This is a genomic window from Bacillus sp. ISL-78, assembly GCF_018613455.1.
Taxonomy (GTDB): Bacteria; Bacillota; Bacilli; order Bacillales; family DSM-1321; genus Peribacillus; species Peribacillus frigoritolerans.
The window spans coordinates 57,672-172,703 of the sequence record NZ_JAGGQC010000026.1 but is presented as its reverse complement, the minus strand read 5'-3'; the positions used below and the strand labels follow the sequence as shown (position 1 = coordinate 172,703).

The 115,032-nt window shown below is 42.3% G+C and carries 123 protein-coding genes, 5 pseudogenes and 4 riboswitches (3 of these 132 only partly in view); of the genes and pseudogenes, 92 read left to right on the top strand and 36 right to left on the bottom strand.

Annotation, left to right across the window (positions count from 1 at the left end):
* The 6 genes from J7I96_RS21750 to J7I96_RS21730 all read left to right on the top strand — a co-directional run.
* On the top strand, window positions 1-208 hold the 3' end of the coding sequence (locus J7I96_RS21750; RefSeq protein ID WP_214924614.1) for an ABC transporter ATP-binding protein. 557 nt of this gene lie to the left of the window's left edge; 208 of the gene's 765 nt are visible here — the last part of the coding sequence; its start codon lies beyond the left edge, outside the window; it ends in the stop codon at window positions 206-208.
* A 77-nt stretch (window positions 209-285) separates the two neighbouring features.
* Window positions 286-408, top strand: coding sequence for a hypothetical protein (locus tag J7I96_RS28475; RefSeq protein WP_285289422.1), 123 nt, complete (start codon window positions 286-288; stop codon window positions 406-408).
* On the top strand, window positions 386-1,204 hold the full coding sequence (locus J7I96_RS21745; RefSeq protein ID WP_214924612.1) for a nicotianamine synthase family protein: 819 nt from the start codon (window positions 386-388) through the stop codon (window positions 1,202-1,204). The genes J7I96_RS28475 and J7I96_RS21745 overlap by 23 nt, the downstream gene beginning before the upstream one ends.
* A 137-nt stretch (window positions 1,205-1,341) precedes the next feature.
* Window positions 1,342-1,746, top strand: a complete 405-nt coding sequence (locus tag J7I96_RS21740; protein ID WP_214924610.1) for a DoxX family protein — start codon at window positions 1,342-1,344, stop codon at window positions 1,744-1,746.
* A gap of 4 nt (window positions 1,747-1,750) precedes the next feature.
* Window positions 1,751-2,599 carry a VOC family protein gene (locus J7I96_RS21735; protein WP_214924604.1) on the top strand — a complete coding sequence of 283 codons (849 nt, stop codon included), beginning with the start codon at window positions 1,751-1,753 and terminating at the stop codon, window positions 2,597-2,599.
* A gap of 35 nt (window positions 2,600-2,634) precedes the next feature.
* A complete protein-coding gene (locus tag J7I96_RS21730) occupies window positions 2,635-3,321 on the top strand; it encodes an FMN-dependent NADH-azoreductase (RefSeq protein WP_214924602.1) in 687 nt (228 codons plus the stop codon).
* Window positions 3,322-3,925: 604 nt separating this feature from the next.
* On the opposite strand, the gene J7I96_RS21725 is transcribed toward J7I96_RS21730, so the two are convergent.
* On the bottom strand, window positions 3,926-5,338 hold the full coding sequence (locus tag J7I96_RS21725; RefSeq protein WP_214924600.1) for a sigma-54 interaction domain-containing protein: 1,413 nt from the start codon (window positions 5,336-5,338) through the stop codon (window positions 3,926-3,928).
* A 381-nt stretch (window positions 5,339-5,719) separates the two neighbouring features.
* Here J7I96_RS21725 and pruA point away from each other — a divergent pair, with 381 nt between their 5' ends.
* From pruA to J7I96_RS21640, 18 genes and pseudogenes are all read left to right on the top strand, one after another.
* The gene (gene pruA / locus J7I96_RS21720; RefSeq protein WP_214770751.1) at window positions 5,720-7,267 is read left to right on the top strand and encodes an L-glutamate gamma-semialdehyde dehydrogenase; all 1,548 of its coding nucleotides are present in this window, start codon (window positions 5,720-5,722) and stop codon (window positions 7,265-7,267) included.
* An 18-nt stretch (window positions 7,268-7,285) separates the two neighbouring features.
* Window positions 7,286-8,479 (top strand): ornithine--oxo-acid transaminase, encoded by a 1,194-nt coding sequence (locus J7I96_RS21715; protein WP_034309472.1) that lies wholly within the window; start codon window positions 7,286-7,288, stop codon window positions 8,477-8,479.
* A 22-nt stretch (window positions 8,480-8,501) separates the two neighbouring features.
* A complete protein-coding gene (locus J7I96_RS21710; protein WP_251025189.1) occupies window positions 8,502-9,767 on the top strand; it encodes a Glu/Leu/Phe/Val family dehydrogenase in 1,266 nt (421 codons plus the stop codon).
* Window positions 9,768-9,804: 37 nt separating this feature from the next.
* Window positions 9,805-10,059 carry a biotin/lipoyl attachment domain-containing protein gene (locus J7I96_RS21705; protein ID WP_095393313.1) on the top strand — a complete coding sequence of 85 codons (255 nt, stop codon included), beginning with the start codon at window positions 9,805-9,807 and terminating at the stop codon, window positions 10,057-10,059.
* Window positions 10,060-10,168: 109 nt separating this feature from the next.
* Window positions 10,169-10,326 (top strand): annotated as a pseudogene (locus tag J7I96_RS28130) (amidohydrolase); the annotation flags it as partial.
* Window positions 10,327-10,765: 439 nt separating this feature from the next.
* The gene (locus tag J7I96_RS21700) at window positions 10,766-11,446 is read left to right on the top strand and encodes a DUF975 family protein (RefSeq protein ID WP_214924598.1); all 681 of its coding nucleotides are present in this window, start codon (window positions 10,766-10,768) and stop codon (window positions 11,444-11,446) included.
* A 392-nt stretch (window positions 11,447-11,838) separates the two neighbouring features.
* The gene (locus tag J7I96_RS21695; protein WP_034309467.1) at window positions 11,839-12,018 is read left to right on the top strand and encodes a hypothetical protein; all 180 of its coding nucleotides are present in this window, start codon (window positions 11,839-11,841) and stop codon (window positions 12,016-12,018) included.
* A gap of 754 nt (window positions 12,019-12,772) precedes the next feature.
* Complete coding sequence (locus J7I96_RS21690) at window positions 12,773-14,008, top strand: cytochrome P450 (RefSeq protein WP_214771319.1); 1,236 nt, start codon at window positions 12,773-12,775, stop codon at window positions 14,006-14,008.
* Between the two features lie 272 nt (window positions 14,009-14,280).
* Window positions 14,281-14,931: a phosphatase PAP2 family protein gene (locus tag J7I96_RS21685; protein ID WP_214770756.1), complete on the top strand. Its 651-nt coding sequence runs from the start codon at window positions 14,281-14,283 to the stop codon at window positions 14,929-14,931.
* A gap of 83 nt (window positions 14,932-15,014) precedes the next feature.
* Complete coding sequence (locus tag J7I96_RS21680; protein WP_214770758.1) at window positions 15,015-15,626, top strand: DedA family protein; 612 nt, start codon at window positions 15,015-15,017, stop codon at window positions 15,624-15,626.
* A 177-nt stretch (window positions 15,627-15,803) separates the two neighbouring features.
* Window positions 15,804-17,441 (top strand): spore germination protein, encoded by a 1,638-nt coding sequence (locus J7I96_RS21675; protein WP_214770760.1) that lies wholly within the window; start codon window positions 15,804-15,806, stop codon window positions 17,439-17,441.
* Entirely contained in the window at window positions 17,431-18,654 is a 1,224-nt protein-coding gene (locus J7I96_RS21670; protein ID WP_214770762.1) for a Ger(x)C family spore germination protein, read from the top strand. The genes J7I96_RS21675 and J7I96_RS21670 overlap by 11 nt, the downstream gene beginning before the upstream one ends.
* Window positions 18,655-18,675: 21 nt before the next feature.
* On the top strand, window positions 18,676-19,794 hold the full coding sequence (locus tag J7I96_RS21665; protein WP_214770764.1) for a GerAB/ArcD/ProY family transporter: 1,119 nt from the start codon (window positions 18,676-18,678) through the stop codon (window positions 19,792-19,794).
* 19 nt (window positions 19,795-19,813) lie between these two features.
* The gene (locus J7I96_RS21660) at window positions 19,814-20,047 is read left to right on the top strand and encodes a YczF family membrane protein (RefSeq protein ID WP_057276811.1); all 234 of its coding nucleotides are present in this window, start codon (window positions 19,814-19,816) and stop codon (window positions 20,045-20,047) included.
* 170 nt (window positions 20,048-20,217) lie between these two features.
* Entirely contained in the window at window positions 20,218-23,427 is a 3,210-nt protein-coding gene (locus tag J7I96_RS21655) for a DEAD/DEAH box helicase (protein ID WP_214770766.1), read from the top strand.
* A gap of 409 nt (window positions 23,428-23,836) precedes the next feature.
* Window positions 23,837-24,319 carry a DUF2975 domain-containing protein gene (locus J7I96_RS21650; protein ID WP_214770768.1) on the top strand — a complete coding sequence of 161 codons (483 nt, stop codon included), beginning with the start codon at window positions 23,837-23,839 and terminating at the stop codon, window positions 24,317-24,319.
* 10 nt (window positions 24,320-24,329) lie between these two features.
* Window positions 24,330-24,551 (top strand): helix-turn-helix domain-containing protein, encoded by a 222-nt coding sequence (locus tag J7I96_RS21645; protein WP_034309451.1) that lies wholly within the window; start codon window positions 24,330-24,332, stop codon window positions 24,549-24,551.
* A 55-nt stretch (window positions 24,552-24,606) separates the two neighbouring features.
* The gene (locus tag J7I96_RS21640) at window positions 24,607-25,398 is read left to right on the top strand and encodes a DUF817 domain-containing protein (protein ID WP_214771322.1); all 792 of its coding nucleotides are present in this window, start codon (window positions 24,607-24,609) and stop codon (window positions 25,396-25,398) included.
* Between the two features lie 80 nt (window positions 25,399-25,478).
* On the opposite strand, the gene J7I96_RS21635 is transcribed toward J7I96_RS21640, so the two are convergent.
* Window positions 25,479-25,793: a DMT family transporter gene (locus J7I96_RS21635; RefSeq protein WP_034309447.1), complete on the bottom strand. Its 315-nt coding sequence runs from the start codon at window positions 25,791-25,793 to the stop codon at window positions 25,479-25,481.
* A complete protein-coding gene (locus J7I96_RS21630) occupies window positions 25,793-26,134 on the bottom strand; it encodes a DMT family transporter (RefSeq protein ID WP_063594494.1) in 342 nt (113 codons plus the stop codon). Before J7I96_RS21630 ends, J7I96_RS21635 begins: the two co-directional genes overlap by 1 nt.
* A 72-nt stretch (window positions 26,135-26,206) precedes the next feature.
* Window positions 26,207-26,307: riboswitch (guanidine-I (ykkC/yxkD leader) on the bottom strand.
* Window positions 26,308-26,799: 492 nt separating this feature from the next.
* Between J7I96_RS21630 and J7I96_RS28470 the strand changes: the two genes are divergently transcribed.
* A complete protein-coding gene (locus J7I96_RS28470) occupies window positions 26,800-27,195 on the top strand; it encodes a response regulator transcription factor (protein WP_214770771.1) in 396 nt (131 codons plus the stop codon).
* 65 nt (window positions 27,196-27,260) lie between these two features.
* Here J7I96_RS28470 and J7I96_RS21620 read toward each other — a convergent pair whose 3' ends face one another.
* Window positions 27,261-28,232: a DMT family transporter gene (locus J7I96_RS21620; RefSeq protein ID WP_063594489.1), complete on the bottom strand. Its 972-nt coding sequence runs from the start codon at window positions 28,230-28,232 to the stop codon at window positions 27,261-27,263.
* Between the two features lie 491 nt (window positions 28,233-28,723).
* Between J7I96_RS21620 and J7I96_RS21615 the strand changes: the two genes are divergently transcribed.
* Window positions 28,724-29,008: a transition state genes transcriptional regulator AbrB gene (locus J7I96_RS21615; protein ID WP_053536026.1), complete on the top strand. Its 285-nt coding sequence runs from the start codon at window positions 28,724-28,726 to the stop codon at window positions 29,006-29,008.
* A 60-nt stretch (window positions 29,009-29,068) separates the two neighbouring features.
* On the opposite strand, the gene J7I96_RS21610 is transcribed toward J7I96_RS21615, so the two are convergent.
* Window positions 29,069-29,506 carry a GNAT family N-acetyltransferase gene (locus J7I96_RS21610; RefSeq protein WP_214770773.1) on the bottom strand — a complete coding sequence of 146 codons (438 nt, stop codon included), beginning with the start codon at window positions 29,504-29,506 and terminating at the stop codon, window positions 29,069-29,071.
* Window positions 29,507-29,818: 312 nt separating this feature from the next.
* Between J7I96_RS21610 and J7I96_RS21605 the strand changes: the two genes are divergently transcribed.
* The 6 genes from J7I96_RS21605 to J7I96_RS21580 all read left to right on the top strand — a co-directional run bounded on the left by J7I96_RS21605 (window position 29,819) and on the right by J7I96_RS21580 (window position 33,792).
* The gene (locus tag J7I96_RS21605; RefSeq protein ID WP_214770775.1) at window positions 29,819-29,983 is read left to right on the top strand and encodes a hypothetical protein; all 165 of its coding nucleotides are present in this window, start codon (window positions 29,819-29,821) and stop codon (window positions 29,981-29,983) included.
* Window positions 29,984-30,074: 91 nt separating this feature from the next.
* Window positions 30,075-30,593 carry a YfiT family bacillithiol transferase gene (locus J7I96_RS21600; RefSeq protein WP_396020124.1) on the top strand — a complete coding sequence of 173 codons (519 nt, stop codon included), beginning with the start codon at window positions 30,075-30,077 and terminating at the stop codon, window positions 30,591-30,593.
* A 25-nt stretch (window positions 30,594-30,618) separates the two neighbouring features.
* Window positions 30,619-31,131: a GNAT family N-acetyltransferase gene (locus tag J7I96_RS21595; RefSeq protein ID WP_214770779.1), complete on the top strand. Its 513-nt coding sequence runs from the start codon at window positions 30,619-30,621 to the stop codon at window positions 31,129-31,131.
* A 22-nt stretch (window positions 31,132-31,153) separates the two neighbouring features.
* On the top strand, window positions 31,154-31,639 hold the full coding sequence (locus J7I96_RS21590; RefSeq protein ID WP_214770781.1) for an SRPBCC family protein: 486 nt from the start codon (window positions 31,154-31,156) through the stop codon (window positions 31,637-31,639).
* A gap of 592 nt (window positions 31,640-32,231) precedes the next feature.
* Window positions 32,232-33,482 carry an MFS transporter gene (locus J7I96_RS21585; RefSeq protein WP_214770783.1) on the top strand — a complete coding sequence of 417 codons (1,251 nt, stop codon included), beginning with the start codon at window positions 32,232-32,234 and terminating at the stop codon, window positions 33,480-33,482.
* A 112-nt stretch (window positions 33,483-33,594) separates the two neighbouring features.
* The gene (locus J7I96_RS21580) at window positions 33,595-33,792 is read left to right on the top strand and encodes a hypothetical protein (protein WP_214771325.1); all 198 of its coding nucleotides are present in this window, start codon (window positions 33,595-33,597) and stop codon (window positions 33,790-33,792) included.
* 534 nt (window positions 33,793-34,326) lie between these two features.
* Here the strand turns inward: J7I96_RS21580 and J7I96_RS21575 are convergent.
* Window positions 34,327-34,722: a winged helix-turn-helix transcriptional regulator gene (locus J7I96_RS21575; RefSeq protein ID WP_214924595.1), complete on the bottom strand. Its 396-nt coding sequence runs from the start codon at window positions 34,720-34,722 to the stop codon at window positions 34,327-34,329.
* Between the two features lie 135 nt (window positions 34,723-34,857).
* Between J7I96_RS21575 and J7I96_RS21570 the strand changes: the two genes are divergently transcribed.
* The 4 genes and pseudogenes from J7I96_RS21570 to J7I96_RS21560 all read left to right on the top strand — a co-directional run bounded on the left by J7I96_RS21570 (window position 34,858) and on the right by J7I96_RS21560 (window position 39,746).
* Window positions 34,858-35,376, top strand: coding sequence for a DJ-1/PfpI family protein (locus J7I96_RS21570; protein WP_214924592.1), 519 nt, complete (start codon window positions 34,858-34,860; stop codon window positions 35,374-35,376).
* Window positions 35,377-35,652: 276 nt separating this feature from the next.
* Window positions 35,653-36,786: pseudogene (locus J7I96_RS28910) on the top strand (PDC sensor domain-containing protein); the annotation flags it as partial.
* Window positions 36,781-37,734, top strand: coding sequence for a methyl-accepting chemotaxis protein (locus tag J7I96_RS28905; RefSeq protein WP_396020127.1), 954 nt, complete (start codon window positions 36,781-36,783; stop codon window positions 37,732-37,734). The pseudogene J7I96_RS28910 and the gene J7I96_RS28905, both read left to right, overlap by 6 nt.
* Window positions 37,735-38,543: 809 nt before the next feature.
* Complete coding sequence (locus J7I96_RS21560) at window positions 38,544-39,746, top strand: C40 family peptidase (RefSeq protein ID WP_214924587.1); 1,203 nt, start codon at window positions 38,544-38,546, stop codon at window positions 39,744-39,746.
* 5 nt (window positions 39,747-39,751) lie between these two features.
* Here J7I96_RS21560 and J7I96_RS21555 read toward each other — a convergent pair whose 3' ends face one another.
* The 9 genes and pseudogenes from J7I96_RS21555 to J7I96_RS28895 form a co-directional block, all read right to left on the bottom strand.
* A complete protein-coding gene (locus J7I96_RS21555; protein ID WP_214924585.1) occupies window positions 39,752-40,381 on the bottom strand; it encodes a poly-gamma-glutamate hydrolase family protein in 630 nt (209 codons plus the stop codon).
* A gap of 84 nt (window positions 40,382-40,465) precedes the next feature.
* Complete coding sequence (locus J7I96_RS21550; RefSeq protein WP_153246158.1) at window positions 40,466-40,615, bottom strand: CapE family protein; 150 nt, start codon at window positions 40,613-40,615, stop codon at window positions 40,466-40,468.
* A gap of 68 nt (window positions 40,616-40,683) precedes the next feature.
* Window positions 40,684-42,267, bottom strand: coding sequence for a gamma-glutamyltransferase family protein (locus J7I96_RS21545; RefSeq protein ID WP_214924582.1), 1,584 nt, complete (start codon window positions 42,265-42,267; stop codon window positions 40,684-40,686).
* 74 nt (window positions 42,268-42,341) lie between these two features.
* Entirely contained in the window at window positions 42,342-43,625 is a 1,284-nt protein-coding gene (locus J7I96_RS21540) for a CapA family protein (protein WP_214924580.1), read from the bottom strand.
* Window positions 43,626-43,635: 10 nt separating this feature from the next.
* A complete protein-coding gene (gene pgsC, locus J7I96_RS21535) occupies window positions 43,636-44,085 on the bottom strand; it encodes a poly-gamma-glutamate biosynthesis protein PgsC (RefSeq protein ID WP_048687555.1) in 450 nt (149 codons plus the stop codon).
* 15 nt (window positions 44,086-44,100) lie between these two features.
* Window positions 44,101-45,282, bottom strand: coding sequence for a poly-gamma-glutamate synthase PgsB (pgsB, locus tag J7I96_RS21530; RefSeq protein ID WP_034309408.1), 1,182 nt, complete (start codon window positions 45,280-45,282; stop codon window positions 44,101-44,103).
* A 781-nt stretch (window positions 45,283-46,063) separates the two neighbouring features.
* A complete protein-coding gene (locus tag J7I96_RS21525; RefSeq protein ID WP_214770800.1) occupies window positions 46,064-46,279 on the bottom strand; it encodes a hypothetical protein in 216 nt (71 codons plus the stop codon).
* A gap of 449 nt (window positions 46,280-46,728) precedes the next feature.
* The gene (locus J7I96_RS28900; protein ID WP_396020126.1) at window positions 46,729-47,547 is read right to left on the bottom strand and encodes a methyl-accepting chemotaxis protein; all 819 of its coding nucleotides are present in this window, start codon (window positions 47,545-47,547) and stop codon (window positions 46,729-46,731) included.
* Window positions 47,548-47,667: 120 nt separating this feature from the next.
* Window positions 47,668-47,859, bottom strand: a pseudogene (locus tag J7I96_RS28895) (HAMP domain-containing protein); the annotation flags it as partial.
* Between the two features lie 729 nt (window positions 47,860-48,588).
* A riboswitch (PreQ1 riboswitch) is annotated at window positions 48,589-48,631 on the top strand.
* Window positions 48,632-48,686: 55 nt separating this feature from the next.
* On the opposite strand from J7I96_RS28895, the gene queC reads away from it, so the two are divergent.
* The 3 genes from queC to queE are packed head-to-tail and all read left to right on the top strand — an operon-like array spanning window position 48,687 to window position 50,546.
* Window positions 48,687-49,355 carry a 7-cyano-7-deazaguanine synthase QueC gene (queC, locus tag J7I96_RS21515; protein WP_214770806.1) on the top strand — a complete coding sequence of 223 codons (669 nt, stop codon included), beginning with the start codon at window positions 48,687-48,689 and terminating at the stop codon, window positions 49,353-49,355.
* A complete protein-coding gene (queD, locus tag J7I96_RS21510) occupies window positions 49,355-49,825 on the top strand; it encodes a 6-carboxytetrahydropterin synthase QueD (protein ID WP_214770809.1) in 471 nt (156 codons plus the stop codon). The genes queC and queD overlap by 1 nt, the downstream gene beginning before the upstream one ends.
* The gene (gene queE, locus J7I96_RS21505) at window positions 49,818-50,546 is read left to right on the top strand and encodes a 7-carboxy-7-deazaguanine synthase QueE (protein ID WP_214924576.1); all 729 of its coding nucleotides are present in this window, start codon (window positions 49,818-49,820) and stop codon (window positions 50,544-50,546) included. Before queD ends, queE begins: the two co-directional genes overlap by 8 nt.
* A 44-nt stretch (window positions 50,547-50,590) precedes the next feature.
* Here the strand turns inward: queE and J7I96_RS21500 are convergent, their stop codons facing one another.
* The 4 genes from J7I96_RS21500 to J7I96_RS21485 all read right to left on the bottom strand — a co-directional run bounded on the left by J7I96_RS21500 (window position 50,591) and on the right by J7I96_RS21485 (window position 52,690).
* A complete protein-coding gene (locus J7I96_RS21500; protein WP_214924566.1) occupies window positions 50,591-50,938 on the bottom strand; it encodes a DUF4260 domain-containing protein in 348 nt (115 codons plus the stop codon).
* Window positions 50,939-50,989: 51 nt separating this feature from the next.
* Window positions 50,990-51,559: a TetR/AcrR family transcriptional regulator gene (locus J7I96_RS21495; RefSeq protein WP_214924563.1), complete on the bottom strand. Its 570-nt coding sequence runs from the start codon at window positions 51,557-51,559 to the stop codon at window positions 50,990-50,992.
* 176 nt (window positions 51,560-51,735) lie between these two features.
* Window positions 51,736-52,176, bottom strand: a complete 441-nt coding sequence (locus tag J7I96_RS21490) for an SRPBCC family protein (RefSeq protein ID WP_214924560.1) — start codon at window positions 52,174-52,176, stop codon at window positions 51,736-51,738.
* Window positions 52,177-52,204: 28 nt separating this feature from the next.
* On the bottom strand, window positions 52,205-52,690 hold the full coding sequence (locus J7I96_RS21485) for an SRPBCC family protein (protein WP_214924556.1): 486 nt from the start codon (window positions 52,688-52,690) through the stop codon (window positions 52,205-52,207).
* A 238-nt stretch (window positions 52,691-52,928) separates the two neighbouring features.
* Window positions 52,929-52,971: riboswitch (PreQ1 riboswitch) on the top strand.
* 50 nt (window positions 52,972-53,021) lie between these two features.
* Between J7I96_RS21485 and J7I96_RS21480 the strand changes: the two genes are divergently transcribed.
* The 3 genes from J7I96_RS21480 (at window position 53,022) to J7I96_RS21470 (ending at window position 54,304) form a co-directional block, all read left to right on the top strand.
* Complete coding sequence (locus J7I96_RS21480) at window positions 53,022-53,564, top strand: VUT family protein (RefSeq protein ID WP_214770822.1); 543 nt, start codon at window positions 53,022-53,024, stop codon at window positions 53,562-53,564.
* 21 nt (window positions 53,565-53,585) lie between these two features.
* A complete protein-coding gene (locus tag J7I96_RS21475) occupies window positions 53,586-53,732 on the top strand; it encodes a hypothetical protein (RefSeq protein ID WP_153246159.1) in 147 nt (48 codons plus the stop codon).
* A 92-nt stretch (window positions 53,733-53,824) separates the two neighbouring features.
* Window positions 53,825-54,304: a hypothetical protein gene (locus J7I96_RS21470; RefSeq protein WP_214924553.1), complete on the top strand. Its 480-nt coding sequence runs from the start codon at window positions 53,825-53,827 to the stop codon at window positions 54,302-54,304.
* Window positions 54,305-54,495: 191 nt separating this feature from the next.
* Here the strand turns inward: J7I96_RS21470 and J7I96_RS21465 are convergent, their stop codons facing one another.
* Entirely contained in the window at window positions 54,496-54,816 is a 321-nt protein-coding gene (locus tag J7I96_RS21465) for a PadR family transcriptional regulator (protein ID WP_214924550.1), read from the bottom strand.
* A 310-nt stretch (window positions 54,817-55,126) separates the two neighbouring features.
* Between J7I96_RS21465 and J7I96_RS21460 the strand changes: the two genes are divergently transcribed.
* On the top strand, window positions 55,127-55,873 hold the full coding sequence (locus tag J7I96_RS21460; RefSeq protein ID WP_214924542.1) for an alpha/beta hydrolase: 747 nt from the start codon (window positions 55,127-55,129) through the stop codon (window positions 55,871-55,873).
* Between the two features lie 98 nt (window positions 55,874-55,971).
* On the opposite strand, the gene J7I96_RS21455 is transcribed toward J7I96_RS21460, so the two are convergent.
* Window positions 55,972-56,676, bottom strand: a complete 705-nt coding sequence (locus tag J7I96_RS21455) for a DUF421 domain-containing protein (RefSeq protein WP_214924533.1) — start codon at window positions 56,674-56,676, stop codon at window positions 55,972-55,974.
* A gap of 213 nt (window positions 56,677-56,889) precedes the next feature.
* Window positions 56,890-56,990: riboswitch (purine riboswitch) on the top strand.
* 176 nt (window positions 56,991-57,166) lie between these two features.
* Between J7I96_RS21455 and J7I96_RS21450 the strand changes: the two genes are divergently transcribed.
* Complete coding sequence (locus J7I96_RS21450) at window positions 57,167-58,360, top strand: nucleoside transporter C-terminal domain-containing protein (protein WP_214771328.1); 1,194 nt, start codon at window positions 57,167-57,169, stop codon at window positions 58,358-58,360.
* 55 nt (window positions 58,361-58,415) lie between these two features.
* Here the strand turns inward: J7I96_RS21450 and J7I96_RS21445 are convergent, their stop codons facing one another.
* The 3 genes from J7I96_RS21445 to J7I96_RS21435 all read right to left on the bottom strand — a co-directional run bounded on the left by J7I96_RS21445 (window position 58,416) and on the right by J7I96_RS21435 (window position 60,458).
* Complete coding sequence (locus J7I96_RS21445; RefSeq protein WP_311315236.1) at window positions 58,416-59,567, bottom strand: CAP domain-containing protein; 1,152 nt, start codon at window positions 59,565-59,567, stop codon at window positions 58,416-58,418.
* Window positions 59,568-59,597: 30 nt separating this feature from the next.
* Window positions 59,598-59,903 carry a hypothetical protein gene (locus J7I96_RS21440; protein WP_214924523.1) on the bottom strand — a complete coding sequence of 102 codons (306 nt, stop codon included), beginning with the start codon at window positions 59,901-59,903 and terminating at the stop codon, window positions 59,598-59,600.
* A gap of 183 nt (window positions 59,904-60,086) precedes the next feature.
* Window positions 60,087-60,458 carry a winged helix-turn-helix transcriptional regulator gene (locus tag J7I96_RS21435; protein WP_106026053.1) on the bottom strand — a complete coding sequence of 124 codons (372 nt, stop codon included), beginning with the start codon at window positions 60,456-60,458 and terminating at the stop codon, window positions 60,087-60,089.
* Window positions 60,459-60,645: 187 nt separating this feature from the next.
* On the opposite strand from J7I96_RS21435, the gene J7I96_RS21430 reads away from it, so the two are divergent.
* The 6 genes from J7I96_RS21430 (at window position 60,646) to J7I96_RS21405 (ending at window position 66,136) form a co-directional block, all read left to right on the top strand.
* Window positions 60,646-61,851, top strand: coding sequence for an MFS transporter (locus J7I96_RS21430; protein ID WP_214924521.1), 1,206 nt, complete (start codon window positions 60,646-60,648; stop codon window positions 61,849-61,851).
* A gap of 179 nt (window positions 61,852-62,030) precedes the next feature.
* Window positions 62,031-62,873 (top strand): aldo/keto reductase, encoded by an 843-nt coding sequence (locus J7I96_RS21425; RefSeq protein WP_214924514.1) that lies wholly within the window; start codon window positions 62,031-62,033, stop codon window positions 62,871-62,873.
* Between the two features lie 164 nt (window positions 62,874-63,037).
* Complete coding sequence (locus J7I96_RS21420) at window positions 63,038-64,066, top strand: NADH:flavin oxidoreductase/NADH oxidase (protein ID WP_063592488.1); 1,029 nt, start codon at window positions 63,038-63,040, stop codon at window positions 64,064-64,066.
* Window positions 64,067-64,223: 157 nt separating this feature from the next.
* Complete coding sequence (locus J7I96_RS21415; protein ID WP_034309364.1) at window positions 64,224-64,535, top strand: rhodanese-like domain-containing protein; 312 nt, start codon at window positions 64,224-64,226, stop codon at window positions 64,533-64,535.
* Between the two features lie 268 nt (window positions 64,536-64,803).
* Complete coding sequence (locus J7I96_RS21410; protein WP_214770839.1) at window positions 64,804-65,886, top strand: tartrate dehydrogenase; 1,083 nt, start codon at window positions 64,804-64,806, stop codon at window positions 65,884-65,886.
* 64 nt (window positions 65,887-65,950) lie between these two features.
* On the top strand, window positions 65,951-66,136 hold the full coding sequence (locus J7I96_RS21405) for a sporulation protein Cse60 (protein WP_048682016.1): 186 nt from the start codon (window positions 65,951-65,953) through the stop codon (window positions 66,134-66,136).
* Window positions 66,137-66,251: 115 nt separating this feature from the next.
* On the opposite strand, the gene J7I96_RS21400 is transcribed toward J7I96_RS21405, so the two are convergent.
* Window positions 66,252-67,181, bottom strand: coding sequence for an SDR family oxidoreductase (locus J7I96_RS21400; protein ID WP_214924512.1), 930 nt, complete (start codon window positions 67,179-67,181; stop codon window positions 66,252-66,254).
* A 145-nt stretch (window positions 67,182-67,326) separates the two neighbouring features.
* Between J7I96_RS21400 and J7I96_RS21395 the strand changes: the two genes are divergently transcribed.
* The 3 genes from J7I96_RS21395 to J7I96_RS21385 all read left to right on the top strand — a co-directional run bounded on the left by J7I96_RS21395 (window position 67,327) and on the right by J7I96_RS21385 (window position 68,625).
* On the top strand, window positions 67,327-67,497 hold the full coding sequence (locus tag J7I96_RS21395; RefSeq protein ID WP_214924510.1) for a hypothetical protein: 171 nt from the start codon (window positions 67,327-67,329) through the stop codon (window positions 67,495-67,497).
* Between the two features lie 234 nt (window positions 67,498-67,731).
* Window positions 67,732-68,292, top strand: a complete 561-nt coding sequence (locus J7I96_RS21390) for an MEDS domain-containing protein (RefSeq protein ID WP_214924507.1) — start codon at window positions 67,732-67,734, stop codon at window positions 68,290-68,292.
* A gap of 78 nt (window positions 68,293-68,370) precedes the next feature.
* A complete protein-coding gene (locus J7I96_RS21385; protein ID WP_053537337.1) occupies window positions 68,371-68,625 on the top strand; it encodes an MGMT family protein in 255 nt (84 codons plus the stop codon).
* A 173-nt stretch (window positions 68,626-68,798) separates the two neighbouring features.
* Here the strand turns inward: J7I96_RS21385 and J7I96_RS21380 are convergent, their stop codons facing one another.
* Window positions 68,799-70,064, bottom strand: coding sequence for a BaiN/RdsA family NAD(P)/FAD-dependent oxidoreductase (locus J7I96_RS21380; RefSeq protein WP_034309353.1), 1,266 nt, complete (start codon window positions 70,062-70,064; stop codon window positions 68,799-68,801).
* 205 nt (window positions 70,065-70,269) lie between these two features.
* Between J7I96_RS21380 and J7I96_RS21375 the strand changes: the two genes are divergently transcribed.
* Window positions 70,270-71,871 (top strand): putative polysaccharide biosynthesis protein, encoded by a 1,602-nt coding sequence (locus tag J7I96_RS21375; protein ID WP_214770845.1) that lies wholly within the window; start codon window positions 70,270-70,272, stop codon window positions 71,869-71,871.
* A gap of 123 nt (window positions 71,872-71,994) precedes the next feature.
* Window positions 71,995-72,717: a pseudouridine synthase gene (locus tag J7I96_RS21370; protein ID WP_034309348.1), complete on the top strand. Its 723-nt coding sequence runs from the start codon at window positions 71,995-71,997 to the stop codon at window positions 72,715-72,717.
* Window positions 72,718-72,801: 84 nt separating this feature from the next.
* On the opposite strand, the gene J7I96_RS21365 is transcribed toward J7I96_RS21370, so the two are convergent.
* On the bottom strand, window positions 72,802-73,023 hold the full coding sequence (locus J7I96_RS21365; RefSeq protein ID WP_034309346.1) for a DeoR family transcriptional regulator: 222 nt from the start codon (window positions 73,021-73,023) through the stop codon (window positions 72,802-72,804).
* Between the two features lie 524 nt (window positions 73,024-73,547).
* Here J7I96_RS21365 and J7I96_RS21360 point away from each other — a divergent pair.
* The 4 genes from J7I96_RS21360 to J7I96_RS21345 all read left to right on the top strand — a co-directional run bounded on the left by J7I96_RS21360 (window position 73,548) and on the right by J7I96_RS21345 (window position 76,202).
* Window positions 73,548-73,898: a hypothetical protein gene (locus tag J7I96_RS21360; RefSeq protein WP_095394273.1), complete on the top strand. Its 351-nt coding sequence runs from the start codon at window positions 73,548-73,550 to the stop codon at window positions 73,896-73,898.
* A 431-nt stretch (window positions 73,899-74,329) separates the two neighbouring features.
* A complete protein-coding gene (locus J7I96_RS21355) occupies window positions 74,330-75,100 on the top strand; it encodes an isocitrate lyase/PEP mutase family protein (RefSeq protein ID WP_214770847.1) in 771 nt (256 codons plus the stop codon).
* 23 nt (window positions 75,101-75,123) lie between these two features.
* A complete protein-coding gene (locus tag J7I96_RS21350; RefSeq protein WP_214770849.1) occupies window positions 75,124-75,696 on the top strand; it encodes a bifunctional transcriptional activator/DNA repair enzyme AdaA in 573 nt (190 codons plus the stop codon).
* Window positions 75,697-75,725: 29 nt separating this feature from the next.
* Window positions 75,726-76,202: a methylated-DNA--[protein]-cysteine S-methyltransferase gene (locus tag J7I96_RS21345; RefSeq protein ID WP_214770851.1), complete on the top strand. Its 477-nt coding sequence runs from the start codon at window positions 75,726-75,728 to the stop codon at window positions 76,200-76,202.
* A gap of 811 nt (window positions 76,203-77,013) precedes the next feature.
* On the opposite strand, the gene J7I96_RS21340 is transcribed toward J7I96_RS21345, so the two are convergent.
* Entirely contained in the window at window positions 77,014-77,772 is a 759-nt protein-coding gene (locus J7I96_RS21340) for a DeoR/GlpR family DNA-binding transcription regulator (protein WP_214770854.1), read from the bottom strand.
* Window positions 77,773-78,000: 228 nt separating this feature from the next.
* Between J7I96_RS21340 and J7I96_RS21335 the strand changes: the two genes are divergently transcribed.
* From J7I96_RS21335 to J7I96_RS21305, 7 genes are all read left to right on the top strand, one after another.
* Entirely contained in the window at window positions 78,001-78,753 is a 753-nt protein-coding gene (locus tag J7I96_RS21335; RefSeq protein WP_048689392.1) for an ABC transporter ATP-binding protein, read from the top strand.
* The gene (locus J7I96_RS21330; protein WP_214924493.1) at window positions 78,746-80,362 is read left to right on the top strand and encodes an ABC transporter permease subunit; all 1,617 of its coding nucleotides are present in this window, start codon (window positions 78,746-78,748) and stop codon (window positions 80,360-80,362) included. Before J7I96_RS21335 ends, J7I96_RS21330 begins: the two co-directional genes overlap by 8 nt.
* 13 nt (window positions 80,363-80,375) lie before the next feature.
* Window positions 80,376-81,368, top strand: coding sequence for an extracellular solute-binding protein (locus J7I96_RS21325; protein WP_214770859.1), 993 nt, complete (start codon window positions 80,376-80,378; stop codon window positions 81,366-81,368).
* Window positions 81,369-81,393: 25 nt separating this feature from the next.
* Window positions 81,394-82,488: a 2-aminoethylphosphonate--pyruvate transaminase gene (phnW, locus tag J7I96_RS21320; RefSeq protein ID WP_214924489.1), complete on the top strand. Its 1,095-nt coding sequence runs from the start codon at window positions 81,394-81,396 to the stop codon at window positions 82,486-82,488.
* On the top strand, window positions 82,485-83,300 hold the full coding sequence (gene phnX / locus J7I96_RS21315; RefSeq protein WP_214924487.1) for a phosphonoacetaldehyde hydrolase: 816 nt from the start codon (window positions 82,485-82,487) through the stop codon (window positions 83,298-83,300). The genes phnW and phnX overlap by 4 nt, the downstream gene beginning before the upstream one ends.
* A 207-nt stretch (window positions 83,301-83,507) precedes the next feature.
* Window positions 83,508-84,572 (top strand): NAD(P)/FAD-dependent oxidoreductase, encoded by a 1,065-nt coding sequence (locus J7I96_RS21310; RefSeq protein ID WP_214924468.1) that lies wholly within the window; start codon window positions 83,508-83,510, stop codon window positions 84,570-84,572.
* Between the two features lie 80 nt (window positions 84,573-84,652).
* Window positions 84,653-84,790 carry a hypothetical protein gene (locus J7I96_RS21305; RefSeq protein WP_214924465.1) on the top strand — a complete coding sequence of 46 codons (138 nt, stop codon included), beginning with the start codon at window positions 84,653-84,655 and terminating at the stop codon, window positions 84,788-84,790.
* Window positions 84,791-84,971: 181 nt separating this feature from the next.
* Here J7I96_RS21305 and J7I96_RS21300 read toward each other — a convergent pair whose 3' ends face one another.
* The 4 genes from J7I96_RS21300 to J7I96_RS21285 form a co-directional block, all read right to left on the bottom strand.
* Window positions 84,972-86,918, bottom strand: a complete 1,947-nt coding sequence (locus tag J7I96_RS21300) for an FtsX-like permease family protein (protein ID WP_214924462.1) — start codon at window positions 86,916-86,918, stop codon at window positions 84,972-84,974.
* Complete coding sequence (locus J7I96_RS21295) at window positions 86,908-87,669, bottom strand: ABC transporter ATP-binding protein (protein ID WP_048689374.1); 762 nt, start codon at window positions 87,667-87,669, stop codon at window positions 86,908-86,910. Before J7I96_RS21295 ends, J7I96_RS21300 begins: the two co-directional genes overlap by 11 nt.
* A gap of 100 nt (window positions 87,670-87,769) precedes the next feature.
* On the bottom strand, window positions 87,770-88,774 hold the full coding sequence (locus J7I96_RS21290) for a sensor histidine kinase (RefSeq protein WP_214924459.1): 1,005 nt from the start codon (window positions 88,772-88,774) through the stop codon (window positions 87,770-87,772).
* On the bottom strand, window positions 88,771-89,460 hold the full coding sequence (locus J7I96_RS21285; protein ID WP_054400643.1) for a response regulator transcription factor: 690 nt from the start codon (window positions 89,458-89,460) through the stop codon (window positions 88,771-88,773). Before J7I96_RS21285 ends, J7I96_RS21290 begins: the two co-directional genes overlap by 4 nt.
* Window positions 89,461-89,615: 155 nt before the next feature.
* Between J7I96_RS21285 and J7I96_RS21280 the strand changes: the two genes are divergently transcribed.
* Window positions 89,616-89,957, top strand: coding sequence for a zinc ribbon domain-containing protein YjdM (locus J7I96_RS21280; protein ID WP_214924456.1), 342 nt, complete (start codon window positions 89,616-89,618; stop codon window positions 89,955-89,957).
* A 51-nt stretch (window positions 89,958-90,008) separates the two neighbouring features.
* Here J7I96_RS21280 and guaC read toward each other — a convergent pair whose 3' ends face one another.
* Complete coding sequence (gene guaC, locus J7I96_RS21275) at window positions 90,009-90,992, bottom strand: GMP reductase (RefSeq protein ID WP_214770870.1); 984 nt, start codon at window positions 90,990-90,992, stop codon at window positions 90,009-90,011.
* An 861-nt stretch (window positions 90,993-91,853) separates the two neighbouring features.
* On the opposite strand from guaC, the gene J7I96_RS21270 reads away from it, so the two are divergent.
* From J7I96_RS21270 to J7I96_RS21260, 3 genes and pseudogenes are all read left to right on the top strand, one after another.
* On the top strand, window positions 91,854-92,738 hold the full coding sequence (locus J7I96_RS21270) for a PHP domain-containing protein (RefSeq protein ID WP_214924453.1): 885 nt from the start codon (window positions 91,854-91,856) through the stop codon (window positions 92,736-92,738).
* Window positions 92,739-93,002: 264 nt separating this feature from the next.
* Entirely contained in the window at window positions 93,003-93,272 is a 270-nt protein-coding gene (locus tag J7I96_RS28890) for a UTRA domain-containing protein (RefSeq protein WP_396020125.1), read from the top strand.
* Window positions 93,273-93,454: 182 nt separating this feature from the next.
* Window positions 93,455-93,723 (top strand): annotated as a pseudogene (locus tag J7I96_RS21260) (phosphonate ABC transporter permease); the annotation flags it as partial.
* A gap of 158 nt (window positions 93,724-93,881) precedes the next feature.
* On the opposite strand, the gene J7I96_RS21255 reads toward J7I96_RS21260, so the two are convergent.
* Complete coding sequence (locus tag J7I96_RS21255; RefSeq protein ID WP_214770878.1) at window positions 93,882-94,385, bottom strand: DinB family protein; 504 nt, start codon at window positions 94,383-94,385, stop codon at window positions 93,882-93,884.
* Between the two features lie 636 nt (window positions 94,386-95,021).
* Between J7I96_RS21255 and J7I96_RS21250 the strand changes: the two genes are divergently transcribed.
* The 6 genes from J7I96_RS21250 (at window position 95,022) to J7I96_RS21225 (ending at window position 99,640) form a co-directional block, all read left to right on the top strand.
* The gene (locus tag J7I96_RS21250) at window positions 95,022-95,690 is read left to right on the top strand and encodes a YdeI/OmpD-associated family protein (RefSeq protein WP_214924448.1); all 669 of its coding nucleotides are present in this window, start codon (window positions 95,022-95,024) and stop codon (window positions 95,688-95,690) included.
* Window positions 95,691-95,807: 117 nt separating this feature from the next.
* The gene (locus J7I96_RS21245) at window positions 95,808-96,818 is read left to right on the top strand and encodes a permease (protein WP_214770882.1); all 1,011 of its coding nucleotides are present in this window, start codon (window positions 95,808-95,810) and stop codon (window positions 96,816-96,818) included.
* Complete coding sequence (locus J7I96_RS21240) at window positions 96,818-97,570, top strand: TIGR03943 family putative permease subunit (RefSeq protein ID WP_214924445.1); 753 nt, start codon at window positions 96,818-96,820, stop codon at window positions 97,568-97,570. Before J7I96_RS21245 ends, J7I96_RS21240 begins: the two co-directional genes overlap by 1 nt.
* 192 nt (window positions 97,571-97,762) lie before the next feature.
* The gene (locus J7I96_RS21235; RefSeq protein WP_048685569.1) at window positions 97,763-98,218 is read left to right on the top strand and encodes an RrF2 family transcriptional regulator; all 456 of its coding nucleotides are present in this window, start codon (window positions 97,763-97,765) and stop codon (window positions 98,216-98,218) included.
* Window positions 98,219-98,292: 74 nt separating this feature from the next.
* Complete coding sequence (locus J7I96_RS21230) at window positions 98,293-99,003, top strand: DsbA family oxidoreductase (protein ID WP_214924443.1); 711 nt, start codon at window positions 98,293-98,295, stop codon at window positions 99,001-99,003.
* 289 nt (window positions 99,004-99,292) lie between these two features.
* A complete protein-coding gene (locus tag J7I96_RS21225) occupies window positions 99,293-99,640 on the top strand; it encodes a hypothetical protein (RefSeq protein ID WP_214924441.1) in 348 nt (115 codons plus the stop codon).
* Here the strand turns inward: J7I96_RS21225 and J7I96_RS21220 are convergent.
* The gene (locus J7I96_RS21220) at window positions 99,637-99,939 is read right to left on the bottom strand and encodes a hypothetical protein (protein ID WP_214924439.1); all 303 of its coding nucleotides are present in this window, start codon (window positions 99,937-99,939) and stop codon (window positions 99,637-99,639) included. The two genes, J7I96_RS21225 and J7I96_RS21220, sit on opposite strands and share 4 nt — an antisense overlap.
* Before the next feature lie 142 nt (window positions 99,940-100,081).
* On the opposite strand from J7I96_RS21220, the gene J7I96_RS21215 reads away from it, so the two are divergent.
* The 9 genes from J7I96_RS21215 (at window position 100,082) to J7I96_RS21180 (ending at window position 107,264) form a co-directional block, all read left to right on the top strand.
* Complete coding sequence (locus tag J7I96_RS21215; RefSeq protein ID WP_214924437.1) at window positions 100,082-100,897, top strand: uroporphyrinogen-III synthase; 816 nt, start codon at window positions 100,082-100,084, stop codon at window positions 100,895-100,897.
* A 13-nt stretch (window positions 100,898-100,910) separates the two neighbouring features.
* The gene (gene cobA / locus J7I96_RS21210) at window positions 100,911-102,356 is read left to right on the top strand and encodes a uroporphyrinogen-III C-methyltransferase (RefSeq protein ID WP_214924436.1); all 1,446 of its coding nucleotides are present in this window, start codon (window positions 100,911-100,913) and stop codon (window positions 102,354-102,356) included.
* A 183-nt stretch (window positions 102,357-102,539) separates the two neighbouring features.
* Window positions 102,540-102,674: a hypothetical protein gene (locus J7I96_RS28465; protein ID WP_285292104.1), complete on the top strand. Its 135-nt coding sequence runs from the start codon at window positions 102,540-102,542 to the stop codon at window positions 102,672-102,674.
* 183 nt (window positions 102,675-102,857) lie between these two features.
* Window positions 102,858-103,268, top strand: a complete 411-nt coding sequence (locus J7I96_RS21205; protein WP_214770898.1) for a DUF4064 domain-containing protein — start codon at window positions 102,858-102,860, stop codon at window positions 103,266-103,268.
* Between the two features lie 178 nt (window positions 103,269-103,446).
* A complete protein-coding gene (locus J7I96_RS21200) occupies window positions 103,447-105,327 on the top strand; it encodes an immunoglobulin-like domain-containing protein (protein WP_214924434.1) in 1,881 nt (626 codons plus the stop codon).
* 175 nt (window positions 105,328-105,502) lie between these two features.
* A complete protein-coding gene (locus J7I96_RS21195; protein WP_214924432.1) occupies window positions 105,503-105,742 on the top strand; it encodes a DnaJ family domain-containing protein in 240 nt (79 codons plus the stop codon).
* Window positions 105,739-105,885 (top strand): hypothetical protein, encoded by a 147-nt coding sequence (locus J7I96_RS21190; RefSeq protein ID WP_214924429.1) that lies wholly within the window; start codon window positions 105,739-105,741, stop codon window positions 105,883-105,885. Before J7I96_RS21195 ends, J7I96_RS21190 begins: the two co-directional genes overlap by 4 nt.
* 94 nt (window positions 105,886-105,979) lie before the next feature.
* Window positions 105,980-106,531 (top strand): signal peptidase I, encoded by a 552-nt coding sequence (gene lepB, locus J7I96_RS21185; protein ID WP_251029215.1) that lies wholly within the window; start codon window positions 105,980-105,982, stop codon window positions 106,529-106,531.
* Between the two features lie 247 nt (window positions 106,532-106,778).
* On the top strand, window positions 106,779-107,264 hold the full coding sequence (locus J7I96_RS21180) for a DedA family protein (RefSeq protein ID WP_034309313.1): 486 nt from the start codon (window positions 106,779-106,781) through the stop codon (window positions 107,262-107,264).
* 86 nt (window positions 107,265-107,350) lie between these two features.
* Here the strand turns inward: J7I96_RS21180 and J7I96_RS21175 are convergent.
* Window positions 107,351-107,618, bottom strand: a pseudogene (locus J7I96_RS21175) (SDR family NAD(P)-dependent oxidoreductase); the annotation flags it as partial.
* A gap of 384 nt (window positions 107,619-108,002) precedes the next feature.
* Here J7I96_RS21175 and J7I96_RS21170 point away from each other — a divergent pair.
* Window positions 108,003-109,340, top strand: a complete 1,338-nt coding sequence (locus J7I96_RS21170) for an MATE family efflux transporter (protein ID WP_214770918.1) — start codon at window positions 108,003-108,005, stop codon at window positions 109,338-109,340.
* A 157-nt stretch (window positions 109,341-109,497) separates the two neighbouring features.
* Entirely contained in the window at window positions 109,498-110,910 is a 1,413-nt protein-coding gene (gene pepV, locus J7I96_RS21165; protein WP_214770919.1) for a dipeptidase PepV, read from the top strand.
* 21 nt (window positions 110,911-110,931) lie between these two features.
* Window positions 110,932-111,786: a D-amino-acid transaminase gene (gene dat, locus J7I96_RS21160; RefSeq protein WP_214924426.1), complete on the top strand. Its 855-nt coding sequence runs from the start codon at window positions 110,932-110,934 to the stop codon at window positions 111,784-111,786.
* 214 nt (window positions 111,787-112,000) lie between these two features.
* Window positions 112,001-113,239, top strand: coding sequence for an Nramp family divalent metal transporter (locus J7I96_RS21155; RefSeq protein WP_214924423.1), 1,239 nt, complete (start codon window positions 112,001-112,003; stop codon window positions 113,237-113,239).
* 232 nt (window positions 113,240-113,471) lie between these two features.
* Entirely contained in the window at window positions 113,472-114,035 is a 564-nt protein-coding gene (gene thpR / locus J7I96_RS21150) for an RNA 2',3'-cyclic phosphodiesterase (RefSeq protein ID WP_214770924.1), read from the top strand.
* A 19-nt stretch (window positions 114,036-114,054) separates the two neighbouring features.
* Window positions 114,055-115,032, top strand: the 5' portion of a protein-coding gene (locus J7I96_RS21145; protein WP_214770926.1) for an NERD domain-containing protein. 30 nt of this gene lie beyond the right edge of the window; only the first 978 of its 1,008 coding nucleotides appear in the window; its start codon is at window positions 114,055-114,057; the stop codon falls past the right edge of the window.
* Window positions 114,974-115,032, top strand: the beginning of a protein-coding gene (locus J7I96_RS21140; protein WP_214924420.1) for a diacylglycerol/lipid kinase family protein. Its footprint extends 973 nt past the window's final position; only the first 59 of its 1,032 coding nucleotides appear in the window; it begins with the start codon at window positions 114,974-114,976; its stop codon lies off the right edge, out of view. The genes J7I96_RS21145 and J7I96_RS21140 overlap by 89 nt, the downstream gene beginning before the upstream one ends.

The window sequence follows — 115,032 nt, the reverse complement described above, 5'->3', positions numbered from 1 at the left end:
GGCGGTGCTGAAATTGTTAGGCGGGCTGCAGGAGACTTTGGACACTTCCTACCTTTTCATTTCTCATGATTTATCGGCTGTACAGGAGATGAGCCAACGGATCATGGTGATGAAAGGGGGTGTTATTGTGGATTCTTTCGAAAAAGAACAGCTTTTTTGCAGCGATCGCCATTCATACACAAAAGAACTGATATCGATGTTTGAATAATGAAGTTGTATTTATTTGAATTTTAAATCGCAATGATTTCGATTAAATGGGAGCTTGATACTTAAGGAGGAAGTAAGGTGAACCATCGATCATATTTGGCCTTGGCCATTCCTCTGACCATATCGACGATAACGACGCCATTGATAGGCGCGGTGGAACCAAATAGGAGTGTGTGCCTTGAAAACGATCAAATGGTCTAGAAACCAGGAAATAATCATTCATACATATTTGGATACTTATAAAATTTTACTAGAAGAAGATGATTTATCACCAAATAACGAAATCATCAATCGCGTTTTAACTGAACTGGTTTCGATTATTTCGAAACCGTTGGACCTGCATGTTGCACAAGAAATTCTTAATCATGATGAAATCCGATCGATTCGGGATACCATGCTTGAAAAGCTGACGATTGCTGAAACATTGATGGAGAATCATTATGCTAAATTATTTGTTGGCAGAGTGGACTCCCTGGATGACTTCCGTTCTTTCATTTATTGGGATAACTACAAAGAACTGATTCAAACGGAAATCAATGAATTGAATAAGGTGAAAAGTGATATTCGATCATTTGCTTTTGTAGGGACGGGGCCTCTGCCATTAAGTCCTTTGCTGCTTCAACGGGAGTTGGGTGCGAAAATGACATGTCTCGATATAGATGAACAAGCCCATTCACTTGGCCGGCGAATCGTCCAAGAACTGGATAAAGAAGGGGATTCAGAATATATTTTGAATGATGGCGCCCTTCATGACTACACGGGGTTCGACCTGGTGTGGATTGCCAGCCTGGTTCCTAATAAAGAAGAAATACTGGAACGGATATATCGGACAAACCCTGATGCAACCGTCGCAATACGGTCGGTGGACGGCATTCATCAATTATTATATGAGCCCGTTGATGCAACAAAATTCAGTAAGGTGGCATGTGAGGAAGTCGGGAGAACCGTTGCGGATTCCTTCATCATCAATTCAACCGTTTATTACACATTTAAATAGTGGCACCATGGAACGAGTTGCTTCGGCAATTCGTTTTTATTTAGGGAAAAAGAAATTCCAATAAACTTACTTGACATTATAAGCTTATGAAAATATAATTACTTACATAAAGTAACCAACAAAAGGAGAATTCATACATGAATAAAAATGCTGCAGCCCAAGTTTTTTTAAGGGTGATATTAGGTCTTACTTTTTTCATTCACGGCGTTTCAAAGTTTCAAGGGGGCATAGGAAATACGGCGGGATTTTTCGACAGTCTTGGCATTCCTGGCTTCATGGCATACATCGTTGCAGGAATCGAATTGATTGGAGGACTTGCGGTTATACTGGGTTTGGGAACACGAATCGTTTCCGTCCTATTTGCGGTCATTATGGCGGGGGCGATTTTCACGGCTAAATTACCTGCCGGTTTTCTTGGAAACGGGCAAGCGGCGGGTTACGAACTGGACTTGGCACTGCTTGCGATGTCTGTCTATCTAGCGTGTGCAAACCGCACGGTTCTTTCTTTGGATCATGTGATTTTCAATAAAAAAGGGAAGTGACAATATGGATAAAAAGTTTCATCAAAAACCAATTACCTTTGTTGGCGAGGTCAGTATAAATGTATTGGATTTAAATAAGGCCATTCTGTTTTATCAAGAAATCATCGGTCTCCAAGTATTGAAGAAAACCGACCGGAAAGCTGTTTTGACGACAGACGGAAAAACCCCGTTGCTGACACTTGAGCAGCCCGTGGATGTGATTCCGAAAGAAGGAAGGACGACGGGCTTATATCACTTTGCCCTGTTGCTGCCAACCCGTGCCGACTTATCGATTTTTTTACGCCATTTACTTCAAACGAAATATCCATTTGGAGCGGCGGATCATGAAGTGAGTGAAGCGCTGTACATTACCGATCCGGATGGAAATGGCATCGAAGTATACTCTGACCGGCCATCCACTAATTGGAGATGGGCCGGTGGGGAGGTCGAAATGGGCACGGATCCGCTGGATGGGAATGACCTGCTGGAAGAAAGCGATGGTGAGTGGAGCAAACTGCCTGCAGGTACCTTGATGGGGCATATACATCTGCATGTAGCGGATTTACGTAAAACGGAGGAGTTTTACATGCAAGGTCTTGGGTTTAGCGTCGTGAATCGATATGGAGGAGCGCTCTTCACTTCAACCGGCGGATATCATCATCACATCGGATTGAACACATGGAATGGCGTTGGCGCCCCTGCCCCGAAGGAAAATAGTGTGGGGCTAAACTGGTATACACTCGTATATGCAGACGAGGAAGCGAGAATCAAAGTAACGGAGCAACTGGAAGGAATCGGGGCTGTCGTCACGGAAAAAGAAGGGTTTTTCGCTGTAACAGATCCATCAGGCAATGAGATTCATTTAGTCGTTTAAATGATAATAATATAGAAAGCAATGGTGAGAGGATAATGGGATTCTTAAGCAGATTATTTGGAAATAAAGAAACCGCGGCAGGGGAGAATGGGAAAATGACAAAAGTATTATTCGTAAAAGTGAATGATCGTCCTTCAGATCAGGCAATCAGCACGAAAATGTACGACACATTCTTACAAACATATAAAGAGACGCACCGTGCGGATGAAGTGACCGAGCTGGATTTATTTAAAGAAAATCTTCCTTATTATGGAAACACGGCGATTACCGGACTATATAAACGCAACCAAGGTATTGAACTGACAGCTGAAGAGGAAAATGCCGCCAAACTGGTTGACCAATATTTAAATCAATTCATGGCCATGGATAAAGTGATATTCGCTTTCCCTCTATGGAACTCAACGGTTCCTGCACCGTTAATCACATATCTATCTTATTTGGCACAAGCCGGTAAAATGTTCAATTATACGGCGGAAGGTCCTGTCGGGTATGCTGGAGATAAAAAAGTCATGCTATTGAATGCCCGCGGTTCTGATTATGCATTAGAAGGAATGGCTTCCGCTGAAATGGCCGTGGGTTTAGTGAAAAATATCATTGGGCTATGGGGAATCAACAATCCGGAGACCGTGGTCATTGAAGGCCATAATCAGTATCCGGATCGGTCACAAAAAATAATCGCGGATGGTTTGGAAAACGTTGCAAAAGCGGCTGAAGCATTCTGATTGCAAAGTGAAAAGAATAGCAGGCAAAGAAAGGCCTCCATATCAATGGGGGCCTTTAGACTGTAGACAAATTCGTGGAAAGCGACTTTGAGCTGCCCCGTAAATGTTAGACACCAAACTAACATTTACGGGGTGTTTTTTATTTGAAAAACATTTCAGCTGATTTCAGAAATCCGCTCCCTTTCCGCCGACTGTCTGTCAAGCCTCCTCGACGCAAGCCTCCTCGACGCAAGCGTCTGGGAGGTCTCGGCTAGCCAGTTATTCGGCAGGAGTGTTGCAAATGCAAAATCATGGAGTAATACCAACTCTTGTTTTTAATTCATTGTAATCATTTCCTCGTTAAATTCTTGTTAGGGATTCGGAATGTGACCACAGTTTTTATAAAAAACATTCCATTTGATTGGAGCGGGTGTTCGAGACTCCTGCGGGAAAAGCGAGTCCAAGGGAGACCCCACAGGCGCAAGGAGCGCCGAGGAGGCTCCCGGACCGCCCGCGGAAAGCGAGTGCCTGGAGTGGAGATCAACTTCCTAAACCCGCTCCCCTTTCCGCAGATAAACAAAAGGCCTCCATATCAATGGGGCCTTCTTTGTGCAGGGATGATGTTTTATTTGACCTGATACTTTTTCAAACGGTATTGAAGGCTTTGGCGGCTAATATTCAGGGCCTTGGCTGCTTGGGAGATATTCATGCCATGTTCCTTCAATATCTTCTCCAAGTATTGCTTTTCAGTATTGGCGATATAATCATCAAGAGATAAGGTAGAATCCTGTAAATCTCCATTTGCATGAGTCTCTTTTCTTCCGGGATGAATGTCTTCCAAATGTGCTTTCTTCCTAAATAGAGCCGGAAGGTGGGTGATGGCAATCTTTGTATCGCCAGGTTCCATTAAATTCATGGCTCCCTCAATGATATGTTCAAGTTCCCTTACGTTTCCGGGCCAGTCGTAATCATAAAAAAGCGAGTAGACTTCTTCGCTGATCCCTTCTATATTCAATTCGAACAGCGCATTGAATTTCTCGATGAAGGATTGCGCCAGCAAAGGAATATCCTCTTTCCGTTCACGAAGAGGCGGGATGAATAACGAAACGACACTTAATCGGTAGTATAAATCCTTTCGTAAATGGTCATTTGAAATGGCATCTATCGGATCTTCATTTATCGTTGCAATGACCCTGACGTCAATTTTTTTATCCTTAGTATCCCCAACACGGCGAATCGTCCTTTCTTGAAGGGCCCGTAATAATTTCGCTTGCATGTTCGGATTTAATGAGTTGATTTCATCTAGCAGGATGGTACCGCCCTGTGCCTGTTCGAATAATCCAGGCCTTTCGATCGATCCGGTGAAGGCGCCTTTCTTTGTGCCGAAGAGTATTCCTTCAATTAGACTGTCTGGCAGGGCAGCACAGTTTTGGCTGATGAAAGGTTGTGTCGAACGGCTGCTGCCATTATGGATGCTTTGGGCGAAGAGCTCTTTTCCGGTGCCCGTTTCCCCAACGATGAGGATGGAGGATGCCGTTCTGGTCGAGCGCTTGCTCTTTTCTATGACTTCCAGGAAATTTTCACTCGTTCCGATGATGCTGTCAAACGTATATTTGGTATCGCCCTTATTCAATATATTATCTTTAATGATTCTTTCCAGATTCGTTATATCCTTTGCCACTTCAATGGCCCCGATGATATTTTGCTTTTGATCCAAAATCGGAAACGTATTATTGATCGTTGTAATTTCCTGACCAAGATTATTGAAGTAAGTCTGCTTCGAGTTCTCGGTTGTCTTCCCCGAATGAAGTGCCCTTATTAATGTACTCTCGGTTTCTTCCTTGAATTTAAAGATTTCGTGAATCTTCTTCCCTAACACTTCTTCTGAATCCATTCCTTCGATTTCTGCCATTTTCTTGTTATATACAATCGTCCGCCCTTTTATATCGATTATATGTATCCCTGTATCGATTACATCCACAAGCGAATAGAGGATGGATTGGAAACCATCTATTTTAATGATTTGATCTAAATTCATGAATGCCTCCCGTTTTTCTTCTTTTCTTAGAGCTATTGTAGATGAATTGAAGTAAAGGCGCAAATAAAATTTGCACAGCAAGATTATTTTGCATTGAAGTGCAAAAATATTTTGCGGAAAAAGTGAAAAAGCGCTGTTTTTTATGGTTTTTCTAGTTGGCATGAAAGTTGCATTAATAAAAAGTGTAAGGTTTAAGCGACAAAAATAGGGATTAGAGCAAAAAATAATGGCATACTATGCCAGTTTTGCCCTTAAAGTGCTAAATTTCATTGCATTTTTCAAGAAAAAACATTATTTTTTCAAAAAAATGAAAAGTTGGCACGGAACTTGCTTGTTTAATAAGCGAGAAGTAAAAACATAAACTTAGGGAGATGAGACATAATGGTCCAAACATATAAACACGAACCATTTACTAATTTTAAAATCGAAGAAAACAATAAAGCTTTTCAAGCGGCATTGAATGATGTAGCTAATGATCTAGGGAAGAAATATCCGCTGATCATTAATGGTGAAAAAGTGTTTACTGATGAAGTCATTACCTCTGTAAACCCAGCAAATAAAGAAGAAGTTATCGGAACCGTATCCAAAGCGAATAAAGATCTTGCTGAGCAAGCGATGCAAGCGGCAGATAAGACATTCCAAACTTGGAGAAAAACGAAAGCGGAAGTGCGTGCAAACATTTTATTCAGGGCTGCAGCGATCGTTCGCAGAAGAAAACACTATTTCTCGGCTCTATTGGTTAAAGAAGCAGGGAAGCCTTGGAATGAGGCGGATGCAGATACAGCGGAAGCGATCGATTTCATGGAATACTATGCACGTCAAATGCTGAAGCTTAAAGACGGCATGCCAGTGGAAAGCCGTCCGATTGAACACAATGCTTTCAATTATATTCCGCTTGGTGTGGGTGTCATCATCTCACCTTGGAACTTCCCGTTTGCGATCATGGCAGGCATGACGACGGCTGCTCTTGTTTCAGGTAATACGGTCTTATTGAAACCGGCCAGTACAACACCGGTCATTGCAGCTAAATTCATGGAAGTGCTGGAAGAAGCGGGCATGCCTGCAGGAGTCGTGAACTTCATTCCAGGAAGCGGTGCCGAAGTAGGCGATTATTTGGTAGATCATCCTCGTACACGTTTCATCAGCTTTACCGGATCTCGTGATGTCGGTATCCGTATTTATGAGCGTGCCGCAAAAGTACATGAAGGCCAGATCTGGTTAAAACGTGTCATCGCTGAAATGGGCGGTAAAGATACGATCGTAGTTGATAAAGAGGCTGATCTGGAATTGGCGGCACAATCAATCGTCGCTTCTGCATTCGGATTCTCAGGTCAAAAATGTTCTGCTTGTTCACGCGCTGTCATAGTGGAAGATGTATATGACCAAGTCTTGAATCGTGCCATTGAATTAACGAAAGAAAAAACGATCGGGGAACCAACAGATCTAAACAGCTTCATGGGTCCGGTCATCGATCAAGCAGCTTTCGATAAAGTCATGAGCTACGTTGAAATCGGTAAAGAAGAAGGGAAAATTGTTACAGGGGGAGAAGGAGACAATTCAAAAGGTTTCTTCATCCAGCCAACCATCATTGCCGATGTGGATGAAAACGCACGTGTCATGAAAGAAGAGATTTTCGGACCGGTGGTTGCATTCTGTAAGGCAAAAGATTTCAATCATGCAATCGAGATTGCCAATAACACGGATTATGGATTAACGGGTGCAGTCATCTCTAACAACATTGAACATATCGAACAAGCGCGTGAGGATTTCCACGTAGGTAACTTGTACTTCAATCGCGGCTGTACTGGTGCCATTGTAGGATACCAGCCATTTGGCGGATTCAATATGTCAGGCACGGATTCAAAAGCGGGCGGTCCTGATTATTTAGTTCTTCATCTTCAAGGTAAAACAACATCTGAAACGCTATAAATTTTAGGGGGAATCAACATGACAACTTTAACGGAAAAATTAATCGAGCAAACAGAACAATATGGTGCAAACAATTATAATCCACTTCCAATCGTCATTTCGAAGGCAGAAGGAGTTTGGGTGGAAGATCCTGAAGGCAACAAATATATGGATATGCTTAGTGCCTATTCAGCAGTGAACCAAGGCCACAGGCATCCGAAAATCATTGACGAATTAAAAAAACAAGCTGATCGCGTAACATTGACATCCCGTGCATTCCATAGTGATAAATTAGGACCATGGTATGAAATGGTTTCACGCATTACGCAAAAAGACATGGCACTGCCTATGAATACTGGTGCTGAAGCTGTTGAAACAGCCATCAAAGCTGTTAGACGCTGGGGCTATGATGTTAAGGGGATCGCAGAAAACCAAGCTGAAATCATTGCTTGTATCGGGAACTTCCATGGCCGTACGATGGCAGCCGTGTCCTTGTCATCCGATGATGAATATAGAAGGGGCTTTGGACCGATGCTGCCAGGGATCAAGCTTATCCCTTACGGCGATCTTGATGCATTGAAAGAAGCGATTACACCGCAAACGGCTGGATTTTTAATCGAACCGATTCAAGGTGAAGCCGGAATCATCATTCCGCCACAAGGATTCTTAAAAGAAGCTTACGACTTATGTAAAGAAAATAATGTCCTATTCGTTTCTGATGAAATTCAGTCAGGACTTGGACGTTCAGGAAAAATGTTCGCCTCTGACTGGGATGGAGTAGTTCCCGATATGTACATTTTAGGTAAAGCGCTGGGCGGCGGGGTTTTCCCAATCTCTTGCGTAGCTGCGAACCGTGAAATCCTTGGCGTATTCAATCCTGGTTCCCATGGTTCTACATTCGGCGGCAATCCATTGGCATGTGCGGTTTCCATCGCTTCATTGGAAGTCCTTGAAGAAGAAAAGCTTGCGGAACGTTCTTTGGAGCTTGGACAATACTTTATGGATAGTTTAAAAGAAATCAAGAATCCGATGATTAAAGACATCCGCGGCCGAGGCTTATTCATCGGAGTCGAACTAACAGAAGCAGCAAGACCTTATTGTGAGCAGCTTAAAGAAGAAAAACTGCTATGTAAAGAAACACATGATACAGTTATCCGTTTTGCTCCGCCGTTAGTGATTACTAAAGAAGACTTGGATTGGGCAATCGAACGCATTAAAAAAGTTTTATCCTAATATACCTATGAGGTGAATTCCATTGAGTACAACAATCAAAGAAGAAAAAGAAACTGCCAGCTTGCTTGATTCAACACAGGTCGTAATCAAGGAGGCACTGGATAAGCTTGGCTATTCTGAAGAAGTGTTCGAGCTTTTGAAGGAACCTCTGCGGATGCTGACCGTCCGGATCCCAATTAAGATGGATGACAATTCGACGAAGATTTTCACTGGATACCGTGCCCAGCACAACGATGCTGTCGGTCCGACGAAAGGCGGAATCCGTTTTCATCCTGAAGTCGATGAGGAAGAAGTCAAGGCACTATCAATGTGGATGAGTTTGAAATGCGGAATCGTGAATCTGCCATATGGCGGAGGAAAAGGCGGCATCATCTGTGATCCGCGCCAAATGTCAATCGGTGAATTGGAAAGGCTTAGCCGTGGATACGTTCGGGCAATCAGCCAAATAGTGGGGCCGACTAAAGATATCCCGGCCCCGGATGTTTATACGAATTCACAAATCATGGCATGGATGATGGATGAGTACAGTAGAATAAGAGAACACGATTCTCCTGGTTTCATTACAGGTAAGCCACTGGTACTGGGCGGTTCACACGGCAGGGAAAAGGCGACTGCACAAGGTGTCACCATCTGTATCGAGGAAGCGGCTAAGCGTAAGGGCATAGAATTGAAAGGTGCACGCATCATCGTCCAAGGGTTTGGGAATGCAGGAAGCTTTTTGGCCAAATTCATGCATGATGCAGGTGCGAAAGTGATTGGCATATCGGACGCATATGGTGCCATCTATAAACCTGAGGGTCTGGATATCGATTACTTACTTGATAAAAGGGATAGCTTTGGAACGGTAACGACACTATTCGATCATACAATCACCAACCAGGAGCTCCTGGAACAGGAGTGTGATATTTTAGTGCCTGCTGCCATTTCCAATCAAATCACCAAAGAAAATGCCCATCTTATCAAAGCCCAAATTGTCGTAGAGGCCGCGAATGGACCTACCACATTGGAGGCAACCAAGATCTTGACGGAACGCAATGTGCTTCTCGTACCTGATGTATTGGCAAGTTCAGGCGGTGTGACAGTTTCTTACTTCGAATGGGTTCAAAATAATCAAGGTTATTATTGGGAAGATGAAGAGGTCCAAACCAAATTAAAAGCGTTATTGGTCAACTCATTTAATCAAATCTATGAAATGTCCGAGACGAGAAAAGTGGATATGAGGCTGGCAGCGTATATGGTGGGTGTCAGAAAAATGGCAGAAGCCTCGATATTCCGCGGCTGGGTATAAGCTATAGTCTAATAATGGGGAGTGGAGGAGTGATTCCGTGTTAAAACCGATTCATACCATCGAGTGTGCTCAAGATGGGACCGTCGAGCAAGTTTACGTTCAAAAGGATTCCTATGTTTATGAATGGGAAAGGCTCTTTTTAGTGAAGACGGAAGATGGGAAATTGATTGATGTTTCAATAGGTGCCAGTGGTCACATTACTGAAATTAATGTTTCGGCAGGGGATCCTATTAATAGAAAGCTTCCTTTAGCTTTGCTCCAAGACGATTTTATTATAACTGGCTCTGATTGATTATAGGAAAGAGGGTGTTCCAAAGGCGGAAGCGATTTCTGCTTTGGGATGCTCTTTTTTTGTTGTGATCATTTATAAGCTGATGACAAAGCCAGGAAAAAGTTTGTAAAGAAAAAACGATGGCGATGAGGACTTTTCGGCTTTCCAATAGATAGCACCTAGCAATTATTTCTTGATAGGAGCTGGGAATGAGGAAAAGGGATAACCTATCCCCACCATCATCCACGGTTTACTATTGACGAAGTTGCCATGGAATACGGGTGTTAACATTTCTATCCAATCCTTTCGAAAGGATTTGGGATGGATTATATGAGTGGCCCGATCCGGTCTACCTGGGAAAAGGAACAAAGAACTAGATTAACATAAGGACTTTTAACCGAGATGAATACATCCGCCTTCGCTGGCCATACGTCTTAACAGGGGATGGTTCCGCGAAGGTATTTTTGATTTGGAAGGGCATATTGTCTTATTCCCTTTCATAAACTTTTACAAGCCAGTACCAAGGCAAGAAAGGAGTGGATCATGGTTGCTCGAAACCGGTTGACTCTACCCGTGTGCGCTTTCTAGGAATTTAAGCCCACGACTGGAAGTCAGTATGTTAAATACCAATTGAGATTTATACATCAAATAAATAGTGGTTTTTCTGAATCTAACCATATTTACATTCAGAATTCCGCCGTTTAAAAGAGGGGAGTTAAATCAGAATATGAGAATCTCAGAATTAAAGAGGAAAGCCCTTCAGTCGTTGGGGGGGAAATGGGGAGTAACTGTTTCGCTTATGTTGCTGTTGTTTTTGATCAACCTCGTTTTTCCTTTAATTGTCGAAGTGATCGGAAGCGGTGGGTTTTCAGAATGGCTCATGCAGGAAGAAACACCGTTATGGTCTGATATCTTCAGCATGGTCTTTTCCATTGCCTTAGTTCCGCTTACCATTTCAACCACTTGGTTCTACCTGAATTTAGTTAGGCAAGGAAACCCTGGCACTCCTGAAGTGTTCGCAATCTATAAAGATGGAAAGACCTCTTTCAAGCTTATTGGGGCATCCATCTTACAAGCAATTTTCATTTTTTTATGGTCATTATTATTAATCATTCCGGGTATCGTCAAGGCCATCGCTTATTCGCAGCAGTTTTTCTTATTGAAGGATCATCCTGAATACACGGTGCTTGAAGCCATTTCAGAGAGCAAAAAAAGGATGAAGGGCTTGAAATGGAAGTATTTCCTTATGCACCTAAGCTTCATCGGGTGGGGCATCCTTTGCATGTTCACGCTGGGAATTGGTTTACTATGGTTGATTCCTTATGCAGGAACAACAACGGCTGCATTCTATGAAGAATTGATTGTGCCTCAAGAGGATATTGACGATGATCAACAAATAGAGGGGTAAAAGATAAACCGATAGCATTTGGCTATCGGTTTAAATTTATAGACAAAAGTGGTTTTACCTAAAATTTCAAAACATAGTTGATTGGAACGGAAGGTGCGAGACTCCTGCGGGAAAAGCGCGTCGAGGGGAGACCCCGCAGGCGCAAGGCGCCGAGGAGGCTCCCGGACCGCCCGCGGAAAGCGAGTGCCTGGAGTGGAAATCGACGTTCGAGGTTTTATAAATCCTCATAAAAACTGAAACAAACTTGATTTTCATCGATTTTGTCTAAAGTCTGCAATCGGTAGCATTTGGCTATCGGTTTTTTATTCCCGATTCTCCTTAAAAAGGTTAAATTGTTCATTTTGCCTGGTGTATAATAGAATATTGAGAATGCCATTTAGGGGGATTACATAGTGAGTGGGTATAATATTGCGGATCTGGTATACCAATTGTTTTGCCTTTTATTTCTAATCCTGATCATCGTCGGGACCGTATCCCTTTTCCGTTCCATCAAGCACCGTAAAACCAGACTGGATATCATGGAAAAGAAAATGGATGATTTGCATGAACTGATTAAAAGGGGCAAAAATTGACGGCGGCATCGTGCAGGCGTTCAAGCTGCAGGTAAACTCGAAGAAAAGCGAGTTGGCCTGCAGTTTTTTTATTTAAACAGCTTGATTTCAGAAATAATTTAATCCTATATAAAAGTGTGAAAAAGTCTAGCCTTATTTTAAATCATGGTTATCACCTGTGATAGCTTGATGGGCATTCGGCAGGAAACCATTTCGAACCCTATGTTGTCGCAGTTTTTATTAATTGAAAAACTTTCCAGTTGATTTGAACGGAAGGTACGAGACTCCTGCGGGAAAAGCGTGTCCAAGGGAGACCCCACAGGCGCCAAGAGCGCCGAGGAGGCTCCCGGACCGCCCGCGGAAAGCGAGTGCCTGGAGTGGAAAGCAACGTGATCAACAAACTCCGGCAATTATAAAATAATTTATACTGAAATAACTTAGTGGAAAGCACTGTCTCCAAATTTGAAATATGAGGATTGGATTTTAGCATCAATTGAGAGACATAAAAAAATAGAAAAAGAAAGGGAATTGTCAAAAATAAGCAGTTTTACATAGGCGTGTCGGGGTTGTGGGGCAAATTTCACGTAAGGCCGCTGGTATGGAAGATGCATGGTTTGTTGCGGTCTTTTACCCTATAATGGAATAGATGTGTATTTAAGGATTTGATGAAAAAGTCTATCAGGAATGCTCGACCCTATAACAAATCGACGGAGATGGAGAATGCTTAACATTCGGTCCTTTTGTTAGGTACTTTTGAGAAGTGGGAGGAGTCGGTATCATGAAAGAAGTTATTGCAGTAAAAGAAATTACTAGGTTTAAAACAAGGACGGAGGAATTTAGCCCGTACGCTTGGTGTAAAAGGATGTTAGAAAATGACCCTGTGAGTTATCACGAAGGAACGGATACGTGGAATGTCTTTAAATATGAAGATGTGAAGCGGGTTCTCAGTGATTACAAACATTTTTCAAGTGTTCGGAAACGGACGACGATATCGGTTGGAACGGATAGTGAGGAAGGTTCTGTGCCTGAAAAGATCCAAATCACTGAATCGGATCCACCTGATCATAGAAAACGCCGGTCACTGCTGGCAGCAGCATTCACACCTAGAAGTCTTCAAAACTGGGAACCTCGCATTCAGGAAATTGCAGATGAATTGATTGGACAAATGGACGAGGAAACGGAAATCGATATTGTGGCTTCATTGGCAAGTCCGCTTCCGATCATTGTCATGGCAGATTTGATGGGAGTTCCTTCGAAAGATCGTTTATTGTTTAAGAAATGGGTGGATACCTTATTTCTTCCTTTTGATAGAGAAAAACAAGAAGAAGTAGATAAATTGAAGCAAGTGGCCGCAAAAGAATACTATCAGTATTTGTATCCGATTGTTGTGCAAAAACGATTGAACCCGGCGGATGATATCATCTCAGATCTATTGAAGTCAGAAGTGGATGGGGAAATGTTTACGGATGATGAGGTTGTCCGGACGACCATGCTGATTTTAGGGGCGGGAGTCGAGACCACAAGTCATTTATTGGCCAATAGCTTTTATTCCCTGCTATATGATGACAAAGAAGTTTATCAAGAGTTACATGAAAACCTGGATTTAGTTCCGCAGGCGGTCGAAGAAATGCTCCGTTTCCGATTCAATCTTATTAAATTGGATCGAACCGTAAAGGAAGATAACGATTTATTGGGAGTGGAGTTGAAAGAAGGGGATAGCGTGGTTGTTTGGATGAGTGCAGCTAATATGGATGAAGAGATGTTTGAAGACCCCTTCACCCTTAATATCCACCGCCCTAATAATAAGAAACATCTCACATTCGGAAATGGCCCGCATTTCTGCCTGGGAGCGCCGCTAGCCAGGCTGGAAGCGAAGATTGCGCTTACTGCATTCCTGAAGAAATTCCAGCATATTGAAGCGATGCCATCGTTCCAGTTAGAAGAGAATCTTACCGATTCAGCGACCGGGCAAACTTTGATATCACTGCCCCTTAAGGCAAGCCGCATGTAAAAAACGAAAAACCTTGTGCCCTAACCTGCATAAGGTTTTTTTATGTTCCTGCCACTCCTTGAAACGTTCGACTGGAAATCTTATAGTAACCTGAAGTTGAGGTGACAATGACGAATAGAGTAGTATGATAAAGTAGAAAATTTTGTGCCCAGGCATGTTCCCCGAATTAGGTTGGCGGCGATGAAGCAATTACACCCACCATGCAATGAAGAAGATATGATAAAATAGAAATTTCCAAATGAAACAGTTTTAAGAAGTGAAAGGATGTTATTATGAAATTAAAGCAGCAATTAACCAGTGCCTTTATAATAAGTGTACTTTCTTTAATCGGGTTCAGTTTCATGGCATTTACCATAAGTGCAAATGAATACCTGAAATTTGATGAAGATGTGATTTCCCTGGTGCAGGGATGGGAGTCCCCTCTGCTGACGGACATCATGAAGTTCTTTACTTACATAGGTTCAACCGCTTTCCTGATCATCCTTTCCTTGGTCATTTTGTTTTTCTTATATAGGGTTTTGAAGCATCGTTTGGAACTAGTCTTATTCACTGCAGTCATCGTGGGTTCACCTCTTCTCAATTTGATGGTTAAGCTATTCTTTCAACGCGCCCGGCCCGATTTACATCGGCTCATCGATATAGGGGGATACAGTTTCCCTAGTGGACATGCCATGAATGCATTCTCTTTATACGGTATTCTTACATTCCTGCTTTGGCGTCACATTACGGCTAGGTGGGCAAGGATCCTATTGATTCTGTTCAGCATGTTGATGATCCTCTCGATTGGTATTAGCCGAATATACTTGGGGGTCCATTATCCTAGTGATATCATTGCCGGATATTTGGCGGGCGGTTGTTGGATTGCGATTTCCATCTGGTTTTTCCAAAGGTATCAAGAGCGGCGGAATAACAAAGATCGTTAATAAAGGGAGCAAGGATATTGCAAGATAAACAGCCGGCAGGTAACAAGCCGGCGGTTGATTCAAGAAAGTTAGGAGCGTATTAAATGGAAAACTGGATTACGGAATTCATGAATGATTTTGGGTATATAGGAATCTTTCTATTAATAGCATTGGAAAATATCTTCCCGCCGATCCCGTCTGAAGTCATTCTTACTTTTGGCGGTTTCATGACGACAACAGCGGATATGACGATTATGGGTGTCGTGATCGCTGCGACTCTAGGGTCTGTGGCAGGGGCAGTCGTCCTATATGGAATTGGTTTACTTCTTGATGTTAAGGTCATTGAAAAGTTCGTGGAAAGATGGGGCCATATTTTTCGGTTAACGGTGTCAGACGTCCATAAGGCGAATTCTTGGTTTGATAAGTACGGGGCATGGACCGTGTTTTTCTGCAGGCTGGTTCCGCTGATCAGAAGCTTGATCTCGATTCCTGCGGGGATGTCCCATATGAGTTTTTGGCTCTTCCTGCTTTACACAACATCCGGAACATTAATTTGGAACATCATCTTGGTGAATATCGGGGCAGCTGTTGGCTCTTCGTGGGAAGATATTGTAGGGTACATGGACATTTATTCAAACATCGTATATGCAATATTGGCTTTGCTATTGATCGCTTTCGTTGTTTTGATTTTTAGAAGGAATAAAGGCAAAGTATAATCTCAGTTTAATTGATTGGGCTGTTACATCGGCGTTCATTCCCTAACCGAATATGACCATCAAAGGCTGTCATCGCGACAGCCTTTTTCTTATGGAAGGAAGAAGGCTGTAACCGGAATAAAGGGGGACTGCTTTGGACAAAATGAGTGAAACGAAAAAGGAATGAGGTTCGGTGCTATGGCTTCTTTTTTCAAACAAAAGAGACAAGTGAAGCAACGTGAAAAGAAAAAGGAAGATGAAAGTCAATCCAAAAGCAAAACGCCTGATTATATTGAAAGTTCCCTTTCTGCCAATCTGGAAATCGTGAAGAAAAAGACGGGAAAAAGTCCCGACATCATTATCCGCGCGTTGAAAATCGGACTAAACCCAGAGATAAAAACAACTATTTTGTATGTGCAGGGTCTGATTGATAATCCTAGCGTTACGGATTTTATAATTGAATCAATCATGAAAAATCCCCACCTGTCAAAAAACATACTTCCACTGGAAGCAATGGAAATTATCTCTGAGGACGTGGTTTCCCTCGGTGGCGTAGAAAGGGTCACGGACTGGGAAAAGCTATTTTTGACATTATTATCAGGGGACACCATCATTTTTATTGATGGAGTAAACGTCGCCCTGGTTGCCAGTACAAGAGGGGGAGAGAAGCGCTCGATTCAGGAGCCGAGCACGCATTTGACTGTCCGGGGATCTAGGGAAGGGTTTACGGAATCGAATGGAACGAACATCGCCATGTTACGCCGCATCATCAATACCCCGGATTTATGGATAGAGTCGATGAAAATAGGCACGGTGACAAAAACGGACGTATCCATCATGTATATAAATGGAATTGTCAAGGAAGGAATTGTCGAGGAGGTCAAGAAGCGCTTAAATCGAATTAACATCGATAGCATTCTTGAATCAGGATATATTGAACAATTGATAGAAGACCAGGTCATGACCCCATTCCCAACCCTTAACCATACAGAAAGACCGGATATGGTCGCAGGAAACCTGCTGGAAGGAAGAGTGGCGATATTCGTAAATGGAACGCCTTTTGTCTTGATCGCCCCAGCATTGTTCGTACAGTTTTTCCAATCTGTCGAAGACTACTATAATCGCTTCGACATTGCTTCTGCCACACGTTTTTTACGGATCATCGTTTTCATTATTTCCATAGTCGGACCGGCTGTCTATGTTGCGGCCACGACTTTTCATCAGGAAATGATCCCAACGAAGCTGCTGGTCATTGTAGCGGCCCAAAGGGAAACGGTTCCTTTGCCTGCCGTCGTTGAAGCGCTTCTCATGGAAATGACCTTTGAAATATTAAGGGAAGCAAGTCTTCGGATGCCAAAGGCTGTCGGTTCGACGATGTCCATTGTCGGGGCATTGGTCATCGGGCAGGCGGCCGTGCAGGCTGGTATCGTATCGCCGGCAATGGTCATCATCGTCTCGATCACGGCGATTGCCAGTTTTGCAACCCCTTCTTATGCCATAGCGATTTCTGCCCGCATAGTGCGGTTCGGATTCATCATTTGTGCCGGCATGTTAGGTTTTTATGGGATGATTTTAGCCTTTATCATCCTTATTGTCCATTTATGCAGCCTGCGTTCACTTGGAGTTCCTTATATGACACCACTCGCCCCTCTGAATCCAAAAGGGCTGGGCGACACATTCTTCAGAAGACCTATATGGGCATTCAAGGAAAGGCCGCAATATTTGACCAATGAAAATAATCTGATCAGGGAAGGCAATAACCAAAGACCGCTGCCTCCTGAATCGCGTGGAATGAAAACTTCTGACGGGAAAAAAGGTGAAGGCAATGAGTCGTAAAAAGCTAATTCTGTTCTTGATGTTGATCTCTACTACATTCACCTCCGGCTGTTGGGATAAAACAGAGTTAAACGAAATGGCCATCGTCTCGGCAGTTGGACTCGATAGAAATAAAGAAGGAAAGTTAGAGGGAACTTTCCAAATCATTAATCCAAGCAATGTAGCGGGAGCTCTTCAGGGCGGCGGCGGATCGAATCCACCGATATCCATTTATAGGGCCACGGGACATAATGTGCTTGAATTGGATAGTATCGCTTCAACGAAAATCTCCCGAGATATGTATTTTGCCCATGCCAACCTGGTTGTCATCGGTGAGGAACTAGCAAAAGAAGAGGGTCTCAACGATATTTTCGATGCATTTGAGCGCTCACCGGAATTCAGGGCAACTACGAGGATCGTGATTGCCCGGGGTGTGAAAGCAAGGGATATTGTCGAAACGTTAACCGCAATCGATAAGGTATCAGCCGAGAAAGTCATTAGGACGATTGAAATCACTGAAAAAACCCAGGGGAAAAGTATTAGCATCAATCTCCAAGAGGTGATCAAGAATCTGCTTAGTACAGGAAAAGAACCGATAATAAGCGGTTTTACCGTGAGAGGAAACAAGGGTAAGGAAGATAAAATGGAGAATACCATGTCCTCGGATATTGAGGCGAACCCTAATGCAGCAGGGATAGGTGTTTTTAAAGATGGAAAATTGATTGATTGGCTGGATGGTGATAAGGCAAAAGGATCAATGTGGGTATTGGATAGAATCGAAAATGTCCATTTATACCTTGATTGGGAGGGTGAAAAAAACGCAGTCACCTATTCAGTCATTCGGCAAAAAACCAATATCGGGACAAAAATAGTAAATGGCAAACCGAAAATATCGATAAAGGTCCGTGCAGAGGGAGATATCCGGGAAGCGAATGTTCCTTTGAATCTAACCGATATGCATGTTCTGATAGATATTGAAAAGAAGTTAGCGAAAGACTTGAAGAAGGAGATGGAAGACGCAATCGTTCGGGCACAAAAAAATAAATCCGATATTTTTGGCTTTGGGGAGCTCATGCATGAATCCCATCCGAAAGAATGGAAGAAACTAGAGAAAAACTGGGACGACGATACTTTTCCTAAACTGGAAGTTGATGTGCAGGTAGAAACTTTCATTCGCCGTACCGGATTACGTAATAAGCCATTTCTTTCAAATTTAAAAAAGAAAGATCAATAATGGAAAGGAAGTGGCATCCTCATGGAAAAGGCAAATATCAGCGGGTACCAGCTGTTCGTCCTTATTTTCCTGTTTGAAATGGGCAGTGCACTTTTGGTTCCGCTTGCAGGTGAAGCCAAGCAAGCTGCCTGGCTGGTCATCCTTATTGCGATGATCGGCGGATTTATATTATTTTTCATTTATTATGGCCTTTTTCAATACTACCCAGATCAGCTGTTAACGGAATTTATACGAAATATATTGGGGAATTTCCTAGGCAGGATCGTAGCTTTTCTATATATCCTTTATTTCATCTATCTTTCTGCAAGGGTGCTGAGGGATTTCGGAGATACGCTGCTTACTTTTGCCTATCCTCATATTCCGTTATTTGTCGCGAATGCTGCATTCATTTTAGTCGTGGTGTATACGGTCCGTAAGGGGATAGAAGTAGTGACGAGGACGGGGGAACTATTCTTTGTCTTGGAGAATTTACTTTTAATGACCTTCTTTCTTCTGATTATCGCTTCAGGCATGATCCATTTAAACAACTTAAAACCCGTTATTGAAATGAGCGGGACAGAGATGGTGAAAATGGCTTTCACTAAAACCGTATTCTTTCCATTTGGTGAGATCATAGTGTTTTTAATGATTTTTCCTTATTTGAATGAACCTAAGCGATTGAAAAAAATTGGGATAGGGAGCTTGGCTACAAGCGGTATTTTTCTCGCTGTAATAATGGCTGTGAATATTTCTGTACTTGGTGTGGATCTTACGACGCGTTCGCAATACCCTCTTCTTACCCTCATTCAGTCAATAGAGGTTGCTGGCTTTCTTGAACGTCTCGATGTGTACTTCTTGTTTTTGTTGATGATTGGCGGGTTCATCAAGATTTGTGTATTTACTTATGTAGCGGTAACCGGTACGGCGAATGTTTTCAATGTTAAACAGCCCTCCAGACTTGCATACCCTGTTGGCATTGTCATTTTATTGATTTCGATTATTATTTCAAGCAGCTATACGGAACATATCCATGAAGGGCTGGATGCCGTACCAAATTACATCCATCTGCCATTTCAGGTGATCATTCCATTGCTTCTCTTGATCATTGCCTTTATTAAGAATCGAAAAAAAGGGAAGACAAGCACCAAAAAAAGTTCCTGAAAGGCGGAGTTGATCAAAAATGAAATTCTTCGGTATTACGCTTTTGCTTCTGTTCCCTTTAGTGGTCATATCTTTAGGTATGGATATTCTAATGGGATTTGATCTGGATAATTCGATCAAGCATGCCTTTAACCCATTTTTGGTGAAGGACCCCGCTGAACTTATCCTTTTTTTTATTCTTCTTGCATTCCTTGTATTCAGCTTCTTTTATCGAAAAAAAAAGAAAAAGAACAAGGGCAAAGGACAACAATGATGTTGCAATTGCCGTTGCTGAAATAGAGATAAACTCCGAATGGGGGAGTTTGTCTTTTTGCTTTTTTACAACCTTGTAAACCGATTTCATAGTATGATGATAAAATGAGCTTATGTTTCAGCGGAATGTAAAATCACTCAACCAAAAAACCCCGGGAGGAGGACGGCAATTTGGATATCAAATTGAATCGAAAAATCATAAAAGACATGTGCGGGGCCGTCTCTTTCAAAAGAGGGGAAGCTTTTCATCGTGCCAATAAAGTGACATTTGAAAGCTATCGTCATGATGGTTGTGAAGCATCGGTTAGAGGCAAGGAAGACTTCCAGGTCACGATTGAAGTGGATGCAGCCGGCGGATTTCAGACGGAATGCAGCTGTCCTTCGCTAGCTTCCTTCCCTAGGGATTGCCAGCATATTGCAGCCGTCCTGCTGTCGGTATACGACCATAAGCGGGATGGAACGATTCCTGAAGGCCTGCAAGCAGCCGGTTCTGATGCTACAGCCAATAAGATGTTATCAGAGGGCTTGCTGACCCTTTTCAATAATCAGCCGGTACGCAAAAGCGTTCATCAGCGCCACTTTGAAAATAGAACGATGCTTGAAGTGGAGTTTACGTGCAAACCAGTTTGGATGGGCATGGACAAATATATGTTAGGACTGGAAGTGAAAATCGGTTCACTCAATGTCTCGAATGTCAGGGATTTCCTGAAGCGAGTTAAAGAAGGAAAGCCTGCCCAAATGTCTCCTTCATTTATATATGACCCGTCACTGCATTGTTTTCAGAATGAAAATGATTCCGTGCTTCAGGAGCTCATTACAGTGATATCGGATGAAAAAGTCTATGTGGACGCCCTGACGGATAAATCCGAATATAAATTGGACCATCACTTATTACTTCTGCCCCCATCTTCTTTTCGAAGGCTTGTCCCCATCCTTGAAGCGGCGCCAATGGTGAAGCTTGCCTATGGCGGCCTTACATTCAATGGCTTTCGTGTAACAAACGGACCGCTTCCTTTACGGTTTGACTTTACCGAAAGCGGGGACAAAGGTTATCAATTGTATATTAAAAGGCTGCAAGAGATGATCATCATGAATGCATACACATTGGTCTTATTTGAGGGGAAGTTGGTTCAGCTCGAAGGTGAGGATTTCAAACGCCTTTCAGAGTTAAAGCAAATGATGGAGGATTCGGGGATGAATCAAATTCCAATCCATCATGACCAGCTGGAATTATTCCTGGACAAGGTGGTACCAGGCTTGAAAAGACTTGGTGAAGTCCATATAGCAAGGTCCATCACCGAATTGTTTTTGAAGACACCGCTGGTTGCAAAGCTATACTTGGATCGAGTGAAAAACAGGCTGCTCGCCGGGCTGGAATTCCATTATGAAAATATCGTGATCAACCCTTTGGAAAAACAGGAATCAAAGGTTATGAGGGATGTTGAGAAAGAGGCGGAGATAATAAAGCTGATGGAGGATAGCCAGTTTGCCAAGACGGACGGAGGCTATTTCCTGCATAACGAAGAGTTGGAGTATGAGTTCTTGTACCACATCGTACCTAAACTCCAGAGGCTGGTGCAAATCTATGCCACGACCGCTGTAAGGAACCGGATTTCCCGTGGAAATGCTGCACCGCGCATTAGGGTGAAAATTAAAAAAGAGCGTACAAATTGGCTCGAATTCAAATTTGAAATGGATGATATCCCAGATAAACAAATACGTGAGATCTTAGCAGCGCTTGAAGAAAAAAGGAAATACTATCGATTAAGGAATGGATCGCTGCTTTCCCTTGAGACAAGGGAATACGAGGAAATCAATCGTTTTCTGAATGCACTGCCCATACAGGATGAAGATCTGGAAAGCACGCTGAACATGCCAATTGTAAAAGGGCTCCAGCTCCTCGACTCCGTTTATGATGGCCAGACATTCACGATGGAAGATTCATTCCGGCAGTTTTTGGATAACATCAGGAATCCGGGCGCCTTGGAGTTCACGGTGCCAAATAGTCTGGACCCGATTTTGCGCGATTATCAAAAAAACGGCTACAAATGGATGAAAATCCTTGCCCAATACGGCTTTGGCGGGATTCTTGCTGATGATATGGGTCTGGGAAAAACATTGCAAAGCATCACGTTCATTTTATCCGAGCTACCTGACATCCGTAAGAAAAGGGTTCCGGCGCTTATTGTCTGCCCATCATCATTGACCTACAATTGGCTGAGTGAATTCACTAAATTCGCTCCTGAAATTCAAGCCGTCGTCGTGGATGGAGACAAGCCGGAAAGGTCGAAACTGCTTAAAGAAATGAAGGACGTGGATGTAGTGATCACCTCTTATCCATTGCTTCGGAAAGACATCAAGTCGTTTGAAAAAGAGGATTTCCATACGGTGTTTTTCGATGAGGCACAGGCCTTCAAGAACCCGGTGACACAAACGGCACGAGCGGCCAAGAAGATAAAAGCGGCACATCGCTTCGCATTGACAGGTACGCCCATCGAGAATTCACTGGAAGAACTCTGGTCCCTTTTCCACGTCGTATTCCCTGAACTATTCATGGGGTTAAAGGAGTATAGCAACCTCTCTAGGAAGCAGATTTCCCGCAGGATCCGTCCGTTTTTGCTGCGGAGAATGAAAGAGGACGTACTAGCGGAATTACCGGAAAAAATCGAGTCGCTGGAATCGGTGGAATTGCTTCCCGATCAGAAGAAACTGTACGGTGCCTATCTTGCCAAGCTGCGGCATGATACGCTGAAACACTTGGATAAGGACACCCTCCGCAAAAATCGGATCAGGATCCTTGCTGGCTTGACCCGGCTTCGGCAAATATGCTGTCACCCCGCCTTGTTTGTGGACGGATATAAAGGCAGTTCAGCTAAATATGAGCAACTGATGCAAATTGTCGAGGAATCGAAGCATTCTGGAAGACGGGTGCTGATTTTCTCGCAATTTACAAAAATGCTTACAATCATCGGCAGGGATTTGGCCATGAAAGGACAACCCTTTTTCTACCTGGATGGACAAACCCCATCAAAGGAACGTGTGGAAATCTGCAATCGGTTTAATGCAGGAGAACGGGATATATTCCTCATTTCATTGAAAGCGGGCGGTACGGGTCTCAACCTGACGGGTGCCGATACAGTCATTCTATATGACCTTTGGTGGAATCCGGCCGTTGAAGAACAAGCCGCGGACCGTGCCCATCGAATGGGGCAAAAAAATGAGGTTCAAGTCATCAAGCTTATTGCCCGTGGGACAATCGAAGAAAAAATGAATGAACTCCAAGAGAAAAAGAGACATCTTATTGAAGAAATCATCGATCCTGGAGACAAGTCGTCATCTGCACTTACAGAAGAGGATATCAGGGAAATTCTCATGATATAAGGGTTCAGATGAATGTAATAAATTATAGTCAATCATGGTGCATTCCTCTTACAAAGGAATGCTTTTTTATTTTTAAGGCACTTTTCGTAAAGATTGTTGTTTTTAAAACGAAACGATTTAAGGTTATTGGAGCGGAAGTGCGAGACTCCTGCGGGAGCGGCTGGACAGGTGAGACCCCACAGGCGTTTACGCCAAGGAGGCTCACCGCCCGCCCCCCGCGGAAAGAGAGCAACTGGAGTGGAAAGCAACCACAACTCACTATCTATAAAGTATGTGAAAACAGCCATTTTTAAAAAGAATAGGATATTACATTAACAATAATAATATAATAAAAAACAACAATGTTTTATTGTAAAACGATAAAACTTATGTTAAATTAAATGGACAATAAACAAGTGAGGTGCTTTTTATGAAACTAGGAACAACACTCTTTTTAAAGATGGCTGTTATTCTTATTGGAATTCCAGTTCTTGCTCTGTGCATCTTCTTGGTGCCTGGGATAGCGAATTTTGCAGCAGAATTATATCCGGATATGGCTTATTTGAAATATCTCGTTTTAATCGATTTGTATGCATCGGCGATACCTTTTTACTTTGCCCTATATCAAGCCTTTAAACTTTTAAGCTATATTGACAAGAACAAAGCTTTCTCGGAATTATCTGTAAGAGCTTTAAAGACTATAAAAAATTGTGCAATCACAATAAGCAGCTTGTATGTGGCAGGCATGCCGCTCTTTTATCTCATCGCAGAAAAGGACGACGCCCCAGGTATCATATTAATCGGAATGGTCGTTATTTTTGCTTCAATGGTGATTGCAGTCTTTGCTGCTGTTCTTCAAAGGCTTTTACAAGAAGCCATCGATATAAAATCAGAAAATGACTTAATAGTCTGAGGTGATTAACTTGGCAATTATAATCAATATTGATGTGATGTTGGCTAAAAGGAAAATGAGTGTTACAGAACTTTCCGAGAGGGTTGGAATAACGATGGCTAATCTTTCCATATTGAAAAATGGCAAGGCAAAAGCGATTCGATTAACAACTTTGGATGCGATTTGTAAGGCTTTGGAATGTCAACCCGGGGATATTTTAGAATACCGAAATGATGAAGGCACCCAAGATTAAGATTTATAAAGGGGAGTTACTCATGAATGATGATAAAAAAATGGAGGCACCAATCATGAGGGCACTAAAACAACTCGTTCGTTTTGGTTGGGAGCAGGCCCTATCATGCTTGTTTCCTGTCGTTATTTTTGCCTCTTTGGCAATTACAAAATTCATCTCGCTTCCCTTTCTGCCGCGGTATGACTGGCTGCTCATCATCTGCCTTATAATGCAGTGGTGGATGCTGCGTTCCGGGCTTGAAACACGGGATGAACTAAAGGTCATCACCTTGTTCCACCTTATTGGTCTTGCCCTTGAAATTTTCAAGGTACATATGGGCTCCTGGACTTATCCAGAGGAAGGATATTTCAAGATTTTTGGAGTACCTCTATATAGCGGATTCATGTACGCTAGTGTAGCGAGTTATCTTTGCCAGGCGTGGAGGAGGTTAAAGGTTGAACTGGTCAAGTGGCCGCCATTTTTGGTCGTTGTTTCTCTTGCGCTTGCGATTTATTTAAATTTTTTCACCCACCATTATTGGATGGATGTTCGTTGGTGGCTATCTGGACTTGTCATCATCGTCTTTTGGCGAGCATGGGTCACATACGAAGTTGGTGGAACCCGCTATCGTATGCCAATCGCATTTTCTTTTGTGCTCATCGGATTTTTCATATGGATAGCCGAAAATATCGCAACGTTCTTTGGAGCTTGGGAATATCCAAACCAAACCGATGCATGGAGTCTCGTTCATCTAGGAAAGGTAAGCTCATGGCTCTTACTGGTGATTGTCAGCTTTCTTATAGTAGCGACGCTAAAACAGGTTAAGGGGAAAGATTCCGCTGTGATGGATGAGGGTCGATTTTTATAAGATGAATCATTCAAGTTAGATAAAAATAAGTATAGACGACACATTGTGTCGTCTTTGATTTTCTATGCTTTATGTCATTCCTATGAAACAAGTTTTAATCCCACTGCTGCGCCAAGGACCATGGCTATAAAAACGACCCTGCGCCAATCTTTGGATTCCCCGTATAAGAGCATTCCGATTATCGCACCGCCTGATGCGCCGATTCCTGTCCAGATAGCGTAAGCCGTCCCCATCGGCAAGGTTTTCATGGCATAAGCAAGAAACAGGAAACTTGCTCCAAATCCGATGAATAACAGCAGCAAGGATTGCCAATTACGGTCTTTGTGCAATTTATTGATCATCGCAACCCCAAACATTTCAAAAAGCCCCGCTAAGATTAAAGAGACCCAAGCCATTAAGATTCATCTCCTTTCTCAGCCTTATCATCCGTCACTAGCTTCAAGCCGATCACCCCTGATAATAAGAGGAGGATCAATAGTGTTTTGCTCAGCTTGAAGGATTCTCCAAAGAAAAGGATTTCGGAAAAAACGGTCCCGGCAGTCCCCATACCGACAAAAACGGCATATACCGTTCCGACAGGAAGCTTCCTGCCAGCCATTATCATCAAGTAAAAACTGATGATGATCGAAATGACCGTTCCAGTCCAAGTCCAAAAGTCATCTGCATGTTTTAAGCCAATCACCCAAAATACTTCAAAAAAAGCTGCAATGAATACTTTAATCCAGTTTGTGCTCATGTAATAACGCACCTCCGATTTTATTCTTTACCAAAAAAACAAAAAAGCCCAAGAGATAACTGTTAAAACAGTTTCTCCCAGGCTTTTATCCTTCCGTGACACAGCATGCTGTGAGTTCTCTCTCGGACCAGACCAGCAATGAGACGCACTGCGGAACCCTAGAAAACCTTTGACATATACAATTACCTTCCATTATACATTCTTTTTTAACTTACTCAAGGTAAAAGTTTTGCCAAATTCCATGCCGGTTTTTCCCTAATATCTGCATATGTCCCGTAACGTTTGCAGCTTTCATCTGAATACAGCGAGACCATTTCGAACTTTCCGGATTATATTCAAATTTGAAAAAAGCCAATTTTCCTATAGTTTTGTTATTTGGCTCTTTTCGTAAAGATTGTTGTTTTTAAAACGAAACGATTTAAGGTTGATTGGAGCGGAAGTGCGAGACTCCTGCGGGAGCAGCGGGACAGGTGAGACCCCACAGGCGTTTACGCCGAGGAGGCTCACCGCCCGCCCCGCGGAAAGCGAGCATCTGGAGGGGAAATCAACCACAACCCACTACCTGGTAAATAGCAACAAAGTATGTGAAAACAGCCTTTTATTTAAATAACGCAACATAAGGTACGAGACACCTGGGGGCGAGCATTAGCGGATTGCTTTGCAATATGATGAAAAAAGGTGGATATGTCCCTCGGCCGGCATTTTCAGGGACGGAAGCAATATTGTACGTGGAGGAAGTTCTTCGTAAAATTAGGGAGCATCATCATGTCCCTATTTTGATTATATCTGCAAAAGGAGAACAGCAAACGAAAATAAATGGATTGCGCGCTGGGGCAGATGATTTCATTACGAAGCCATTTGATATTGAAGAAGTAATGGCAAGAATAGATGCTCATATCTTTGATAGATTTTATATAGGTGATACTGCAAGAAATAAAAAAGGGACGGGACTAGGGTTATCCATTGCCCAAAGTTTAATGAAAAAAATGAATGGTGAGCTTTTTGCCACTCTGAAAAATCATCAATTCATCATGACCTGCCAATGGAAAAAAAGAACGTAGTCCGGTTCTGTTTTCAGCTCAAAAAAAGCCCCGAAATCTTATCCGGGGCTTTTTTGGCTTGCTATTTAGGCATTCACTGTCCGTTTAGGGGATGGACCTTCTTTTTTATGTGATACATAACTATGCAGGATCATTCCCATGATGACGATAAAGATGCCGAACCACGATAACGGAGAAGGAATCGGTAGAGATAGGAATAGTAATTCGCCAGCCAGGGCAAAAAGAACCTCCATCGATTGTGTTGCTTCAACTGAAGCTAATTTCTGCATATTCCCGCGTACCAAATCGGTCGCCATGAAAAAAAGGACCGTGGCGATGACTCCAGAAAATAGTGCCACCAAAAGGGATTGGAAACTCTGCATCTTCGTCGGCGCACCTACTGTAAAGAAACCGTACAAGGAAAGCAAAAACCAGAATGGAAGACTTGCCAAAGTCATTCCCAAAACCCGCTGATAAGCATCCAGACGCCCTTCGGATACTTCCATCATTTTGCGATTTCCCAAAGGGTAGGCAAACGAGGCGATGACGATTGGAATCACTCCCAGCCAAAGATTGGCCATTGAAATGTGTTTGGTATGTTCCAGTTGCATCAGGATGATCCCAAGCAGAATGATCATGGACATGAGGAGGCCTTTCACGGAAACCTTTCCTCTTTGCCTTTCGATCCCATCTTTCGTTTGGACATTTTCAAAAAACAGCGGCGCAAGCAGCGCACCCGAAATGATCGTGATTTGCCAGGTGCCGGCGATCAGCCAGCCAGGTGAGTAGGCGGACGCAAAGCATAAAGGAGCATAAAATAACCCAAATCCGACAAAACTCCAAAGCAGCCAAGGACCCGGCTTTTCTCTCATCACTTGTAAAAGGGGACGCAGGTTTTTCCTGCTCCATACGATACACAACAGAAAGGGCACCATAAAGATATATCGCAGCGAAGCACTCCAAATCCAACTTCCGCCAGACAGCTCCATGGCCTGATTCAAAACAAACGTAAATGCAAAAAAGAAAGCAGAACAAATACCTAATATAATCGGACGCAATTGACTCACCTCAATCTGTTTTATGAGTCAGTAAGACTCTGGAAGGATGGCAATCGTTTCGGCTTTCTGAAAGTATTTTCAGGAATGAAAGCAGAATGAATTTTCTAATTATTATAAGCGATCAGTTTAAATTGTCCTTCAAAAGCAAAGGAAAATCAATAAGATTCTTTTAATCTACTGAAATTCATTCTTCAAGATTCGACATGAAATGAAAAGAATGCTTGTTGGAATTGAATGAAGGCGTTTCCATTTTCCATATTAAAATTAGAAATATATACCAAAGAAAGAAGCGACAAACGCTGTCGTGGCGCGTGTTATGAAGGAATTACTAATATTTAATATAAAAATCATATAGAGGCAGATAGTATATGAAGATACGAGAATTGACGAATATGGTAGGTAGTGGTATCTTAATAGAAGTGCAAATAATGTCGAATGGTGACGAAATGTATAAATGCAACATTCGCAAGAAAGTTAGTGGGGTAAATTAAATGAAATCTACAGGTATTGTACGTAAAGTTGACGAATTAGGGCGGGTAGTCATTCCGATTGAACTGCGCCGAACATTAGGAATTAATGAGAAAGACGCTCTGGAGATTTATGTAGAACAAGAGCGCATCATCCTTCAAAAATATAAACCAAACATGACTTGTCAGGTTACAGGTGAAGTTTCCGATGACAATATGAAACTTGCTGACGGTAAATTAATACTTAGCCCAGAAGGTGCCGAACTTCTAATTAAAGAAATTCAAGCCAGCATGGAAACTGCTAAATAATTAATATACTAGATAAATAGCATCCAAGTGTAGGGAGGTTCCTCCCTACACTTTTTTTTATTAAATGGTGAAATAATAAAAATGGTTCGATTCACGGGCGAAACCAATCTTTTCATAAAGTCTCTGTGCTTTCACATTATCCTTGCCTGTCTCCAGTGAAACACCTTTAGCACCTGTTTCGCGTGCAAAAGCAATGGCCGCATTCAATAAATCCTCGCCAAATCCCTTTTTACGGGCGGACTCCTTCACGAATAAATCATTCAATACCCATGACCGCATCATACTCACAGACGAAAAAGAAGGGTACAATTGTACAAAACCAATTGGATTTCCTTCATCAAACGCCATAAAAACCACAGACTCCCCTTTTGTCAGCCTTTCCCTTAAAAACTCCCTTGCACGACCAGGGTCAGAGGTTTGCTCATAAAACACCCTGTATAAATCAAAAAGTTCCGTCAGTGATTCCAGCTCATGTAATGTAGCCTTCCGTATGCTCATAAATGGCCCCCCCAAATGTTAGAATACTCTAAACTTACCATTTAACTATGCGATCCGCCAAATTTTGGATCGCATTTTCCAGCCCCAAAAATCAGGATGGAGCACAAAAAGGCACCATTCTGATTTTTTCATGTAGAGGGCTATTAACCCAAGGTAGAAGCAATCTCATGAGATATCAGCGTTTACTCGTGAGTTTGAAGCAAATACTCGTGAATTAAGCCGATTTACTCGTGAGTTTGAAGCAAATACCCGTGAGTTTAGCCGATTTACTCGTGAAAGGAGCATTTATCCATAGAATTCAGCAGCAATCTCATGAGATATCAGCGTTTACTCGTGAGTTTGAAGCAAATACTCGTGAGTTTAGTCGATTTACTCGTGAGTTTGAAGCAAATACTCGTGAAATTGGCCAATTTACTCGTAAAAGAAGCATTACAGTGCAGCAGTAATCATGAGATATCAGCGTTTACCGTGAGTTGAGCAAAGCAAGTATGCCGGAAAAAGGATTTGTATTAATCGATAAAGAATATATATAGATGCTATTTTTATTGAACATCAAGGGGGAATGAAGATGGATTTAAGATACCCGATTGGGAAGTTTCAGTTTGACGGGGAAATTACTAGTGGTGTAGCCGAAGGGTGGCTCAACGAGATTGAAGCCTTGCCTCGGATCCTGAGGGAAGCAGTAGGAAACATGGATGATGAACAGCTTGATACGGTTTATCGTCCTGGAGGATGGACGGTCCGCCAAGTGGTGCATCATGTTGCTGATAGCCATATGAACGCGTTTATTCGCTTCAAATTGGCCCTTACGGAAGAAAGTCCTGTCATTAAACCGTATGAGGAGGGGCGATGGGCAGAGCTGCCTGATTATGATTTGCCGATTGAGGTTTCTCTATCATTAATCGAAGGTATACATATCCGCATGGGCAAACTTTTATCGGATCTTGATGCGGATGACCTGAGCAGAACATTCATCCATCCTGATTCAGGAGAGGTGACAGTCGGTGAAAATATAGGAATTTATTCATGGCACGGATGCCATCATCTGGCTCACATTACTTCTTTATCAAAGCGACAGGGATGGTGAATATGACTATGAAAGGTGTGATTATGTGAATGCCGAGGTGAAAATCGAACAATTAACTTCAACCGGATACCATCTTAATGAACTTTCCGACCTTTTGGTGCAAGTGGTGGATGATGGTGCGTCCATCGGTTTTTTACCACCCATGAAACAGTCTGAGGCCGTTGATTACTGGGGTAGTGCCATGGATCGTGATGTGATTCTGTTTGTCGCTAAGTTGCAGGGTAAGATTGTCGGGAGTGTACAGTTACATTTATGTTCAAAGCAAAATGGCGGCCATCGAGCGGAAATCGCAAAATTAATGACACATACTGGTTATAGAAGAAATGGCATAGGACGTTCACTCATGCTAGAGGCTGAGAGGAAGGCCAAACAGGAGGGACGGACATTATTGGTCCTGGATACGAGGGAAGGAGATCCTTCAAATCTCCTGTATACCTCATTGGGATATATTCAGGCAGGCAGGATTCCTGATTATGCGAAATCTGCAAATGGTGAATTTCAACCGACCATTTTTTATTATAAAAATAATCTCGGATAACGAATTGAATGGGGGAATCCAAGTGCAAGCTGTAATCGAAAAAGAACGTAATGGGATTATCGCAAGATTCGATCGCCTGCTCAATCATCCGGTTGAAAAGGTATGGGGTGCTTTAACGGAGAATGATAAGGTGGAAAAGTGGATGTCCAACCTGGAAATGAAGGACCTCCGAAAAGATGGGACGATAAAATTCAATTTCAATGATGGGTCAGGGAAATCTTTTGATATGAAGATCAGGGACTTCCGGGAAGCTTCCGTTTTAGATTTTGAATGGGGGGACGGCTGGGTTCGTTTCGAGGTATCCCCTGAAAAGGATGGATGCTCATTGGTATTGAAAGAATCCATCACGCCAGTTAATGATCATACATCAAAAGATCTGGCAGGCTGGCATATTTGCCTTGATATGTTTAGTGATTTACTTGATGGACACCATCAGGATTTCCCAATGGATGCATGGGAAAAATGGCATAAGGAATATACGGCCGCCGTCAAACGAATGGATGGATGAATGGAATGCAGGTGTATACATAAGATGGTCTTAAACCGAAGAAATGCCTCTGCTAAGGAAGTTTTTTGTTGATATTCCAGTTGGTGCCATGTTAAGATGGCTGTAACTTTTAAGAAATGGAGGTTTTCCTTGTGACATATATCAGACTGCGTTTCCAATCTTTGAACCGTTAATTGAATACGTTCAAGAGCTCTGCCGTCCGCAGGGTAAATGGGAATGGTCTGTCTATTTTTAAGGAAACCTTCATTTTACGCATTTAAGTAAAAAGAGACGATTTCAACCTCTTTTTTTTGCTGTCCGGCTGAAGCCGCGGCAACCTTTGTGATCAAAGGTTTTCACGATTCCAGTTGACTTTAAAATAGAAGAATGATTAAGGGAGAATTACTTTGTCTATCCAAGGGTCATTTTGGGATAGGTGTAAGATTCTCCATTGAATTGACCAAACCGAAGGCCAGGGGGAGATTGATTTTTTATCGTGAAAATAGTCATCCTCTCAGGTTTCTTTAGATAGGTTCTGATCCATTTACTCTAACACAGGCAGATAGCCTGTGTTTTTTTTAGGGCATTGAAAATAAAATGAGGTGTTTAAGAGATGAAATCATTAAATGATCAAGTAAAGGACAAGTGGAAAAAGAATATCACTCTTTTTCTAGGCAGTCAGACGATATCCCTCTTTGGTTCGTCCCTGGTCCAGTATGCCATCATGTGGTATATCACATTGAATACACAGTCGGGTGTCATGATGACAATATCCATCGTTTGTGGTTTCGTGCCCACCTTCATACTCTCCCCAATCGCGGGGGTATGGGCAGACCGCTATAATCGGAAGATACTGATCATTCTGTCGGATTCTTTGATTGCCATATCAACGCTCGTATTGGCCATCTTGTTTTTAATCGGCTACGATGAGCTTTGGCTGCTTTTCGTCATGTCCGCTGTCCGCGCGATCGGAACTGGAATCCAGACTCCGGCAGTAGGGGCCATTCTCCCGCAACTTGTTCCAGAGGATAAGCTTACGAAGGTGAACGGGACAAATGGAAGCATTCAAGCGCTGGTGATGCTCGTTTCCCCCATGGTGAGCGGCGCGCTGCTTACGATAGCTTCAATCGAAACCATTTTCTTCATTGATGTGATTACAGCTGCAATTGCCATCTTCACATTGCTGGCCTTTTTGAAAATTCCAGCACATGCGAAGGCATTACAAAAGCAAACTACCAGCTATTTCACCGATTTGCAAGAAGGCTTCAGTTATATCAGGAATCACGATTTTCTTAAGAAGTTCTTTATGTTTTTCGCATTTTTCTTCGTGCTTGCCGCACCTGTTGCATTCCTTACACCGCTTCAGGTCACACGCTCTTTCGGGAATGATGTTTGGCGGTTGACTGCGATAGAAATCACCTTTGCCATCGGTATGATGCTAGGCGGGATTTTCATGGCTTCATGGGGAGGCTTTAAAAACAAGATCCATACGATGACTCTTGCCAGCCTTATAATTGGTGCCTGTACTTTCGCTCTTGGAATCATCCCCGTTTTTTGGATGTACTTGATCATCATGGGGGTAGTGGGCTTGGCGATGCCCATTTTTAATACGCCGTCCATGGTTCTGTTACAGGAGAAGATCGAGGGTGATCTTCTTGGGAGGGTATTTGGTGTTTTAGGAATGATCTCGACTTCCATGATGCCCCTGGGAATGCTTGTATTCGGACCGGTATCCGACATCATTAAAATAGAATGGCTGCTTATAGGAACTGGTATATTGCTGTTCATTCAAGGTTTTTTCCTACTGGGCAGCAAAGTGTTGATCGAAGCCGGAAAACCTATCTCCAAAGATGCCTCCGAGTAATGGGGCAAGGAACGACATGTCAGGCTGAAGGATTTTTAAGCATGCCGGATATTTATTCTTGTAGAAAGATGAAACGATGAAAGTCATCATTCGATTGGCTAAGGAGGAAAAGATGGGTTTTTGGGGAAGATTATTTAATTGGATGGTAGTTGTCGGTTTGATTCTGCTTATAGGACGATTGATTACGATGGCTTTCTTATTTCTGGAAATTCCATTTACGACCTTTTTTAAGGACTACAGTCTCATTTCGATCATCATTTTAATAATAGGTGCAATTGGTCAGCAATTCACCAAGCCGGGTAAAAAGTAAAATGAGTTTTCACCTTTCCTTTTCATGATAAGAATCAGCTTCGAATTCACTAGACCGAGATATTCTATGTCGGTCTAGTTTTTTATTTAAAAAATGTTCCAGTTGATTTCAGAAATCCGCTCCCTTTCCGCCGACTGCCTGCCAAGCCTCCTCGACGCAAGCGTCTGCGGTGTCTCGTCTAGCCAGTTATCAAATTTCTTCAATCGATTAAGGGTTGCAGTAAAAAAACATGAAGGATAAATTAGTTTACTTTTAAAATCTTGGTCAGCAATTCGAAACTTCCTTTTGCCGAAAAATTGATGGAACCGCCGGACTGTAGACGAATTGGAGAAAAAGAGCCAGTTTCCCTACAATGTTTCTTAAAAAAGAAGATCCAGTTGATTGGAACGGAAGGTACGAGTTCCTGCGGGAAAAGCGCGTCTAGGGGAGACCCCGCAGGCGAAAGCCGAGGAGGCTCCCCGACCGCCCGCGGAAAGCGAGTGCCTGGAGGCAACATTTCCATTTTACAATGGTGTTTTTCGGGTCACGAATGCATTATTTATTCACATCATTTTCACTGATATGCATTTCTTGTTTAATTTCATTCATCCTGTTTCTTCCCCATTCATACATCATTTCAACGATCGGCAGCAAGGTCATTCCAAGTTCAGTCATGGAATATTCGACTTTTGGAGGGATCTCGGGATATACCTCCCGATGGACGATGCCGTCTTCCATTAGTTCACGTAACTGATTCGTTAAGATTTTATGGGATATTTTCGGAAAGAGCCTTTGAAGTTCACTGAATCTGTGTGGGCCTTCTACACCTAAATGCCATAGAATGACGATTTTCCATTTGCCGCTGAATATGGATAAAGTAAGTTCTTTTTCGCATTTATAATAGCCGTTCAAGATCTTTTCTTTGATTTCATCTCTTAATGTTTCTGCCATGGACATTAGCTCCTTTTTTAAATTTACCAGTAACCTTAAGGTAACCTCCGCACATAAAAGTGCATTCTTCACAGCGCCGATTAAGAGCGTTACAATTTGAGTGTCATAGACAATTCAATTCAGGAGGCAATATATATGAGTAAAAAAGCATTACTAATTATACCACCAGAACGTTTTAATGAAGATGAATTATTTCAGCCGAAGGAAGTATTGGAAAATGCAGGAGTGGCAGTAACGATAGCCAGTACGAAAGCAGGAGAAATAACTGGTGACTATCAAGGCAAGGCTTTGGCAGAGGTTACCTTTTCAGAAGTTTCAGCAAGTGATTATGATGCAGTCGCTGTAATTGGGGGATCAGGTACGAATGATCATCTATGGGGTAACCAAGAACTGCAAAGTTTTTTGAAACAAGCGCATGAACAAAAGGTTCTTGTATCGGGAATTTGTGCAGGTTCTGTCACTGTAGCGAAAACGGGTTTGCTTTCTGGACGTAAAGCTGCCTGTTACCCAGTTGATGTTCAAATTGACGAATTGAAAGCCAATTCCGCTGAATATGTAAAACAGCATGTCGTTGCTCATGGTGATATCATAACGGGTGATGGTCCGGATGGTGCAAAAGAATTCGGAGAAAGCTTAGCTGCAGCATTACGCTAAATCGCGTTTTATTGCTGACTTAATATCCCCTATGTGAAACCCTTGGATTCCATACAATCCAAGGGTTTTTTTATTTGAAAACAGAATGGGATCTTTAGACCTATCAATTTATCCGATATTGGTGATTGACAAGGAATGGATAGGTATATAGTATGTTTATGTGGAAAAATGAAGTAAATGATCGTAATTTAGGAAGGATCCATTTTAAGCATAGATTGAATCTTTGTTTTCACACATAAGTGCATTTGCAGGTCAAATAAAAGGGGGAAAGTATTGATGAGAAGTTCATCGATAGACAAAAAAGAAAAAGTGAAGAGAAGGATATCGCTCCGGATAAAATGGCTACTATTTATATGTACATCCGTTTTACTCGCAATAGTCGTATCCGTTTCGATAATGGGGGTAAAGGTGACTTCCATTTTTAAAGAAGATAGTACGTCCAACAACGAAAGCTCGGCCCAAAATGCAGCGGCACAAATCAATTTGAGCATGGCCACGTATGAAGATTCGATAGAGCAATTATCACAGCTGGTTTCCAACCAGATCAAGAATGGTGATTCAATCAAGGATATCCAAAAAACGTTAGAGACTTTTCAAAAGAACAATGAGGATTTAATTTCCGTTTATTATATGGATGGATCGGATGGTTCCTTGTATGCTTCGCCCCAAATGGATTTCGATCAGGATGCCAGGGAGACTAAGACTTATACGCAGCTGACCGAAAGGCCAGAAACGAAATGGATGGATGTGTATAAAGATGGAGGTTCGGGAATGATCATGACTTCCGTTGTCACGCCCGTTTTATCGGACGGGAAAATGGCAGGGGCCCTGGGTTATGATATCGACCTTGCGACAATCGGGAAAATGAGGTCAACCATCGAAAAAGATTCCACTAGCAATCTGGTGATATTGGATTCACAAGGGTTTATCGTGAGTTCATTCATGAAGGATATGGACGGGAAGAATATGAATCCTGACAAAAGTGGCATGGTAGAAGGGGTGGAGGATTTCATTGCGGACACTGACCGATTCAGTTCAGAGTTCAAGTGGGTGGCCGACATGTATAATAGGGGCGCAAAGGCGAACCAATCCTTGACGTTGGATGGTGAGGATTATACAGGTGAATGGAGTAAGGTCCCTGAAGTGAACTGGAATGTGTTGGCGCTCACTCCAGACAAAATACTGCAATCCAAGCTGGATGACATTACTAGAATCGTACTGGTATCAGGTATTTTAGGTCTTTTATTCGGGATGGTATGTGCTCTTTATCTAGCAGGAAAGTTAACGAAAATCATGGCCGATTTCCAAAAAGTCATAGAAAAGACGGCGAGTGGGGATTTAGTGACCGAATTTGCCATTAAATCCAATGATGAAATTGGGGACTTAAGCAAAAGCTATAACTCGATGCTAGGGAAATTAAGAAGATTGGTTGAGAAGGTAAACGGCAATGCGGAATCCGTGACAAGTGCCAATGCCGGCTTAAACCAAATAGCTGCTGAAAATAGTGCGGCCATTACAGATGTTTCACGCGCGATAGAAGAGATTGCAACGGGTGCTTCGAGTCAATCTGAACAAGTGGAGCATGGTGCGGGTACGATCCAGGTCCTTAGTGGAGAAATCGATGGGTTATCAAAAAAATCGAGGGAAACCCAATCCGTATTGGAACTTGCATCTGAAAAAATAGAGTCAGGGAAACAACAGGTAAGTGGTTTGGAAGCGTCATATCATAAATTAGAAGTGGCGTTTTCTGCAGTCACCAGCATGAGCTTAAGACTTGTGGAAAAATCAAAAACCATTTCCGATGTCACGAATGCCATTTCGAAAATATCGGAACAAACCAATTTACTATCTTTGAATGCATCTATAGAAGCTGCAAGGGCAGGTGAGTCCGGCAAAGGTTTTGCTGTCGTGGCGAATGAAGTAAGGAGCTTGGCTGATGATTCGAAAGAAGCTACAAAAAACATTCAAGCAATCATCCAAAGCATTCTGACAGATACAGAGGAATTGTTGAAAACGACCAATGAAACGAATCAAATCAGCAAGGATCAGAAGAATGCCGTGAACACGGTAAGTGAAGCCATGAAGGAGCTGGAAGATTCCGTCGGGAAAATATCCAATTCGATTCAGGAAGAAACACGATCCATTGAAAGCATCAATCAACAAAAAGAAATGGTTATTAAAGTGATAGAAGAAATCACCGCCGTATCACAGCAAACGACAGCTTCATCAGAAGAAATTGCATCATCGATGGAGGAACAAGCTGCTTCTTCCAATGAACTTGCTCAATATACACAGCAGCTTACACAGTTAATAAATGATTTGGAGCAGACGCTAGGGGAATTCCAGATAGAGAAGTAGGGAATAACAAGTGTTGCAAAAAGGAAGGCCATTACAGTGGTCTCCTTTTTTTGTTAGATTGCGATTGCATCATTCTAAAAAGGTGAATCGCTGGGACATCCCTTTATGGTGGACGTAATCAATGGAAGTACAAAAGTACAATTTAGAGGATCGGGTCAAGTATCCATGCCTTTTTTACAAAGGGGAATAATATATAGGAATCGGACAAGCCGGCACGGATATTAGAAGCTGGCACAAATTTATATGCGATAGATTCATAGTAACGAGAGGGGAAAGCCACTAGCTTTCCCTTTATTTACTTCTGCTAGATGATGGTTGATCCCGATGGATTTGGGTTCCAGATCAAAATCCATCGCCTTGGTAATCAATTTACGTTTGTTTACATGCAAAACCTCAAATGCGTTTCCCCTCCAAAACTATATCTTTCAAAGTGTTCACTCCTATATCGCCATCCTCATCATAAATGGGGCAAGCCGTATATGCCCGACTTCATCATGACCGGGATTTCTCTAATCTACCTTTACCCTTACTGCCAATATAAACAAAATCCTCCAGGAATTCTTCGAGTTCCAACTTTTATCGATGAGGTATAGGAATAAAGATTTGCTTTTATGGTGTTTAATTGAATCCAACTGTTGATATTTCAAAAAAACAGGCTAAAGGTTTCATTGGATTTACCGATAATATAATTGCCGTGAGCATTAAGGCTCATCCAATCAAGTGGATGATAGGATAGAAGGTTCATATGATTTGGATTTACTTGAACATCATAAAAATAAAAATATTTCAGCGTATAAAGGAAGGTTAAAATGTTTAATGGGAAAATAAACTGTATGATACTGACATTGGTATTCATGGTTAGTTTCACTTTCTTACCTGGTTTAAAGGCCGAGGCTGCAGATCCTGTGCATACTGTAATCTCTGGCGAAACGGTGGAATCGATTGCCAAGACATATGATATATCGGCTGAGCAATTGATGAAGACGAATGGTTTACCGGATGATAAGTTATTTTCGGGCCAAAAGTTGACAATCATTCAAACGGCTTATACTCCTTCCATCTATCAATGGTCGGAGAGAGGAAAAAAAATTGCGGAATATGCGAAATCTTTCATAGGGTTTAAAAAGGCAGCTGGAGAGGAGACGCCTGAAAAAGGGTTCGATTCGAGCGGATTGATTCATTGGGTGCTTTCCAGGCAAAATGTACCGGTCGACCGTTTGACAGTAGATGGTTTTTATAAGCAAGGGATGGATACAGCCACTCCGAAAACTGGGGATATAATATTCTTTCTGGAAAAAGACAGCTTAAAAGTCGTGACAGCGGGCATTTATGTCGGTGAAAACCAATTTGTCAATTCTGGATATGGTGCAGAAACGGTTCAGGTGAGGTCCACTACAGAAGATTACTTTGCAAAATACCAAGTGGCGTACAAAACATACACGCCTAAAGGAGAGCATATCGTCCAAATGGGAGAGACGCTTAATAGTATATCGGAGCATTACAGCATTTCCATGAGTGCGATCAAAAGCCGTAACGCTTTAAATACCGATGAGTTGATGCAGGGGCAGTACCTTCAACTATACAGCACCCCGTTATATCCGTTTTATGTAAACCATGAGGCTGCATATGATAAAGCATATGATGTCATCAAGTATGCATACACTTTACGCGGATTCACCTATGTTTTCGGGGGAGAAGATCCAATGACCGGAATGGATTGCAGCGGCTTCATTTATTGGGTCATGAAGGAGCAGGGCCTTTCGGTAAAAAGAGATTCAGCAGAGGATTACTTCTCATTGGTGCCCAAAATCGATAATCCGAAGGCAGGGGATTTGGTGTTTTTTAGGGACACGGGAACAAGGCTGGGTGTGACCCATGTAGGTATTTATCTGGGTGATGGACGTTTTCTCCATACAACGGATAACACCGGCGTTCATATCTCCAACCTTTCGTCAGGTTATTTTGCCGAGAAATTCGAAAGCTTCGGTCAAGCCGAAAGCCTCATCAACTAAGAAGGTCATTCAACCTGTTTATATTCAAGAGTGGCTTTTTCAATGGCAGTAACGAACCGTTTAAGAGGATTACAGTGATTGACCCTGTTCTTACTGGTAAAGTCATCACCTTTGAAAAAGCTTTTCCTGAGCTTTGTGGAAAGTTCCAATTGCACGCCTGCACCCGTTTTGGATGTGTTGGTGATGTTGTTTCCATTCATGCCTGAAAGGTGCTGCGGTGCATGATCAGTTTGAAATCCAGCTTTGTTGAGGCATTGCTGAATAAGGTTCTTATATGGTTCGTTCCTTCCGCCAATGTAAACCAGCGCATTATGTACGTCGTAGTGGCCATGGATCGAAAGGGTGGTTTGAGCGTTCGCTGCCATCGAAACGCCGCACGGTTCATTGAATAAGCGGGATGTTATATGGAGGACCTGGTTGCCCCTTGTTTTTAGGCCTTCGAATAGGTAGGTGCTTGCACAAAGTCTCTCTCCAAGTGCGGCTGCAACTTCACTCGTACCTGGTTCGATATTCCCGCCATGAATGGCTAGAACAGCAATATCAGGATTCCTGTGATGAACGATGATGCGGTAATCAAGGTATTCTCGTTCATTTTCCTGCAGTTCAAAAAAATCGGTATAGCTATATTCAATCATGGTAATCCTCCGTATCTGTAGAGTATCTAATCTTCCATACCCGTTGACGGCAAAAATAAAAAAAGCGGGGATGCCCCAGCTTTTTCATTTTTCGACTGTCGTATATTGTTCTATTTTCTTTTGCTCGTCGGGTGTTAACGTTTCTGTCCGTTTAAACGTATTCATTGTCACAAGCAGGGCTGCTACAAGAAGGACAGGTATTACCCAGCTTGTTATTTTTTTTACGATATTCATATTAAAATCCCCTTATACAACGCTAAAATTCATATGATATTTAGAAAAGGAGGGGCTGGATTGCCTGTTTATTGCTGAGCTTTCCAGCTTCCGTTTCTTCTTTTATCTCCAGCTCCGGATATTTGTCCATTTTTCTCGTTTTTAACGAGTCCTTGAACCCCGCCATAATACATGGGGGAAATCTTCTGAATGACTTCGTATCCTGAATCTTCCAAGTCGGATACGGTTTCATCCGAAAGCCTGGATTCTGTATAAATCTTCTTTCCATCAAAGACGAACCGATTACGATCGACGATATTCTGCAATGAGCCTTCATTTTCTGTATAAGAATAAAGAACCTGCATCAATACTTGCGGAATCCTATCACCGCCTGGTGAGCCGATCCCGATCAATTCCCGCCCAGGTTTCTTGAGAATGGTCGGAGCGGTGAAAGTTCTTGAGCGTTTATATGCCTTTTGTGAGTTCAAGCCGGACCTGAAATTTTTCAGTTGATCGTTAAGGAAAAATCCATTTGTATAATCCCCAGATCCGAAAAAGTTACTGAGCGTATTCGTTGTGGAAACGACAGTGCCATTTTTGTCCATTATCACAAAGTGTGTCGTGCTTTCATGTTCTTCAGTGCCATTCGATTCTTTATCTTCCCATTTTTCACTTTTGATCTTATTTTTAAGATTATCCAAGTGAATGGGGGAGAGCAATTTTTCCGCCTTGGAGTGACTTATTCCATCCCCAACATGGACGGTCCGATCTTGATAAGCAGTATCCGTAATGCCCCCCAGGACTTTCATATAAGCTGATTTGCTTGAAGAATCACCTAGGTTCATTTCCTCGGCTAGCTTTAACATTTCAAGAACGGTAATACCTGAAAAGGGCGGAGGCGCGGTAAAAACATCATAACCGGCAAATGTTCCTTGGACCGGTTTCCGTTCTTTCACCTCATAGCGCTTTAAATCCATCAAGTCGATATCTGATTTCTTTTTAATATCCCGCGCAATTTCCCCTTTATAAAAACCATCAGGACCTTCCTGTTGGATTTCCTTCAATGTTTCAGCAAGTCTTTCCTGGACGAGGGTTTTGCCTGGTTCAATGGCATCACCATCAGGATAAAAAAGTGAAGTCGCATCCGAAGATATCCTTGGCTGAGCCGCTTCTAAGCGTGATGATAACGATTCGTCGACTTCAAATCCTTCTTCAGCCAAATCTATCGCCGGCTGAAGAAGGTCTGCCATTGGTACGCTCCCATACTTATCACTGATGACCTGCATTCCGGCCACTAAGCCAGGAATTCCTGTATCGTGTCTTGAACTTGGGTCTTCTGGAGAGGATTCACGATAATCGATAAATTCGGGTTCGCCGGATTCCGGGGCAATCAGCATACCGCCGCCGCCGCCCACGCCAGATCCATAAGGTTCGACTACACCTAATACATACGATACCGCAATGGCGGCATCAGCCGCCGTTCCGCCGTTTTCCAATATATCCATACCGACATCTATTGCGATTGGATTTGAAGAACTGACCCCATATGATTGTTCCGTTTTATTCTTTATCGGATCATTCGTGTCAGAAATAGGGGGTGTCTTCGAACATCCAGCAATATATATGAGCAAGCTTAGAGATATGAGCACTTTTCCCGTCATACGGTTAATCATCGGTTGTTCCCCCTTTTCGTTGAGATTCTAAGTTGTGTGTCTTCATTCTTCAAATGGCAGTGATAAAGTGTTCCTTACTGAATGGGTTGTATTCCCGGTTGTTTAGCTTGTACGGCCTTTTTCTCTTGTGCTGCTTTTTTCTCCAGTGCAGCTTTCTTTTCCATTGCGGCCTTTTCCTCTTGTTCACGCTGTGCCTTATGATCGATTACCTTCTTGTGATCCAAGGTAATCTCGATGCGATCCTCTTTTTTAGACCACTGGACTTTTTCACTCGTTTCCTTGGTCAACTGTCGGTAAACACGTGATTTGTCAATGGAAGAGGTAGCTGGCCTTGGTGTTGCTTCTTCAATTTGCAGCGGCACGACATCGATTGTAGCTTTTCCATCATTCTCTAAATGGTATTGAACCATGGCTGAATCCTTTGTGCGTGTCCAGCCTTGATCGAAAATGAAATTTCCCAGACTATAGAAAATGATTCCATCTTTATAAACATCGAACGATTGAAGCACGTGGGGGTGATGGCCGATGATGATGTCAGCCCCCGCATCTATGATAGCTTTCGCCAAGTCTTTTTGTCGATCGGTTGTTGATGTTGAATACTCTTGTCCCCAGTGCATATTCACCACAACCAAGTCTGCGTTTCCTTGCTTGGCATCCTTTGCTTTGCCGATCATTTCAAATAATAAATCAGGATTGGAGTTCAATAGTCCGGCTTTATCATTTTTTGATACGGCATCCTTACCGTAAACATCCGTGAAGCCAAGTGTTGCGACACGAACGCCATTAACATCCGCATAGTCGATGCTGTTTTTTGCTTCCGCAGTGTTCGATCCAACACCGACATAGTGCATATCCGCACTTTTGAATTCATCAATCGTGTCAAGGAGTCCTTGTTCTTCATAGTCCATCATATGGTTATTTGCCAATGACACCACAGAGAAGCCAGCATCCTTAACGGCTTTCACACCGCTAGTGTTGGAGTTTAAGCGGATGGGCGTATCGGCTCCCTTGTAGTTGGATACGTCTTCTTTTAAAGCGGTATGTTCATAATTCCCACTGACATAATCCGAATTGGCGAAATAGGGCTTCATATACCTGAAGAGGTATTCATACCCGTGCTTTTCCGTCACTTCTTCAACATAACGTCCCATCATCACATCACCGACCATTGTCATCGTCAACGGTTGACCGGATTTTGTTGCGACTGTTTTCACTTCCTCAGCCCGTCCCATCCAAGTGGTAATGACTAAAGCGATTAGTAATATAGGTAGTATGATTCCAGTGTATTTAAGATTCTTTTTCTTCGTGCGTTTAATAAAGATAAGTGTTTTTTCTTTTGCATTTAAAGTCCGTTTCATTTTTTGCACCTCAGAATAGGTAGTACACGTTCATTAAACCGAATGTTAAGCCGGATAATAAAAGCGTGCTGCCAAGTGTCAATGGCATTCCTTGTCTTTGTATGGTATTCGCTATCAATCCAGGTACGATTATGCCGATTCCCCGAAACTCGAATATTTCAAAGGGCATGACGGGGTAGACTAAGTCCAATAGGAGTTTCAAGCAAATCCCGGTCACCATCATGGCGGCGAATTTTCTTCTTCCATATAAAATCACCCATCTTGAAAGGCCGTGGGTGACGATTAAATAAGTTACGACACTAATGATCAAAATGGTCAGCATGATTTCCCATTGATCAAATACTAATGCCAAATAACCTGGCACGATAAGTCCTGCGGGTACGACACCCGTCTTTTCTGAAAATATAAGGCTAAGCGTTACACCCAGTACTAGGGCTACATATAAATCCGATCCAAACATTAAGGTTCCTCCTACTTAACTTGCTTTTTGCTTTGTTTTAGATTTCATGAATGCTTCAATTAATGGTTCCGCTGCGCCGTGAATATTCCCGACACCGTAGACGATTCGGTTTTTCATCAATGGGCGGAGACGGGCCACGATTTCTTCAGTTGACCAGTTTTCTAAATCCCAATATTCTTTAGTATCCAATTTACCTTGCTCGAATACCTTCGTGATTGGTGATGTAGTTTCACCAATGGCAATGACGATTTCGGATTTTATGTACGGCAATACATCTCTAGCAAACTGCTCGGTACGGTCCACACGGTCTGCACGGCAGTTCATGATGACGATAGGAGGTTCTGTGCTGTATCCGAACGTATTGACACGTTCCCATATGTTCAGCGTCGATGCCGCGTCGTTTGCAGCAAAGCCATTGACAAAGAAAGTTGGCTGGATGCGATCTCCGAATTTGGTGATCCGCATGGCCCCTGGATCTGGATGTGCATTCAGCATGCCGCGGAAAGCCGTTTTTTCATCAATTCCCAAAGCTTCCGCAACGGCCAAGGCCAGTGATGCGTTATCCGGAAATACCATATAGTCGAATTCGCGTAAGAAATCTTCGGAAATTCTTGAATTATCTGCAACGATCACTTTTGTGTTGCGTTCTTTGGCGATTTGTTTGAAAAAGTCCAAATATTCACTTTCGATGGTTATTAAGTGACCATTATGGGGAATGGTAGCAGTGAAGGCTTCGGCAACCTCATCCATAGTCGGTCCCATGACATCCATATGGTCTTCCAATACATTCACGATGACCCCGATGTTTGCCTGGATCATTTTGTTTTGGAAGATTAGTTGATAGTCAGGCTGTACGGCCATGCACTCACAAACCAGTGCTTCCGTGCCTAAGTCGGCAACTTCTTTAACTACACGCCGTTGTTCTCCTATGTTGGGTCCTTCCGGGCGGCGTACAATCGGTTTTTCCTTGTCGGTAAACCAATAGATCATTCTTGCTGATGTTCCGGTTGTTTTACCTACTGTTTTGTATTTAGCTTCCTGGATCACACCTGTAATTAGACGCGTTACAGTTGATTTCCCTCGAATCCCATTCACATTCACACGTACCGGGATGGAGTCGAGACGCTTCTGATGGCGTTTTTGTTCAAAAATGCCATAACCAAGCAAAAAGATCGCACAAATAAATATTGGTGCCATTTTTTTTAACCTCTCTTTTTTTCAAATATTTGAATTACTGAATACACACTACATGATTTTAAACTTAATAGGCAAGAGTCAATTATTCTATCGTAATATAGTTATCATCAGCATTTTCAAATATATGTATATTAGGGTGTAATAGTATCTAATGGGATAAATTGTTTTATGAGTACAAAGATATGGCTGGAAATCGAGGGAATCGGGGTTTTATTTACACTAAATTATGGAAGGTTTAATAAAAACCCATTATGGTCAGAAGTAAAATAGTTTTATGAGTATTTGAGCCTAATTCATAATGGCTATATTTGAATAATAATTAATTTTTAAAAGTGAGGTTTATTACAGTTTATTAATTGTTTATACCCATTGTTCGACATAAACGTTACAATTTTTATGCATTTGTCATTCAATGTGAAATATTGCATCTAACGACTCAATTAGTTGAACTCTTTTGAATATGGATAAAGATGAGTAAAAGAACACATCTCTTTTTTTTGGTATTTTCCGTTTTTCCCTTGGTAAATACCCATGGGTCTATAATTGACCTTTTTTCCTAAAACATGAAATAAACTAAAGTTAACCCATTTCTTTTAAAAAATACCTAGTTTCTTCTATAGATATAGTGTTTATAGAAGAATGAAAAATAAAAAAGCCCAGAAGCATATCTGAGCTTTCGGCTTATATATTGTAAATGAATGGAATGATCACGGATCTCCGTTATCATAATTTTGTGGGTCTTGAATTACAGCATGGGTAGCTGATAATGGAAGGAATCAGGTTAACTGGATTTCTTTCTGTCAGAAATCTCAAGGTTGGAGCCCTTTTTACCGCCATCAATCACATAAAGTCTAGGAGCTAATCTCCTTCTCTTTCCTTGATTGTCAGGATTCATCTTCATATAATTTTCGTATTCTTTGCGAAAGAATTCTTCGGTTTCCCGTTCCAGTGCTTTTCTTTCGTTAAAGTCTGCGATGAATTTGAAAAAACGTTTCATATGAATTCCTCCTTATGGGGTTAAAAGGTCTTAGTTTAATAGTAACATATCGTTGGTGAAGTTTAACCTTTTTTTGCAAATTTGGAGTGGAAATTATGTTTTTGTGTGAATAAAGTTGTGAATGGTTTGATTCCAGAGAAAGCATGCAATCGATATTTTACTTAGCATATGGCCCGTGCATGGTGTTGAAAGGAAAGGTCAGAATTTGCAGGTGTTGGAAGTAATCATTATTTTCGTTAAAATATTCCTTTTATTACATTAATTATACACTAAATATTCTGAAAACAAAGGAAAATATTCACTTCCAGCCGTTTTTGATAGATTTGCTTTTTTAATGGTTCATTATTGTGTATAGTTATATATTCCCCGAATTTATGAAAATGAAACAAGGCTTAAAATAGGAGAAAAAAAGCAAGTTCCCGCATTCAAGTATCGGGAACTTGCTAGTGTCATAATTGGAATTTCTTAACCTGTGCAGTCAGCAATTCTGCCGAAGATGCAAGTTCACTGGCATGATTCGTGATTTCATCCATCGAAGAGCTGGATTGCTGAGCGGAGGCGGAGACTTGTTCGATTCCTGCCGCGGACTCTTCAGAAACGGCAGCGATATCTTCGATAGCCTGATTGATTTTTTTGCTATTTGTGGAGATATAGTTCAATTCTTCGGTGATATGCTGTATTTTCATTTCCATATTCCCGACAGAGTGATTGATTGTTTCAAAGGTTCGGCCTGTGAGTGTAATCTGTTTCGTGCCTTCATCCACTTGAGTATAACCATCTTCCAGGGAGTGGACGACTGTTTTTGAACCCGCTTGAATGGCGGAGACAATATTGGTGATATCCCCGACGGAGTGTGTGACCTCTTCAGCGAGTTTCCGCACTTCATCGGCGACGACGGCAAAGCCCTTACCATGTTCACCAGCACGAGCGGCCTCTATGGCTGCATTCAGCGCCAATAGATTGGTTTGATTGGATATATCTTTGATGACCTGCACAAGCTGTGAGATTTGCTGTGATTGAGAATCGAGCCCTTTCACTTGCTCTACGGCATTTTTGACAATCCCATCAATACTTTGCATCTGTTGGACCGAACTGCGCATTAAAGCGGTGCCGTCCTTGGTCAAGGAAAGGATTTCGGTTGAACTTCTAGCCACATCCGCTCCTTCCAGGTGGGCCAACTCGATCCTGCCGGTGAAATCATCCATCATGCGAACCATTTCAGCTGCCCGGCTGGCTTGTGACTCCGAACCTTCCGAAAGTTCATACATCGTAGACGCTATTTGCTTGCTGCCCTGCTGCACTTCATTTGCTGATTGAGTCAGATCCTCGCTTTGGTTGGTAACGGATTGCGAAACAACGAGCATTTTTTCGATCGCATCACGAAGGTTTTTCTGCATTTGGTTGGCGGAGACCGTTAATTCGCCCAGTTCATCATATGACTTTTGCTCCAGGGGTTCATGATTCAGCTCTCCGTCAGCCACCATTTTCATCCTGTCCCTGATTTTAAGGAGGGGAGTGGTAATGAGGTTGGCAGTAACAAGCGCCAGTACAAGGCCGATAAGGACTGCTGCAATGGACATGATGATACTTGTCGTCTTGACCGATTTCCCGCTTTCGATGACGGTTTCACCTGAAGCGACAATCAATTCCTCGCGTTTCGAAGCAAGCCCCTTAAAACCCTCCATTATTTCATTGCTGATTGGCGCCACTTCATTTTTGAGTATCTCTTTAGCGCGTTCTTCATTTCCTTTTTCATACTGGATAAATACCCGCTCTACAATCATCGTCCTCCAATCCACGCTTTTCTCGATCAATTCCTTTGCTTTATCAGAATCGCTTAAGGCTAGGAGTTCCTCCTGGATGACCTGGCTTTCTTCGGTATATTGTAAGAACCTTTCTTTATAACTCTCGTCGCCATATAGAATATAGGCCCGGACAAATGCGGTTCGTTGTGCTAGATTATATAGGAGCTTTTCGTCTTGGATAAGAAGCGGAAGTTCCCTTTCGATGATATTCTGGGAGTATACCAGTGACTTGTTGCTGCTATAAATGTTGAATGCTCCTAAGATGACACATAAAGATATGAGTAGTGAAAATGCCACCAATACCTTTGCTTTAATGCTTTTCAAATTATTGGACCCCTTTATCGATATTCTATTCACCTTATCGGATTTTTAATGTGATTTTCAAGTAATGAAAAGTTAACCAAATTTTCCATCAGGTCTAATGTTCACTTTATATAAACATCTTGATTTCTTATCATTTTCAAGTTACTATTGACTTGGAAAAATATAATATTCCGCGTTAAGGCGGAAGAGGTTCTAGCTACCCTCTCAAAAAAACTAAGGAGAAACAGTGCTCTATTCTTAGGGTGCTGTTTTTTTCCGTAAAAAGGAGTTTTATAGAAATGAAGAAGAAAGAAAAGGCAGTGGTTGTGTTTAGCGGGGGACAGGACAGTACGACGTGCCTGTTTTGGGCATTGGAGAGATTTGAGGAAGTGGAAGCGGTGACGTTCGATTATAATCAGCGGCATAGCTTGGAAATCGAATGCGCTCAAAACATTGCCAAGGAATTGGGCGTGAACCATCATATCCTTGACATGTCGCTGCTGAACCAATTGGCACCGAATGCATTGACGAGAAGTGATATCGCAGTGGCGGACGGAGAAGAAGGGGAGCTGCCGTCGACGTTCGTTCCGGGGAGGAATTTGCTGTTCCTTTCGTTTGCCGGAGTGCTGGCGAGTCAGATTGGCGCTAAACATATTGTCACAGGAGTCTGTGAAACGGATTTCAGCGGATATCCTGACTGCCGCGATGTATTCATTAAATCGTTGAATGTGACCTTAAACTTATCGATGGACCAGTCATTCGTGATTGATACGCCGCTAATGTGGCTTAATAAAGAGGAAACATGGGAGCTTGCTGACCAGCTTGGCGCGTTCGACTTTGTCCGCGAAAAGACACTGACTTGCTATAACGGAATCATCTCCGATGGCTGTGGTGATTGTCCGGCATGTAATCTGCGGAAAAAAGGGCTGGATGACTACGTAAGCAGACGGAAGGTGCTTTCATCATGATGTACGGTTTTAAGATAGTGGATAAACTCCAAAAAATAGATGAAGATATTCAGCGCAGCCAATTGAAGTATACAAACAAGAGGGTTCTCGTGAGTAAGGAATTCACCTTTGACGCGGCGCACCATCTGCATGACTATGAAGGGAAATGCAAGAACCTGCATGGCCACACGTATAAAGTCATTTTTGGATTGAGCGGGTATACGGATTCACGAGGGTTGATGATAGATTTTGGTGACATCAAGGATATATGGAAAAATGAAATCGAAATCCACCTGGATCATCGTTATTTGAATGAAACCCTGCCGCTCATGAATACAACAGCTGAAAATATGGTTGTCTGGATTTATGAAAAAATGGCCGAAGCCCTTTCCTTAAAAGAATATGAGGGTGCTAGAGTCGAATTTGTTCGACTGTACGAAACGCCGACAAGCTATGCCGAAGCGAGACGGGAGTGGATGGAATGTGAGTAAACTTCCGGTAATGGAAATCTTCGGGCCGACCATCCAAGGAGAGGGAATGGTCATTGGTCAAAAAACCATGTTCGTTCGGACTGCCGGCTGCGATTATTCATGTTCCTGGTGTGATTCCGCATTTACTTGGGATGGCACAGGTAAGGAAGATACCGTTCAGATGACTGCCGATGAAATATGGGATGAGCTGAAGCGAATTGGGGGTTCCGGTTTTTCCTTCGTGACGATATCTGGGGGGAACCCGGCTCTATTGAAAAACCTAAACGGCTTGATAGCGATCTTACATGAAAATAAAATGAAAATAGGTGTCGAAACACAAGGGAGCCGATGGCAGGATTGGTTTCTCGATATAAATGAATTGACTATCTCACCTAAGCCGCCGAGCTCTGGTATGAACACGGACTTTACCGTGCTTGATCAAATCATCTCGAATCTTGCCAATCGAAATCCAGAAAACCATGTTTCATTGAAAATCGTCGTCTTTAACGAGGAAGATTATCAATATGCCAAACATGTACATGGGCGTTATCCGGATATTCCTTTTTATCTGCAGGTCGGCAATGACGACAGCAGGACGGCGGATGATCGTCAATTGATCAGCGGTCTATTGAAGAAGTACGAAGAGTTAATTGATAAAGTGATAGCAGATGATGAATTGAATGATGTGAAAGTCCTGCCCCAGCTGCATACCTATATATGGGGTAACAAGCGGGGCGTGTAAAGTGAAGGCAGTGTGATTAAACATCACACTGCCTTTTAAGCTTATTACAACCTTTGCATGTGTGTATCTTTGAAGGATGATGTGTATTTAAGGCCATATCCAAATAAGCGATCCATTCCTATATGCGCGGTCCAAATTAAACCAATCATCACCCATGCATCCTCCTTTAGGAATATGGCTAACGAAATCATGAAGATGGACACGATATAAGTATGGAATGCGTTATAAACCTTTGCTCCAATCCGATCATTGATCAGATAGGCCAGCATGGAAACATCAGGGGACAAAATCAACAAAAGGAAAATCCACCAGCTGAATTCATATAACGAATAGATGTAAATCACCGCTAAAAGGACCGTAAGTCCTTCAATATGAAGGAATTTCTTCACCATTTCATAACCTCCAAATTTTAATTGACCATCGGTCAATAATGTTCAAAAAAATCATATGATGTTCTTGGTGATATTTTTTACATGAAAATAGGCTAAACCTTTTACATCTTGATAAGATAGCTCAGAATTAATATAAAAAGTTATGAATCCGTGAAGAGAAAGAAAAATCGACCAAATGGATGCAGGATTCAGTTTGTTGTCCGTTAGATCCGTCAAGGACTGGATTAGCTTTTCGTATGTTTTATTAGAATCGAATTGAAGTAACTGCTGAATTTCTTTTTCCTTCGATAAAAACATGATGGAATAATGATTCTGTTGGGTTAAACCAAACTCCAAGAAGCACAATAAAATCTTCTCCATTTTTACGGAAGGGTCATTTTCCGACAGGATGATATCATCGATAAAAGAATTTAAAACGGAAAAATCCGTTTTCACCAAACTATAAAATATTTCCGCCTTGTTTTTAAAATGATAATAAATGGCTCCATGGCTGCAATCCAATGATTTAGCCAATTGCCTCATCGAGACATTCGAATACCCTAACGCTGCAAAAAGGTTTCTAGCTTCATTCAACACCATGTCCCTGGACAATTCTTGACCTGCCGATTTTCTTGGCGACATCTTGTCACCTCCTTATTAATTGACCACTGGTTAATTAGAATGATAGCTCACTGATTTTCAAATGTCAATTATTAGGTCGAATTATAAATTACTGTATTTTAAGTGGGATATTGCCATTTGTTTCGCCAGTGTTACAAAGGATAAACCCCCAGTTTATTGAGGGTTTATGCAATATATTAAAAAACTAATGATGCTCTCAAAGTAGTAACGCCATTTTCTAAATAACCCTTTAAACAGGTTAATGTATATACCCAACCTTCTTTTTGTCCGATCATTTTTTTTATTATGTCAGGGTCGTCTTCACTCAATCCAGATTCGTTCACTTCAATGATCGTACTCGTTTTATCCAACTCTTTTAGTATAATGGTGACAATCGTTTCTTGATCATTTCCGCCCCATGCAAACACGATTTTCCTATTTACTTCTACTTCCAATACATGAATGACCACTTCAGCATCGTATTCGTTGTATCTCAATGTAAGTGTCCTGCCTTTTTCCCATCTTTCCGAACTCGTTGAGAACCAGAAATTCCCGATTTTGTCAGGATTCACAATGGCTTCAAACACTTCATTCGTTGGCTTGATTATCTTGAATTTCGTGGTTATTTGGGTATCCATACTAACTCGACCCTCTTTCGATTTGTTTTTATTGTTTTCCACTATCCCAGTCTACTGATATGGGCGGCAGGGTCCGTCCAGTTTCAAGCAAGCTCTTCAGGTTACTTAGAATGGCTGGCCATCCATTATTCAAGCCTTTAAAGGTATTGTCATCATATACGAAGTCTGTCTCCAATAGCTCCTCATGCCTAAGAATTAACTTCACAGTCGAATCGTCCATTTTCTGTAATTCAAAAGTGACCCGTGTTGGCTGCTCGCGAGGTGTTTCGTCTCCTGCCATGATCCATGTAAATGAGAGCAGGTGCAATGGCTCGCATTTAAGTACATGCCCATGATCAGTAATCCGCCCATCATCCAGCAAATATTTAACGGCTGACCCTTCTTGCCAGTCAGACTGTACTTGTAATCCGAAGTGGTATTCCTTCGTGACTTCACCACTCGTCAAGGCTTCCCAAAGCTCCTCTGGTGTAGTTGCGATATAAATAGGATAGACAAACATAGTTTTTTTCATCATTCTTTTTCTCCTCGCCAAATAAGGTACATGACTCTATCTTTGATTTTCGGCTTTCATATACAGCCGGTCAAGCAGTTTTAAGCGACAGAAATCGGCAAAAGGGGAAACAGGGCCATTGAATTAAATGGCTAAATCAATCGGGATACGCGAAAACATACTAAAATCGACGATATGGAAACTTCTTGATTTCCAACCGCTTTCAAGCTACGATGAATAAGGAAAATGATAATCCGCCCTGGCGGAAGAGGTTCTAGCTACCCTCTCAAAAAAACTAAGGAGAACAGGGCTCTTTCTTAGGGTGCTGTTTTTTCTGTATAAGGAGAATTAAGAAATGTTAAGAATTTTATTGTATTTAGTATCCATCATCACGGCGAATGTGGTTACAGCAGCTTTTGAGCCATTACATTTTGGCATGTTCATCATCCCGATGGGGACATTGCTCATCGGGGGAACATTCATCTTCCGAGATCTGGTCCAGAATAAATTTGGCCGAGCGAAGACCTATATATGCATCGTCACTGCACTTATTTTATCTGCATGTGTATCATTTTTATTAGGAGATACGTTACTGATTGTTTTTGCTTCCGCATTATCCTTCATGGTCGCAGAAACAGCGGATACGGAAATTTATACCCGTTTAAAGCTCCCGATGAGTTGGAGGGTGTTTTACAGCGGGATCGTTGGAGGATTCTTCGATTCAGTGATATTTGTCGTGATTGGCCTAAGTCCTCTGGGTGCCAATATATTGCCATGGGAAGCAGTACCCGCTGCGGTCATCGGCCAAATCATCGTTAAAACGATCATTCAGTCCATTGGTGCCGTATTGTTGGGACGAATCAACGTAAAACTGGAGAAACGTGTAGTCTCCAGTTAAATGCTAGGAGGGATGCACTCGATGGATGGAACCAAAAAGGAAGAAGAAAAATGCTATTGCCTCGAGGCCTTTCGTGAAAAATATGGACCGCATGTACAAGGGGAATGCATGAAGCTCTCCTGCGCCAATTATCGCAAGCATAAAGGAATAGACAAAAAAAGGACCTGATTTGGTCCTTTTTTGCGTGATTGACTTGACTCACGAGTAAACAGCGCAAACTAGTGTTAAGTACGAATTCACGAGTAGGCGTGCAAAACTAAGTGTTCAGTTACGAATTCACGAGTAAACGTGCAAAATTCACGAGTAAACAGTCCAAACTCACGAGTAAACGTGCAAAACTAAGTGTTCAGTCCGAACTCACGAGTAAAAGTGCGAAATTCACGAGTAAACTGTCCAAACTCACGAGTAAAAGTGCAAAATTCACGAGTAAACAGCGCAAACTCACGAGTAAACGTGCAAAATTCATGAGTAAGCGTGCAAAACTAAGTGTTCAGTCCGAACTCACGAGTAAAAGTGCGAAATTCACGAGTAAACAGCGCAAACTCACGAGTAAACGTGCAAAATTCACGAGTAAGCGTGCAAAACTAAGTGTTCAGTCCGAACTCACGAGTAAAAGTGCGAAATTCACGAGTAAACTGTCCAAACTCACGAGTAAAAGTGCAAAATTCACGAGTAAACAGCGCAAACTCACGAGTAAAAGTGCGAAATTCACGAGTAAAACAGCGCAAACTCACGAGTAAACGTGCAAAATTCATGAGTAAGCGTGCAAAACTAAGTGTTCAGTCCGAACTCACGAGTAAACGTGCAAAATTCACGAGTAAACAGTGCGAAACTAAGTGTGCAGTACGAATTCACGAGTAAAAGTGCGAAACTCACGAGTAAACTGTCCGAACTCACAGAGAAAAACAGCAAAAAAAGCTTTTTATTTGGTTTAGAATTGCTCTGAGCTTTTTCGAACTAATTTTTCCAGGAAGAAAAAGCATTCACGTTTTCGCTCAAGTTCGGTTTGTCCATTTTCAGTTACATGATAATATTTCCTGCGGCCTGATTCGGACTCTTTCCAATGTCCTTTGATGAATTCTTTTTTTTCTAATCGTTTAAGGGCGGGGTAGAGGGTGCCTTCACTTATTTCATAGTTGCCCATGCTCATTTGCTTCAGGATCTTCGTGATTTCATAGCCGTATAGCTGTTTTTGTGAAAGAAGTGAAAGCAATAGGAGGTCAATGCTTCCCTTCATTAATTCTTTATCCATATAAAATCTCCTCCTTTTCATTTTTAAAGTGTAATACGTTGTACATCGTATCACAAGGTGCATTTTACTTTTCTTAAAAAAAATGGTTAAATGACGATTGCTAAATAAATTTAATCATAGTAAAATGTGCTTCGGAACGGATGAGTTGTGAAGAGTGTGGTAAGGATACTATATACATGATTTAATTGTTTTGATGAAAATACGGAATAGGATAGAAGAATCCCTACTCAAGGGATATTAATTGATTTTTTTTCGAAAATCATTTAGATTCTATTTATCAACAAGAGCATAGAAAGAAGGTCCTAGATAGATGAAAGTGAAAGCACCTGAGTCATTCACATATATAGGTGGAAAGAGAGCAGTTCTTCTGCTTCACGGGTTTACCGGAAGTACAGGAGATATGAAGAAATTAGGGAAGTACTTGAATGATCTCGACTATACTTGCCACGGACCTCTTTATAGTGGGCACGGGGTATCAGCCGAGGAACTTGCTAAAACAGGTCCAAAGGAATGGTGGCAAGATGTAGTTAATGGCTATAATTTCCTGAAAGAAGAAGGCTATGAGGAAATTGCAGTTGTAGGAATTTCTTTAGGGGGAGTGTTCTCATTAAAAGTGGGAATTGAATTGCCTGTAAAAGGGGTAGTTTCAATGTGCGCTCCGACGCAAGGAAAAAGTATCGATCGACAAAAGAACCGCTTGCTCAATTATGCACAGGCTTATAAGAAGTTTGAGGGCAAAGAAGCAGACCAAATTGCTGCAGAAGTGAAGCTTCTTGAAGAAGAGCCTATGCCACAACTAAAAGATGTGTTGAACATAATAAATGAGACAGGTGAAAATTTAGATTTAATCACATCACCAACTCTTGTTCTGCAAGGACGTTTGGATGATCCCGACTATACGGAGAGTGCTACAGCGATTTTCAATGAAGTCGATACGCAGCATAAACACTTGATATGGTATGAAAAATCTGGCCATATTATCACATTGGGCAAGGAACGTGAACAGGTGTATGAAGATGTGTATAAGTTCTTGAATACACTGAATTGGTCGGAGTAATAAGCGATATTTGATCCCCTTTAAGTTGAACGTGTAAAAGCCTACAGTGTAAATAGGCTTTACACTATACTTGAGGGGATTTTATTTTGGCTGCAAATCTATTTGTAGAAAAAGACCTTTAAGGTATCGTTATTATCAAGAGTTGCCAATAAAATATCGTTCACGTCGGCATTATATGTTATTTTGATTCTGTTTTTCAGCCATGCTTCGTCTTTACCGCCCCGGTTCAATTCTTTAGAATCAATCTTTCCCTCTTTAATAATCGTTTTAGGAAAAGTGAAGGCATTTGTTTCCAGGTGCATATCTGCTGGGGTTACTGCTTCATATTGGGGATCTAAAAACAATGAAATGGTACCGTCCGGTTCCCATAGCGCGAGGGATACTTTTTGAATATCTTCGACTTTTTCCTTTCTTAATTCAGATAATAAAACATCGATGGAGATTCTGGCCCTTGTTAAGCTTTTGTAAATGATTTGTCCATTTTCGATAAGCGGAAAGGGGTCTGAGTCAAAAAACCTCCGGAGTTTTCCCCACTTAAGGCCTGCAAACACACTAATTATGTATAAAATGACCAATACACTGGTTGTTATCATGGAGCCCTTCAAACCTAATTGTTCATCAGATAAAGGGTGGGCAAGAATGTTTCCGATAATTAAAGCCATTATGAAATCAAGTAATCTTAATTGCGAAATGGACCGTTGCCCCATCAATTTAACCGATAGAAGCAAAAAGAAGTAGGAAATAATGGCTCTTAAGATCCACTGGATTGCAGTAAGAGTTTCCTGGCTATTAAAAAAATCCACAAAAATTCACGTCCCAATTTCCAATAAAGGAGATGTAATGAGCCTCTTTAGAGGAGCAGTTTATAGTTTTAGCCAGCTCCTTCATAAGTATTACCCAACATTGGCCCTTTGGAGACTTTATAGACTGTTTTCGAAAAATTTATATTAATATAACAACTTTAAAACGTATTGTAATTAAAAATAAACTGATTTAAAATGATATCTTTCCTGAGAAATTTATTTAAAAAATATCCTTGTATAATATCAGTGACAATGGTCTGATAGTTTCTACCTGGCAGCCGTAATGCCGGACTACAAGGAAGTATGAAAATAGAAGAGATGAACAGGTTAATGTTGGTTCGCTTGAAAAAAGCTTGATCCTAAAAAACATGCTTCGATGAAAGCTCTTACTTTTTCACACTTTCTTGCTGCGGCTGAAGGTGTAAAAAGGTGAGGGCTTTTTATATAAAAAAAACGAATGGGAAATGATATAGCTAAAGGGGATGAAAGCATGTATTTCTTATTGAATATACTAGGTGTTTTAGTTGTAATGGGCATCGTTTACCTTTGTTCACCTAATAAAAGGAACGTTAAGTGGAAAGCCATTCTTACCTTGCTGGTTCTTGAATTGCTTATCACATGGTTCATGTTATCGACAAAAATAGGGGCGTGGGTCATCAATCTGATCGCTTCATTCTTCACCTGGTTGATTGAATGTGCAAATGAAGGGATTTCTTTTGTCTTTCCTTCGCTTATGGCAAATGAACAAGTGGATTTCTTTTTCAGCGCATTGATGCCGATTATCTTCATTATCACGTTTTTTGATGTTTTATCGTATTTCGGTATACTTACGTGGATCATTGATAAAGTGGGATGGCTCATTTCAAAAGTATCCGGTTTGCCGAAACTTGAGAGTTTCTTTTCGATTCAAATGATGTTCCTCGGAAATACCGAGGCACTTGCCGTACTCCGCGTTCAACTCAGTGCGATTAAGGATCAGCGTCTATTGACATTTGGAATCATGAGCATGAGCAGCATCAGCGGTTCAATCATTGGAGCCTACCTGTCCATGGTGCCGGCAACCTATGTTTTTGTAGCGATACCTTTGAACTGCTTAAATGCCTTGCTGATAGCTAATATGCTGAATCCCGTCGATGTCAGTAAAGAAGAAGACGTCGTTTATGTACCTTCTAAAGAGGAACGTAAAGATTTCTTTTCCACCATTTCCAACAGTATGTTGGTTGGGGCCAAAATGGTCTTCGTCATCATGGCAATGGTTATCGGCTATGTGGCGTTGACGGCCAGCGTAAACGGCATTTTCGGCTTCTTCGTGGATGGATTGACCATCCAAAAGATTTTCTCTGTCATTTTTAGTCCATTTGCATTCCTGCTTGGATTAACTGGACATGATGCCATGTATGTCGCTCAATTGATGGGAATCAAGCTTGCCACGAATGAGTTCGTTGCCTTGCTCGATTTAAAGGATAAAGTCAGTACACTGCCTCCGCATACAGTAGCCGTGGCTGTCACTTATTTGACGTCATTTGCCAACTTCAGTACAGTGGGCATGATCTACGGAACATTCAATTCCATCCTCAATGATGAGAAATCGAACATTATCGGAAGGAATGTTTGGAAGCTGTTGGTTAGCGGGATGGCTGTTTCCCTGTTAAGTGCCATGGTCGTTGGATTATTCGTTTGGTGATTTAAAACGGGCATCTGAAAAAAGCTGTGCAGGATTTTCCATGCACAGCTTTTTCTTATTTCGCCAAATAGTTCTCTGTATAATATGGTTTATTTTCTTTATCGAAGGCAACTCCGACACCGAGGGATTCAAAATCTTTCTGTAATTTGTTTTCCCTGTGTCCAATGGAATTCATTAGGCCTTCATGGGCAAAGATACTGCTATTTTGACCGGCAGCCAGGTTTTCCCCCGCCATTCGGAAATTGATTTTGTCATCTTCCATCCGGTCAAAAGGGGACTCCCCTTCAAGGTTTGTATGGTTGAAGTATTGATTCACGGCCATATCCGCACTATGATCCTGGGCAGTGACCTTCACTCGTTTATCCCATGTTAGCACGGAGAGATCATGATTGACCCGTGATGCATTGGTCAAATCGAATAATTGATATTCAAAGCCCTTCTTTAATCCGGGGCCGGCTTTTGCAAAATAGGCGCTCTTTTGCTTTTCGAGTTTTGCGTCGATGATTTGGATTGCCGTGACTGTATTTTTCTCATGTTTGTCATAAAAAATGGTCACATAGCTATTATCCATTTCGAACATATCGTATTCGCCGCCATCACTTCGAATCTGGTAATAGACGTTTCCTTTAAGCAGTTTTGTTACAGGCTCCGCCATTTTCGCCGTCACGGTTTCTTTGGGTGTACCTCGTTTAATGCCTTCCTTTGAGGAAATCAAATCTTGGTTCGTATATAAACCAACAACTTTATTGTTGTTATCGTAGGCAACCATGAAGAAGTTTTGATAATTTTCGTGGTAGGCAAACCAGTCCACGCCATATTCATTCCGCGTATTCCGCTTAGCTTCACCAGCCATTTTTTCTACATCATCCTTCGTGTCGCCGATTTCGATATTACGGACTGAAAAGGATGCATCAGCAGGTGCTTCCAGTGCCGGTTTTTTCACTTTTTCCGTTTCCTGAGATTCTTTTTCAGAAGCGGTATCCAATGTTTCCGTCAGCGAGCCAATCAGGCTGCTGACTCCAGTACTCAGTTTTTCCAAGGCTGTCGTAACCTCGGGCCCGTTTATAAATGAACGAACATCTGATGTAAAGGCACTAACCCCCGCTTTGAATCCAGACTCCTGAATATCTTTACCATATCCATACCATAATCCAGAGAGTAGGAGTATGAGGACCACAATATTAAACAATTTACCCAAATCGTTCACTCCTGCTCTATCCAGGATATAGAATCCCGATTAATGAAAGATCATCTGCAGCACACTTAAAACAGGTGGGGCACCTAACAAAAATAGTGAACACATAATGAGTATTTGCGAGACCATTTTTGGAAGCTTTTCCTTCCCTTTCCCCGAATACCAGCCACTGAACTGAAGTTTATTTCTATACCAGACGAATAATAAAAGCAGTATCGCAATCGAGCTTAGCCATCCATATTGAGTCACTCCTATGTTTATATATATGCCGTTTACAATGGCCGAAACGATTGTTCCGGCTATCCCGAATATTAATATGATGCGTATCAATTCTAATAAAACTTTCATATTCACTCCTTGGTTAGACCATTATACTTTGTCGATTACAAAATAAAAAATTTAAATGATTTGGCATACATATTATACCAAAAATAAAGAGGGGAATAAAACACCTTACGAAGGTGAAATTTTCAGTATTGATCTTTATAAACAAAAAAGATTAGCCATTGGGCTAATCTTTTTCATTGGGGATTACTTTAATTGATCATTCAAGACACTTTCCTCGAGAACGGAAAACTTATCACCATACACCCTTGTTATGTGGTTTTCCCCCCATGTACATAGTGCGGATAGGATACTTTCCAGGCTTTTTCCATACTCACTAAGTTCATATTCCACTTTTGGGGGGACTTGGTTGTAAACGATCCGGTTGATGACTTCGTCCTTTTCCAACTCCCTCAACTGTTGGGTCAACATTTTTTGGGTGATGTTCGGCATAAGGCGCTTCAATTCACTAGTCCGCTTTTTCCCGTGGGTCAGATGGCAGAGGATCACGCATTTCCATTTTCCGCCCATTACTTCAAGTGTCGCTTCTACGGATATATTGTATTTCTTTTTTTGCATGATTTGCATACTCTCCTTTTTTTATAGGTACTAAAAGGTGCCTATATCACTTTAAAGTACGTACTGTTTTTTATGTGTATTATATCTCATAATAACATTTGTACACCGAATTCCACTGTACCACTATAAAAAAAGTTGCTCAGGCAATTTCAATGATAGTACAAAATGACAAGAAGGAGAAGAGGATATGATTTCAAATAAAAATAGAAGTACATGGGCATTGCTGGCTTTAGCGATCAGTGCCTTTGCAATTGGAACAACTGAGTTCATCAGCGTGGGATTATTACCACTCATTTCTAGGGATTTACACATTACAGTGACGACGGCGGGACTGACGGTGTCCTTATACGCCTTGGGGGTCATGTTCGGGGCACCTATCCTGACATCACTGACATCGAATATGTCTCGTAAGACTTTATTGCTTTGGATAATGGTCGTGTTCATTATCGGAAATGCATTAGCGGCTTCTGCGACCACAGTCGGTGTATTATTGATCGCGCGTGTCATTTCAGCGCTTGCACATGGTATCTTCATGTCAATCGGCGCTACGATTGCCGCTGATTTGGTCCCTGAAAACCGCAGGGCGAGTGCCATCGCCATCATGTTTACAGGTCTGACAGTGGCAACGGTGACCGGAGTTCCTTTTGGAACATTCATCGGTCAGCAATTCGGCTGGAGATTCGCTTTCATCATCATTGTGGCAATCGGCTTGATCGCTTTCATCGGAAACGGCATCCTAGTCCCATCAGATTTAAGAAAAGCGGCACGGACCACTTTCCGTGACCAAATCAAATTGGTGACGAATGGGCGATTACTGCTGGTATTCATCATTACAGCGTTAGGGTATGGCGGTACATTCGTTGTTTTCACGTACCTGTCGCCATTACTTCAGGAAGTGACAGGGTTTAAAGAAGGAACTGTGGCCTTGATTTTGTTAATATATGGAGTAGCCATAGCGATAGGAAATACCCTTGGCGGGAAATTCGCCAATCGCAATCCTATTAATGCCCTATTCTATATGTTTCTTATTCAGGCCATTGTACTTGTGGTGTTGACTTTCACGGCACCGTTCAAGGTAGCTGGTTTAATTACGATCATTTTAATGGGATTGTTTGCATTCATGAATGTTCCGGGGCTTCAAGTGTATGTCGTCATGTTAGCGGAGCGTTTCGTGCCGAGTGCAGTGGACGTGGCGTCAGCCATCAATATTGCCGCCTTCAATGCGGGTATCGCCATTGGTGCCTACTTAGGAGGGGTGATAACGGATTCGATCGGATTGATCCATACAGCGTGGATAGGTGGAGTCATGGTGTTTGCAGCAGTGATTTTAACAGGATGGAGCCGGGCCCTGGAAAGTAGGGACCGTACCAAGGGAACGGACAAAATAGCATAGGATTAAAAAAGTGATGCATCTTAGAAAAAGCATGCAATGCGTATAGGGTATCAATGAAAAGTATCATTGCATCCCTTCAGTGAATGATGGAAGGTTCCCTGAAGGGATGTAATGATACTGATACTGATACTAATAGCGCATTACAATCTATAAAAACAATCATTTGGAGGTAGAGTATTATGGTGAAAAACTTACAAGATACAACAACATTGCATAACGGCGTTGAAATGCCATGGTTCGGATTGGGCGTATTTAAGGTGGAAGAAGGACCGGAGCTGGTAAATGCAGTTAAAGTGGCCATTAAACATGGTTATCGCAGCATCGATACGGCTGCCATTTATGAAAATGAAGAAGGGGTTGGACAAGGGATCCGTGAGGGATTGAAAGAAGCTGGAATCTCAAGGGAAGACTTATTCGTAACATCAAAAGTCTGGAATGCCGATTTAGGCTATGAATCGACAATTGCAGCTTACGAAAAAAGCTTACAGAAACTTGGCTTGGAGTACCTGGATTTATATCTTATCCATTGGCCAGTGGAAGGAAAATATAAAGAAGCTTGGAGAGCGTTGGAAACTCTATATAAAGAAGGAAAAGTAAAGGCGATCGGTGTGAGCAATTTCCAGATTCACCACCTAAAAGATTTGATGGAAGATGCAGAAGTGAAGCCGATGGTCAATCAAGTGGAATGCCATCCGCGTTTAACTCAAAAAGAAGTTCAGGCATTCTGCAAGGAACAAGGAATACAACTTGAAGCATGGTCTCCTTTGATGCAAGGTGAACTTCTTGATAATGACGTATTACAAGCTATTGCAACCAAGCATGGCAAATCAGTTGCACAAGTCATTTTACGCTGGGATTTACAAAATGGGATTGTAACGATTCCAAAATCAACTAAAGAACATCGTATTGTCGAAAACTCAACTGTATTCGATTTCGAATTGACGGCAGAGGAAATGAACGAAATTGATGGATTGAATCAGAATCACCGTGTTGGTCCAGATCCTGATAATTTCGACTTTTAATTAAGTATGAAGGAGAGGGACGGGATATCCGTCTTTCTCTTTTTTTATGGATTTCGCATCGGAATTTACACTGACAGCTTCGGGAATCCGATTAGTTGACACAGTAATACTGGGATGATATAAATGCATGTGCATGCATTATATAAAAAAGGAGATGAAGAATGATGAATGATTTATTTTCACCTTATCGCATAAAAGAACTTGAACTTAAAAATAGGATCGTCATGCCGCCGATGTGCCAATACTCCGTCGAAGCGGAAGATGGTATACCAACGAACTGGCACCAGCAGCATTATGTAAGCAGGGCAGTTGGCGGCACGGGGTTAATTATAGTGGAAATGACCGATGTGGAGCCTGATGGGCGCATTTCTAATCGCGATCTTGGATTATGGTCCGACGATCAAATTGGGGCTTTCTCCAACATCGTTAAGGAAGTTCATCAATACGGTGCAAAAATCGGGATACAAATTGCCCATGCAGGCCGTAAAGCGGAGGATGCGGAACCGCCGGTGGCACCTTCAGCCATTGCGTTTGATGAAACGTACAAAACACCAAGAGCTTTAGAAACGGAAGAAGTGAAGGAAATGGTCGATAAATTCCGGGCATCGGCCAGAAGGGCAGTTCAAGCAGGATTTGACGTAATCGAATTACATGGTGCACACGGGTATTTAATCCACCAATTCACATCACCGCTTACGAATAAACGTGATGACGAATATGGAAGAGACCTGACTAAATTCGGGGTGGAAGTCATTAAAGCAGTGAAAAGCGAAATGCCTGCCGACATGCCTTTAATCATGCGCATTTCTGCAAAAGAATACGTTGAAGGCGGATATGGCATTGAAGAAAGCATTGCATTTTCACAAGTCTTTAAAGAAGCAGGCGTCGATATGTTCCATGTAAGCTCTGGAGGAGAAGGCCCGATTGGGGCAGGCGGAAGACCTGGTACCCATGCCAGCTATCAAACTCCGTTGGCCAGGGAAATCAAAAAAGCTTTGGATATTCCGGTGATTGCTGTAGGCCGTTTAGATGATCCGATTCTAGCAAATTCAATCATTGGCAATGAAGAAGCTGATTTGGTCGCTGTCGGCAGAGGAATGCTGCGAAACCCTTATTGGGCACTTGAAGCATCTAAAGCTTTGAATATAAAAACGGAGATCCCTAAACAATATCAACTGGGATTCAAGCATTGATACGGATTTTTAAAACGCCGGCGAATATTATATTCGCCGGCGTTTTTTCATTCAGTGCATGAGGGGATTTGCAAACGCGAATCCATTACGTGATGTTTGACTGGAAATTTTGCTATAATGAAAAAGATAAATCAAACGATAATTCGAGGTGCTAATTATGGAAGAAATCAAAATCATTACAACGGAAGAAGTGGAAGCTAAGCTTGAGGCAGGAGAAGCGATGGAACTTGTCGATGTTCGTGAAGACGAAGAAGTGCAAGAGGGAATGATCGAAGGCGCGAAACATATTCGCATGAATGATATCCCGGCGAACCTTGACTATTTTGATAAAGAAAAAGAATATATCTTTATCTGCCGTTCAGGACGCCGCAGTGAAAATGTATGCCATTATCTTCAGGAACAAGGATATAAAGTGGCAAACATGGTTGGCGGAATGCTTGAATGGGACGGCGAAGTCATCGTTAAGTGAAGTTCTTCAAAAAGGCCTGTTACTTTTGTAAGCGTAAATCCAAGAATGTGACGGCTTATTTGAATGAAGAAAGAAAAAAGATCATGGTTTGTTCACAATGCCGTGAATATGCGGAAAGACGTGCATATTTGAAGGCGTGAAAACAAAGAGTCCTTTCATCATGAAAGGACTCTTTTTTCTATATGAACCTCACTTACGGGGATGCAAACGTTATATGTTAAAATTAGGGTGCCGAAGTCAGAAGATACAGAAAAAGGAGAGTTGAAAAATGAATGTTCATAAAATTGCGGTCATTGCGGGTGACGGGATTGGCCCTGAGGTGATTAATGAGGGTGTAAAGGTCCTTAAAGAGGTGGCGGCCATTGCCGGTGATTTTTCTTTCCAGTTCACCTATTTTCCATGGGGGTGTGAATATTACCTTGAGCACGGCAGAATGCTGCCCGACGATGGACTGGAACAACTGATGAAGTTTGACGCCGTATATCTGGGGGCTGTCGGTTATCCTGGTGTCCCGGACCATATTTCCTTACGTGAACTTCTGCTGAAGATCAGAAAGGGATTTGACCAATATGTGAATGTTCGACCCGTTAAATTGCTTCAAGGTGCACCCTGTCCATTAAAAGACGTGACTCGTGACCAAATCGATATGGTTGTCATCCGTGAAAACAGTGAAGGGGAATATTCCGGTGCCGGTGATTGGCTTTTTAAAGGAAAGCCGGAAGAAGTCGTCCTGCAGACGGGGGTCTTTTCACGAAAGGGAACCGAGAGGATCATCCGTTATGCTTATGAACTGGCGCGCAAGACGGGAAGGACGTTAACGAGCATAAGCAAGGCGAACGCATTGAATTATTCGATGGTTTTTTGGGATCAGGTTTTTGAAGAAATTGGACAGGAGTATCCGGAGGTAGAAACGAATTCCTATCTGGTCGATGCGGCAAGCATGTATTTTGTCAAACAGCCCGAACGGTTTCAAATCGTTGTCACCTCCAATTTGTTCGGTGACATCATAACGGATTTAGGTGCTGCCATTGCAGGCGGGATGGGACTGGCGGCCGGTGCCAATTTAAACCCGGAACGGATTTATCCTTCGATGTTCGAACCGATTCATGGTTCAGCCCCGGATATAGCACATCAAGGCATCGCCAATCCACTTGCGGCCATATGGTCTGCCAGTCAGATTCTCGATTTCTTTGGACATGAGGTTTGGGGTGCGAAAGTGTTGGACGTGATTGAACAGGCGATGGTCGATAAAAAGGTGCTGACTCCTGATATGGGCGGGGCAGCTTCTACAGAGGAAGTAGGCGATGAAGTGGTTAAAATATTATCCGCTTTACAAACAAATCAAGTATAAAAATCAAGTGAAAAGGGCATCCTGCACAATAACTATCATTATAGTAAAAGGGCGGGGAGAGCCGATGATACAAGTGAAATTATTTGATTATGAGCATGAAAAGGATCTAGAGGATGAAATGAACTTTTTCCTGGAAGACATTCGTGATAATCAAATCGTCGATATCAAATACAATGTCGCCACTACAGGTGAAGAGGAAGAGGAACAAATCTACTGTTTCAGTGCGATGATCATCTATAAAAAAAAATAAAGGCCGGGCTGGCCCGATAATCAATAATGGACTACCTATTGCTTGCTGACGGGCAATCAAAGGTAGTCTTTTTTCCGTCTTGACATCTCCGAAGTGGGCATGTTCGTTGTGGAAATTAGGACGATGTCGCTTCCCCGCCATTGACATGAAGTGTTTGTCCTGTCACAAAACGGGAATCATCAGAGGCGAGATAGACAAAGGTGGGAGCCAGTTCAAATGGATGGCCTTGACGCTCCATCGGATTATCGACTTGTGTCACTTCGTCTGCCGAGAAACTTGCCGGGATGAGGGGTGTCCAAAACCTTCCGGGCGCAATGGCGTTCACCCGGATGCCTTGATCGACAAGACTGTTTGCCAATGCACGGGTAAAACCAATGTTGGCCCCTTTAGTCGCCGTATAATCAATTAATTGCTTATTTCCATTGAACGTCACGACAGAAGATGTATTAATGATGGAGGCCCCAGCTTTTAAATGGGGAAGGGCAGCACGCGTCGTATAGAAGTGGGAATAGATATTCACTTTAAAGGTATCATCGAATTGCTCATCCGTAATATCAAGCAAGCTTAATTGCTGAAATTGAATGCCCACGTGGTTACAAAGAATATCGAGCTTTCCGAATGTTTCGATGGTGTCTTCCACGATATCGATGCATTGCTGCTTATCCCTTAAGTCCCCAGGCAGCAGTAAGCAACGTTGCCCAAGCTCTTCAATTCTCGTTTTAGTCCGATTGGCATCCTCATGTTCATCCAAATAAGCGATGGAAACATCTGCCCCTTCTTTAGCAAAAGCGATGGCAGCCGCAGCGCCAATCCCACTGTCTCCGCCAGTTATCAATGCGACTTTACCTGTTAATTTCCTGCTGCCCCTATAATTGGGGTTTTCGATGATGGGCCTGGGCACCATTAATTTTTCCACACCGGGTTGGCGAAATTGGCGTTGCTCCGGAACCGTGAGGGGTACGTCTTGATAACGGGTGATCTTCCCATAATTCGGGTGCACGGGATAGCTTTTACCGGATGATTTCTTTTTCTTATCTTCTGCCATGGGGTCCTCCTAATAAAGAATTTAGTCGGATTACTTTATGATGATCAGGCATATGCCGTGCATGAAGAACATGTATCGGGACGGGCTCGTTGCCGTGCGGCTCGAATATGCTGAAGGGGAGAATAAAGTTTTTGGAGGCCTCTATATGCCATATTATTTTAGCGAAGAAGTGAAGTGGTTATTGGTCGAACAATCGGATGAAAAGGTGGAGTTGTTATATGACTCCAACCCAAATACCTTTGAATTGCCGCTTATTGGACCAAGACCGCCATATTATTATAACCCGCGCTATGTGCCGTACTATCCCGTGATTTAAGAGTGAACATCCAAAGGGACAATGCATGAAGTACGGAGCAGGATTGGGCTGCCTTGGTCTTTCTACGAGTGGGCTAAAAGCAGCCGCAATTCGACTCAACTAAATTCCAGATCTTAACATGACAGTAGGGAAAACCGATTATATTCTTCTATGAATTTTACAAACACGGAGATAATGGGTAAAGTTATACATAATACATAGTGCGGACAGGTGTATTTAAAGGAGAGATCCATTTTGGATAATAAAATGAAACAACTAATAGAAAATATACAGCAATCGGATGGTGGCCATATTTTATACTGTTTTAATGAATTGGAAGCCTACATTGAAAATGAGGCAACTTTCATCATTACCGGTGTTCAACAGGGAGACCATATCCTGGTCGTCGAAAACGACCGTATCTTTCCTTTCGTGTACAAGAAATTGCAGGTTCATTTAAATGAGGAGCAATTGGAGCAAGTGCATCTTATCAATAATTTTGATTTTTATTGTTTTCATGGAGACTTCCAACCTTCGACGATGGTTAATTATTTCTTGGAAAATATCGATGCATTCACCAAAAGCAATCAGCACATTCGGACTTGGGGCCATGTTGAATGGGGCCATGACGATCAAGTCAGCTTTGCGATAGGCGAATATGAAAAAGGGATCGACAAATTGATCCAGGAAAGAGGATTGATTTCTGTATGTGCATACGATGACTGCAGAGTGCCTGCCGAGCTTAAAACAAACTTGATCAAGCATCATGGAATCCTGATTACCGATGAAATAATCACGATTTTAGCAAACGGATAGAATAAAGGGGCGAGGTATTTGGAAAGTTTTACTGAACGGGTCATTCATATCATACAACGAATCCCCTCCGGTAAAGTGATGACATATGGTCAAATAGGACAGCTCGCCGGAAGTCCGCGCGGTGCAAGGCAGGTCGTAAGGATCCTTCATTCTAGCAGTAAAAAACATGACCTTCCTTGGCACCGGGTAATCAATGCCAAAGGTGAAATCGGCATAAAAGCGGAGGGCGCTGCAGAACACCAGAAGGCGATGCTCGAGAGTGAAGGCATCACGTTCACGGGACGGAATACCATTGACCTCGAAGCATATCGTTATCATCCAGAAATATTTTAAACGCCTAGCCGGACTAGTAGTGGAGGGAGCGGGCTCGGCCGAAAAAGTACAGTGAAGGCCCAAACAACAGCAGTTACACCAGAATCAAAGCCTAACGAACACCGAATGGATGTATAGGCTTACGAAATCGCAGTAAAAGAGGCTGATCCAAGCGGATCAGCCTCTTTTACGGATTATGAACGGGCAGACATGGCAGCATTCATGCCGGCGAGCCTGCCGGTTACTAATGCCGATGTGATATTGTAACCGCCTGTGTATCCGTGTATATCCAGAATTTCACCGCAGAAATACAGTCCGTCCATTAGTTTGGATGCCATTTCTTTTGGATGTATTTCTTTGACGGATACGCCGCCGCCCGTTACGAAGGCTTTTTCTAGCGGCTGGGTGCCGTGCACCCCGAATTGGAAGTCCTTGCATAATTCTGCAAAGCGGCGGATTTTTTCATTTGATATCGTCGCCCCTTGCTCTTGAAGGTCGATGCCGCTTCGCTCAAGCAGGAAGTGAAGGTATCGTTCAGGAACTAAACCTTTTAAGGTGTTTTTAATGGCTTTTTTCGGTTCGGCTTTTATTTCCTTCATGATGTCTTGAAAAACCTCTTCCTTGTTTCGGTCCGGCAGGGCATCGAGTTTCATGGTCACTTCCGACAGGTTCCATTTCTTCATCGCTTTCACGACGAATTGGCTGCACCTTAGAACAGCTGGACCGGAGACGCCAAAATGGGTGAAGAGCATATCCATTCTATGTGTGATCAGGGCCTTGCCCTTTGGGTTAAGGACACTCAATGAAACATCGCGAAGTGCGAGACCTTGAAGTGTTCGATCTTTAATGAATGTTTCATGGCTAAGTACGGGAACTTCAGTCGGGAACAATTCGGTAATCGTATGCCCCGCTTTTTTAGCCCATGCGTAGCCGTCTCCGGTTGAACCGGTGTGGGGAACTGATTTCCCGCCGACTGCAATCACGACTGCATCCGTGTCAATGGTCTGGCCATCTTTTAACCGGACACCGCTGGTTTTTCCATGTTCATAGAGAACTTCCGCAACGGGAGAGTTCTTGTAGATCGTTACTTTTAAATTCGACAGGCGCGTCAGAAGGGCATCCACGACGCTTTGTGCTTTATCATTGACAGGAAACATCCGGCCATGGTCCTCTTCTTTTAGAGCGACGCCCAATTTTTCAAAGAATTGAATAATGTCCTCATTATTGAACTCTGAGAAAGCACTGTATAGAAATCGCCCGTTTCCAGGGATATGCTGAATGATTTCATCGATTGAGAGCCTGTTCGTCACGTTGCACCGTCCCCCGCCCGAGATTGCAAGTTTCCTTCCAAGCTTCTCGCCTTTATCCACTAACAATACATGGGCACCTTTTTCCCCGGCTGCTATTGCTGCCATCAATCCGGAAGGACCGCCGCCAATTACCACTACATCATATTTCAAATTGATCACCACTTTATCATTTTCAGTCCCTTCATTATATAGCAAGAGCCCGTCAGATTGCGAATGTAGAAAAAAAGGAATTATTTGTTTGTGTATTATCTTCGAAAACGATAAACTTGAATGTAGTTTTCTATAGAAAAAATACTTTAATATGATAAGATAAAGAGCGTGTGAAACGTAACTGACAGAGGCAGGAAGGGATTAGATGTCATCTAAGTTTTTAAAAGGGGCTTTTATATTAACGCTGGGAGCGATCATTTCCAAGGTTCTTGGTTTATTTTATGTCATCCCATTTGAACATATGGTTGGGAATAAAGGGGCTACCCTCTATCAATATGGGTACGTTCCATATACCATTTTCATTAGCTTTGCAACGGCAGGCATGCCGCTTGCAGTATCTAAATTCATCTCGAAGTACAATGCGCTCGAGGAATACGCAGTCGGTGAGAAGTTATTTAAATCGAGCCTGAAATTAATGGTTATCACCGGTTTTCTCGCTTTTTTGATTCTCTATACGATGGCCCCGCTGTTTACTGGAGTCTTTGGGGTCAATCCGGAAGATGCTGCGGATGTCACGGAGATCATTCGGGCAGTCAGCTTCGCCTTGATTTTTGTACCGTTCATGAGCATCATCCGCGGCTTCTTTCAAGGACATGAAGCGATGGAACCAACGGCCATCTCCCAGGTTGTCGAACAAATTGTCCGCATCGTGTTCCTTTTGGCCGGTGTGTATGTTGTTTTGAATGTCCTTGACGGAGAGTTAGTGAGAGCCATCCAAATAGCTACCTTCGCGGCGACGGTCGGGGCTGTCGGGGGGTTAGTGGTGTTATTTTGGTATTGGAAAAAACAAAAACCATATTTGGACAGCTTGATGAAGAAAGACAGGGGAACGATGGAAATTTCCCTGAAGGAGATTTATAAAGAAATATTCCTTTCGTCGATTCCTTTCATATTCGTCGGAATCGCGATGCCAATGTTTCAGTTGGCTGACTTATTGTCTTTCAACAAGGCGATGTCGTCGATCGGGCTGCAGCATGTTGCTGAGGATGCACTAGGGGTGTTGAATGTGTATGCCCAGAAGCTTGTCTTGATTCCGATGACGCTTGCAACCGGGTTTTCGATGGCGCTTCTTCCTTCAGTGACGAAGGCATATGTAAGCGAGGATTCAAACGAATTCAACCGCCAGCTGAACCAAGCCTTTCAAATTTTGTTGTTCATTACAATTCCGGCAGTCGTTGGCATGTCTGTACTAGCCGATCCAATCTATAGTGCCTTTTACAGCCATGATCCACTTGGAATCAGTGTCCTGAAGGCATATGCGCCCGTTTCCATCTTGTTTGCGCTTTTTTCCGTTTCGGCAGCTGTATTACAAGGGATCAATCAGCAAAAATATACAGTGCTCAGCCTGCTTGTGGGCTTTTTAATCAAATTGAGCTTGAATATCCCATTGATCAAGTTGTTTGAAACGGAAGGATCCGTTTACGCTACGGCATTCGGTTACTTGGCTGCAGTGCTGCTGAATTTGTATGTCATTACCTACTTTACTGGATATCGTTACAGCCTTACCATCAGGAGATCTGTTTTAATATCAGTTTTTTCAATAATAATGGGACTGGCTGCCTGGGGCATGAACTGTTTACTATCGCTATGGCTTACAACGGAAGGGCGCTTCCAGGCGATTTTGATCGTGGCCGTTTGTGCAATTTTTGGAGCGCTCGTTTATGCGGCTCTTTCCTTGAAAAGCAAACTTGCCCATCGTTTGTTCGGTGCCCGGATCGATCGGTTAAAAGCTAAATTAGGATTGTAAGCTGGAAGTTTGATGTGTAAAAAAAAGGGTATTGAATGGTGAATCCCCGATTAAAATATATTGGCCTTGCCTGTCATTAAAGTGGGCAAGGCTTTTTACTGAAAAAGGCTTTAGGAGGAAACGATGAGAATAGATAAGATTTTATCCAATATTGGTTATGGCAGCAGGAAAGAAGTGAAAAAGCTCCTGAAATCCGGTGCCGTCAAGGTTAATGAAAGGCTGATTAAGGATCCGAAGGAACAAGTGGACCCTGATACGGAAAACGTGACGGTTCATGGTGAACGGGTTGAATACAGGGAATTCATTTATTTAATGATGAATAAACCGCCGGGCGTATTGTCCGCAACGGAAGATAACTACCAAGAAACGGTCATCGACATCTTGGAGCCGGAAGATTCGGTATTTGAGCCATTTCCTGTAGGCCGTCTTGATAAGGACACAGAAGGTTTATTGCTGATCACGAATGACGGAAAGCTTGCCCACCAACTGCTTTCCCCAAAGAAACATGTCCCTAAAACATATTTTGCGGTCATTGATGGCGAAGTGACGGAACGGGATATCGAGGCATTCCGCAACGGAGTGACCTTGGATGATGGATACGAAACAAAACCAGGAGAATTGAACATTTTAAAATCAGGCCTGACATCGGATATCGAGCTAACGATCATGGAAGGGAAGTTCCATCAGGTGAAGCGGATGTTTGAGGCCGTTGGCAAACGTGTCGTCTACCTAAAGCGTCTTTCCATGGGGAGTTTACAGCTTGATGAGGAACTCGAGCTTGGTGAATACCGTGAGTTGACGGCGGAGGAGCTTGAACAGTTAAAGGCGGGCCAACCGGCTGAATGATAGCTGGACACAAAAAATGAGGCGGATAATATTGCCCGCCTCAAAGTATTTTACATATCGATCTTGTTCGGGTGGTCGTTCTTTTTACGATGACATCTTCACCTTTTTACTTGTTGTCGTCCAAAGGCCTCGGCTTGGGCTTTGAACAAGGTCATTGTATGCTAAGACATTTAAATCGCGCTGCACAGTTCGAGGAGTGATGCCAAATTCTTCTACAAGCTCTTGAGTAGAAACCGTACCGTTATTGCTAATGAACATATAAACGGATTTAATACGGGTTAACATGCGATTTGTTGAAGGTTTCAAAAAATCACTCCTTATTCTTTTCATTGTTATTTTGAACAAATGAAAACAACCGATATGTCGGACAGCATTCCAGCTGTCACTATGTACTTGCTATACCCACCCTATAACTCCTCGGAAACATTAGAAAAAATAAGATGTCATTAGCTTCATTCTACCCCTTTGCAAAAGCAAATTCTAGGAAAAGATACTAATTGACTAAATATTACATTTATTATATCAAATTTTAACAAAATTATTCTCATTGCCTATACAAAATTAATAAAGGGTTGTTCCATTTGTTCATGCTCCTATTTTGCCAATAAAGAATGCTTACTATGCACACAATACAAACGTTGACATTTAAAGCATATGCATGTTATTTTACTTAAAACAGTCCTTAAATCGTAATTATTACGCTTTATGTGTTAGTGGAGGAATTGCTTGATGGCTAACCGTTACGATGTCATAATGAGGTATCGGGCAGTATAGACTTTTCATACATATCCAAGAGGACTTAAATATAAACCAATTCGAGGTAGAGCCATATGAACGATAGATTAATGGAGTTTTTATTGCGCGACGAAGTAACCAGACTTTCTGGCGCCAAAAAACAAGTGTATGAATTCATCGTGAACGAAGAAGATTATCTTGCATCGAAGGCGGACACGGTCGATCAATTCATGAGATTGCTGGTAAAGCATTCTCCGCCCAGGCTTGCAGCCCGTCATTTCAATATGCCCTATGGGGAAATCATCCGTTTCATGAATGAAATAGAAGATGAACTGAATGAGAGATTAGAGGAAAGATGCAAGAAAGTGAAGTGGATGGACTACACGGAAAAAGACCAGCAGGCATTTGAGGAATATCATAGGAAGTTATATCTTTTCGTAAATTAATCAATTGGATCATGAAAATGCCCGGAATGAAAGGGCATTTAAGAATGTAGACAAACTCGATGAAAATCGAATTTGTCTACATTTTTTTTAGGGGTTTGTACAATTTGAACGTTGATTGGAACGTAGGGCACTCGCTTTCCGCGGGTGGTCCGCCCTCGGCGACTGCGGGGTCTGCCTTAGACACGCTTTTCCCACAGGCGTCTCGGTACCTTCCGTTTCAAACAATACTCTGTAATAACCTTAGATAGGACCCTTTTGTATATAAACTGAAATGCCCCGGAATGAAAGGGCATTTTTTTATTTGTCCGCAACCGTTAAACGGGTATCCAGCACAATCATTGTTTGAATGGACCATAAGAGCAAGAATGAGGACGATTTGGAGCTGGGCTGATTGTTAGAATAAGGACAAATGAATTTAAGGAGCATCTATAATGACCAAGATTAACGAATTCAATGAATTACACTTTTCGAAGGACTTGTTGATATTGGGGAACGCCTGGGATCTATTGTCGGCCTTGATTCTCGAGAAATCAGGATTTAAGGCGATTGGAACGACAAGCTGGGGAATTGCCAACTCCCTGGGTTATTCTGATGGCGAAGTGATTGATTTTGAAAGACATTTAAGTATCATTAAACTAATTGCGGATAATGTAAAAATTCCCGTCACCGCGGACATTGAAGCAGGCTATGGTGAAACCGCAGAAAAGGTTGTCGATAATGTGTTAAGGACGGCAGACGCCGGTGTAGCCGGGATCAATATTGAGGATTCCCTCAAAAAACAAAAAGGGCTAAGAGATATATATCAACACTGCAGCCTGCTATTAAAAATAAGGGAAGCTTTGGATTATAATGGGTATGAAGGTTTTTACATCAATGCCAGAACAGATACTTATTTTCAAAAAGATAATCCTTTCCCGGAAACGGCAGAGCGGGCAAAAGCGTATGTGGAGAGTGGTGCCAGTGGAATATTCATCCCTGGATTAACGAACCATGATGAAATAAAGGAAATCACTTTGAATATAGGTGCTCCCCTTAATGTATTATCTTTGCCTGGATTGACGAATGGTAAGGAGCTTGAAGAATTAGGCGTAAAACGCATCAGTTTCGGGAATGCCCTGTTCGATAAAGCCATTGCATTGATAGAACGAGATACAGCACGAATAGTAGAGCTAAGTGACACCTCACATTTATATGGGAACTAAAACCTGAAAGGATGAGGAGTATAATGGCTGTTGCTATAAATCTTTCTTTTGAAGAAATGTGGGCGAAAATCATTGCTTGCGACCCTAAATATGACGGATTATTCTTTACCGCAGTAAAGACAACTAAAATATACTGCCGCCCTTCCTGCAGGTCAAGGAAGCCGAAAAAAATAAATGTGAAATTCTATCATGACATTGATGAAGTTGAAAAGGCCGGTTTCCGTGCTTGCAAACGATGCCAACCGGAAGTTGATGATTCCCCTCAGTTGGGACTTGTAAGGGATATCATCGCTTTCTTGGTCAATCAGTATAATCAAAAAGTTGAATTAAAGGATATTGCCAATCATGTCGGCGTAAGTTCCTATTATCTGGAGCGGCTGTTCAAAAAGGAAACATTAGAAACTCCCCGTTCGTACTTGGAAAAAATAAGAGTGGATAAAGCTTCATACCTTCTAACAAGCACAAGTCTAACGAATCTTGAGATTTGCCTTGAAGTGGGCTTTCAAAGCCCTTCAAACTTTTATAAAGTATTTCGCCGTTTGAAAAATTGTACTCCCAGTGAATATCGCAACATGAATCTTAAGAATCGAATGTAAGCCGCATATACAGAAATGGGGGTCCTTATATGAGTGAATTATATAAACTAGATTATGAATCGCCGATTGGAGTTATCGAGATATCAGGAACGAATGATGCCATCTGTTCCATACTGTTCGCTGAAAGGAAGATAAAGATAAATATTATGCAAGAGCAAACGCCCAAGGTTTTGGCGGAGTGCTTTAGTCAGCTTGATGAGTATTTCAAAGGTGAACGCAGGGAATTTACATTTCCTTATATACTTGAAGGGACCAACTTCCAAAAAAACGTGTGGAACGCATTAACAGGAATCCTGTACGCCAACACGGGTTCCTATAAAGACATCGCCGTTTCAATCGGTAATGAAAAAGCCATTAGGGCAGTAGGGAGCGCTAATGGAAGAAATAAGTTAAGCATCGTGATTCCATGTCATCGAATAATAGGTTCAAATGGGAAATTAACTGGTTATGCGGGTGGCTTGTGGAGAAAGGAATGGCTCCTTCAGCATGAAAGGAATTTTAATTGAGGTACTTAGGCTCAACATTATGGGAATCACCGAGCCACTCTCCATTGATGGAGGACACAGTTTTTTATTTAAAGTTCCAGTTGTTTCAGAAATCCGTTCCTCTTCCGCCGACTGTCTGCCAAGCCTCATCAAAGCAAGCGTCTGTGGGGTCTCTGCAAGCCCGTTATTCGGCAGGAGTGTCGCAAATTTCATCCATCCATTAAGGAGTACAGGAAAAAAACATGAAGGATAAACCAGTCTTAAACATGGTTTGGAATGTACCAGCCTGATTTTTCTTTTAGAAAATCCCAGTTGATTGGAACGTAAGGTACGAGACTCCTTCGGGAAAAGCGAGTCCAGGGGAGACCTCACAGGCGCAAGGAGCGCCGAGGAGGCTTCCCGGACTGCCCGCGGAAAGGCGAGTGCCTGGAGTCGAAATCAAAATTTTACACCGCCTCAAAAAAAACTGTGGAAAAAAGGATTTCTATCTTTTAAAACACGTTCCAGTTGATTGGAACGTAAGGTACGAGACTCCTGCGGGAAAAACGAGTCCAGGGGAGACCCCACAGGCGCAAAGAGCGCCGAGGAGGCTCCCGGACCGCCCGCGGAAAGCGAGTGCCTGGAGTGGAAATCAACGTTGTATTAAGGGAATGCCTTTAAAATCAATTAGTCCGGCAGTTATTGATTTCACGAAGGCGCTCGACAAAGATAAACCCTGTAAATTTGTAAAGTGTCCTTCGGCCAAAGGGATTTGGCATTCGCCGAACCCCTTTTGTCTACAAACTGAAAAACGGGAATTATACGATTGTATAGTTCCCGTTTTTTCTTGCTTTTAAGAAAGAATCAAATGTGTGCCGATCTCTTTAAACGAAGAGATGAAATCTTTAGGCAGATGTTCGTCAGTAATGATGTAATCGATTTTATCCAGTGACGATATCCCGATGGTCACGTCTTTCCCGAACTTGGAGCTGTCAGCGGCAACATAGACTTCTTGGGATAAATCAATGATTTTTTTTCGTGTGTTCGCTTCTTCTAAATTATAGTCGGATATCCCTTTTTCAACGGTTATGCCGCTCGCACAAATGAATGCCTTTGAAATATTCAATTCACTGAAGTTGAATAAGTAATCAAATGCAACGATGGATTGTTCATTTCTCCTGACTTTCCCCCCTATTATCAATATCTCGATATCGCTATGAATGAGCTCATTTACAACGGGGATCGAACTGGTTATTACGGTCAGTTTCTTTTTCTGTTTTATATATTTAGCGATTTGATAGGTTGTCGAACCACTATCGATATAAATGCAATCCCCATCGGCGATATACTCACTGCATTTTTGGGCGATGGACTCTTTTTCTTCTAATTGACTGAACATCCGTTCATCTATCGTCGATTCTCCAAACTTCGATTGAACCAGCTTAACGCCGCCATAGATCTTTTCAATTTTTCCTTGCCTTGTAAGAAGGTTTATATCCCTTCTGATGGTTTCGATGGAAACTTGCATTTCTTCAGTAAGTTCGGCAATCTTCATCACTTTTCTAATCGTTAATAACTCGATGATCTTCTTTTGCCTTTCAAGAGGAAGCATAAGTTACACCCGCCTATTCTTCATATCTATCTTCCTGATATTCAGTTTAAGTGTACTGTTTACTGCGAACATATTCAACATATAGATGATGAAAATATCATTAGTTGGTCAAAAGTTGGTATTGATTTAGTAAAAAGATGTTCAATATTTACAGAGTATTTACAAAAATCCCAAATTCGGTTTACAAAGGGCTTTTATACTAAGGGTGTATTAAAGGAGGTGAACGGTTTGCTAAAACTACAAAATATTAGCAAGCAATTCGATGGGAAATCAGTTTTGGATCATATAAATCTTGAAATTAAAACAGGGGAGATCGTTTCACTATTAGGACCAAGTGGAAGCGGTAAAACTACTTTATTACATATAATTTTGGGCTTGACGGGCATCAATCATGGAAAAATCATTTTCAATGATACCGATTTGAGTAACGTGCCCATGAAAGACCGGGGATTTAATATCGTTTTCCAGGATTACGCTCTTTTCCCGCATTTGAATGCCTATGAAAATATCGTTTATGGATTGAGGAACAGGAAGGGATCCGTTTCCAAGGAAGAGCTTCAGGAATACATCGATTTCCTGGAATTAACGCCGCATTTGAAAAAAAGGATCAGCGAATTATCAGGGGGTCAGAAACAAAGGGTTTCTATCGCAAGGACTCTTGTAATGAAGCCGAAGATCCTCTTGCTTGATGAGCCGCTGAGTGCTTTGGATGGTGTTATCAAGGAATCGATAAAGGAACGCATCAAATCCATTGCCCGCGAATTTAAGTTGACGACCATCATAGTGACTCATGACCCGGAAGAAGCTTTGACGATGTCGGATAAGATTTTGATCATTAATCAAGGGAATATTTCTCAATTTGGATCGCCTCAAGAAATCATCAATCAGCCAGCCAATGATTTTGTTAAGGAATTCATTCTTAAACAATTGGAGATCAAGAGAGAAAATATTTATAACTTATTCGGTGAAAAGTATGCCTGATGTAAAACCGGCAATGAGAGTCATTTATATACCTATCTTACTGCTATTTGCCGCTTTTCTTTTCTTGCCGCTTGGCATGTTGTTCGTCCGTTCTTTTGAAACGGCTGATGGAATCAATCTCTCGAATTATCTAACGGTCCTTTCCAATGCAGAGCTGATGAAGTCATTTGGAAACAGCGTGAAAATTTCGGGACTCACAGCCGTCATTACGACCATTTTAGCCTTTTTCCTGGCCTATTCCATCCATTGCACACAGGTTTATAGGCCATTAAAAGGTGTAATTAAAACCGGGATCCTTATTCCGATGCTGCTTCCGACAATCACATTCGGGTTTGCGATCATCTACTCTTTCGGCAATCAAGGAATCATGACGAAGATTTTTGGAAGAAATCTATTCGATATATATGGATTTAATGGATTATTGATAGGTTATGTGATCTATACATTGCCATCAGCTTTTCTTCTCATTAATAATTCCTTCAAATACATGGATAAAAAGTTCATCATCGTTTCAAAATTGATGGGTGACGGAACGATAAGAAGTTTCTTGAATACGATCATAAGGCCATTGTCAGGAACTTTAGGTGGATCTTTTGTACTTTCCTTCATCTTGAGCTTCACCGACTTTGGGATACCGGCTTCGGTCGGCGGGACCTACTCCGTCGTTGCGACGCAATTGTATCAAGTCATGCTGGGTTCCATCCCTGATTTCAATAATGGGGCAGTCATTGCCATTCTCATGCTCATTCCGGTAGTATTCAGTGTTTTCCTATTAAACTATCTGGAAAAACTTAATTTTCATTATGACAAGTTCAGCGATATTGAATTGACGCAGCACAAAGGGAGGGATATCTGTTTTGGAAGTATCTCGCTACTGGTCTTAATAGGAATGTTTTCTGTATTTGCAGTCATGTTCATTGCACCATTTTTAACTAGTTTCCCTTACGATCTCTCGTTCACCTTAAAGCATTTTATCGACACATTCCAATCGAGCGATTTAACGGCAGTTTATAAAAACTCCTTATTCGTTGCCTTGATGACGGCCGTACTGGGAACGTTCGTCGCCTTTAGCTCGGCGGTCTTGAATGTCAGGACGCCCCTTAAGGGGAAATCATCAATGGATGTCATTTCGATGTTGACGAATACAGTACCGGGAATGGTGTTGGGTTTATCGTATTTGCTGCTGTTCAACGGCAGCAGTTGGAAGGGGACCTTTGCCATCATCATTCTATGTAACATGGTCCACTTCTTTACGACACCCTATTTAATGGCAAAGAACTCTTTATCCAAAATGAACCCTGGTTGGGAAACCACCGGGAATTTATTGGGGGATAGCTGGATCGGGACAATCTATCGTGTCATCCTGCCTAACTCGGCATCTACGGTGATCGAGATGTTCAGCTACTATTTCATCAATAGTATGGTGACGATCAGCGGAATCATCTTTTTGGTCACGGCCCAAACCACATTAGTGGCCAGCAAAATTAAAGAACTTCAGCATTTTGCCAAATTCAATGAAATATTCATCCTGTCTTTACTTATCTTTTTTACAAACCTGATCGTGAAGCTGCTTTGTGATCATTATCAAAAAAGACAATTCAAACATTAATGAGGGGGATATTATGTCTAAAACGTTGAAGATAGCCTTACTTTCTTTAATTGCTTTAAGTTTGGTATTTGTATTGGTGGGCCGTAATAGCGGCAAAGCGGATGAGGAAAAGGTGGTCATTTATACGAATGGCGATGAAGAAGCCACTGCCGCAATGGAGACTTCCCTGAAAGATGCCGGATACGAAGGGAAATATGTCCTTCAATCATTAGGCACTTCCGAATTAGGCGGGAAACTGTTGGCAGAAGGAGATGAAATCGAGGCTGATGTCGTGACGATGAGTTCCTATTTCATTGAAAGCGCACAGGAACAGCACTCCATGTTCAAGGACCTGTCATTCAGTACGAAAGCATTGGAAAAAAACCCAGCCTATTACACACCGATTTTGGCAAATACAGGTTCCATTTTTGTGAATACAGAAGTGCTTAAACAAAAAGGCCTGCCGATGCCTGCCTCGATTAAGGATTTAACAAAGCCGGATTATAAAGGGTTCGTTTCAATTCCTAACATCCTGGACTCTTCAACAGGGTGGCTGTTAGTTCAAGCAATAATCAGTCAATATGGTGACGCAGAGGGCAAAAAGGTTCTTCATGACTTAATAGCGAATAGCGGTCCGCATCTTGAGAGCTCAGGTTCAGGCCCGATCAATAAAGTTCAAGCAGGGGAAGTGGCTGCCGGTTTTGGTTTACGCTACCAAGCTGTGATGGCTAAAGAGTCAGGCTTACCGATCAAGTTCGTCGATCCGGTTGAGGGGAATTTCTCCTACACGGAATCCGTGGCTGTCGTGAATAAAGATAATGAAGCTAAAACAAGCTTGGCGATGAAAATGGCAGAAACGATCAGTAAAGATGCTAGAGAAGAATTGCTGAAACATTACCCTGTTGCACTTTATGAAGGTGAAAAGGTAACGGAAAAGAACAAACCGGCCCACCCTAAGAAATACAGGCAGCCCCTAACGGTTGAATTATTGAAACAGCATCAAGAGTTCTTTAAATCAGCACAATGATGAATACAGTGAGGAGTGAAGGAAAATGAATACGTATAAACTATTGACGCCTGGACCGCTGACCACTACAAGTACGGTGAAACAGGAAATGCTTGTTGACCGCTGCACGTGGGAAAATGATTATAAAGAAATCACACAAAAAATCAGATCCCAGCTTCTTGAACTGGCATATGCTGCAAACGGAGAATATACAGCTGTACTTATGCAGGGAAGCGGCTCGTTTGTTGTAGAATCCGTACTGACGACTGCACTTTCAAAATCCGATAAAGTGCTGATCATTACGAATGGAGCATATGGAAAACGGATTGTAAAAATGGCGGAGTGCATTGGTCTGAATCATGTTGAATATGGCGTTGAGTTCAATGAATATCCAAAGGAAGCTGAAATCCGGAACATTTTACTGGCTGATCGTGACATTACACATATAGCGATGGTTCATTGTGAAACGACGACAGGGATTTTAAATCCGATAGAGATGGTTTCGAGGATATCAAACGAACAAGGGAAATCCTTGATCATTGATGCGATGAGCAGCTTTGGCGGAGTGGAGATGAATGTGCCAGAACTCGGAATTGATTATTTGATCAGCAGTGCGAATAAATGCATTCAAGGAATCCCTGGTTTTGGCTTTGTCATTGCAAAGCTTGAGAAATTGTTGGCTTGTGAAGGCAATGCCCGCAGTTTGTCCCTGGATTTATATGACCAGTGGAAAGAAATGGACAAGGATGGGAAATGGCGTTTCACATCTCCAACACATGTAGTGGCCGCGTTTGCTAAAGCGCTGGAAGAATTAACGGAAGAAGGCGGCATCCCAGCCAGATTCACCCGTTATAAAAATAATAATGATAGGCTGAGGGAGCTGATGGGGAAACTGGGCATCCATGCATACATCTCACCTGATAAACAATCGCCTATCATTACAACTTTCCTTTTTTCAACTGAAACCTTTGATTTTGGGGACTTCTACAATTTCATCAAAGAGAGGGGTTACGTAATTTACCCCGGAAAGCTGACTGACATCGATACATTCCGGATCGGCAATATTGGCGAAATCCATGAAGAAGATATCGAGGAACTAGGCAGGATCGTCGAAAAATATATGAAAGTGGTGACAGTATGAATAAGGTAGAAGGAATCATCTTGGATTGGGCTGGAACAGCAGTGGATTTTGGATGTTTTGCACCAGTGAATGTTTTTGTGGATATTTTTAAGAATGCTGGACTGGGCGTGACGATGGAGGAAGCCAGAGCTCCGATGGGCATGCTGAAAATCGACCATATTCGTGCGATGCTGACCATGCCAAGGATATCCTCGTTATGGGAGGAGCAATACGGAAGGCCATCCAATGAGGAAGACGTTGAAAGACTATATGCTGAATTCGAACCGGCGCTGATGATGTCATTGGCGGATTATACAGATCCCATTCCAGGGGTTATCGAGACGGTGGAAGCATTAAGGAATCGCGGCCTGAAGATTGGGTCGACAACGGGATATACCGATACAATGATGGAGGTCGTCACAGTAAATGCTTTGAAAAAAGGGTATGGGCCGGATTTCCATGTAACCCCGGATGCAACCCATTCGATTGGAAGGCCATATCCTTACATGATCTATCGGAATATGGAAAAATTGAAATTAGCGGCATCATGGAAGGTGGTGAAGGTAGGCGATACCACTTCCGATATGCAAGAGGGGGTGAATGCTGGAGTATGGTCGGTCGGAGTCATTGTCGGAAGCTCTGAGATGGGATTGAGTTTGGATGAGTATACAAGTTTGCCAGAAAAAGATAAACAAGATCTCATCTCTAAAACGGCACATATCTTTTTGGAAAACGGGGCAGACTTTACCATCAAAACGATGGAGGAACTACCTGAACTCATAGATCATATTAACCTTCTTATAGCGGACGGGAAAAGACCTCGTTCAAACTAACATTCATCACAAAGAAAGTGCAGCAACTTTCATCCTTGAGCAGGGATGAAGGATGGCTGCACTTTTTTTCAACTTCATACATACGTGCAGAATGCATCGTTTTTTTTGAAATTTAACTCGACTGCTTATTGTAAAAAGTGAGAAAAGAGTGTACGATTAAATGAGAATGATAATCAATCACACTTGATTACCGGGGAGTGGACGTAGATGGAACAGCAGGATTTATTTGATGTAACGGTTATTGGGGGAGGGCCAGCAGGTCTTTACTCCACTTTTTATAGCGGACTTAGAGAAATGAAAGTTAAGCTGATTGAATACCAGCCACGGCTGGGCGGGAAAATTCATGTCTATCCAGAGAAAATGATTTGGGATGTAGGAGGGCTGACACCCACTACAGGGGAAAAATTAATCGAGCAGCTAGTGGAGCAAGGTTTAACATTCAATCCAACAGTCGTCTTGAATGAGAAAGTGGAATCAATCACACGTAATGAAGAAAGCATCTTCGTTTTACATACGGCTTCAGGTCAAATGCACTTTTCCAAGACGATCATTGTCGCGGTTGGCGGCGGAATCCTGAATCCGCAAAAGTTGGAAATAGACGGGGCAGAACGGTTTGAAGTCTCAAATTTAAACTATACTGTCAAGTCTTTCAATCGTTTCAAGGATAAGACGGTGATCATTTCAGGCGGCGGGAATTCTGCAATAGACTGGGCAAATGAATTAGAGCCCATCGCCAAAAAGATGTACCTGACATACAGGAAAGATAGTTTGGCAGGACATGAATCACAAGCAAGGCAATTGATGGAAAGCTCTGCTGTGTGTTTCTTGAATACGACGATTACAAAATTGATCGCCTGCGACGATCATGAATCAATTGAACATGTTGAACTGACGAATCACGCAACGGGAGAGGTATCCTACTTACCGATCGATGAAGTCATCATCAATCATGGTTATGAGCGTGATACATCGCTGCTTCGAAATAGTAAAGTGGACATTGCCATTGCCGACAACTATTATATTGAAGGTACTCCTGCAAGTGAATCCTCGATGGATGGAATATACGCAGCCGGTGATATCCTTAAACATGAAGGTAAATTGAACCTGATAGCAGGCACCTTTCAAGATGCTGCAAATGCCGTAAACAAGGCAAAGCAATATATCCAGCCTGACGCTCACGGAGTCGGAATGGTTTCTTCCCATAATGAAATCTTTAAAAAGCGCAACAGGGAATTGATCAAGGAAATGATGAAACCGGCTGGGGTACTTTAAAGGGAAACGGAAACTGACAGCTGTTCGAATTGTCCCACCTAAAACCATGATGATTTCCGCCATGGTTTACTTTTTTATGTATGGATCCCATTGGAGTGAAAAGGGGGGCGACACTCCTGCCGATTAACTGGCTAGCCAAAGACTCGCTGGATGCTTGGCAGGATGGAAATGGAGCTGATTTCCGAAAGCAGCTGGAACTTCTTTCAGGGTTTGTATAATCTGTTCGTTGCAGTTTGCCTACATTTTTTCTGAAAAAACATTCCAGTTGATTGGAGAGGGTGTTCGAAACTCAGGCGGGAAAAGCGAGTGCCTGGAGTGGAAATCACTTTTATTCGATTTTTTCTACAGTTTAAAAGCTCCAGGGCCTCATTGGCCCTGGAGCTTTTAGTATCTTCGAAATTATAGAGATTCTTTGATGACCTTCTTGTAATGAAATACGGATAGGATTCCGAAAATCGAATACAATGCCGTATATAATGCCATGACGATGATCATCGGTGCCCAAACTTCGGTCCCGAAAAAGAACCATCCTGATTGGACTGCAAAATAACTGTGAAGCAGACCGACGATTAATGGAATGCCGAAATTGAAAACTTGTTTCGCTTGGATTCCTCTTAGTAAGTCACCACGCGTGAATCCCAGTTTTCTTAAAATCGTATAATTGGATTTTTCCCCTTCACTTTCATCCATTTGCTTGAAATACAGGATGCAGCCGGATGTGATGAGGAAAGTTAATCCCAAGAAGCCGACGATGAACATGATAAGACCCATATTCTTCTTCTGGGTATTGAACATTTCCAATTGGGAATCATTCACATGTTCTTCTTTAAAACTCATTTTTTTGAATAAATCATTCGCTTTTTCAAGTTCAGCTTCATCCTTCACATCAATGCCAATATTAACGGATGATACTTTTTGGATTTTCGGGTCGATGTCCTTTTTCAAACGGTCGAATATTGTTTGGTCTACAATGGCAACGGGCAATCCGCCATTCGTGAAGTAATAGTGCAGGAACGTATCATCTTTCAATCCCATATATGTTTGCGGAATCGCTTCATTCTTGCCTTTCAGTTCAATCTTTCCGGAATCCTTCAAGGATATGACCTGCTCCATCATATTACTATAGCCGCTGAAAAGGGTCTCATCTTCAGCGAGGTTGATTCCTTTAACGGATTCATCACTGATGACGGGAACGGTCATGATGTCCGGATCGAAGTTCATTCCTTCAAGGCTCGTTTCCATTATTTCCTTTACATTGACATTTACCTGAATGACATCTATGACCTTTTCGTCATAATCAATTTTACTGTTTGATAAAGCCTCTTTGAATGTATCCGCATCTCCCATATCCGTCATCGAAAAATCGGTAGGGATACTGCTTTGTGCCATTTTCTCCGCTGAGTAGTAGGAGATATAGCTTAATGATAATAACCCGATCGCCAGAGCGGAAACGGTCGTGATGATCGTCAATAATATCGCATTCGATTTCATCCGGAACATGATGGATGAAAGGGACAATACTTCATTGATGTTCAAATAGCCATTTTTCTTTTTACGGACGATATTAAAGATGAAGCTTACGGATCCTTTATAGAATAGGTAGGTACCGATGATGACGGTTGCCAGAATGACGATCATGACCATGAAAAGCTCGGTCATCTGTGTAAATGCTCCATCGAATAATTTGGATGAAATGACATAGCCAGCAATGATCAGGATGATTCCGAATATCCCGGTGATCATTTCGACCATGGAAACTTTTTTCACTTTTCCTTCCGTCATGGAAGTCACTCTAAATAATGATAGAATGGTTTGCTTTTTAATGAAGGCATAATTCATCAACATGATTAATAGATAGATGGCGCTAAAAACGAGCAAGGTTTGCACTAGCGGCTGAAAAGAAAAGTTTAGCGTCGCGATTGCCTCGACACCCATTATTTTAAATAGGATCATGATGATCAATTTTGAAGCGGCAAACCCTACAAAGATTCCCAGGAATACGGAACAGAAATACAGGATCAGGTTTTCCACACTCAGGATACGGAATATCCTGTTCTTCGTCATGCCTATCAATTGGAATAGGCCAATTTCTTTACTGCGTCTTTTAATGAAAATGCTATTGGCATATAAAAGGAATATGGAAACGATCGCGACAAGCAGGATCGATGCTGCCTTGATGGAGGCGGCCCCTTTCACCGTACCCTCCGCTTCATCCAGCGCTGGGTCATATTGCAAGGTGACGAAAGCAAAGTAAAGGGAAGCGCTGAAGACCAAGGCAAACACATACAGATAATAATTCTTCAGATTCTTCTTCAGATTTCGCAGGATGAGTTGATTAATGCTCATTTTGAACTCCTCCCAATACACCTTGTGTTTTCATGATGTCCTTGAAGAAAGTTTGTCTTGATTCTTCACCTTTATTCAATTGGGTATAGATTTGTCCGTCTTTAATGAAAATGACTCGGCTGCAATAACTGGCGGCCACGGGATCATGGGTTACCATGATGATGGTCGCTTTGTGCTTTTTATTCATTTCGCTCAGTTTGTTCAGTAAATCGGAAGCTGATTTGGAGTCAAGCGCCCCAGTCGGTTCATCCGCAAAAATGATGCTTGGATCATGGATGAAAGCCCGTGCTGCAGACGTACGCTGTTTTTGACCGCCGGAAATTTCATTTGGGTATTTATCCTTCACTTCATATATGCCCAGTTCCTTCGCCACGCTATCAAACTTTTGTGCCGCTTCATTATTGGGCGTTTTTGTAATGGATAAGGGCAAAAGGATATTTTCTTTGACAGTCAATGTGTCCAATAGGTTATATTCCTGAAAAATGAAGCCCAAGTGGTTCTTACGGAATTCGGCCAAATTCTTTTCTTTCATCCCTGATATCTCTTTACCATCGATCGTAATGGTGCCGTTGCTGATTTTATCGATTGAGGAAAGGACATTCAGCAAAGTTGTTTTTCCTGAACCGGAGGCACCCATGATACTTACGAATTCACCTTCTTGTATGCTTATATCAAGACCCTTTAATACTTCTTGTTTATTGAATTTATTACCATAGCTTTTATGGATTTTTTTCGCTTCTAATATATTCATTTGGATACACTCCTTTTTTTCTATATCCTCATTATAAAAGGCCATGTATTTCTTTTCCTTCGTTTGGACGAACAAAGAATAAAAGCATGTGACACTTTTGTCACATGCTTGTGATATTCACGAAATCATTTCTTTTTGGGAAGGTCAAGGTAACGGTCGTCCCGGTTCCAACCTCTGATTTCACATTAATGGAGATGAACAGGGGTTCGGCCGCATTCTTGGTTAAATATAGACCCATGCCGGTTGCCGCACTGTCACGGTGATTTGTCGTGGATGTAAATCCTTTGTCAAATATGCGGGATAAATCCTTTGGGTCAATGCCCCGTCCAGAGTCTTGCACTTCCAGAACCGTTTGGCCGGCTTGCTCATGGCTATATATCATGATATCTGAATTTTCACTGTATTTAATGGAGTTGGTCAAAAGCTGCCTCATGATGAAGGCCAGCCACTTGGCATCACTAAGCACTTCGGTTACATCCAATTGGATGTCGAAGCCGATTCCTTTTTGCATGCACCATGACCGCAGCGTTTTAATCTCATCAAAGATTATTGTTTCCAAATCGGTTTTCTCTATATACAAATCATTTTCGATGAAAGGCATGCGCCTTTGATGGAGCTGCTGATCAAGAAGAAGATGAATGCGCAGCCACTCATAGGTCAAGTGTGATTTCAGCAATTCATCATCCAAGCGGTCAATCATTAAATGCATCGCCGTCAATGGTGTCTTCACTTCATGAATCCAAGATAATAATTCATCCTTCTCCTGCTCTAAAGTCATTTGACCGGTTGCTGCGGATCGCTTCAATAATTCGGTTTGGTTAATGATGCAGTTTTCTATGATTCTTTCGAAAGGGCTCTCTGGTTCGGCTATATTCGTTATATCCAGGTTGTCTTCCCGTGCTTCTAAACTTTTATAAAAGTAGGTTTCCTTTTTATAGCGAAAAATCAAAAACATACTGAACATGAGCAATGATAAAAAAACAATATACAGTATTGGCTTTAACGGAATGGCCGAATCAAGGTAAGCGACAAAGATAATGAATAGATGAAGAAGTATGTAGAATATGATCCAGCTGAACCTTTCCACGAGATATTTCCTGATCATGCATTTGCCTCTTCCACGGCGATATAGCCCTGTCCGACTTTGGTTTCGATAAAATGCCCTAGACCTAGTTCATCCAACCTCTTTCGTAAACGGTTCACATTCACTGTAAGGGTGTTATCGCTTATGAAACGTTTGTCATCCCATAAACTGTTGATCAATTCTTCGCGGCTTACGATCTTGTTTTTCTGTTCAATGAGCTTTTTCAAGATGAAAATTTCATTTTTCGTCAATTCGATTGTGCCCGTCTCGGCCGAAACCGTGTTCTTCTCGTAATCCACGGTGGCGCCGCACCACGTTTTCAATTCGATCTTTTCCGTATTGTAATTATAGACACGGCGAAGGGTGGCCTGTATCTTCGCGATGAGTACATCGAAATGAAAAGGCTTCTGGATGAAATCATCAGCTCCAAGCTGCATGGACATCACCATGTCCGTAGGATGATCACGTGATGATAAAAAGATGATGGGAACATTGGAATGGGCCCGGATCATTCTGCACCAATGAAATCCGTCAAACTTCGGCAACTGTATATCAATGATGACCAAATCAGGTTTTATGTCCGTGAATTCCTGAACCACTTTACTAAAATCGCCGATTCCGTAAATATCATAAGACCATTGCGCCAATCTATCTTTAATTTCATTGAATAACGTCGTATCATCTTCTATCAATAATAGTTTAAACAATGGGTTCACCGCACTTTCCAGCTTTTTCTTAAAAGTATATAGTAAAACCTTTATAGGTTCTAGAGGAAGGGAGGGACAAGGGAGGTACAGCCTGCTGGTTGTGTGTAAACCATTATTATATTAAAATTGGCATAATGAATGGAGGAAGTGAATTTATGCCTGATTTTCCTAATTGCCCTGCATGTGATTCAGAATATACATACGAAGACGGCAGTCTTTTAGTTTGCCCGGAATGCGCCCATGAATGGACGGTGGAAGCGGAAACGGAAAATGGTGATCAAAAGAAGGTCATCAAAGATGCTAATGGAAATGCCTTGAACGATGGTGATACCGTTACGGTAATCAAGGATCTTAAAGTGAAAGGGAGCTCATCCGTCTTAAAAATGGGCACTAAAGTCAAAAGCATCCGTCTAGTTGATGGAGATCATGATATTGATTGTAAGATAGATGGTTTTGGTGCAATGAAATTAAAATCCCAATTTGTTAAAAAGGGGTAATGATAAAAAACGGCCTAATCCATTGATTAGGCCGTTTCTTTAGATTACATCTTAATAAACTTTGTCACCGTTAAAGATTGAATTCTTAACGACCACATAATCCACATTCCTTATGGCTTCCAACTTGGTACCGCCTGCATATGAAATGGATGACTGAAGATCTTGTTCCATTTCCTTCAACGTATCTTCCAAAGATCCTTTGTGCTCGACAAACATCTTTTTGCCTTCAACGTTTTTCTTTTCACCTTTTTGGAATTCAGAAGCTGAACCAAAGTATTCTTTAAAGGCCTTTCCATCTTTCTCGATCGTTTGACCTGGAGATTCTTCATGTCCGGCAAATAGTGAACCGATCATGACCATTGAAGCTCCGAATCTAACTGATTTGGCAATATCACCGTTTGTGCGAATGCCGCCGTCAGCGATGATTGGCTTGCTTGCCGCTTTTGCACACCAGCGAAGTGCAGCTAATTGCCAGCCGCCCGTTCCAAATCCAGTCTTGATTTTAGTGATGCATACTTTCCCTGGTCCAATGCCCACCTTTGTAGCATCCGCACCGGCATGTTCCAATTCACGTACCGCTTCAGGAGTTCCCACATTTCCTGCAATGACAAAACTTTCAGGTAAATGTTTTTTAATATGCTGTATCATTCTTATCACGGCATTGGAATGTCCGTGCGCAATATCTATCGTAATGTATTCAGGAACAATGTTGTCATTCGATAATTGTTCGATGAATCCGTATTCTTCTTCTTTAACGCCGACACTGATGGAAGCGATCAATTCTCTTGAATGCATGTCTTTAATGAAAGCCAGTCGTTTTTCTGGTTCAAAACGATGCATTACATAAAAGTAACCGTTTTCAGCCAAGTAAATGGCAATCTTTTCATCAATGATCGTTTGCATATTGGCAGGTACTACAGGTAACTTGAATGTATGTTTACCTAAAGTAACGGATGTATCACACTCAGAACGGCTATTTACTACACATTTTGCAGGAATTAATTGAATATCTTCATAATCAAACACGTTTTCCATGTTATGCACCTCTATATACGAATATTTTTGTCTTTTTTAATAAAAATTGTTCGCCCATTAGGTAATGTACATCATTTTTGACAGTAAGTCAAAATTTTAATTGGTTTTGTTCTGATTTTATTTCAATTTGATGGAAAATCCAACAGAATGGGAGCTGAAAAGGATGAATGAACATGTTACTTTGGAACGTTGATTTCCATTTCAGGCTTTCGCTTTCCGCGGGCGGGCGCCTCCTAGGCACGCCTGCGGGGTCTCCCATGCCAAGCTTCCCCGCAGGAGTCTCGAACACCCATTCCAATCAACTTTGTTTGAAATTTAGGAAAACTCCTTTTGCCAATAGTTTTTTGTAGGTTTGTAAAATAGAACCGTTGATTTCCACTCCAGGCACTCGCTTTCCGCGGGCGGTCGGGGAGCCTCCTCGTCGCCTTGCGCCTGCGGGGTCTCCCCTAGACACGCTTTTCCCGCAGGAGTCTCGCGCCTTTCGTTCCAATCAACTGGAATTTTCTAAAAGAAAAACCAGGCTGGTACATTCCGAACCATGTTTAAGACCAGTTTATCCTTCATGTTTTTTCCTGTACTCCTTATGGGATGGAAGAAATGTGCGACACTCCTGCGGAATAACGGGCTAGCCGAGAACCCGGAGACGTTTACTTTGATACGGCCTGGCAGCCAGTCGGCGGAATGGGAGCGCATTTCTGAAATCAACTGGAATTTTTTTGTCTACTGCTTGAAATACTTAAGTATTTTCACCAATCGGGACGACTTTTACACCTTTACGTTTTTTTACATCATCTTAACGTTGACCGGCATGGCACTAAGTTAAAATGAAAATGGGAAACGAATAAGAATGGGGGGATTGGCATGAAGGTTGAATTACATTGTCATACGAACGTTTCAGATGGTTCCAGTTCTTTTGAAGAACTATTGGAGGTTGCAAAAAGGGAGAGCGTTGGCCATTTAGCGATTACGAATCACGATACAACCATGAGATTGCAAGAGATGGTGGAACGGGGTAAGGAGATAGGAATTGAAATCATCCCTGGTATCGAAGTATCCGGTTATGACTTTGCAAGAGGAAGGCGTGTACATATTTTGGGCTATTTTGTTGAGCCTGGTCATAAGGCCCTTGAGGATTTATGTAATCCAATGATTGAAAAGAGGAATGCAGCTTCTGAAAAAATGGTGGAACGGCTGATTCATGCAGGTTATCGAATAACTTGGGAACAGGTATCTAAATTCAGGGGAGGAACCGGTGTTTATAAACAGCATATTATGCTGGCGCTTCGGGAATCGGGGTATACGGATTCTATCTATGGGGATTTGTATAGAAAAATCTTCAGCCGCGGCCAAAATGGGGAAGAGCCGGGCATTGCCTTTATTCCTTTGGAGTATGTGGATGCCATACTGGCTGTGAAGGCGATTCGTGCTGCCGGAGGCGTCCCGGTCCTTGCTCACCCTGGACAATACGGGAGCTTCGAAATTATCCCTGATCTTGTAAAAGCAGGGCTTGAAGGGATTGAAGTTCTTCACCCGCATCATGGTCATGCAGAAGAGGAAATAGCGATTTCTTATGCAGATCAATATAATCTCATTAAAACAGGAGGATCCGATTTTCATGGGGATTATGGGAAAAAGCCGATTCGGCTTGGCAGTATGAGCCCTGGAACGGAATGTGTGAATGCTTTGAAATTAAGGAAAAAAAGCATGGCCATCAATGATGTGGTATTGAAAAATATAGACCTATGAAACCAGGAACTTTGCTGTGAAAGCGGCATGCTTACATGCTGGGTTATGAATTTGAGAATGAACATGCAAGGTATTGTATGTAAAAGGATCGACAAAAATAAGTACTTCCTTTCGTTCTGGTAATTGACCAGGACTTTTTTTTTACAAGAAAACCATGATAGCTTCATATTTACTCATTACACTGACAGTAACAAGGAAATTATATGTAAAGGGGGATTTTTGTTGGCGGAAAAAAAGGTCTTTAAAATTGTCAGGCTTAGGTTAATGGCCGATTTCCCGATCGCTCTTCATACATCTTTTGTAGCAAAATCAACATTTCCTGAAATAGAAAAGGACGGTCCGGATATACCCACCATGTTTCAATATTATCGGCAGCTTGGCTTTGTAGAGTTCGGATCCAGCAGGAGCACGCTGAATGTGTTTTTCCCCACTCTTTTCGAACGGGATATTTTGCAGTGTTCAAGTTTGATTCCACTTTTGCAAGTGGAATCATTATGCCGGGATAAGCGGAGTAATATCGATCGAATTCACTAGTAAATAATGCAATGAATTCACGAGTAAAAGTACGAAACTCACGAGTAAATGCCCCGAATTCACGAGTAAAAGTACGAAACTCACGAGTAAATGCTCTGAATTCACGAGTAAAGGTACGAAACTCACGAGTAAATGCTCCGAATTCACGATTCAAGCACGAAATTTGAATAGTGTAGCCAAGAAGCGGAGCGAATTGGTGGCAGATCGTGATCCAAGTCATCATTCCATCTTCGATCACTTATATCATTTCGTGGACGTGCATGCGCTTTGAAATCAATTTTGCAGTGGCAGGTGCAGGAGGAATCGGCTTCGATATGTACATGGCATGTGGATTTTACTTTGACTTGAGTGAAATGGATCAATCACTTATTTTATCCTGATCATCGCAATCTGTCTTGAAATCTTCGCAACACAAATCAAAAGGAAACTAAAAGTATCATCTGGATACTAAAATGCTGGCTAGGGAAATATGGACTCTGCCAATCCATCAACTTGGTGCAGCCCCCAACAGTCACGTTAATTTCATAGCATGCATGAAAAAAGACCACAAATGACGTGGTCTCTTTATTTTGTTTGAAAATGGCTGTCTGGTGTCATTGTCATGAAGGCTTATATAAGGGAGGACTTTATTTCTTGAATCTGTTTGATATGCCTTTGTTCATGTAAGGATAATAACTCAATCCATTGATCCAATGAGAGGTCCCCGAACAGGGGATGTTTGGCTTTCTTTCTATTTAACAAGATACCTGAATCCATATCATAAAGAACCTGTAATAATCGATCCCTTGATTCTGCCAGCAAATCCACGAGGCTCGATAATTGAAATGGGGTTGAAGAGGGTGAAATGACCTCAGGGGATGAGAATTTCCTTGTTCTATCAGTAACGAAGTATATGTTTTTTTGAATGATATTATTAAAATCCCTTTCCCGAATGCCATTTGCTATAACTTCTGTAAAAACCTGTTCCGTAAGATATAAATGATGGCAAATTTGGGCGATGTTCCATACTTCAGGCACAGGCTTATGGTGGAGCGTTTTTTCATCCAACTCCGTAATTTCCTCAATTAATTGTTTTCTTGATTCAAATAGCAAATCATACTCGATATAATTCATGAGAACTCCCCTTTTGTGACACCCCATATGAAAGCATCACTGAATTTTTTGAAATAGGAAAAACCAAAGGGATATCTGATTGCATAAAGAATGCATAAAAACTACGGAGAAAACACCTGAATTAAAGTGGATTCATGATGAATGAAGGAGTGTGACACTATGTTTTAAAAGCATGGTTTCGATTTAATGAAGAGTGTAAAAAGATACCTCTTATAGTACAACGAAAAGGCATGCTTCATTGGTATTCATAATTTTGAGGAAGAAATGCAGAGCTGAAGTCAGTTCTGTATTTCCAGGGACTACATTTTATCCGGAGCTTTGATACCCTATCATGCCTATGCAAAAAAGTTGAGTTTATGCCTGCTTAGTATGTTGCATCAAGGGCCTCCGCTAATGAACCGAAAAATGAAGCTGGCATTCAAAGGGAAAAGAATCCAAGGAAGCCGGAGCATCGGAATTTATTATATCTGAATTATAGCACAGTTAATATTTTCCTAGAAATGATTATATGAAAAAGACGGAAGTTTTCCACAGGGACTTTTGACTTTTTATATTATCTAGAGAAAAGTTGCTAACGCAATGGGAAGCTTATAAACTGAAGGTAAAAAAATCAACCAGGATTGGATGGTGAATGCAATGGCTAAAACAATAGTTGAAAAACTGAATTTACATAAATATGAACGGGTGGCAGTCCTGAATCAGCCTGCCGGGGCGGATTATTTAGCAGAGCTGCCGGATTACGATACAAGGCTTAATGAAAGTGCCTATGATCTTATATTTGCCTTTGTATTGGATATGGATTCCTTAAAGAGAATCGTGGATAAGGTGATCGGGAAGAAACATTTGAGTAAAAATGGCTATATTTATTTGGCGTACCCGAAGAAGGGGAATAAAGAATATGCTTCATATATTCATCGTGATGATCTGATGCAGGGCCTTGATGCGGATGATGAAGGGTATGTTGGCTCGAGTGACCTGAAGTTTGCGCGTATGGTTGGGTTGGATGATGTCTTTACGGTAGTCGGACTGAAAGAAGATTCAAAAAATAGAAACCGTCCATCTACCAAAGCAAGCCAATCAGTAGATGATTATATCGGCATGATTTCTGAAATTGAGAAGGATTTGCAGGATTCCCCTGATTTGCTTGCGTTCTATCAATCACTTACGCCAGGGTATCGCAAGGATTGGGCCCGTTATGTGTATAGTGCAAAACAAGAGGCGACACAAGTGAAACGGCGCCAGGAAATGAAAACGATTTTAGGAGAAGGTTACAAGAGCAGGGATCTATATCGAAGGAATAAATGAGGGTGGGAAATGTCTTCCATTCTCTTTTTTTTCTGTACTGTTAATCCTATCAAAAGCATATACTAGACCGAATCCAAACTTAAATCGTAATAATTATGATTTGTGAGGTGGTTAAATATGCTTTTGAAACGTTACACGGGAAATTTGCTGTTATTGATTCTGCTGTTTTTGCTGCTGGCATTCTTTTTTCTAGGCGATGTGTTCATTCCCAAAGCGATTGATTTCTCCGACTACCCGATGCTTCACTCTGTGTTCGTCGTGTTTTTGGGATTGTTTTTAGAATCGATTCCTTTCCTGTTCCTGGGGGCCATTGCTTCATCATTCATCCAGTTGTTCATCAGTGAAGAAATCATTCAGCGGATGATACCCAAAAGACCCCTGACGGCCATTTTTGCCGCGATTGCGGCGGCGCTGATCATTCCGGTTTGCGAATGTGCAATCATCCCGGTCGTCCGGAGATTGATTCAAAAGGGTGTCCCGGTCCATGCAGGTGTGGTCTTGCTCGTAACAGCCCCAATATTGAATGTCATCGTGTTTGGCTCAACTTATTATGCATTCCAAAATAATCCGTCCATTCTATATGGAAGAATCATCCTTTGTGTCCTGACGGCCATAATCGCCGGTTTATTCATTCATATATTCAGCACAAAAGATGTGGTGAAAGAGGACAAGCTGGAACTGGTACAAGGGCATGAACATGATATTCAGTCCAGTAAATGGACAAGCTTCATTGATCATACTTCGCAGGAGTTTTTTATGGTCGGCCGATACTTTATCATCGGGGCCTTGTTTGCCAGTGTATTTCAGGTATTCCTGGATCGGTCGGTAATGGCCGATATTGGTCAGGCGCCAATAAAAGGCACGGCGTTGATGATGGGAATTGCGTTTGTGCTTTCACTCTGTTCATCAGCTGATGCATTCGTTGCGGCCTCCTTTTCCCATAGTTTTCTGCCAGGCTCCATACTGGGATTCCTTGTATTTGGTCCCATGCTGGATCTGAAAAATGTTTTGATCATGATGTCCTGTTTTAAACGGAGCTTCGTCGTCACGTATGTCCTGCTTATCTTCGCAGTCGTCTTCAGCCTCTGCCTGATTGCAGGCAAGTTGATCAGTAAGGGGGTCTTCTGATGAAACGTTATTTTATCCAAAGACTTGAAGGATTGCTGCTGCTGGGATTGGGCCTCATGATCTTTAAATTGTATGTTTCAGGATATTTAACGAAATTGATTGCACCCAAGATGGTCCCATATGCATTGGCGGCACTTTTCGCTTTTTTATTGATCAGCTTTCTCCGAATGAAAAAACAAAAGCAGGGTGAACAACATTGTGATTGCGGATCGAATGGGGAGTCTTCGGTCCTGAAATATAGTTTGTTCTTCCTTCCGATTCTCCTGGGCTTCATCCTGACCGATTTTACATTGAGCGGGGAAGTGCTGGCGAAAAGGGGGATGGCGAAGCAGCAGGCACAGATGGTAAGTTCATATGATTCAGGGAAACATGCGAATGGGGAGAAAATCTCCGTAACCGATGATAATTATTTTGAAGTACTGGATGATTTACTGAACAACCTCGATACGATCGAGGGGAAGGAAATAGAGATTTCGGGGTTCATATACCGTGAGGATACATTTACGAAAAAACAAATGGCCATCTCCCGCCTCTCCATGTCCTGCTGTGTGGTCGATGCGACGTTATACGGGTATATGGTCAACGGGAACGTGGAAGGAATGAAGACGAATGATTGGTATACGATTACAGGGACATTGAAAAAAGGTAGCTATAAAGGGGAACCCGTACCGGTGATCGATTTAAAGGAGTCGAAGAAAATAAAGGCACCGGAAGAAGCTTATTTATATGAAAATGTACAAATCATTCAGTAGAATTGGAAAACCCGGTAAAAGGATGTTTTGCCGGGTTTTGGTGCCGAAAGGGGGATTTTATTTTGCGGAAACCGGAAACGTACGTAAAATCGTGCGCTGCGGGCGGAAAATCGAGAAACGGCGCATTTGTTCGGGAGCACGTAACATAGTATAATGGCCTTACCATGGATAAGAGTGTAAGGGGGGATAATCTTGTCTTCAAGTAATCGAAACAATCAAATTGGACCGCCGCGGTTTGCCATTGCCGTTCACTCTTTGGTTTGGCTCGCACAAAGCGAAAAGCTCCTGACAAGTTCGGCAATCGCCTTAAAGGTGAAGTCACACGCCACTTTTTTAAGAAGGGTGATGGCACAGCTTGCAGCTGCGGGGATCGTCGAAACAAAGGAAGGACGGGAAGGCGGTTATAGTCTGAAGGTGCCTGCCTCTCAGCTTACTTTGGCGGATGTGTATCAAGCGGTACGGCCCGAATGTCTCGTTTGTATGGAAACGAGCGAATGCGGTGAGGTCGGGAAACAGCTGGATACGGCTTTGGAGGAAATCATGAACGAAGCCGAAAAGGAAACATTGCGCCTGCTAAAGGGCTATACATTGGAAGAATTCATGAAAAAAGTCGATTTCACCAATTTTGAAAATGAGTGTCTGGGCTAATATCCTTGCAAGAGGGTACCCAGGATTATATAATGTGCTTAATGCGATTGCATTTGAAATGAGGAGGTATTTACATGAAAGTGGAAATTTGGTCGGATTATCAATGTCCGTTCTGTTATATAGGTAAGCGCCGGTTCGAAGAGGCTTTAAGGCAGTTTGAAAATAAAGATCAGGTAGAGGTCTCCTTTCGCAGTTTTGAGTTGAACCCAGAGGCTGAGCGGGATATCAATATGACTCAAAATGAAATGCTGGCCAAGAAATACGGTATGTCTCAAGCACAGCTGGAAGCGAACAGCCAAAACCTGACTCAACAGGCTAAAGAATTGGGACTCGATTATCACTTGGACAAAGTGGTCTTAACGAATTCGTTCGATGCCCACCGCTTGATGCACTTTGCTGCATCAAAAGGTAAAGAGAAAGAAATGAATGAACGCCTATTTAAAGCTTACTTTACGGAAGGCAAACATATTGGCGATCACGCTACATTGGCAAGTTTGGCTGAAGAGGTTGGCCTTGAAAAGTCCGAGACGGAGTCCATGCTGACAGGAACGGCATTCACGGCAGAGGTTAGGGGAAATGAGCAAGAAGGAAGCCTGCTTGGCATTACAGGAGTCCCATTCTTCGTCATTAATCGGAAATATGGAATCTCCGGCGCCCAGCCAACGGAAGCATTCCTCGATACGCTAAAAAAAGTATGGGCTGAGGAAAATCCGCTTACGATCGTGAATGATCCAGCAACAGGCGACGCTTGTACGGACGGTTCTTGTAACGTAAAGGAAAAATAGAAGGTGAAGAAGGAGGCCCCAAACTGGGGTCTCCTTTTTCTTCTTAAGGCTCTTTTCGTAAAGATTGTTGTTTTTAAAACGAAACCATTTAAGGTTGATTGGAGCGGAAGTGCGAGACTCCTGCGGGAGCAGCGGGACAGGTGAGATCCACAGGTGTTTACGCCGAGGAGGCTCACCGCCCGCCCCGCGGAAAGCGAGCATCTGGAGGGGAAATCAACCACACCTCACTATTTGGTAAATAGCAACAAAGTATGTGAAAACAGCCTTTCTTAAAAAGGAAATGTCATGTATGGCAAAGAATATAGTGTACAGGATGGCTTTTCCAAAAAAAGTCCGAAATGAAAGGGAGTTAAAGTTGTATATAATGATTGGAATACTAGTCTTCGTGATTGCATGTGCAGTAATTGCCAAACTAATTTCCTATAAATATTGGACATGTATTTATACAGCATTCGGGAATGAAAATTATTATAAGGCGGTTGCGAAATTGGAAAGGGAAGGGATACCCTACAAAACGAAAACGCCTATGAATTTAGGCACTGAAAACTTCCAGAATCGTCATGAAACCACTCAATATGATGTTTTTGTAAAAAAGGAACAGGAGCATATTGCCCAAAGGGCGATAAATAAGAATTAACAAAAAGTTAAATCGTTGAAAATCGCTGTCCTGAAGGCAGCTTTTTTGTATTGACTGAAAAGATAGATGAGGGAATTGAAGCAGGCCATGTTTTGCTTTTTTGGAAACTCACGAGTATTTACTAGAAACTGACGAGTAAAAGCTCGAAACTCACGAGTAAAAGCCGAAAACTGACGAGTAAAAGCTCGAAACTCACGATTATTTGCTCCAATCTCATGAGTAAAAGCCCCAAACTCACGATTATTTGCTCCAAACCCATGAGCGCGGGACTTATGAAAAGCAAAATGCTGCTCTTCCATCTTTCCGCTGAATTCATATAAGATAAAAGAAAGAAAAAGCGTTGTTTTTGATATGGAATCCGTTTTTTATAGTTTCAAAGACTGAAAATTTGTATAATGGGTGAGATGGATTTAATTGAATGTACATATAGGAGGGGCATGGATGAGTAAGCTTGATGGCAGGACCGTTGCTTTATTGGGGGCGCGGAAGACGGAAGAACTTAGTAAAATCGTTCAAAATCTTGGGGGAGTCCCGGTTGTTCGCCCGGCACAGGGGACGGTTTTCCTTGATGATTCCCATTTGGAAGAGGATGTCACCCGGTTGATGGCAGGGGAGTTCGATTGGATCATTCTCACGACGGGAGTGGGAACGGAATTATTATATAAAACGGCAGTGAAGATGGAAGCGGGAGATCGTTTCATAGAGGCTTTGCAGTCTATGAAAATTGCAGCTAGGGGCTATAAAACGGTTAATATGCTGAAAAAGCTTGGCCTGCAGCCATTAATCCGTGATGATGATGGCAGTACGGCAGGGCTTGTTCGCAATCTGGAAGGCCATCTGCTTGGAGGTGTAAAGGTCGCTTTGCAGCTTCACGGCGATCCGGCGCCTCTTTTGATGAATTGGCTGGATGAACAAAAAGTGGAACATAAAGAAATCCTGCCATATGAACATATAGCGCCTGAAAAAGAAACGATGCAGCAGCTGATCCAAGAAATCCTTGAAGGCAAAATCGATTCGGTTGTGTTCACGAGTGCACCCCAGCCGCGAAATTTAATGAGATTTGTCCGTGAACAAGGCGTGGAGGATAAGATAGTCGGCCTGTTTGCATCAGATGTAATTGCTCTTGCGGTCGGAAAGGTAACGGCGCAGGTGGTGATCGATGAAGGGATCGATCGGGTCATATATCCTGAAGATCAACGGATGGGCAGTGCAATGGTGGAGCTGGTGAAATATTATCAGGGAATGGCAAGCAGATAGGGGTGAGTGCGGCATGACCAAGGGCAAGGTTTATTTTGTTGGTGCAGGTCCGGGTGATGAAGGCCTGATTACCGTAAAAGGCCAAAAAGCGATTGAAAAAGCGGATGTCATTTTATATGATAGATTGCTAAATCCCAAGCTGTTGGAGGCTGCCGCCTTCGATTGTGAATTGATATATTGTGGCAAGACACCTTATACTACTGGCAACAGCCAAGGGGAAATCAATGAGCTGCTTGTTTCCAAAGCACTGGAAGGGCATCGGGTCGTCCGTTTGAAAGGCGGTGATCCTGCCGTTTTTGGAAGAGTCGGGGAGGAAGCGGAATCGTTGAAAGATGAGGGAATCCCATTCGAAGTCATTCCTGGGGTTACGTCCAGCATTGCTGCATCCATGTACGCAGGAGTCCCCGTCACACATCGGGATTACGGACGTTCTTTTGCGATGGTGACGGGCCATGACCAAACGAAGAAGGATATAGATTGGAATGGGCTTGTGAGTATAGATGCGGTTGCCTTTTATATGGGTGTAGCCAACCTTCCGTCTATCCGCGAAAATTTGATCAATCATGGAAAGCCGGGGAATACACCGGCACTCGTCATTCAATGGGGCACTTATGGAAGACAGGAAAGTGTCGAGGCGACCTTGGATGATATCGTCGAACGGGTAAGTGGAAGGTCGCTTGGCAATCCTGCAATCACCTTGGTCGGGGATATCATTTCACTAAGGGGAAAACTGCAATGGTTCGAAAGGAAGCCGCTTTATGGACAACGGTTTTTAGTTGCCCGGACGGGGACGGCAAAAAGTGCTCTGGCGGAAGCCCTGTATGAACTTGGCGGCGAAGTCATCGAGTTTCCTAAATGGAATGCGGCAAAAGTGAAAATAGAAGAAAGTCAGCTGCTCGCTTTTCTTTCATATGATCGAATTCTCTTCACTTCGCCTGAAAGTGTCCATGGATTCTTGGATTCACTCACTGAACAAGCTATTGATTTCCGCCGGATTTCTTCTAAACTATATGTGTTATCAAGGAAATCGAAAAAGGCTTTGCAGCAACGGGGTCTGACGGCCGAGCTCAAATCCGGGATGCCGGAAGCCGGAACACTGTTAGTTGTTGGGGATCGAGACAGGGAATTTAGAGATCCTGCACACGGGGACGGAGACTATATTCAAACAATCGCTAAATTTGTCGATGAAAGATTTCTTGAAATCTTTCCGAGAATGCTTGATGGGAAAGCTGTAGGAACGGTATTATTTTCAAATCGGCATTCAGTCGATATGCTGATGCAATATGGGAACAAGGCAAACGTGGATGTTGAAGCGCTGCTAAAACAAGCCTCCATCGGGGTGATCGGGGAAAGTACCGGCAATAGACTTCAAGACTATGGATTTACATCTGATATGATGCCGAAAGAACCGTCTGTCGAACAATTGGTGGATTTGATCGTGAATAGGAATATTTTTTAGGCTCTGATAAAAACAGAGTCTATTTCCTTTGGAAGGCTTCGTTGTTCACCTTCTATATATTGTTGGCGTTCAGTGTTAGTGCCAATCGTGTTATCATTTAATTACGGAACATCACGGAGTATGAAAAGCCCTCACTTACTGCTTTTATTGGCCGGAATTCATTCAAAGGCAGGAGGTGACTTCATGTTTAATATTGGCGATATTTTATGGCAATTTTTCTACCTTGCCCTCCTTGTTCTGTTATTCGTTATGGTTGTGAAGGCGGTCCGTTTCTTTATAAAGCATATGACAAAAATGAATAACCTGGATAATAAATGAGATGAATTACATGAACGATTGAAAAAGAAGGATGAATGAAGGCGAGGCAGGGGTGGGCATTAAACGGAATTGGACGAATTCACCAAATGGACACTCAATTTTGAGGAGTAAGGAATAAAAGTCTTTTATTCCTTCACAGATTAGGTATTATATATATGTGACTTTTCCAGGGAGGCGAAGTAAATGAAACGGACATGGGAATACGCATTAAGTATCATAGGCGTGAGTATCGCCGCGATTTTTTTAATCGTGACGATCATAGCGGCCGTTTATCTCAACAGTATCGATTTGAAAGAAATGATGGACTACTCATTAATGACAGATTCTGAGTTTTCCTCGTCTGAGGTAGATATGTCAATCAAGTTATTCATGGGCATGCTTTGGGTGGGGATCATATCGCTGTTCATTGCCCTGGCAGGCGGTTTGATCGCTATCTTTCTATTAAAGGGCGGCAAGGCGAAGGGAGCCGGAATCTTATTGATCATTACGGGCATTCTGACGATCTTTCATGTTTGGCCGCTTATCTTCTTCATCATACCGGGTATCATGTGCCTTGTAAGGAAGCCGAGGGAAACGGTGGAAGTGATCGAATGATCCGGCATCATACATAGTTTTGTGATTGAAAACAAAGGAGCTTTTCCGATAATCCGGGTAAGCTCCTTTTATGCCGTAAGGATATTTTAGGAGGAAATACCCTATTATACCTGAAATCACCAGTCTATCATGTTACTATTATTATAGATTCAAATATAAATAGACTGGAGTTCGATCGATGAAGATACCTTTAATGAAGATTGGGGCACTGACCTGTTTAACACTCGGTTTGTTCAATGGACACGCTTTTGCGGAGTCTGGAATAATCAATGCGTGTTCATCATTCGGTGAGATTCAATCAAATGTAAATCCTTCTCATAAGCAGATCAACTGCTTACTGACGAATGCGGCAATAGAGGCTGAAATCCCCCCTGAAGTGGTAAAAGCGGTGGCTACGCAGGAAAACGGGGATTGGAGGCAATTTAATGAGGACGGTAAACCGATTATATCCGGCGATGGCGGCATCGGTCTAATGCAGCTTACCAATAAAAGTGGGTATGACCAGAAAAAGCTGGAAAATGATATGGTCTACAATATCGGGGCTGGCGTCGAGGTACTGAGTGGCATGTATTCAAGAAGGGATTTACCCAAGATCAAAGGTGCAGGGCGCAGGGTCATCGAAAATTGGTATTTCCCTGTCATGGCTTACAATGGGACAAAACCGGTGAACAGTCCTCTTTACCAGGAAAACGGGAAAATGAATGTGAATGCGTACCAAGAGGAAGTTTTTGCTGAGATAGAGAACCAAAGTTATTTGAATGATACGAAACTGGCAAAATATCCATTCAAAACTTCTGACTTTCAATATGATCGGGACAGCACGGAAAATATCGTCTTTAAAAATCTTGAATACACCCTGACAGATCCAACGCATGACTCTGTTTATTGGTTCAGGGCAGGAGACAAAGTGGTGACGACATCGAGCGCGAATATCAGGAAAGATATAAGCACTACGGCAGGTGCAGTAACTGTTCCGCCAAATAAAAGCTTGATCATCACAGGGGATTTTGACTATCACGAATCTAAGGGAAATAAATTTGTCTTTTACCCCGTACAAACGGAAGACAAGAGTATTAAGGGGTATGTTTCATCAGCTTACATCTCCAATCGGCCATCGATTGTCAAGGATACGAATAAGCCTGTGATTTCAGGGACTGCCGGTAAAGCAATTCCAATCAACTCAACTTTCAATCCTAAAACCGGCGTAAAGGCGAAGGATGATAAAGATGGTGACTTAACGAATGTCATCCGAGTTGAAGGTAAGGTCGATACCAACAAAGTGGGCACCTATAATTTGACTTATACGGTAGCTGACAAAGCTGGGAATGTTTCCAAGGTCACAAGGAAAATAACCGTTTATGATCAAGTCACGCCTGTCATTTCAGGTGCCGGGAACAAAACCATCAAACTTAATTCTTCATTCAATCCAAAAACAAACGTGAGTGCAAAGGATAATGCCGATGGAAATTTGACTAGTAAAATCAAAGTGACGGGTACAGTCAATACGAAGAAAAAGGGGACCTATATATTGAAGTATACGGTCACAGATTCATCGAAAAATGTGGCGACAGTCACAAGAAAGATCACGATAGATGGCACCAAGCCAGTCATCTCGGGAGCCAATAGTAAAACCGTTGGCTATTATTCGACATTCAGCCCTAAATCGGGCGTATCTGCGAAAGATAACCTGGATGGCAACATGACAAGTAAAATAAAGGTGACAGGTACGGTGAATACAAAGAAAAAAGGTACGTATACATTAAAGTATACAATCACCGATTCATCGAAAAATACTGCAACAGTCACAAGAAAGATCACGGTAGACAGCACAAAGCCGGTCATTTCCGGTGCCAAGAGCAAAACCATTGCCTATAACTCGACATTCAATCCTAAATCAGGTGTATCCGCAAAAGATAATCTTGATGGAAGCTTAACAAGTAAGATCAACATAACAGGGACTGTGAATACGAAGAAAAAAGGCACCTATACATTGACTTACACAGTTACGGATAAATCGAAGAATAAGGCGGAAGTAAAAAGGAAAATCACCGTTAAATAGAAGGCCAACAAGGATTCCCTGAATAGGGGAATCCTTTTTTTGATGTCTGAATGTGTTTGTCTGAAAGATAGGCATATATAATAGTAGAAAGTGTCCTCAAGGGTGGAGTGGGTATTGATAAAAATGTTATAATTGTAAAAACATGTAATGATAGTGATCTGAAGGGGGATTGTTTATGGGCAAAGAACACGGGCATGTGAACTGGATGGATCAAATTTTTAAGGAATATGAAAGAGAAGGCGAGCTGAAGAATAATCCTGGCTTTGGTAAACCGCTTCCGGAGTCGGCGCTGTCGGGAAATATATATGACAACTTCTTGACGAAGGCCAAGGATGCCGGCTTCCTTCCGCTTTGGATAAAATGGCAAAAAGAAATTCGCGAAGAGCTAGCCGAATTGGTTCGATTGAAAAAATGAATGGAACTGAATCTGAATTAATGAAACGAATGGGTGAAATAAATGAGAAAGTCCGTACATATGATGCGATTTGTCCAACCAAAATGCAGCGGAGGGAAATAGTGATGGAAAGCATCGAAATCCAGTATGAAAAATGGAAGTAAATGATAATGTGTAAAATGTGGGTGTTTGTATGACGTGATCATGAAAGGATTATGTTATAATGGCATGAATAAAAAACAGAGAGAGGGACTTCGATTGGAAAAAAGAAAAGAAGTTTTTTCATGGATAAAAGCGATATTGATTGCAGTCATTCTAGCTTTTTTAATTCGAACGTATATTTTTGCACCGATTGTCGTGGACGGTGAGTCAATGATGCCGACTCTGCAAGACCACGAAAGAATTGTTCTTACCAAGTTTGGAACGGATATCGATAATATAGACCGGTTTGATATTGTCGTTTTTCATGCAACGGTAGATAAAGATTATATAAAAAGGGTTATCGGTCTGCCAGGTGACCATATTGAATATAAAGACGATACGCTTTATATTAATGGGAAAGCTTATGAAGAACCATACTTGGACAAATATAAGAATCAGATGACATCAGGAGTGCCGCTGACTGAATCCTTCAAGCTCGAAGATATTACAGGCAGCATGACAGTGCCGGAAGACCAGTTGTTCCTTATGGGGGACAATCGCCAAAATAGTTTGGATAGCCGTGAAATTGGCACGATTTCCGTCGATGAAATCGTGGGCAAGGCGAATCTAGTGTATTGGCCGATCAATGAAATAAAGATTGTGAAATAAGAAGAAGCGGACTCAGGTATCGAGTCCGCTTTTATTGTTGCCGATTTTCATCCTTAATGAGGAAACTGTCATACAGGTATTTCAACAAAAAACGTGTCCATTCTTCTTTTTTTTCTATTTTTTTTTTGAAAATCAACTCATCTGGGTTAAATTAGGTTATCCTATTAAAAAGAAGTAATCACGTTACCCAGGCCCGCATAAGAAAATGGATTACTTTAATAAAGGGTGCTGAGATGGAGTACTTTAGATGGATATAGTAAAAGATTTAATATCAAACTATGGTTATTTTGCGATATATGGATTGCTGGCGATTGGGATTATTGGCTTGCCGGTACCCGATGAGTTCATGATGACTTTTGTCGGCTATTTATCATCCATTTCCGTTTTGAATGTCCAGGGAGCATTCCTTGTCAGTTTCCTTGGCTCGATATCCGGGATGCTTGTCAGTTATTTCATCGGAAAAAAGGTGGGGAAGCCTTTTTTGAGGAAGCATGGTAAGTGGATCAAAATGACCCCCGCGAGGTTGGAAAAATTGGAGAAATGGTTCAATAAATACGGTCCATGGACGATTATCATCGCCTATTTCATTCCAGGAGTCCGTCACTTCGCCAGTTACATTTCCGGTATGAATGGAATGGGGAAACGAAAGTATTTTATCTTTGCAGGAGCAGGGGCATTCAGCTGGTGTTTGGTATTTACGACTTTTGGCTATTTCATCGGTGTGTTAACTTAACTCATTACAACTTACCAAATTTTTTTATTGAATCAGAAAATCCCGTTTCTGAGTATTGGAAACGGGATTTTCCATTTCCGCTTTAATTATTGAGAGGAGTATCCGCCGTCGATGACAAGCTCGGCACCAGTTACGTATGAAGCTTCATTGGATGCTAGATAAAGCACGGCATTTGCAATATCCGCCGGCTGACCCAAACGTTGTAATGGAGTGGCCTTGCATTTAGTTCACTAACTCTTTTGATTCTTCTGATTTTTGGGTCATCGGTGTTTCGATGATACCAGGGAATACGGCATTGACACGGACGCCCATGCGGCCATGTCGTGTTGCGGCAGCCTTGCACGCACCTTTTGAAGTTCAAAAGTTATATGATTAACGAGCAATAGTTTAACTCCTTCAAGAATCCGTCAAGCATTTTATTTTCCGGCTTGGGAATGCCTGTTTCTTGCTGGGGAAAAGTGGAATCGCCATAACTCCTGCGGGTTGAAAGCGATATCAATCTTTCAATCTTCAAATTTTGAAACGTAAATTATTCATATCTAATGGCTTTTACCCGTTCTATTTAAAACGATCCACAAGTAATCTTGTAGAGGCATCTCGCTGGGGGGGCACCATAAGAACAATTCTAGTGATTAAAATTGAATACTGCTATCTTTTTGTACACTTAATCAAAGTTTTATAACGGCATTCCAATTTTAACTTTTCAGAACTTTCATGTACATAGGAGGTCATCATTTTATGAATAACAGAGCATATCTTTCCTTGGCCATCCCGCTTACGATTTCGACGATGAGTACGCCCTTGCTTGGTGCGGTCGATACGGCTGTGGTTGGAAAGTTGAGTGATCCCGCTTATATTGGCGGGGTGGCTGTCGGAACGATAATTTTTAATACGATGTATTGGCTTTTTGGTTTTCTCCGGGTCAGTACATCTGCCTTCGCTGCACAAGCGGTAGGGGCAAGGGATGAAAAGCAAACCCTGATGGCCTTGATTCGGCCTTTTTTCATTGCAGCGATCATCGGTCTGCTTTTTATCGTGATCCAAAAGCCCATTTTGAATGTATCGTTAGGCGCAATCGGCCCGGAATCGGACGTTTCCGCCTTTGCCGCAGATTATTTCGGCATCAGGATATGGGGCGCACCATTTGCTCTATTGAATTATGTCATCTTAGGCTGGTTAATGGGGAAATCGAGGATAAAAACATCTTTGTTCATTCAAGTTTTCATGAACGTGATGAATATAATTTTATGCCTCGTTTTCGTTAATGGCTTTTCATGGTCTGTATCAGGGGTTGCTGCCGCTACACTGATATCAGAGATATCCGCTTTTTTACTGGGCTTGTGGGTCATCCGGAAAGCGGTTAACGTACCGGATTCTTTTTCATTCCGGGAGGGGTTCGATCGGGCTTCCTTGAAAAAAATGATGGTGGTCAACAGGGATTTATTCATCAGGACCATTTGCCTGATCACGGTTTTCAATCTTTTTACGGCCAAGGGAGCGACTTTCGGGACAGAGACCCTGGCGGCCAATGCCGTACTCATTCAAATCCATTATCTGATGGCCTATTGCTTTGATGGCTTCGCGAACGCGTCAAGTCTTCTGGTCGGGAAGGCGATTGGTTCGAGAGATATAAACCTTTATAAAAAAACACTCTCACTATCGGCGCGGTGGGGCTTGTATGTCTCGTTCATACTTGCCGCATCTTACTATCTTTTCAGCGATGAGGTCATTCTCCTATTCACGGATATTCCCGGCGTCATCGAATTGGCCCATGAATATGGACTTTGGATAGTCCTATTCCCATTCAGTGCCTTTATCGGCCTCGTTTTTTATGGAGTGTTCACCGGTGCGACTGAAGCCGTTCCAGTAAGGAACTCGATGCTTCTGGCATTAATGGCTTTTCTAATAGTCCAATTTGCAGCGGTCAGCAATCATGGCAATCATGGTTTATGGCTTGCATTCCTGGCTTTCAGTTTAGGACGTTCTTTGTTTTTAGCATTATATATCCCAAGACTGAACAGAAAAATAACAGTGTTAATGAATGACGATAGTCTGATGAAATCATCCTCTTTTTAAAAAAAGAGGGTGTTTTTTTATTTTTTAAGGAATTTTATCGGTAGTTTGATGTTAGCAATAATGCGGGAATACGAAGAATAGGTAGCAAGGCTTGGCGAATGTGGTAGGAATAGTGATAAAATGAAAAATATATATATAAAAGAGGAGTTGTCATATTTTGAGTGAATTGAATTGGCGAGAAGAAGTTGAAAAACGGAAAATGGACTTATTGCTGGACACACAAAACTTATTGAAAATAAAAAGTGTACTTGATGAAGAACACCCGACAGAGGAGGCACCATTCGGTAAAGGGGTGAAGGAAGCGCTTGATTTCATGCTTCAATTAGGAGAAAAAGATGGTTTTACTGTGAAAAATGTCGATAATGTCGCTGGTCATATCGAAATGGGGGAAGGCGACGAGTTAATCGGGATATTATGCCATGTCGACGTGGTACCCGAGGGCGATGGCTGGAGTTCGGATCCGTTTGGCGCTGAAATCCGCAATGGCCGCATATATGCCCGTGGGGCAATCGATGATAAAGGGCCGACGATGGCTGCCTATCATGCGATGAAGCTGGTCCGGGAGCTGGGAGAACCTTTGAACAAACGTGTGAGGATGATCATTGGAACCGATGAAGAATCGAACTGGCGCTGCGTTGACCGGTACTTTGAAGTGGAGGAAATGCCTTCGATCGGCTTCGCACCAGATGCTGACTTCCCGATCATCAGTGCGGAAAAAGGAATCTGGGATTTCTCGGTTATCCATCCTGCCGATGCAGGAAATGGCACGAACTCAGACGTGAATGTCATCGAGTTTTCTTCAGGTCGAAGGACGAATATGGTACCGGATTTTGCGACGGCTATTGTGGAAACGGACAAACCTGCTGAAGTGGCGGCAAACTATCAAGATTATTTGCAAAAGTATTCATTGGGGGGCCAAGCCGTTCCGCAAAAAAATCAAGTGCTGCTTGAAATGAATGGTGTCTCGGCACACGCGATGGAACCGAACAACGGGAGAAATGCAGGTCTGCATTTAGCCGTATTTTTAGCTGATCTCACTCTTGATCCGCATGCGAAAGCCTACTTCACTTTCATCAAGGATCGTTTGTTCGAAGATTCCCGCGGAAATAATTTAGGTGTAGCTTATTCGGATGAGCAAACAGGGGAATTGACGATCAATGCCGGCGTTTTCAATTATTCTAAACAAGGCGACAGCTCGATCGGTTTCAGCATGCGTTATCCGGTCACGTTTGAGTGGGAACAGCAAAAGGCGGCGCTGGAGGAAAAGCTTGCGGCATATAATTTGAAAGTGAAGACCAATTCGCATTCAACTCCACATTATGTGGACAGTGAAAGCTTCTTGATCAAGACGTTGCAGGAAGTGTACGAAGCGGAGACAGGTGATAAAGCCGAGCTTCTTTCGATTGGCGGCGGCACATATGCCCGTTCATTGAAAGAAGGCGTTGCATTTGGCCCGCTTTTCCCAGGCAGCGAAGACATTGCGCATCAGAAAGATGAATATATTGATATTGAGGATATGCTTAAGGCAACGTCCATTTATGCACGTGCCATTCATGAATTGGCTAAATAAGAGGCAAAGAGGGAGAAAGACATGGGAAAAATCATTTTAAACGGCGACCTTAAAAGCAGGTCCGAAGTAAAGGTAGATATTGAAGACCGGGGATATCAATTCGGTGATGGCGTCTATGAAGTCATCCGGGTTTATAATGGTGAACTATTTGCGGGGGACATGCATTTGAACAGGTTGATCGACAGTGCGAAGTTGATTCAGATGAAAGTTCCCTTTACCATAGCGGAAATCAAAACCCGCATGAAAGAGCTGATCGCTGAAAATCAACTGAAGGACGGTATCGTCTATATGCAGCTGACAAGAGGAGTATCTGCGCGTACACACTCTTTTCCAATTGCAGAGGTGGAACCGGTCTTTGTCGCCTATACAAAGGAAATGCCTTATACAGGTAAAATTAAGCCAGGGGTCAATGCTGTTACCACCGACGATATTCGCTGGCTGCGCTGTAATATCAAGAGTTTAAATCTACTGGGTAATATAATGGCTAAACAGCAAGCGGTGGAAGCCGGCTGTGAAGAAGCGATCCAGCATCGTGATGGTACGGTGACGGAGGGAAGTTCGTCAAATGTCTCAATTGTGGTGGATGGCCAACTTAAAACGCATCCGGCCACAAACTTGATCCTTAATGGAATTACCCGTCAGGTGATGCTGAAACTTTGCACAGATCATGGAATTCCCTATGTCGAAGAGGCCTTCACGGTCGAGGACATGATGGCAGCCGATGAAGTTCTTTATACAAGCACTAGCGTCGAAGTGACACCCATCATTAATATCGATGGCCAATCGATTGCAGCCGGGGAACCCGGTCCGATAACTCAAAGACTGCAGAAACTGTTTTCCGAGGAAATCGAGAAGCAATGCGGTTCCATTAAATAGAGAAACGCCCCTTTGCCACTAATGGCAAGGGGTTTTTTTATCTGATTAGCCGGAAGCGAGATTGCCTTCCCCGAATCCCCCGATCCGTTCATTACATCGATTTGCAATCCTCTCTTTTGACATTTTCAAAAACCAGGAATATACTTGCTAATAACCTAAAAAGTTTACCTGTTGCAACAATTTAAGTTGCGTATAAAAAGGAGTTGACATAGATATGTCCGATGTGTTGCATCAATCTTCTTCGAGAGGAATAAAAAAACTGCTTCCCTATCTAGGGCCTGCCTTCATAGCAGCTGTGGCCTATATTGATCCAGGGAATTATGCGACCAATATTACAGCCGGATCAAAATATGGCTATACACTATTATGGGTTATCTTCGCCTCCAATTTAATGGCTGTGCTAATCCAATCACTATCAGCTAAATTGGGGATAGCCACTGGAAAGAACCTTCCTGAGCTATGCAGGGAAAAATTTTCGAAAAAAACATCTTTCTTATTATGGATTCAGGCTGAAGCGGTTATAATGGCTACCGACCTGGCTGAATTCATAGGAGCCGCACTAGGGATTTTTTTACTATTTGACTTACCGTTAATCACATCTGCAATCATTGCAGCGATTGGTTCCTTTGCCATTCTGGAAATCCAGCGGAGGGGTTACCGGACATTCGAAGCCCTGATCACGGTCATGATATTTGTCGTTGTGATAGCTTTTGGCGCTCAAGTTTTTTATGCAAAACCTGACACTTCGGCCGTTGTTTTAGGACTCTTCACTCCAAAATTCGAGGGAGTGGACAGCATTTTACTATCGGCCGGTATGCTTGGAGCCACCGTTATGCCACATGCGATATACCTTCATTCCTCTTTGACTCAAAGAAGGATAGTCGGAGTAAACGATTTGGAAAGAAAAAGGATTTATCGTTTTGAGCTAATTGACATTGTCATCGCCATGTTAATTGCAGGTGCAATCAATGCCGCCATGGTAATAGTTTCAGCTGCCCTATTTTATAAGAATGGAGCACTGGTGGAGGACTTGGATGTTGCCTATCAACAATTCGGGGCCATGCTTGGACCATCAGTCGCGATGTTCTTCGGAATAGGATTATTATTTGCCGGTTTATCGAGCTCATCCGTTGGTGTAATGACAGGTGATGTTGTCATGCAAGGATTCATTAAAAGACATATTCCGATTTATTTAAGAAGGGTCATTACTACCGTCCCGCCCCTGCTCATAATATTATGGGGAGTGAATCCATCCAAAGCGCTTGTGATGAGCCAAGTGGTCCTCTCGTTTGGCATCGCGTTTGCCTTAGTGCCATTGATCATGTTTACAAGCAATAAAAAAATCATGGGCAGCCTGGTCAACCATAAAATCACCTCAAGCATCGCTTGGCTTATAGCTGTACTAATCATTGGACTGAACTTGTTCCTGCTTTATGAAACACTGTTCAGCTAACATGGAAATGGCAGGCAAGGACCGATTTTCGGTCCTTTTTTGCTGTTTTTTCGTTAATCGACCAAGCCTGAAAACTACATTCCGGACCTGCGCATGATCCGTCAGGGGCTTCATTCATAGGATGGTAGATTAGGGATATTCCTGTGGAGGGAGTAATTATTAGGAAGCCCGGGAAAAGGTATAGGCAATGGGAATTATGGTAAAATTAAAGGGAAAACAGGAAGGAATGGAAATGAACATGAATACTCATTTTTTCTTTGCTTTAGTATTGCCTGACGATATTAAGGCCTATTTAAATGCTGTTACGGAACAACTAAAGCCAGACTTTCCATTTAAGAAATGGCTGCATCCAGCCGATTATCATATTACGATGGCATTTTTGGGCAATGCTCCCGATACATTGAAAGAAGATGCTTTGGGGCGTGTGGGAAGTGAGCTTGCCAATGAGGCCTCATTCGGTTTGGAACTGGACGATATCGGCGGTTTTGGCAAGAGTGATAGTCCAAGGATCCTATGGGCAGGCGTCAAGCAGCAAGAAAGGCTTTTTGCCATTCAAAGGAAAGTCTATAATTCCTGTATCGAAGCAGGTTTTGAACTTGATAAAAAGCCGTTTAAGCCTCATATTACACTGGCAAGAAAATTCGAGGGGGATAATCCCTTTTCGTTGGAGGGCGTTCGCCAGCTGGCGAATGTGCAGGATAAGCATTTTGAAGCAGATCAGGTTGCGTTATATCAAACACATCTTGGAGCTTCCCCTTCATACGAGCAGATTTTCACGATAAAACTTCAAAAATAGAGAGTTGGGTGGTGGTCGAATGGCACAGCTCATAAAGATGCAGGATTATATTTCCCGGTATGAGCAGGATATTTATCGTTATCCTACACAATTTGCGCGGTTGAAAAAACAGCAATGGGATAAATTGAAGGCTGCTTATAATGCGGGCGAGCTAGATCGGTTGTACAGTGAACATACTGAAAGTGAAACACAGGTCAAATTTGATCCTCCTCAGGAAGATTCGAAGCGCCTGTTTAAAAAGGTGAAAGGCATATTCCTCCGGACAGGTAAACAGGATTCAGAGTCGGAAGAACTGCCGATTACGAACCACATTGAAGATTCTAATGTTTTTTCATTAAGATTTCCGTTTCAGCCGGCCAGTCTCGATGAATTAAAGCAAAACTTTTTAAATCAATTGCTTCGTTTTCAAATGAAATGGGGGAGTTCGACGCTTCGTGAAAAGTCATTTGTGGACCAATCATTCTTTTTGGATGAGAGGCTCCGCTTTTTTCTGCAGCGTTTTCCGGATACGTTTCTCGTATTATATAAACCTATCTTTCTTTTGAAAAATGCGCCTGTTGAGGTCGAAGTCATTTTATTGACCCCTGTTGATGCTTGGTGCATCACGTTTCTGGAAGCGGAAGAAGACGCTGCTTTCATTGGGTCAAGTGAACGATTCTGGGTCCGCAGGCATCATAAGCATCCTGATAAAAAGGTGCTCAATCCTATGCTTGGTGCAAATCGGATGACGAACATCGTCTCCCAGTTATTTGAGCTGTATGGAGTGAACATGCCGATTAAAAAGGTGATTTTATCCCGGAATGGATATGTCGATTATCCCGAAGCCCCTTATGATATTACGATATTGGATAAACGGACCTTCCCGGAATGGTTCGAAAGGATGCGGGCCATATCGTCTCCGCTCAAGGCACAGCAGTTAAAAGGGGCACAGGCTTTGCTTGAATATTGCCAAACTACATCCAGCCTGCGACCTGAATGGGAAGCGGAGTGTAACCAA

Bases quoted from the DNA above. Each gene is read 5' to 3' on its own strand.
- J7I96_RS21740 (WP_214924610.1), top strand. From the start codon at position 1,342: ATGAATAAAAATGCTGCAGCCCAAGTTTTTTTAAGGGTGATATTAGGT.
- J7I96_RS21735 (WP_214924604.1), top strand. From the start codon at position 1,751: ATGGATAAAAAGTTTCATCAAAAACCAATTACCTTTGTTGGCGAGGTC.
- J7I96_RS21730 (WP_214924602.1), top strand. From the start codon at position 2,635: ATGGGATTCTTAAGCAGATTATTTGGAAATAAAGAAACCGCGGCAGGG.
- J7I96_RS21725 (WP_214924600.1), bottom strand. From the start codon at position 5,338: ATGAATTTAGATCAAATCATTAAAATAGATGGTTTCCAATCCATCCTC.
- pruA (WP_214770751.1), top strand. From the start codon at position 5,720: ATGGTCCAAACATATAAACACGAACCATTTACTAATTTTAAAATCGAA.
- J7I96_RS21715 (WP_034309472.1), top strand. From the start codon at position 7,286: ATGACAACTTTAACGGAAAAATTAATCGAGCAAACAGAACAATATGGT.
- J7I96_RS21700 (WP_214924598.1), top strand. From the start codon at position 10,766: ATGAGAATCTCAGAATTAAAGAGGAAAGCCCTTCAGTCGTTGGGGGGG.
- J7I96_RS21685 (WP_214770756.1), top strand. From the start codon at position 14,281: ATGAAATTAAAGCAGCAATTAACCAGTGCCTTTATAATAAGTGTACTT.
- J7I96_RS21680 (WP_214770758.1), top strand. From the start codon at position 15,015: ATGGAAAACTGGATTACGGAATTCATGAATGATTTTGGGTATATAGGA.
- J7I96_RS21675 (WP_214770760.1), top strand. From the start codon at position 15,804: ATGGCTTCTTTTTTCAAACAAAAGAGACAAGTGAAGCAACGTGAAAAG.
- J7I96_RS21670 (WP_214770762.1), top strand. From the start codon at position 17,431: ATGAGTCGTAAAAAGCTAATTCTGTTCTTGATGTTGATCTCTACTACA.
- J7I96_RS21665 (WP_214770764.1), top strand. From the start codon at position 18,676: ATGGAAAAGGCAAATATCAGCGGGTACCAGCTGTTCGTCCTTATTTTC.
- J7I96_RS21660 (WP_057276811.1), top strand. From the start codon at position 19,814: ATGAAATTCTTCGGTATTACGCTTTTGCTTCTGTTCCCTTTAGTGGTC.
- J7I96_RS21650 (WP_214770768.1), top strand. From the start codon at position 23,837: ATGAAACTAGGAACAACACTCTTTTTAAAGATGGCTGTTATTCTTATT.
- J7I96_RS21640 (WP_214771322.1), top strand. From the start codon at position 24,607: ATGAGGGCACTAAAACAACTCGTTCGTTTTGGTTGGGAGCAGGCCCTA.
- J7I96_RS21635 (WP_034309447.1), bottom strand. From the start codon at position 25,793: ATGGCTTGGGTCTCTTTAATCTTAGCGGGGCTTTTTGAAATGTTTGGG.
- J7I96_RS21630 (WP_063594494.1), bottom strand. From the start codon at position 26,134: ATGAGCACAAACTGGATTAAAGTATTCATTGCAGCTTTTTTTGAAGTA.
- J7I96_RS28470 (WP_214770771.1), top strand. From the start codon at position 26,800: ATGATGAAAAAAGGTGGATATGTCCCTCGGCCGGCATTTTCAGGGACG.
- J7I96_RS21615 (WP_053536026.1), top strand. From the start codon at position 28,724: ATGAAATCTACAGGTATTGTACGTAAAGTTGACGAATTAGGGCGGGTA.
- J7I96_RS21610 (WP_214770773.1), bottom strand. From the start codon at position 29,506: ATGAGCATACGGAAGGCTACATTACATGAGCTGGAATCACTGACGGAA.
- J7I96_RS21605 (WP_214770775.1), top strand. From the start codon at position 29,819: ATGAGATATCAGCGTTTACTCGTGAGTTTGAAGCAAATACTCGTGAGT.
- J7I96_RS21600 (WP_396020124.1), top strand. From the start codon at position 30,075: ATGGATTTAAGATACCCGATTGGGAAGTTTCAGTTTGACGGGGAAATT.
- J7I96_RS21585 (WP_214770783.1), top strand. From the start codon at position 32,232: ATGAAATCATTAAATGATCAAGTAAAGGACAAGTGGAAAAAGAATATC.
- J7I96_RS21580 (WP_214771325.1), top strand. From the start codon at position 33,595: ATGGGTTTTTGGGGAAGATTATTTAATTGGATGGTAGTTGTCGGTTTG.
- J7I96_RS21575 (WP_214924595.1), bottom strand. From the start codon at position 34,722: ATGGCAGAAACATTAAGAGATGAAATCAAAGAAAAGATCTTGAACGGC.
- J7I96_RS21570 (WP_214924592.1), top strand. From the start codon at position 34,858: ATGAGTAAAAAAGCATTACTAATTATACCACCAGAACGTTTTAATGAA.
- J7I96_RS28905 (WP_396020127.1), top strand. From the start codon at position 36,781: ATGCTAGGGAAATTAAGAAGATTGGTTGAGAAGGTAAACGGCAATGCG.
- J7I96_RS21560 (WP_214924587.1), top strand. From the start codon at position 38,544: ATGTTTAATGGGAAAATAAACTGTATGATACTGACATTGGTATTCATG.
- J7I96_RS21555 (WP_214924585.1), bottom strand. From the start codon at position 40,381: ATGATTGAATATAGCTATACCGATTTTTTTGAACTGCAGGAAAATGAA.
- J7I96_RS21550 (WP_153246158.1), bottom strand. From the start codon at position 40,615: ATGAATATCGTAAAAAAAATAACAAGCTGGGTAATACCTGTCCTTCTT.
- J7I96_RS21545 (WP_214924582.1), bottom strand. From the start codon at position 42,267: ATGATTAACCGTATGACGGGAAAAGTGCTCATATCTCTAAGCTTGCTC.
- J7I96_RS21540 (WP_214924580.1), bottom strand. From the start codon at position 43,625: ATGAAACGGACTTTAAATGCAAAAGAAAAAACACTTATCTTTATTAAA.
- pgsC (WP_048687555.1), bottom strand. From the start codon at position 44,085: ATGTTTGGATCGGATTTATATGTAGCCCTAGTACTGGGTGTAACGCTT.
- pgsB (WP_034309408.1), bottom strand. From the start codon at position 45,282: ATGGCACCAATATTTATTTGTGCGATCTTTTTGCTTGGTTATGGCATT.
- J7I96_RS21525 (WP_214770800.1), bottom strand. From the start codon at position 46,279: ATGAAACGTTTTTTCAAATTCATCGCAGACTTTAACGAAAGAAAAGCA.
- J7I96_RS28900 (WP_396020126.1), bottom strand. From the start codon at position 47,547: ATGTATGAACTTTCGGAAGGTTCGGAGTCACAAGCCAGCCGGGCAGCT.
- queC (WP_214770806.1), top strand. From the start codon at position 48,687: ATGAAGAAGAAAGAAAAGGCAGTGGTTGTGTTTAGCGGGGGACAGGAC.
- queD (WP_214770809.1), top strand. From the start codon at position 49,355: ATGTACGGTTTTAAGATAGTGGATAAACTCCAAAAAATAGATGAAGAT.
- J7I96_RS21500 (WP_214924566.1), bottom strand. From the start codon at position 50,938: ATGGTGAAGAAATTCCTTCATATTGAAGGACTTACGGTCCTTTTAGCG.
- J7I96_RS21495 (WP_214924563.1), bottom strand. From the start codon at position 51,559: ATGTCGCCAAGAAAATCGGCAGGTCAAGAATTGTCCAGGGACATGGTG.
- J7I96_RS21490 (WP_214924560.1), bottom strand. From the start codon at position 52,176: ATGGATACCCAAATAACCACGAAATTCAAGATAATCAAGCCAACGAAT.
- J7I96_RS21485 (WP_214924556.1), bottom strand. From the start codon at position 52,690: ATGATGAAAAAAACTATGTTTGTCTATCCTATTTATATCGCAACTACA.
- J7I96_RS21480 (WP_214770822.1), top strand. From the start codon at position 53,022: ATGTTAAGAATTTTATTGTATTTAGTATCCATCATCACGGCGAATGTG.
- J7I96_RS21475 (WP_153246159.1), top strand. From the start codon at position 53,586: ATGGATGGAACCAAAAAGGAAGAAGAAAAATGCTATTGCCTCGAGGCC.
- J7I96_RS21465 (WP_214924550.1), bottom strand. From the start codon at position 54,816: ATGGATAAAGAATTAATGAAGGGAAGCATTGACCTCCTATTGCTTTCA.
- J7I96_RS21460 (WP_214924542.1), top strand. From the start codon at position 55,127: ATGAAAGTGAAAGCACCTGAGTCATTCACATATATAGGTGGAAAGAGA.
- J7I96_RS21450 (WP_214771328.1), top strand. From the start codon at position 57,167: ATGTATTTCTTATTGAATATACTAGGTGTTTTAGTTGTAATGGGCATC.
- J7I96_RS21440 (WP_214924523.1), bottom strand. From the start codon at position 59,903: ATGAAAGTTTTATTAGAATTGATACGCATCATATTAATATTCGGGATA.
- J7I96_RS21435 (WP_106026053.1), bottom strand. From the start codon at position 60,458: ATGCAAAAAAAGAAATACAATATATCCGTAGAAGCGACACTTGAAGTA.
- J7I96_RS21430 (WP_214924521.1), top strand. From the start codon at position 60,646: ATGATTTCAAATAAAAATAGAAGTACATGGGCATTGCTGGCTTTAGCG.
- J7I96_RS21425 (WP_214924514.1), top strand. From the start codon at position 62,031: ATGGTGAAAAACTTACAAGATACAACAACATTGCATAACGGCGTTGAA.
- J7I96_RS21420 (WP_063592488.1), top strand. From the start codon at position 63,038: ATGAATGATTTATTTTCACCTTATCGCATAAAAGAACTTGAACTTAAA.
- J7I96_RS21415 (WP_034309364.1), top strand. From the start codon at position 64,224: ATGGAAGAAATCAAAATCATTACAACGGAAGAAGTGGAAGCTAAGCTT.
- J7I96_RS21410 (WP_214770839.1), top strand. From the start codon at position 64,804: ATGAATGTTCATAAAATTGCGGTCATTGCGGGTGACGGGATTGGCCCT.
- J7I96_RS21405 (WP_048682016.1), top strand. From the start codon at position 65,951: ATGATACAAGTGAAATTATTTGATTATGAGCATGAAAAGGATCTAGAG.
- J7I96_RS21400 (WP_214924512.1), bottom strand. From the start codon at position 67,181: ATGGCAGAAGATAAGAAAAAGAAATCATCCGGTAAAAGCTATCCCGTG.
- J7I96_RS21395 (WP_214924510.1), top strand. From the start codon at position 67,327: ATGCCATATTATTTTAGCGAAGAAGTGAAGTGGTTATTGGTCGAACAA.
- J7I96_RS21385 (WP_053537337.1), top strand. From the start codon at position 68,371: ATGACATATGGTCAAATAGGACAGCTCGCCGGAAGTCCGCGCGGTGCA.
- J7I96_RS21375 (WP_214770845.1), top strand. From the start codon at position 70,270: ATGTCATCTAAGTTTTTAAAAGGGGCTTTTATATTAACGCTGGGAGCG.
- J7I96_RS21370 (WP_034309348.1), top strand. From the start codon at position 71,995: ATGAGAATAGATAAGATTTTATCCAATATTGGTTATGGCAGCAGGAAA.
- J7I96_RS21360 (WP_095394273.1), top strand. From the start codon at position 73,548: ATGAACGATAGATTAATGGAGTTTTTATTGCGCGACGAAGTAACCAGA.
- J7I96_RS21355 (WP_214770847.1), top strand. From the start codon at position 74,330: ATGACCAAGATTAACGAATTCAATGAATTACACTTTTCGAAGGACTTG.
- J7I96_RS21350 (WP_214770849.1), top strand. From the start codon at position 75,124: ATGGCTGTTGCTATAAATCTTTCTTTTGAAGAAATGTGGGCGAAAATC.
- J7I96_RS21345 (WP_214770851.1), top strand. From the start codon at position 75,726: ATGAGTGAATTATATAAACTAGATTATGAATCGCCGATTGGAGTTATC.
- J7I96_RS21340 (WP_214770854.1), bottom strand. From the start codon at position 77,772: ATGCTTCCTCTTGAAAGGCAAAAGAAGATCATCGAGTTATTAACGATT.
- J7I96_RS21330 (WP_214924493.1), top strand. From the start codon at position 78,746: ATGCCTGATGTAAAACCGGCAATGAGAGTCATTTATATACCTATCTTA.
- J7I96_RS21325 (WP_214770859.1), top strand. From the start codon at position 80,376: ATGTCTAAAACGTTGAAGATAGCCTTACTTTCTTTAATTGCTTTAAGT.
- phnW (WP_214924489.1), top strand. From the start codon at position 81,394: ATGAATACGTATAAACTATTGACGCCTGGACCGCTGACCACTACAAGT.
- phnX (WP_214924487.1), top strand. From the start codon at position 82,485: ATGAATAAGGTAGAAGGAATCATCTTGGATTGGGCTGGAACAGCAGTG.
- J7I96_RS21310 (WP_214924468.1), top strand. From the start codon at position 83,508: ATGGAACAGCAGGATTTATTTGATGTAACGGTTATTGGGGGAGGGCCA.
- J7I96_RS21305 (WP_214924465.1), top strand. From the start codon at position 84,653: ATGGATCCCATTGGAGTGAAAAGGGGGGCGACACTCCTGCCGATTAAC.
- J7I96_RS21300 (WP_214924462.1), bottom strand. From the start codon at position 86,918: ATGAGCATTAATCAACTCATCCTGCGAAATCTGAAGAAGAATCTGAAG.
- J7I96_RS21295 (WP_048689374.1), bottom strand. From the start codon at position 87,669: ATGAATATATTAGAAGCGAAAAAAATCCATAAAAGCTATGGTAATAAA.
- J7I96_RS21290 (WP_214924459.1), bottom strand. From the start codon at position 88,774: ATGATCAGGAAATATCTCGTGGAAAGGTTCAGCTGGATCATATTCTAC.
- J7I96_RS21280 (WP_214924456.1), top strand. From the start codon at position 89,616: ATGCCTGATTTTCCTAATTGCCCTGCATGTGATTCAGAATATACATAC.
- guaC (WP_214770870.1), bottom strand. From the start codon at position 90,992: ATGGAAAACGTGTTTGATTATGAAGATATTCAATTAATTCCTGCAAAA.
- J7I96_RS21270 (WP_214924453.1), top strand. From the start codon at position 91,854: ATGAAGGTTGAATTACATTGTCATACGAACGTTTCAGATGGTTCCAGT.
- J7I96_RS28890 (WP_396020125.1), top strand. From the start codon at position 93,003: ATGGCCGATTTCCCGATCGCTCTTCATACATCTTTTGTAGCAAAATCA.
- J7I96_RS21255 (WP_214770878.1), bottom strand. From the start codon at position 94,385: ATGAATTATATCGAGTATGATTTGCTATTTGAATCAAGAAAACAATTA.
- J7I96_RS21250 (WP_214924448.1), top strand. From the start codon at position 95,022: ATGGCTAAAACAATAGTTGAAAAACTGAATTTACATAAATATGAACGG.
- J7I96_RS21245 (WP_214770882.1), top strand. From the start codon at position 95,808: ATGCTTTTGAAACGTTACACGGGAAATTTGCTGTTATTGATTCTGCTG.
- J7I96_RS21240 (WP_214924445.1), top strand. From the start codon at position 96,818: ATGAAACGTTATTTTATCCAAAGACTTGAAGGATTGCTGCTGCTGGGA.
- J7I96_RS21230 (WP_214924443.1), top strand. From the start codon at position 98,293: ATGAAAGTGGAAATTTGGTCGGATTATCAATGTCCGTTCTGTTATATA.
- J7I96_RS21225 (WP_214924441.1), top strand. From the start codon at position 99,293: ATGGCAAAGAATATAGTGTACAGGATGGCTTTTCCAAAAAAAGTCCGA.
- J7I96_RS21220 (WP_214924439.1), bottom strand. From the start codon at position 99,939: ATGGAAGAGCAGCATTTTGCTTTTCATAAGTCCCGCGCTCATGGGTTT.
- J7I96_RS21215 (WP_214924437.1), top strand. From the start codon at position 100,082: ATGAGTAAGCTTGATGGCAGGACCGTTGCTTTATTGGGGGCGCGGAAG.
- cobA (WP_214924436.1), top strand. From the start codon at position 100,911: ATGACCAAGGGCAAGGTTTATTTTGTTGGTGCAGGTCCGGGTGATGAA.
- J7I96_RS28465 (WP_285292104.1), top strand. From the start codon at position 102,540: ATGTTTAATATTGGCGATATTTTATGGCAATTTTTCTACCTTGCCCTC.
- J7I96_RS21205 (WP_214770898.1), top strand. From the start codon at position 102,858: ATGAAACGGACATGGGAATACGCATTAAGTATCATAGGCGTGAGTATC.
- J7I96_RS21200 (WP_214924434.1), top strand. From the start codon at position 103,447: ATGAAGATACCTTTAATGAAGATTGGGGCACTGACCTGTTTAACACTC.
- J7I96_RS21195 (WP_214924432.1), top strand. From the start codon at position 105,503: ATGGGCAAAGAACACGGGCATGTGAACTGGATGGATCAAATTTTTAAG.
- J7I96_RS21190 (WP_214924429.1), top strand. From the start codon at position 105,739: ATGAATGGAACTGAATCTGAATTAATGAAACGAATGGGTGAAATAAAT.
- J7I96_RS21180 (WP_034309313.1), top strand. From the start codon at position 106,779: ATGGATATAGTAAAAGATTTAATATCAAACTATGGTTATTTTGCGATA.
- J7I96_RS21170 (WP_214770918.1), top strand. From the start codon at position 108,003: ATGAATAACAGAGCATATCTTTCCTTGGCCATCCCGCTTACGATTTCG.
- dat (WP_214924426.1), top strand. From the start codon at position 110,932: ATGGGAAAAATCATTTTAAACGGCGACCTTAAAAGCAGGTCCGAAGTA.
- J7I96_RS21155 (WP_214924423.1), top strand. From the start codon at position 112,001: ATGTCCGATGTGTTGCATCAATCTTCTTCGAGAGGAATAAAAAAACTG.
- thpR (WP_214770924.1), top strand. From the start codon at position 113,472: ATGAACATGAATACTCATTTTTTCTTTGCTTTAGTATTGCCTGACGAT.